General features: G+C 71.1%; 91 protein-coding genes and 4 tRNA genes (2 of these 95 running past the window's edge). 65 read left to right on the forward strand and 30 right to left on the reverse strand.

Translation table 11 applies throughout. The annotated features are described in order from the left end of the window. The 8 genes from ACFY8O_RS08370 to ACFY8O_RS08405 form a co-directional block, all read right to left on the reverse strand. Window positions 1–585: the start of a hypothetical protein gene (locus ACFY8O_RS08370; protein ID WP_387900068.1), read on the reverse strand. 798 nt of this gene lie to the left of the window's left edge; 585 of the gene's 1,383 nt are visible here — the first part of the coding sequence; the start codon lies at window positions 583–585; its stop codon lies off the left edge, out of view. 226 nt (window positions 586–811) lie between these two features. Next, window positions 812–1,786, reverse strand: coding sequence for an N-acetylglucosamine kinase (locus ACFY8O_RS08375; RefSeq protein WP_387900070.1), 975 nt, complete (start codon window positions 1,784–1,786; stop codon window positions 812–814). Next, a complete protein-coding gene (locus ACFY8O_RS08380; RefSeq protein ID WP_145801496.1) occupies window positions 1,777–3,042 on the reverse strand; it encodes a 6-phospho-beta-glucosidase in 1,266 nt (421 codons plus the stop codon). The genes ACFY8O_RS08375 and ACFY8O_RS08380 overlap by 10 nt, the downstream gene beginning before the upstream one ends. 1 nt (window position 3,043) lies before the next feature. Further along, on the reverse strand, window positions 3,044–3,943 hold the full coding sequence (locus ACFY8O_RS08385) for a carbohydrate ABC transporter permease (RefSeq protein WP_387900072.1): 900 nt from the start codon (window positions 3,941–3,943) through the stop codon (window positions 3,044–3,046). A gap of 3 nt (window positions 3,944–3,946) precedes the next feature. Beyond that, window positions 3,947–4,888: a carbohydrate ABC transporter permease gene (locus ACFY8O_RS08390; RefSeq protein ID WP_145801498.1), complete on the reverse strand. Its 942-nt coding sequence runs from the start codon at window positions 4,886–4,888 to the stop codon at window positions 3,947–3,949. Window positions 4,889–4,892: 4 nt separating this feature from the next. Then, entirely contained in the window at window positions 4,893–6,227 is a 1,335-nt protein-coding gene (locus ACFY8O_RS08395; protein WP_387900075.1) for an ABC transporter substrate-binding protein, read from the reverse strand. 62 nt (window positions 6,228–6,289) lie between these two features. After that, window positions 6,290–7,453: an ROK family transcriptional regulator gene (locus tag ACFY8O_RS08400; protein ID WP_145801500.1), complete on the reverse strand. Its 1,164-nt coding sequence runs from the start codon at window positions 7,451–7,453 to the stop codon at window positions 6,290–6,292. Between the two features lie 240 nt (window positions 7,454–7,693). Further along, window positions 7,694–8,761, reverse strand: coding sequence for a mechanosensitive ion channel family protein (locus ACFY8O_RS08405; protein ID WP_145801501.1), 1,068 nt, complete (start codon window positions 8,759–8,761; stop codon window positions 7,694–7,696). Window positions 8,762–9,077: 316 nt separating this feature from the next. Between ACFY8O_RS08405 and ACFY8O_RS08410 the strand changes: the two genes are divergently transcribed. After that, window positions 9,078–9,614 carry an HNH endonuclease gene (locus ACFY8O_RS08410; RefSeq protein WP_145801502.1) on the forward strand — a complete coding sequence of 179 codons (537 nt, stop codon included), beginning with the start codon at window positions 9,078–9,080 and terminating at the stop codon, window positions 9,612–9,614. A 29-nt stretch (window positions 9,615–9,643) separates the two neighbouring features. Here the strand turns inward: ACFY8O_RS08410 and ACFY8O_RS08415 are convergent, their stop codons facing one another. After that, the gene (locus ACFY8O_RS08415) at window positions 9,644–12,625 is read right to left on the reverse strand and encodes a beta-N-acetylglucosaminidase domain-containing protein (protein ID WP_387900078.1); all 2,982 of its coding nucleotides are present in this window, start codon (window positions 12,623–12,625) and stop codon (window positions 9,644–9,646) included. A 429-nt stretch (window positions 12,626–13,054) separates the two neighbouring features. On the opposite strand from ACFY8O_RS08415, the gene ACFY8O_RS08420 reads away from it, so the two are divergent. The 5 genes from ACFY8O_RS08420 (at window position 13,055) to alc (ending at window position 18,004) form a co-directional block, all read left to right on the forward strand. Then, window positions 13,055–13,369, forward strand: coding sequence for a hypothetical protein (locus ACFY8O_RS08420; protein WP_387900080.1), 315 nt, complete (start codon window positions 13,055–13,057; stop codon window positions 13,367–13,369). Beyond that, the gene (malQ, locus tag ACFY8O_RS08425) at window positions 13,370–15,547 is read left to right on the forward strand and encodes a 4-alpha-glucanotransferase (RefSeq protein ID WP_145801506.1); all 2,178 of its coding nucleotides are present in this window, start codon (window positions 13,370–13,372) and stop codon (window positions 15,545–15,547) included. It begins immediately after the preceding gene. Window positions 15,548–15,567: 20 nt separating this feature from the next. After that, window positions 15,568–15,798, forward strand: a complete 231-nt coding sequence (locus tag ACFY8O_RS08430; RefSeq protein ID WP_449341822.1) for a hypothetical protein — start codon at window positions 15,568–15,570, stop codon at window positions 15,796–15,798. Between the two features lie 77 nt (window positions 15,799–15,875). Further along, window positions 15,876–16,799 carry a LysR family transcriptional regulator gene (locus ACFY8O_RS08435; protein WP_387900083.1) on the forward strand — a complete coding sequence of 308 codons (924 nt, stop codon included), beginning with the start codon at window positions 15,876–15,878 and terminating at the stop codon, window positions 16,797–16,799. A gap of 59 nt (window positions 16,800–16,858) precedes the next feature. Next, entirely contained in the window at window positions 16,859–18,004 is a 1,146-nt protein-coding gene (gene alc, locus ACFY8O_RS08440; RefSeq protein ID WP_387900085.1) for an allantoicase, read from the forward strand. Between the two features lie 231 nt (window positions 18,005–18,235). Here the strand turns inward: alc and pepN (ACFY8O_RS08445) are convergent, their stop codons facing one another. Next, a complete protein-coding gene (gene pepN / locus ACFY8O_RS08445) occupies window positions 18,236–20,812 on the reverse strand; it encodes an aminopeptidase N (protein WP_387900086.1) in 2,577 nt (858 codons plus the stop codon). 113 nt (window positions 20,813–20,925) lie between these two features. Between pepN (ACFY8O_RS08445) and ACFY8O_RS08450 the strand changes: the two genes are divergently transcribed. The 3 genes from ACFY8O_RS08450 to ACFY8O_RS08460 are packed head-to-tail and all read left to right on the forward strand — an operon-like array spanning window position 20,926 to window position 22,047. Continuing rightward, window positions 20,926–21,438 (forward strand): DUF1203 domain-containing protein, encoded by a 513-nt coding sequence (locus tag ACFY8O_RS08450; protein WP_387900088.1) that lies wholly within the window; start codon window positions 20,926–20,928, stop codon window positions 21,436–21,438. 44 nt (window positions 21,439–21,482) lie between these two features. Further along, window positions 21,483–21,707, forward strand: coding sequence for a ribbon-helix-helix domain-containing protein (locus tag ACFY8O_RS08455; RefSeq protein WP_145801513.1), 225 nt, complete (start codon window positions 21,483–21,485; stop codon window positions 21,705–21,707). Next, window positions 21,700–22,047 carry a type II toxin-antitoxin system PemK/MazF family toxin gene (locus ACFY8O_RS08460; protein WP_145801514.1) on the forward strand — a complete coding sequence of 116 codons (348 nt, stop codon included), beginning with the start codon at window positions 21,700–21,702 and terminating at the stop codon, window positions 22,045–22,047. The genes ACFY8O_RS08455 and ACFY8O_RS08460 overlap by 8 nt, the downstream gene beginning before the upstream one ends. 60 nt (window positions 22,048–22,107) lie before the next feature. Here ACFY8O_RS08460 and ACFY8O_RS08465 read toward each other — a convergent pair whose 3' ends face one another. The 4 genes from ACFY8O_RS08465 to pepN (ACFY8O_RS08480) all read right to left on the reverse strand — a co-directional run bounded on the left by ACFY8O_RS08465 (window position 22,108) and on the right by pepN (ACFY8O_RS08480) (window position 30,543). Then, the gene (locus ACFY8O_RS08465) at window positions 22,108–23,136 is read right to left on the reverse strand and encodes an aspartate-semialdehyde dehydrogenase (protein ID WP_387900091.1); all 1,029 of its coding nucleotides are present in this window, start codon (window positions 23,134–23,136) and stop codon (window positions 22,108–22,110) included. Window positions 23,137–23,320: 184 nt separating this feature from the next. Next, on the reverse strand, window positions 23,321–26,629 hold the full coding sequence (locus ACFY8O_RS08470) for a S8 family serine peptidase (protein WP_387900093.1): 3,309 nt from the start codon (window positions 26,627–26,629) through the stop codon (window positions 23,321–23,323). A gap of 143 nt (window positions 26,630–26,772) precedes the next feature. Then, window positions 26,773–27,780: a hypothetical protein gene (locus tag ACFY8O_RS08475; protein WP_387900094.1), complete on the reverse strand. Its 1,008-nt coding sequence runs from the start codon at window positions 27,778–27,780 to the stop codon at window positions 26,773–26,775. A 171-nt stretch (window positions 27,781–27,951) separates the two neighbouring features. Further along, window positions 27,952–30,543, reverse strand: coding sequence for an aminopeptidase N (gene pepN, locus ACFY8O_RS08480; RefSeq protein WP_387900096.1), 2,592 nt, complete (start codon window positions 30,541–30,543; stop codon window positions 27,952–27,954). Between the two features lie 133 nt (window positions 30,544–30,676). Here pepN (ACFY8O_RS08480) and ACFY8O_RS08485 point away from each other — a divergent pair, with 133 nt between their 5' ends. From ACFY8O_RS08485 to ACFY8O_RS08495, 3 genes are all read left to right on the forward strand, one after another. Then, window positions 30,677–31,327: a mycothiol-dependent nitroreductase Rv2466c family protein gene (locus ACFY8O_RS08485; protein ID WP_145801520.1), complete on the forward strand. Its 651-nt coding sequence runs from the start codon at window positions 30,677–30,679 to the stop codon at window positions 31,325–31,327. Window positions 31,328–31,472: 145 nt separating this feature from the next. After that, window positions 31,473–32,846 (forward strand): MFS transporter, encoded by a 1,374-nt coding sequence (locus ACFY8O_RS08490; protein ID WP_387900098.1) that lies wholly within the window; start codon window positions 31,473–31,475, stop codon window positions 32,844–32,846. Beyond that, entirely contained in the window at window positions 32,836–34,305 is a 1,470-nt protein-coding gene (locus ACFY8O_RS08495; protein WP_387900100.1) for a pyridoxal phosphate-dependent decarboxylase family protein, read from the forward strand. The genes ACFY8O_RS08490 and ACFY8O_RS08495 overlap by 11 nt, the downstream gene beginning before the upstream one ends. A gap of 116 nt (window positions 34,306–34,421) precedes the next feature. Here the strand turns inward: ACFY8O_RS08495 and ACFY8O_RS08500 are convergent, their stop codons facing one another. After that, window positions 34,422–35,063, reverse strand: a complete 642-nt coding sequence (locus ACFY8O_RS08500) for a superoxide dismutase (RefSeq protein ID WP_145801523.1) — start codon at window positions 35,061–35,063, stop codon at window positions 34,422–34,424. Window positions 35,064–35,443: 380 nt separating this feature from the next. Between ACFY8O_RS08500 and ACFY8O_RS08505 the strand changes: the two genes are divergently transcribed. Beyond that, window positions 35,444–35,896, forward strand: coding sequence for a GNAT family N-acetyltransferase (locus tag ACFY8O_RS08505; RefSeq protein WP_387900102.1), 453 nt, complete (start codon window positions 35,444–35,446; stop codon window positions 35,894–35,896). A 149-nt stretch (window positions 35,897–36,045) separates the two neighbouring features. On the opposite strand, the gene ACFY8O_RS08510 is transcribed toward ACFY8O_RS08505, so the two are convergent. The 3 genes from ACFY8O_RS08510 to ACFY8O_RS08520 all read right to left on the reverse strand — a co-directional run bounded on the left by ACFY8O_RS08510 (window position 36,046) and on the right by ACFY8O_RS08520 (window position 39,695). Next, window positions 36,046–36,693: a CatB-related O-acetyltransferase gene (locus tag ACFY8O_RS08510; RefSeq protein ID WP_387900103.1), complete on the reverse strand. Its 648-nt coding sequence runs from the start codon at window positions 36,691–36,693 to the stop codon at window positions 36,046–36,048. Window positions 36,694–36,729: 36 nt separating this feature from the next. Next, window positions 36,730–38,145 (reverse strand): amino acid permease, encoded by a 1,416-nt coding sequence (locus ACFY8O_RS08515; protein ID WP_387900105.1) that lies wholly within the window; start codon window positions 38,143–38,145, stop codon window positions 36,730–36,732. A 119-nt stretch (window positions 38,146–38,264) separates the two neighbouring features. After that, complete coding sequence (locus ACFY8O_RS08520) at window positions 38,265–39,695, reverse strand: amino acid permease (RefSeq protein WP_387900107.1); 1,431 nt, start codon at window positions 39,693–39,695, stop codon at window positions 38,265–38,267. Between the two features lie 263 nt (window positions 39,696–39,958). On the opposite strand from ACFY8O_RS08520, the gene ACFY8O_RS08525 reads away from it, so the two are divergent. Further along, window positions 39,959–40,552 carry a biotin transporter BioY gene (locus ACFY8O_RS08525; protein ID WP_145801528.1) on the forward strand — a complete coding sequence of 198 codons (594 nt, stop codon included), beginning with the start codon at window positions 39,959–39,961 and terminating at the stop codon, window positions 40,550–40,552. Here the strand turns inward: ACFY8O_RS08525 and ACFY8O_RS08530 are convergent. Further along, entirely contained in the window at window positions 40,533–41,840 is a 1,308-nt protein-coding gene (locus tag ACFY8O_RS08530; RefSeq protein WP_387900109.1) for an FAD-binding oxidoreductase, read from the reverse strand. The genes ACFY8O_RS08525 and ACFY8O_RS08530 overlap by 20 nt on opposite strands. Before the next feature lie 90 nt (window positions 41,841–41,930). Then, complete coding sequence (locus ACFY8O_RS08535) at window positions 41,931–43,370, reverse strand: amino acid permease (RefSeq protein ID WP_145801531.1); 1,440 nt, start codon at window positions 43,368–43,370, stop codon at window positions 41,931–41,933. Between the two features lie 254 nt (window positions 43,371–43,624). Here ACFY8O_RS08535 and ACFY8O_RS08540 point away from each other — a divergent pair, with 254 nt between their 5' ends. Both ACFY8O_RS08540 and ACFY8O_RS08545 read left to right on the forward strand, forming a co-directional pair. Then, window positions 43,625–44,113, forward strand: a complete 489-nt coding sequence (locus ACFY8O_RS08540) for a ribose-5-phosphate isomerase (protein ID WP_387900111.1) — start codon at window positions 43,625–43,627, stop codon at window positions 44,111–44,113. Window positions 44,114–44,186: 73 nt separating this feature from the next. Next, window positions 44,187–45,008 carry an Fpg/Nei family DNA glycosylase gene (locus ACFY8O_RS08545; RefSeq protein WP_387900113.1) on the forward strand — a complete coding sequence of 274 codons (822 nt, stop codon included), beginning with the start codon at window positions 44,187–44,189 and terminating at the stop codon, window positions 45,006–45,008. A gap of 13 nt (window positions 45,009–45,021) precedes the next feature. Here the strand turns inward: ACFY8O_RS08545 and ACFY8O_RS08550 are convergent, their stop codons facing one another. Then, on the reverse strand, window positions 45,022–46,254 hold the full coding sequence (locus tag ACFY8O_RS08550) for a GNAT family N-acetyltransferase (RefSeq protein WP_387900115.1): 1,233 nt from the start codon (window positions 46,252–46,254) through the stop codon (window positions 45,022–45,024). A gap of 104 nt (window positions 46,255–46,358) precedes the next feature. Between ACFY8O_RS08550 and ACFY8O_RS08555 the strand changes: the two genes are divergently transcribed. Beyond that, window positions 46,359–47,504: a PP2C family protein-serine/threonine phosphatase gene (locus tag ACFY8O_RS08555; protein ID WP_387900117.1), complete on the forward strand. Its 1,146-nt coding sequence runs from the start codon at window positions 46,359–46,361 to the stop codon at window positions 47,502–47,504. Window positions 47,505–47,693: 189 nt separating this feature from the next. Here ACFY8O_RS08555 and ACFY8O_RS08560 read toward each other — a convergent pair whose 3' ends face one another. After that, on the reverse strand, window positions 47,694–48,872 hold the full coding sequence (locus ACFY8O_RS08560) for a cation:proton antiporter (protein ID WP_145801536.1): 1,179 nt from the start codon (window positions 48,870–48,872) through the stop codon (window positions 47,694–47,696). Window positions 48,873–49,034: 162 nt separating this feature from the next. Here ACFY8O_RS08560 and ACFY8O_RS08565 point away from each other — a divergent pair, with 162 nt between their 5' ends. Further along, the gene (locus ACFY8O_RS08565) at window positions 49,035–49,535 is read left to right on the forward strand and encodes an HD domain-containing protein (protein WP_387900120.1); all 501 of its coding nucleotides are present in this window, start codon (window positions 49,035–49,037) and stop codon (window positions 49,533–49,535) included. A 49-nt stretch (window positions 49,536–49,584) separates the two neighbouring features. On the opposite strand, the gene ACFY8O_RS08570 is transcribed toward ACFY8O_RS08565, so the two are convergent. Continuing rightward, the gene (locus tag ACFY8O_RS08570) at window positions 49,585–50,748 is read right to left on the reverse strand and encodes an acyltransferase family protein (RefSeq protein WP_167526115.1); all 1,164 of its coding nucleotides are present in this window, start codon (window positions 50,746–50,748) and stop codon (window positions 49,585–49,587) included. A 491-nt stretch (window positions 50,749–51,239) separates the two neighbouring features. Between ACFY8O_RS08570 and ACFY8O_RS08575 the strand changes: the two genes are divergently transcribed. Beyond that, window positions 51,240–51,434, forward strand: a complete 195-nt coding sequence (locus ACFY8O_RS08575) for a hypothetical protein (RefSeq protein WP_145801539.1) — start codon at window positions 51,240–51,242, stop codon at window positions 51,432–51,434. Window positions 51,435–51,656: 222 nt separating this feature from the next. Then, window positions 51,657–52,004 carry a DUF1330 domain-containing protein gene (locus ACFY8O_RS08580; protein WP_387900122.1) on the forward strand — a complete coding sequence of 116 codons (348 nt, stop codon included), beginning with the start codon at window positions 51,657–51,659 and terminating at the stop codon, window positions 52,002–52,004. 108 nt (window positions 52,005–52,112) lie between these two features. On the opposite strand, the gene ACFY8O_RS08585 is transcribed toward ACFY8O_RS08580, so the two are convergent. Then, a tRNA-Gly gene (locus ACFY8O_RS08585) sits at window positions 52,113–52,186 on the reverse strand. A gap of 238 nt (window positions 52,187–52,424) precedes the next feature. Between ACFY8O_RS08585 and ACFY8O_RS08590 the strand changes: the two genes are divergently transcribed. From ACFY8O_RS08590 to clpX, 5 genes are all read left to right on the forward strand, one after another. After that, window positions 52,425–52,501 (forward strand) — tRNA-Pro (locus ACFY8O_RS08590). Between the two features lie 150 nt (window positions 52,502–52,651). Further along, complete coding sequence (gene tig / locus ACFY8O_RS08595; protein WP_387900124.1) at window positions 52,652–54,049, forward strand: trigger factor; 1,398 nt, start codon at window positions 52,652–52,654, stop codon at window positions 54,047–54,049. Between the two features lie 310 nt (window positions 54,050–54,359). Beyond that, window positions 54,360–54,965: an ATP-dependent Clp protease proteolytic subunit gene (locus ACFY8O_RS08600; RefSeq protein ID WP_030625849.1), complete on the forward strand. Its 606-nt coding sequence runs from the start codon at window positions 54,360–54,362 to the stop codon at window positions 54,963–54,965. Between the two features lie 67 nt (window positions 54,966–55,032). Then, the gene (locus tag ACFY8O_RS08605) at window positions 55,033–55,716 is read left to right on the forward strand and encodes an ATP-dependent Clp protease proteolytic subunit (protein WP_028439716.1); all 684 of its coding nucleotides are present in this window, start codon (window positions 55,033–55,035) and stop codon (window positions 55,714–55,716) included. 156 nt (window positions 55,717–55,872) lie between these two features. After that, window positions 55,873–57,168 (forward strand): ATP-dependent Clp protease ATP-binding subunit ClpX, encoded by a 1,296-nt coding sequence (clpX, locus tag ACFY8O_RS08610; RefSeq protein WP_145801542.1) that lies wholly within the window; start codon window positions 55,873–55,875, stop codon window positions 57,166–57,168. Between the two features lie 73 nt (window positions 57,169–57,241). On the opposite strand, the gene ACFY8O_RS08615 is transcribed toward clpX, so the two are convergent. Further along, a complete protein-coding gene (locus ACFY8O_RS08615; RefSeq protein WP_145801543.1) occupies window positions 57,242–58,243 on the reverse strand; it encodes a hypothetical protein in 1,002 nt (333 codons plus the stop codon). Window positions 58,244–58,379: 136 nt separating this feature from the next. On the opposite strand from ACFY8O_RS08615, the gene ACFY8O_RS08620 reads away from it, so the two are divergent. From ACFY8O_RS08620 to ACFY8O_RS08710, 19 genes are all read left to right on the forward strand, one after another. Then, on the forward strand, window positions 58,380–61,001 hold the full coding sequence (locus tag ACFY8O_RS08620) for a valine--tRNA ligase (protein ID WP_387900127.1): 2,622 nt from the start codon (window positions 58,380–58,382) through the stop codon (window positions 60,999–61,001). Between the two features lie 122 nt (window positions 61,002–61,123). Beyond that, the gene (gene folC, locus ACFY8O_RS08625) at window positions 61,124–62,647 is read left to right on the forward strand and encodes a bifunctional tetrahydrofolate synthase/dihydrofolate synthase (RefSeq protein WP_387900128.1); all 1,524 of its coding nucleotides are present in this window, start codon (window positions 61,124–61,126) and stop codon (window positions 62,645–62,647) included. 3 nt (window positions 62,648–62,650) lie between these two features. Next, window positions 62,651–63,016 (forward strand): DUF4233 domain-containing protein, encoded by a 366-nt coding sequence (locus tag ACFY8O_RS08630; protein ID WP_145801546.1) that lies wholly within the window; start codon window positions 62,651–62,653, stop codon window positions 63,014–63,016. 88 nt (window positions 63,017–63,104) lie between these two features. Then, a complete protein-coding gene (gene ndk / locus ACFY8O_RS08635; RefSeq protein ID WP_033299402.1) occupies window positions 63,105–63,518 on the forward strand; it encodes a nucleoside-diphosphate kinase in 414 nt (137 codons plus the stop codon). Window positions 63,519–63,811: 293 nt separating this feature from the next. Continuing rightward, on the forward strand, window positions 63,812–64,831 hold the full coding sequence (locus tag ACFY8O_RS08640) for a rod shape-determining protein (RefSeq protein ID WP_145801547.1): 1,020 nt from the start codon (window positions 63,812–63,814) through the stop codon (window positions 64,829–64,831). Window positions 64,832–64,928: 97 nt separating this feature from the next. Then, window positions 64,929–65,987 (forward strand): rod shape-determining protein MreC, encoded by a 1,059-nt coding sequence (gene mreC, locus ACFY8O_RS08645; RefSeq protein WP_145801548.1) that lies wholly within the window; start codon window positions 64,929–64,931, stop codon window positions 65,985–65,987. 11 nt (window positions 65,988–65,998) lie between these two features. Continuing rightward, entirely contained in the window at window positions 65,999–66,661 is a 663-nt protein-coding gene (mreD, locus tag ACFY8O_RS08650) for a rod shape-determining protein MreD (protein ID WP_145801549.1), read from the forward strand. A 103-nt stretch (window positions 66,662–66,764) separates the two neighbouring features. Beyond that, window positions 66,765–68,942: a penicillin-binding protein 2 gene (mrdA, locus tag ACFY8O_RS08655; protein ID WP_145801550.1), complete on the forward strand. Its 2,178-nt coding sequence runs from the start codon at window positions 66,765–66,767 to the stop codon at window positions 68,940–68,942. Continuing rightward, on the forward strand, window positions 68,942–70,132 hold the full coding sequence (gene rodA / locus ACFY8O_RS08660; protein WP_145801551.1) for a rod shape-determining protein RodA: 1,191 nt from the start codon (window positions 68,942–68,944) through the stop codon (window positions 70,130–70,132). Before mrdA ends, rodA begins: the two co-directional genes overlap by 1 nt. A gap of 52 nt (window positions 70,133–70,184) precedes the next feature. Further along, window positions 70,185–71,711, forward strand: coding sequence for a CYTH and CHAD domain-containing protein (locus ACFY8O_RS08665; protein WP_387900132.1), 1,527 nt, complete (start codon window positions 70,185–70,187; stop codon window positions 71,709–71,711). 50 nt (window positions 71,712–71,761) lie between these two features. Continuing rightward, window positions 71,762–73,687 carry a TIGR03960 family B12-binding radical SAM protein gene (locus ACFY8O_RS08670; RefSeq protein ID WP_145801554.1) on the forward strand — a complete coding sequence of 642 codons (1,926 nt, stop codon included), beginning with the start codon at window positions 71,762–71,764 and terminating at the stop codon, window positions 73,685–73,687. A gap of 335 nt (window positions 73,688–74,022) precedes the next feature. Further along, window positions 74,023–75,174, forward strand: a complete 1,152-nt coding sequence (locus tag ACFY8O_RS08675; RefSeq protein ID WP_387900134.1) for a hypothetical protein — start codon at window positions 74,023–74,025, stop codon at window positions 75,172–75,174. 122 nt (window positions 75,175–75,296) lie between these two features. After that, window positions 75,297–76,076: a TIGR03936 family radical SAM-associated protein gene (locus ACFY8O_RS08680; RefSeq protein ID WP_387900136.1), complete on the forward strand. Its 780-nt coding sequence runs from the start codon at window positions 75,297–75,299 to the stop codon at window positions 76,074–76,076. 229 nt (window positions 76,077–76,305) lie between these two features. After that, window positions 76,306–80,496: an Rne/Rng family ribonuclease gene (locus ACFY8O_RS08685; protein ID WP_387900138.1), complete on the forward strand. Its 4,191-nt coding sequence runs from the start codon at window positions 76,306–76,308 to the stop codon at window positions 80,494–80,496. A 342-nt stretch (window positions 80,497–80,838) separates the two neighbouring features. Continuing rightward, window positions 80,839–81,957 carry a DegT/DnrJ/EryC1/StrS family aminotransferase gene (locus ACFY8O_RS08690; RefSeq protein WP_145801558.1) on the forward strand — a complete coding sequence of 373 codons (1,119 nt, stop codon included), beginning with the start codon at window positions 80,839–80,841 and terminating at the stop codon, window positions 81,955–81,957. Beyond that, on the forward strand, window positions 81,954–82,973 hold the full coding sequence (locus ACFY8O_RS08695) for a Gfo/Idh/MocA family protein (RefSeq protein WP_387900140.1): 1,020 nt from the start codon (window positions 81,954–81,956) through the stop codon (window positions 82,971–82,973). The genes ACFY8O_RS08690 and ACFY8O_RS08695 overlap by 4 nt, the downstream gene beginning before the upstream one ends. Next, window positions 82,963–84,546 (forward strand): glycosyltransferase family 4 protein, encoded by a 1,584-nt coding sequence (locus ACFY8O_RS08700; RefSeq protein ID WP_387900142.1) that lies wholly within the window; start codon window positions 82,963–82,965, stop codon window positions 84,544–84,546. The genes ACFY8O_RS08695 and ACFY8O_RS08700 overlap by 11 nt, the downstream gene beginning before the upstream one ends. Further along, the gene (locus ACFY8O_RS08705; protein ID WP_387900143.1) at window positions 84,543–86,174 is read left to right on the forward strand and encodes a glycosyltransferase family 2 protein; all 1,632 of its coding nucleotides are present in this window, start codon (window positions 84,543–84,545) and stop codon (window positions 86,172–86,174) included. Before ACFY8O_RS08700 ends, ACFY8O_RS08705 begins: the two co-directional genes overlap by 4 nt. Further along, window positions 86,171–87,454, forward strand: coding sequence for a nucleotide sugar dehydrogenase (locus ACFY8O_RS08710; protein WP_387900145.1), 1,284 nt, complete (start codon window positions 86,171–86,173; stop codon window positions 87,452–87,454). Before ACFY8O_RS08705 ends, ACFY8O_RS08710 begins: the two co-directional genes overlap by 4 nt. Window positions 87,455–87,708: 254 nt before the next feature. Here the strand turns inward: ACFY8O_RS08710 and ACFY8O_RS08715 are convergent, their stop codons facing one another. After that, on the reverse strand, window positions 87,709–88,311 hold the full coding sequence (locus ACFY8O_RS08715) for an acyltransferase (protein WP_145801564.1): 603 nt from the start codon (window positions 88,309–88,311) through the stop codon (window positions 87,709–87,711). 353 nt (window positions 88,312–88,664) lie between these two features. Between ACFY8O_RS08715 and rplU the strand changes: the two genes are divergently transcribed. From rplU to ACFY8O_RS08745, 6 genes are all read left to right on the forward strand, one after another. Beyond that, window positions 88,665–88,985, forward strand: a complete 321-nt coding sequence (rplU, locus tag ACFY8O_RS08720) for a 50S ribosomal protein L21 (RefSeq protein WP_014045903.1) — start codon at window positions 88,665–88,667, stop codon at window positions 88,983–88,985. Window positions 88,986–88,999: 14 nt separating this feature from the next. Then, window positions 89,000–89,257 carry a 50S ribosomal protein L27 gene (gene rpmA / locus ACFY8O_RS08725; RefSeq protein WP_014045902.1) on the forward strand — a complete coding sequence of 86 codons (258 nt, stop codon included), beginning with the start codon at window positions 89,000–89,002 and terminating at the stop codon, window positions 89,255–89,257. A 141-nt stretch (window positions 89,258–89,398) separates the two neighbouring features. After that, window positions 89,399–90,835, forward strand: a complete 1,437-nt coding sequence (gene obgE / locus ACFY8O_RS08730; protein WP_145801565.1) for a GTPase ObgE — start codon at window positions 89,399–89,401, stop codon at window positions 90,833–90,835. A gap of 280 nt (window positions 90,836–91,115) precedes the next feature. Beyond that, window positions 91,116–92,615, forward strand: a complete 1,500-nt coding sequence (locus ACFY8O_RS08735; protein WP_145801566.1) for a D-ribitol-5-phosphate cytidylyltransferase — start codon at window positions 91,116–91,118, stop codon at window positions 92,613–92,615. 224 nt (window positions 92,616–92,839) lie between these two features. Then, window positions 92,840–94,939 carry a hypothetical protein gene (locus ACFY8O_RS08740; RefSeq protein WP_387900148.1) on the forward strand — a complete coding sequence of 700 codons (2,100 nt, stop codon included), beginning with the start codon at window positions 92,840–92,842 and terminating at the stop codon, window positions 94,937–94,939. Between the two features lie 396 nt (window positions 94,940–95,335). After that, window positions 95,336–96,565: a glycosyltransferase family 2 protein gene (locus ACFY8O_RS08745; RefSeq protein WP_387900149.1), complete on the forward strand. Its 1,230-nt coding sequence runs from the start codon at window positions 95,336–95,338 to the stop codon at window positions 96,563–96,565. 20 nt (window positions 96,566–96,585) lie between these two features. On the opposite strand, the gene ACFY8O_RS08750 is transcribed toward ACFY8O_RS08745, so the two are convergent. Next, complete coding sequence (locus ACFY8O_RS08750; RefSeq protein ID WP_387900151.1) at window positions 96,586–98,010, reverse strand: polysaccharide pyruvyl transferase family protein; 1,425 nt, start codon at window positions 98,008–98,010, stop codon at window positions 96,586–96,588. 293 nt (window positions 98,011–98,303) lie between these two features. Here ACFY8O_RS08750 and proB point away from each other — a divergent pair, with 293 nt between their 5' ends. The 5 genes from proB to ACFY8O_RS08775 all read left to right on the forward strand — a co-directional run bounded on the left by proB (window position 98,304) and on the right by ACFY8O_RS08775 (window position 104,746). Next, entirely contained in the window at window positions 98,304–99,422 is a 1,119-nt protein-coding gene (gene proB / locus ACFY8O_RS08755) for a glutamate 5-kinase (RefSeq protein ID WP_145802731.1), read from the forward strand. A 128-nt stretch (window positions 99,423–99,550) separates the two neighbouring features. Continuing rightward, window positions 99,551–100,036, forward strand: coding sequence for a hypothetical protein (locus ACFY8O_RS08760; protein WP_145801571.1), 486 nt, complete (start codon window positions 99,551–99,553; stop codon window positions 100,034–100,036). 464 nt (window positions 100,037–100,500) lie between these two features. Then, window positions 100,501–101,784 carry a glutamate-5-semialdehyde dehydrogenase gene (locus ACFY8O_RS08765; RefSeq protein WP_145801572.1) on the forward strand — a complete coding sequence of 428 codons (1,284 nt, stop codon included), beginning with the start codon at window positions 100,501–100,503 and terminating at the stop codon, window positions 101,782–101,784. Between the two features lie 75 nt (window positions 101,785–101,859). Further along, window positions 101,860–102,459, forward strand: coding sequence for an SCO2584 family spore wall biosynthesis protein (locus tag ACFY8O_RS08770; RefSeq protein WP_387900153.1), 600 nt, complete (start codon window positions 101,860–101,862; stop codon window positions 102,457–102,459). 1,162 nt (window positions 102,460–103,621) lie between these two features. Then, entirely contained in the window at window positions 103,622–104,746 is a 1,125-nt protein-coding gene (locus ACFY8O_RS08775; RefSeq protein ID WP_387900155.1) for an SCO2583 family membrane protein, read from the forward strand. Here the strand turns inward: ACFY8O_RS08775 and ACFY8O_RS08780 are convergent. Further along, the gene (locus ACFY8O_RS08780) at window positions 104,676–105,818 is read right to left on the reverse strand and encodes a M48 family metallopeptidase (protein ID WP_387900157.1); all 1,143 of its coding nucleotides are present in this window, start codon (window positions 105,816–105,818) and stop codon (window positions 104,676–104,678) included. The two genes, ACFY8O_RS08775 and ACFY8O_RS08780, sit on opposite strands and share 71 nt — an antisense overlap. Before the next feature lie 110 nt (window positions 105,819–105,928). Here ACFY8O_RS08780 and ACFY8O_RS08785 point away from each other — a divergent pair, with 110 nt between their 5' ends. From ACFY8O_RS08785 to ACFY8O_RS08825, 9 genes are all read left to right on the forward strand, one after another. Continuing rightward, a complete protein-coding gene (locus ACFY8O_RS08785) occupies window positions 105,929–106,081 on the forward strand; it encodes a hypothetical protein (protein ID WP_167526116.1) in 153 nt (50 codons plus the stop codon). An 84-nt stretch (window positions 106,082–106,165) separates the two neighbouring features. After that, on the forward strand, window positions 106,166–106,327 hold the full coding sequence (locus tag ACFY8O_RS08790; RefSeq protein WP_167526117.1) for a hypothetical protein: 162 nt from the start codon (window positions 106,166–106,168) through the stop codon (window positions 106,325–106,327). A 38-nt stretch (window positions 106,328–106,365) separates the two neighbouring features. After that, a complete protein-coding gene (nadD, locus tag ACFY8O_RS08795; protein ID WP_145801576.1) occupies window positions 106,366–106,983 on the forward strand; it encodes a nicotinate-nucleotide adenylyltransferase in 618 nt (205 codons plus the stop codon). A 19-nt stretch (window positions 106,984–107,002) separates the two neighbouring features. Next, on the forward strand, window positions 107,003–108,736 hold the full coding sequence (locus tag ACFY8O_RS08800) for an LCP family protein (RefSeq protein ID WP_387900159.1): 1,734 nt from the start codon (window positions 107,003–107,005) through the stop codon (window positions 108,734–108,736). 67 nt (window positions 108,737–108,803) lie between these two features. Beyond that, window positions 108,804–109,235: a ribosome silencing factor gene (gene rsfS / locus ACFY8O_RS08805; RefSeq protein ID WP_329228761.1), complete on the forward strand. Its 432-nt coding sequence runs from the start codon at window positions 108,804–108,806 to the stop codon at window positions 109,233–109,235. Then, complete coding sequence (locus tag ACFY8O_RS08810) at window positions 109,232–109,885, forward strand: histidine phosphatase family protein (RefSeq protein ID WP_145801580.1); 654 nt, start codon at window positions 109,232–109,234, stop codon at window positions 109,883–109,885. Before rsfS ends, ACFY8O_RS08810 begins: the two co-directional genes overlap by 4 nt. A gap of 127 nt (window positions 109,886–110,012) precedes the next feature. Next, a tRNA-Ala gene (locus ACFY8O_RS08815) sits at window positions 110,013–110,085 on the forward strand. Between the two features lie 424 nt (window positions 110,086–110,509). Then, a complete protein-coding gene (locus tag ACFY8O_RS08820; RefSeq protein WP_033305681.1) occupies window positions 110,510–110,743 on the forward strand; it encodes a hypothetical protein in 234 nt (77 codons plus the stop codon). Between the two features lie 214 nt (window positions 110,744–110,957). Next, window positions 110,958–111,030, forward strand: a tRNA-Ala gene (locus tag ACFY8O_RS08825). Window positions 111,031–111,140: 110 nt separating this feature from the next. Here the strand turns inward: ACFY8O_RS08825 and ACFY8O_RS08830 are convergent. Together ACFY8O_RS08830 and ACFY8O_RS08835 are read right to left on the reverse strand one after the other, a co-directional pair. Next, window positions 111,141–112,715, reverse strand: a complete 1,575-nt coding sequence (locus tag ACFY8O_RS08830; RefSeq protein WP_387900161.1) for an NADH-ubiquinone oxidoreductase-F iron-sulfur binding region domain-containing protein — start codon at window positions 112,713–112,715, stop codon at window positions 111,141–111,143. Continuing rightward, window positions 112,712–114,016: a hypothetical protein gene (locus tag ACFY8O_RS08835; RefSeq protein WP_387900163.1), complete on the reverse strand. Its 1,305-nt coding sequence runs from the start codon at window positions 114,014–114,016 to the stop codon at window positions 112,712–112,714. Before ACFY8O_RS08835 ends, ACFY8O_RS08830 begins: the two co-directional genes overlap by 4 nt. 479 nt (window positions 114,017–114,495) lie before the next feature. Here ACFY8O_RS08835 and leuS point away from each other — a divergent pair, with 479 nt between their 5' ends. After that, window positions 114,496–115,343 carry the start of a leucine--tRNA ligase gene (gene leuS / locus ACFY8O_RS08840; RefSeq protein WP_387900165.1) on the forward strand. Its footprint extends 2,026 nt past the window's final position, so the window shows 848 of its 2,874 coding nt (coding positions 1–848); it begins with the start codon at window positions 114,496–114,498; the stop codon falls past the right edge of the window.

Consider the following 115,343-nt stretch of genomic DNA (forward strand, 5'->3'; position numbering starts at 1 on the left):
GAGCAGCTCGTTCGTCATCTTCTGGTTGGCGTAACGGAGATAGGCCCCGCCGAGCGGCAGCCCCTGCCGGTTGTTGGCCCTGGCCCGCTCGACCAGCCCCGTGTACTCGGGAAGCAGCTCGCCCAGGGTGGTGATCTCCCGGTGCGAGGAGGTCGAGGCGTCGGTGCTCGCCGCGGCCCTGACCAGGAGCCGGGAGGCCTCCTTGATGTCACGCTCGTACCGCTCGTGCACGTCCGCGGGCTCCTGGGCCCCCGCCAGGAAGCCGCTCGCCGCCATCGTGTCCGCGTCGGCGAGCGAGCGGTAGATGCTCGCCGCGTCCGCGCTGAGCGGCTGACTGCGCTCCACCACGTCGTGGGCGGCCGAGGCCCGCGCGGAGATCTCCAGATAGGTGACCGCGCCGAACACCACCACCAGCAGCGCCAGTGCCGCGCCGATGAACTGCAGCCTGCCCGGCTCGGTCGTCGCGGCGGCACGGATCCGCCGGACGGCCTCGGACGGCAGGGCACGGCGCTGCGCGGGCACGGGCGCGGACGGCCGGTGCGGACCGGGCTCGTGCGGCGCGGTCCCGCTCGGCGGGTATGTCACTTGACCTCCCCCTGGGTCACTGACGGCGGCCCGGCCCCCCGGCCGGCGGGGGACTGGTGCCCGGCCAGAAGTATGGCCGCAGGGAGCGGCATTCACCAGGAATACCCGGATCCCGCGTCGGATCGATCTCCCCCCACATGAACACGATCGGGGCAACTGATCGGTTCCCACGCGGAACAGGGACGCCTCCGGCACCGGTGGCGCCCCGGTCTCCGCGGACAGTCTGTCAGGTGTAGTGCGCACGCAGCCTGCGGTGCGCCTCGGGCGCCGCGCCCGTGCGGTCCAGGCCGAGCAGCGCCGCGCCCAGGACCGGCGGCTGTGCCACCACCCGGACCACCGCCCTCGGGGCCCGCTCCGCGAGGAGCCGGGTGATCCTCCCGTCCAGCCGGGGATGCCGTGCGGCCAGCACGCTGCCGCCCAGCAGGACGGGCACCTCCTCGCCCAGCAGGCCGAGCCGGCCCAGGGCCACCGACGCCATGGCGACGACCTCGTCCGCCAGCCGGTCCACCAGGGCGCTCGCCACCGGGTCTCCGGCCGCGCTGGTCGCGAACAGCACAGGGGTCAGCTCGTGCCGGCGCCCCTCGGGGACGTGCCCCCTGTGCAGCGCCTCGATCAGTGCGTACATCGAACCGAGCCCGAAGTGCCCCGGCAGGGTGTGCACCAGCTCGGTCGGCTCCCCGCGGCCGTCCTCGGCGCGCGCCGCGAACCACAGGGCCTCCTCGGCGAGTCCCGAACCGCCGCCCCAGTCACCGGATATACGGCCGATCGCGGGGAAGCGCGCGGTCCGGCCGTCCGGGGCCATTCCCACGCAGTTGATCCCGGCGCCGCAGACGACGGCCACCCCGCGTGGCTCGTCCACCCCCGCCCTCAGGATCGCGAAGGTGTCGTTGCGCACCTCCACCGAGCCGCCCCACCCCCGGGCGCGCATGGCGTCGGCCAGCTCCGCCTCCTCCACCGGGAGATCGGCGTTGGCCAGACAGGCGGACACGTGTGCCACGTCCCCGGCGCGTTCCCCGGCGTCCGCCAGGGCCTGGCCGATCACGGAGGCGAGGACGTCCATCGCCGCCTCCACACCGACCGTCGGGGGCCGGAAGCCCCCGCCGCGCGCGGTGGCCAGGACCGTGCCGTCCCCGCCCACCAGCGCCACGTCGGTCTTGCTGTTGCCCGCGTCGACGGCGAGGACCGAAGCGTTCACGCCCACGCGAGGTGCTCCCGGTTGTGCGCGACGAGCCGGTCGGTCAGCGCCTCGGCGTACTCGAACTGGCCGACGAGCGGATGCGCGAGCAGCGCCTTGAACACCCGGTCCCGTCCCCCGCGCAGCGCGGCGTCCAGGGCGAGGTCCTCGTACGCCGTCACGTGCGCGAGCAGGCCCGCGTACATCGGGTCCGGCGAGGGGACCGCGAGGGGTGTGGCGCCGGTGCCGTCCACCCGGGCCTGCACCTCGATCACCGCGTCGTCCGGCAGGAAGGGCAGCGTGCCGGCGTTGTACGTGTTGACCACCTGCACCCCGGAGCCGCCCCCGCCGAGCAGGGCCGCCGCCAGGTCCACGGCCGCCTCCGAGTAGAAGGCACCGCCGCGCTTGCCGAGCAGCGCGGGCTTCTCGTCCAGGGCCGGGTCGCCGTACATCTCCAGGAGTTCCTTCTCCATCGCGGCGACCTCCGCCGCCCGGGACGGCTTGGTGCCGAGCTCCCGGACGACCTCGTCGTGCGCGTAGAAGTACCGCAGGTAGTACGAGGGGACGACGCCCAGGCGGTCGAGGATCTGCCGGGGCATACGCAGATCCCCGGCGATCGTCCCGCCGTGCTCCGCGAGCAGCCGGGGCAGGACGTCCTCCCCGGCCGGGCCGCCGAGGCGCACGCCGAACTCCCACGACAGGTGGTTGAGACCCACGTGGTCCAGGTGTACTTCGCCGGGCGCCACGTCGAGCAGCCGGGCGAACTTCCGCTGGAAGCCGATCGCGACGTTGCACAGCCCGACGGCCTTGTGGCCCGCCCGCAGCAGCGCCCGGGTCACGATGCCGACCGGGTTGGTGAAGTCGATGATCCAGGCGTCCGGATTGGTGCGCCGGACCCGCTCGGCGATGTCCAGGACCACCGGCACCGTGCGCAGCGCCTTGGCCAGGCCGCCTGCGCCGGTGGTCTCCTGGCCGACGCAGCCGCATTCGAGCGGCCAGGTCTCGTCCTCGTTGCGGGCGGCCTGGCCGCCGACGCGCAGCTGGAGCAGGACGGCGTCCGCGCCCTCCACCCCCGCGTCCAGATCGGCGGTGGTGACGATCCGCCCCGGGTGGCCCTGCTTGGCGAAGATCCGCCGCGCCAGCCCGCCGACGAGGTCGAGGCGGTCGGCCGCCGGGTCGATGAGCACCAGCTCCTCGACGGGCAGGGTGTCCCGCAACCGTGCGAATCCGTCGATCAGTTCGGGGGTGTAGGTGGACCCGCCACCCACTACTGCGAGCTTCATTTCAGCCCTTCACTCCGGTCAGTGTGACGCCTTCGACGAATGCCTTCTGCGCGAAGAAGAAGACGGCGATCACGGGGGCCATGACCAGAACGGTCGCGGCCATGGTCAGGTTCCAGTCGGTGTGGTGTGCGCCCTTGAAGGATTCCAGGCCGTAACTGAGGGTCCAGGCGGCCGGGTTCTCCGAGGCGTAGATCTGTGGACCGAAGTAGTCGTTCCACGCGGCGAAGAACTGGAACAGCGCGATCGCCGCGATGCCGGGCTTCGCCATCGGCAGGACGACCCGGACCAGCGTGCGGAACTCCCCGCAGCCGTCGACCTTCGCCGCGTCCAGGTATTCGTCGGGGATGGTGAGGAGGAACTGCCGCAGCAGGAAGATGGAGAACGCGTCGCCGAACGCCATCGGGATGATCAGCGGCCAGAGCGTGCCGGACAGGTCCAGCTGCTTCGCCCAGAACAGGTACATCGGGATGATCACCACCTGCGGCGGCAGCATCATCATCGAGACGACCAGCATCAGCGAGAGCCGGCGCCCCCGGAAGCGGAACTTCGCGAGCGCGTAGGCGACGGGCACGGACGAGACGACGGTCAGGACCGTGCCGAGGCCGGCGTAGAGCAGGGTGTTCCGCCACCAGGTGAGGAAGCCCGGGGTGTCCAGGACGCGCCGGTAGTTCTCCCATTCCCAGGTGTCGGGGGTGAGGTCCCGGGTCAGCGCCTGCTGGTCGCTCATCAGCGAGGTGAGCAGGACGAAGACGAAGGGCAGGACGAAGAACAGAGCGGCGGCGACGCCCAGCGCGTGCACGGCGATCCAGTGCAGCAGCGCCTTGCGGCGGGCCGTGCGTGCGGCGGGTGTCGGGGCCCCGGCGGTCCCGGTCGGCCGGGGCGGGGCGAGGAGTGAGGTCATGGCTCAGTCACCGGCCTGGATCAGGTTGTTGCGGCCTCGCATCAGCAGCGCGGTGAAGGCCATGGCCAGGGCGAACAGGACGAGGGCGACGACGCAGGCGGAGCCGTAGTCGAAGCGCTGGAATCCGAGGTTGTAGACGAGCTGGGGCAGGGTCAGTGTCGACTTGTCGGGATAGCCCGGCTCGAACTGCTGCCCTGAGCCCCCGATCACCCCGGAGGCGACCTTCCCCGCCACCAGGGGCTGCGTGTAGTACTGCATCGCCTGGATCACCCCGGTGACCACGGCGAAGAGCACGATCGGCGAGATGTTCGGCAGCGTCACGAAGCGGAACCTCTGCCAGCCGGACGCACCGTCCAGCTCGGCCGCCTCGTACTGCTCCTTGGGGACGTCCAGGAGCGCCGCCATGAAGATCACCATGAGGTCGCCGATGCCCCACACCGCGAGCATGGTGAGGGCCGGCTTCGACCAGGACGCGTCGTTGAACCAGCCCGGCGTCGGCAGTCCCAGGTCCCCGAGGACGGCGTTGACCGGCCCCGTCCCCGGATTGAGCAGGAAGACGAAGGCCAGCGTCGCGGCGACCGGAGGGGCGAGGTAGGGCAGATAGAAGAAGGTGCGGAAGAGCCCTGTGCCCGTCTTGATCTTCGTGATCAGCAGCCCGGTCCCGAGACCGAACACCACCCGGCAGGTGACCATCACGAGCACCAGCCACAGGGTGTTGCCCAGCGAGGGCCAGAACATCGGGTAGTCGCTGAAGACGTACGTCCAGTTCGTCAGCCCGTTGAAGGACGGCGCCCCGAAGCCGTCGTACTTCATGAAGGAGAAGTAGACGGTCGAGACCATCGGGTAAGCGAAGAAGACGGCGAAGCCGATCAGCCACGGCGACATGAAGGCCGTCGTCCGCAGCGCCGACCTCCGGCGCTTGGAGCGGAGCGTGTGCGTGGTCATCGGGCTACTTCGCCTTGGCCAGGTCGGTGTCGATCTGCGCCGCGGTCTCCGCCAGGCCCGCCTTCAGGTCCTTCACCGCGCCCTTCTCGTAGCGGAAGCCGAAGTCCTGGATGGTCTGCTGGTAGGCCGACCCGTTGACCGCACCGTCGGGGGTGCTGGACTTCGGGTGCTGGGCGATGTCCAGGAAGGTCTTGAAGCGCGGGTCGAACTTCAGGTCCGGGGACTTCAGGGCCGCGAAGGTGGAGGGCACGTTGCGGATGCCGTTGGCGAAGTCGACCACGGCCTGCGTGTCGCTGGTCATGAACTTCACCAGCTCCCAGGCCGCGTTCTGCTTCCTGCTCGCAGGCGCTATCCCCATGATCGTGCCGGACAGGAAGCCCTTGCCGTAGCTGTCGGCCTCGTCGTCGGCGACGGGCATGGGCGCCACGCCGATCTCGAAGGGCACATCGGCGTCCGTCGCCATCCCGAGGCGCCACTCACCGTCCAGCTGCATCGCGACCTGACCGGTGTGGAAGGGGTGCTTGGCCCCCCACTCGTCGCCGAAGGTGCCCCGGTACCTCTCCAGCTTCGCGTAGCCGCCCAGGTCCTCGACCAGCTTCTTCTGGTACGTGAACATCTCGGCGAACGCCGGGTCCTTGGCGATGTTGGACTTGCCGTCGGCGTCGAAGTAGCTGTGGTCCCACGAGGACAGGTAGTGGTCCGCCACCGTCTCGTAGCCGTGGAAGGTCGGCATGAAGCCGAGCTGCTCGTAGCCGGCGCCCTTGGTGACCGTCAGCTTCTTTGCGACGGAAGCGAGTTCGGACATCGTCTTCGGCGGGGCCGTGATCCCGGCCTCCTCGAAGGCGTCCTTGTTGTAGTACAGGCCGTAGGCGTCGGCGAGCAGCGGCAGCGCGCAGCGCTTGCCCTCGAACTGGGTGTAGTCCAGCAGCACCCTCGGGAAGGTCTTCTCCAGGTCCAGCTTCGACTTCTCGATGAACGGCCCCAGATCGGCGAAGGCTCCGGACGAGCAGAACTTGCCGACGTTGGCCGTGGTGAAGGACGACACCACGTCCGGCCCGTTCGAACCACCCGCCCGCAGCGCCTGGTTGAGCTTGTCGTCGTTGATGTTGCCGACGACCTTCACCGAGATGTTGGGGTGGGTCTTCTCGAACCGGTCGATGTTGTCCTGGACGGCCTTCACCTCGGCGGGCGCGCTCCAGCCGTGCCAGAAGTTGATCGTGGTCCTCGCGTTCGGGTCGTCCTTTGCACCGGACTCGCTCTGGCCCGTACAGGCGGTGGCGAGCACCGAGATCGCGGCGACGGCGACGGCTGCGGTGTTCATCGTGCGGCTTCTGCGCATGACAAAGCTCCAAGTGGCGGGGAAGGAGTGGAAGGAAGGGGGAGGAGTGGGGGACCGAAGGGTCAGCGCGAGGTGTCGAACACTTCGTCGCGGGTGTCGGCGAGGGCGCGTTCCAGGGCGCCCCTCAGCACCGGGTGCCGGTCGATCGCGCCGAGGGCGAGGCGCGGCCTGGAGGCCGCGAGCTCGGCCAGCTCGGCGCGGACCAGGGACCGCAGGAGCTCCCCGCCCGAGGAGATCAGCCCGCCCGAGAGGACGATCAGCCCCGGGTCGAGCACCGCGGTGACGGAGGCGAGCCCGGTGGCCAGGCGCTGGGCGTACTGCCGCAGCAGTTCGGTGAGTGCGGGGTCCTCCCCGTACGCGGCGGCGGCCCGCGCCAGCAGTCCGGCGGCGACCTCCGCGTAGGGCTGGTGCGGGGTCTCGATGCCGAGCGCGGTGGCGAGCCGGGGCACCGCCTGGGCGCCGGCCAGCTCCTGGAAACCGCCCGCGTTCGCCTTGACCACCTGGCGCACCAGCGGGGTGCCGGGTACCGGCAGGAAGCCGACCTCACCCGCGCCGCCGGTGAAGCCGCGGTGCAGTCTGCCGTTGATGACGAGGGCGGCGCCGAGGCCCTCCTCGTTCCACAGCAGGACGAAGTCCTCGTGCCCCCGGGCCGCTCCGAGCCGCTGCTCCGCCACCGCGACCAGGTTCACGTCGTTCTCGTACTCCACGGGCATCGGCAGACAGGCCGCCAGCTCGTCCAGCAGGGTGGGGGAGTGCCACCCGGGCAGGTGGGAGGCGTAGCGCAGCCGTCCCGTCCCGGGGTCGAAGGCGCCCGGGGTGCCGATGACGACCCGGTGCACGTCCGCGCGGGCGAGCCCGGCCTCCTTGATCGCGCCGTCCAGGGCGTCCGTCACCTGCCGCACGGCACTGTCGGCGCGCCGCCCGGCGGTGGACAGCTCGAACTCGCCGACGGTCCCACCCGTCACGTCGGCGACGGCGGCGACGATCCGGTGGGCGGTCACATCGAGCCCTGCCACGTACGCCGCCCGGGCATCCACCGCGTACAGCTGGGCGTTGGGTCCGGGCCGACCCTCGCTCGTGCCCGTGGCGACGACCAGCCCGGCGGCTTCCAGGCGGGCCAAGAGCTGGGAGGCGGTCGGCTTCGACAGCCCCGTCAGCTTCCCGATCTTCGTACGGGTGAGAGGGCCGTGCTCCAGCAGCAGATCCAGGGCCGCGCGGTCGTTCATGGCGCGAAGGACACGCGGAGTGCCGGGAACGCCTGGTGTGGATCCTGCCGTCACGGAGACATCCGTTCGTCTGTTAGGAAAGTTTCCTGTTCGGTGAGAGGAAGGTAGGGCGTGGGTCGCCCACCCGTCAATGGGCAGGGCCGGGCAACTGCCGGAGTCGTGCGCCCGGGCCGCCCGGGGGACGCGGAAGGGGCGCCCCGCGGGTGTGCGGGGCGCCCCTTGCCGTGCGTGTGGCCGGTCCTACTTCGTCAGGCTGGTGGGCGGCGGTATCGGGGTCGCCGCCAGCGACTGCGGCGACGTCGTCGACGCGTACGCCGACGGGGCCGCCATGGCCGCCGTCGGGTCGGCGGTGGACTCGCCCTCGGTCAGGAGCGGTACGGCGCCGACCATCCGGATACCCGCAGCGTCCAGCGTCTGCTTGATCCGCCAGCGCAGCTCCCGCTCCACGCCCAGCGACTTGCCCGGCATGGTCTTCGCCGTCACGCGCACGGTCATCGAGTCGAGCAGCACGGCGTCCAGGCCGAGGATCTCCACCGGACCCCACAGCCGTTCCGACCAGGGCTCTTCCTTGGTCATGGTCTCGCCGGCCTCGGTGATCGCGGCCCGCACGCGGTCCAGGTCCTCCGTGGGGCGGACCGTGACGTCGACACCCGCGGTGGACCAGCCCTGGCTGAGGTTTCCGATCCGCTTCACCTCGCCGTTGCGGACGTACCAGATCTCGCCGTTGTCGCCGCGCAGCTTGGTCACCCGCAGGCCCACCTCGATGACCTCGCCGGAGGCGACCCCCGCGTCGACCGTGTCACCCACGCCGTACTGGTCCTCCAGGATCATGAAGACGCCGGAGAGGAAGTCGGTGACCAGGTTGCGCGCACCGAAGCCCAGCGCCACACCGGCGACCCCCGCCGAGGCCAGCAGCGGGGCCAGATTGATCTGGAAGGCCCCGAGGATCATCAGGGCCGCCGTGCCGAGGATCAGGAACGAGGTGACCGAGCGGAGTACCGACCCGATGGCCTCGGAGCGCTGGCGACGGCGTTCCGCGTTGACCAGCAGGCCGCCGAGGGCCGTGCCCTCCACCGCCTGGGCGCTGCGGTTCATCCGGTCGATGAGGTTGGTGAGGGCCCGCCGGATCAGATAGCGCAGCACGATCGCTATCGCGGCGATGAGGATGATGCGCAGACCGGTGTTCAGCCAGGTGGACCAGTTCTCCTCGACCCAGCCTGCGGCGTTCCCGGCCCGCTCGGCGGCTTCGTCCAGCGAACCGGCCGCCCCGGGGGATGGAGCCGCGGCCAACAGGGCGGACAGGGACACGACGGGGACCTCCAGATGGGACGACAGCAGACCAACCACAGTAACGAAGCGGGAGGAGTGGTTCGTTGCCGCGGAGGAGGGAGAGACACGTCTCACCCGCGGATGCGGAGGGTGTGACTCCGTGCCGCCGGGCCCCGGTGGGCCGCCTGGGGCGGCCGTTCCTGGGCCTCCGGGCGGCGGCCACGGGTGCCCGTGAGAAAAATCCTTCCGGCCCGTTACCCGCACGTGGTGGCGCTCGGACCAGGCATGAGGAGAGACTGAGATCGGATCGTCCCGGCGCGAGCCACGCGCCGCCGGCGTACAAGGAGGCATCCACGTGCCGCACGTCCTGGTTCTCAACGCGTCGTACGAGCCGCTCGGCGTCGTACCGCTCCGCCGCGCACTCGTCCTCGTCCTCGAGAACAAGGCCATCTGCCTCGAGGAGTCCGGTGCCTTCATGCACAGCGCGACCCGTGCTCTGCCGGCGCCCAGTGTCATCCGTCTCAAGCGCTTCGTGCGGGTTCCCTACCGAGGGCCCGTGCCCCTCACCCGCCGCGCCCTCTTCGCGAGGGACGGCGGGCGCTGCATGTACTGCGGGGCCGCCGCGACCAGCGTCGACCACGTCATTCCGCGCAGCCGTGGGGGGCAGCACGCCTGGGACAACGTGGTGGCGGCCTGCCGCCGGTGCAACCACGTCAAGGCCGACCGTCACCTGCCCGAGCTGGGCTGGCGGCTGCGCCACCAGCCGGCACCGCCCAGCGGCCTCGCCTGGCGGATCATCGGGACGGGGCACAGGGACCCGCGCTGGCTGCCCTACCTGCAGCCGTTCGGCGCGGACGACGTGATGGCCCGGATCGATGGCGTCTCCGCCTGAGAGACCGGGCCGTCCGCGTTCCGGGCCCCTCAGTCCCCGACCGCGTACGCCTCCACCGACCACAGCGAGTAGCCGTACTCCGTGGCGCGGCCGTCGCCCTGGATCCGGATGAAGCGGGTGTCCTTCGCGTCCATCCGGACCGCCTCGCGCCCGCCACGGCCCTCCCGGACCGTCGCGGCCGTACGCCAGGTGCGGCCGTCGGCCGAGACCTGGACGCGGTAGCGGGAGGCGTAGGCGTCCTGCCAGCGCAGCACGACCTGTCCCAGCCGGACCGGTGCGGGCAGCTCGGCCTGCCACCAGGCGCCGTCCTCGACGGGTGAGGACCAGCGGGTCTCCGGGTCGCCGTCCGAGGCCGCGGACGCCGGGAAGTCCGGGGTCTCGTCGCCGGACGAGGACGCCCGGGCCGTACGGAGCAGATCGGGGCCCGAGGTGGGCGGGAAGGCCCGCACGGTCAGCGTGCTCTCCTCGCCGCCGAAGCTCAGCGGCACCTCGTACTCGCCCGCCGGGGTGTCCGCCGGCACGGTGATGTCCACCGGGACGTCCGCGCGCGAGCCGCGCGCCACCGTGGTCTGCTTCGGCACCTCGACCTCGATGCCCTTGGGCGCCTTCGCCCGCAGCCTGCCCTTGACCTCGGTGGGGCGCCCCCCGTCCAGCCGTGCCTCGACCCGCTGCGTGCCGCCGCCGATCACGGCGTCCGTCCGGTCGCGTACGAGGGCGAGCCGGGCGGCCGGCTCGTCACCGAACCACGGCACCAGAGCCCGCACCGACAGGAGGGCCCGGCCCGGAGGCGTGCCCGTGACCCCCGGGGCCAGAGGGCCCACCAGGACCGGGCGGGCGGACGGGGCCGTGACCCGGAGAGCGTCCGCCCGCAGTCCCTTCACCGCGGTGTGCGTCCAGCCCTGCGCCGCCAGGGGGCCGAGACGGCGCCAGCCCTCGCCCGGCACATGGGCCTCCAGGACCGCGTCCTTCGCCCCCTCGCCCGGCCGCGCGAGCGTGGTCACGGCCTCCAGGGGGCGGGCCCGGTCGAGCCTGAGCGTGTAGCCGTGGGCGTCCCGGACCGCCCTCCCCGCGTCGCGGTCGGTGCCGTTCCAGGCGTCCGCCTCCTTCCGGACCCGGTCCAGGAAGGGGTCGAGGACACCCTTGCCGACCGTGGCACCGGCCGCCGCGATCTCCTCACGCAGGGGTTCCAGGGCCAGCAGCGCCTGCCAGGCGGCGGCCCCGTCGCCCCGCTCCTGCGCCCGCAGCAGATCGACGGCGAGTTCACCCGCCCGGCCGTACCGGGCCAGCTGCGCCGTCCACGGCCGGACCTCGTCGTCCAGCCGCCCGTCCGCGGTGGTCTTCAGCCGTTCGGGTGTCTGGCGCATCACCCCGAAGGCCGCCCGCAGCTCACGCGCCGCCCTGTCCCGGGCCGCCGCGTCCGGCTTCTCCGCGGCAGAACGGGACTCCCAGAACGCGGCCAGCAGGGGCTTCAGATACGCCGACTCGTCACCGCCCAGTACCGAGGTGGCGCTGTTGCCCGCCAGGGCTTCCAGTGCCGCCCGGGCGGAGGCGTCGCCGCCCGCGAGATCGTCCAGCGCTGCCTGCCAGGACTCCTGCGGCTGGTAGCCCTTCGGGTTCCAGGCGAAGTCGGCGGCCGTGAAGAGCGGGACGCGGGACGCCGAGGCCTGCTCCATCGCGTTGGCGAGCAGCGCCGCCGAACCGCCGGCCACCGCGGGTTCGCGGCCGGTGTAGGGACCGAGGAAGATCCGGTCCCGCGCGTAGTCGTTGACCGGGTAGTTGTCCAGGGTGACCAGGGGGTGGCGGAAGGCCGCCCGTGCGCCCGCCAGCTCGCGCCCGGTGATGGTCCTCGGCACGACCCCGACACCGGTCCAGGCCACCTGCACCCGGTCGTCCAGCTCGGTGGCGAGTGCCGTGCGGTAGTCGGTGGCGCCGTCCTGGTAGAACTCGGTCGGCATCACCGTCAGCGGTTCCGAGCCCGGGTGCCGGTCCACGAGGTGACGGGCGACGGCGCTCGCGACCCGGGCCTGGGCCCTGGCCGCCGCCTCCGGTCCGCTGCCGAACGTCTCGGCGTCCCGTTCGCAGTGCCATTCGCTGTAGCTGACGTCCTGGAACTGCAGCTGGAAGGACCTCACCCCCAGCGCCCACATCGCGTCGATCTTCCTGATCAGCGCCCGTACGTCCGCGTCCGAGGCCATGCACATCGCCTGACCCGGCGAGACGGCCCAGCCCAGCGTCACGTGCTCGGCCCGGGCCTTCGCGGCCAGCGCGCGGAAGCCGGCCCGCTCCCCGGCGGGGTACGGCTCCCGCCAGCGGCTCTGCCGGTAGGGGTCGTCCCCGGCCGCGTAGAGATAGCGGTTCTGCTTCGTGCGCCCCATGAAACCGAGCTGGGCGAGCCGCTCCTGATGGGTCCAGGGCTGCCCGTAGAACCCCTCGGCCATGCCCCGCACGGCGGTGCCCGGCCAGTCACGGATCACCGCTCCGGCCACGGTGCCCTCCCGTACGAGCTGGCGCAGGGTCTGGACGCCGTGGAACAGGCCGTCCTCGCCCACCCCGTCCAGGGCGACCACCGGCCGGCCGTCCGCCCTGCCCACCGCGAGGCGGTAGCCGCCGTCCGGCAGATCCGCGCGATCGGCCGCGCCGAGGGCCCGCAGCGCCCGGCCCGCGTCCGTGCCGCCGAGCCGGATGACCGGGCCACCGCCCGGCAGGGCCTCGTGCACCGTGCGTACGCCTGCCTCGCGCAGCAGCGCCCTGAGGGCCCGCACGGCGTACGGATCGGCGCCCGCGTCGGCGAGGAGGGTGACCTCGGAGCCCAGGGCGACGGACTGCCCGGACGCCTTCACGGACTGCGGCCGGGGCCAGACGGCCGGCAGACGCGAGGCGTCGGCACGGTCCCGGGCGGTCGCCGGGGGAGGGGCGGGGGCCGCGACCGCGGCCGGCGCGAACGGGCCGAGAAGCCCGCCGATCACCGCGACCGCCAGGGCCGTCGCGTGCCTTCTGCGACCGAGCTGCACGCCGTACTCCTTCGTCCTGACCTCGCCCGGCAGTGACGTCCGAGCCCACCACCCGGGCGCGAGCGTGTCAACGTGCGTGGTCGTGATGACAGAAATGCCCTGGATGCGAGGTTCGAGGGTGCAGGGGCCGCGCCGCGTCCGGATCGGGCCGGGCCTCCTTCGGGCAGAGCGCTCCGGCGCGGCAGGGTGCGGGTCGCGGCCCCCGGGGGCCGGGACCGGCGAGGAGGGCCTCCCGGGGCCGGGGTGGAGGAGGCGGTGCGGATGGTCGCCCGATGGCTGAAAAGCGCCCAAATCCGGCGGACGGGGGAACGGGATGTGACCCACGGCACGTTGGGCTCGTTGTCATAACGCGTATGTCACGTCCACGCCTGCTCCGGCGCCCTCTGGGTAGGCCTGCTGTGTCCTGTTGTCCACGGCCAGGAGGCCACCATGCCCGCTTCAGCGCAGCTTCTGCTCTCCGCCCTCTCCAAACAGGTGCCCGCCCTCACGGGTCCCGATCCGCTGGCAGACGGGACCGCCCCGATCACCACCGCCCCTCCGATGATCAGCGAGCTCCCGCTCGCCGACGTGTCCCGACTGGCCGGCGTGGCCAGGTTCGCCGACGCCGCCCCGCTCACCAGCGAGCCTCCGCTCGCCGACGCCACACCCCTCACGAGCGAGCCACCGCTCGCCGCCACCGCCCCTCTGACCAGCGAGCCGACAGCACCCGGCACCGCAGGGGGCATGGAGTCCCCAGGAGTCTGAATGGGCTTGTCCCGGCTCGCCGCACTGCACGGCGTCGCCACCTCCTTCTCCCCGTCCGCGGATGTCACGGTGTCCGTCCCCGACGACACGGTCACGGCCGTGCTCGCCGCCCTGGGCGTCGACGCCGGCACCCCCGCGGACGTACGGAGATCCCTCGCCGCGGCCGAATCGGCTGCGGCCTCCCGGCTGCTGCCGCCGACGGTGGTGGCCTGGTCCGGAGAGCCGCTGCCGGCCGTGCTGAGCGCACTGCCGCCCGGCACCGTCCTGACGGTCGACCCCGAACCGGGTACCACCGACGCACCCGCGCCCCTGAGGCTGCGGGTGCTGTCGGCCCCGGCCGCGAGCGCGCCCGGAAGCCCCGCCTGGTGGACCGAACCGCCGCTGGGCGTCCACCGGCTCACGGTCCGCACCCCGGACCACCGGCAGGCGACCGCCACGCTCGTCGTCGCTCCCGACCGCGTACCCCAGCCGTCCGGCCGCACGCACGGATTCCTCGTCCAGCTCTACTCGCTGCTCTCCGCCCGCTCCTGGGGCATGGGCGACCTCGCGGACCTCGCCGACCTCGCCGCCTGGTCCGGGCGGACCCTCGGCGCCGGCTTCGTCCAGGTCAACCCGCTGCACGCCGCCGTCCCCGGGAGCCCCACCGACCCCTCTCCGTACCGCCCCTCCTCCCGGCGCTTCCCCGACCCGATCCATCTGCACATCGAGTCGATCCCGGAGTACGGACACGTCGACGAGCCCGGCAGGACCGTCCTCGACGATCTGCGCCAGCAGGCCGCCGCACTGCGCGAGGCCGTCCTGAACAAGGGCGCGCTGATCGACCGTGACGCTGTCTGGGAGCTCAAGAAGCAGGCGCTGGAGATCGTCCACCAGGTCCCCCTGACCCCCGGACGCCGCGCCGCCTACTGCGACTTCCTCGCCGCACAGGGGCAGGCGCTGGAGGACCACGCCCTGTGGTGCGCCCTGGCCGAGGTGCACGGCCCTCGCTGGCGCACCTGGCCCGAGGGGCTGCGTGACCCTCGCTCCCCGCAGAGCGCCCGCGCCCGCGCCGGACTCCTGGAGCGGGTCGACTTCCACTGCCGGCTCGCCTGGCTGACCGACACCCAGCTCGCCACCGCCCAGGACGCCGCGCGCGAGGCCGGGATGTCCGTCGGGATCGTCCACGACCTCGCCGTCGGCGTCCACCCGGACGGCGCCGACACCTGGGCCCAGCAGGACGCCTTCGCGCAGGGCATGTCCGTCGGCGCACCCCCCGACGCCTTCAACGCCCACGGTCAGGACTGGGGGCTGCCGCCCTGGCGCCCCGACGCCCTGGCAGCGACCGGATACGCCCCCTACCGGCACCTGCTGCGTGGCCTCCTCGCCCACGCCGGAGCCCTGCGCATCGACCACGTCATGGGGCTCTTCCGGCTCTGGTGGGTGCCCGAGGGCCGCCCGCCCACCGAAGGCGCCTACGTCTCCCACGACGCCGAGGCGATGCTCGCCGTCCTGGTCCTGGAAGCCCACCGGGCCGGTGCCGTCGTGATAGGGGAGGACCTCGGCACCGTCGAGCCCGGCGTACGCGAGGCGCTCGCCCGGCGCGGGGTGCTCGGTACCTCCGTGCTCTGGTTCGAGCGGGACTGGGAGGGTACGGGCCGCCCGCTCGCCCCCGAGCGGTGGCGCCAGGACTGTGTGGCCACGGCGACCACCCACGACCTGCCCTCCACCGCCGCCCGGCTGACGGGCGACCATGTGACGCTCCGCCACCGCCTCGGTCTGCTCGCCCAGGGGCTGGAGCAGGAGCTCGCACAGGACGCGGCGGACACCGCGGAGTGGCTGGGCTATCTGGCCCGGCTGGGGCTGCTGCCCGAGGGTGAGGGCGACGAGGAGGCGGCCGTCCGCGCGGTCCACCGGTTCCTGCTGCGCACCCCGGCCCGGATGGTGGGCGTCTGGCTCCCGGACACCGTGGGCGACCGCCGTCCGCAGAACCTGCCCGGCACCTGGGACCAGTACCCCAACTGGCGTCTGCCCGTCGCCGACGCGGAGGGTCACCCCGTCACGCTGGAGGAGATCGCGGCCTCGCCCCGGCTCCACCGGCTCATGGAGGTCCTGACGCGCCGTCCGGACACCACGGGCGTCGCAGCCGCCCCGGAGGGCCCCAGGGCCCGTACGGCACCCCCGGACGCGCGCCCCTCGTAGGCGTTCGCTACGTTTGCACCGTGGACAAGAAGAACGCTATGCGCGCCGGCGCCGTTGCGGCCGGTACGACGCTGATGATGCTGCTCATGTCGTCCCCGGCGCTCGCGCTCACCCGCGACGACGGTGACGACCCGGGTCCGGGACTGAGCGTGCTGGAGACCCTCGGCCTCTACGTCGCCCTGCCGATCGTCCTGTTCGCGGTGATCGCCGGACTCGTGATGGTCCTCGACAAGTCCAGGAAGCAGGCCTAGGACGCTCCCCGGGTGCGCCGCCGGTACGCAGTACCGCGCGGCGCACCGGCATGTCCGGACACGGGTAAATTTCGGCCATGACCGAGTGGGACGTCAGGAAGCTTCGCATCCTGCGCACGCTGCGCGACCGGGGCACCGTCACCGCGACGGCCGAGGCGCTCCTCATGACGCCGTCCGCCGTCTCGCAGCAGCTCACCAACCTGGCCGCGCAGCTCGGCGTACCGCTGCTGGAGCCGCAGGGCCGCCGGGTCCGCCTCACCGACGCCGCGCACCTCGTGCTGCGCCACGCGGAGGCGGTCTTCGCCCAGCTGGAGCGTGCCGACGCCGATCTGGCCGGCTATCTGCGGGGCGAGGCGGGTCAGGTGCGGGTCGGCGCCTTCTCCACGGCCGTGTCCGCTCTCGTCGTACCCGCCGTCCGGCTGCTGGCCGCACAGGACCGTCCGGGACCCCAGGTGCGCGTGCGGGAGGCGGAGGCCGCGGAGGCATACGCACTGCTGTCCGCCGGGGAGGTGGATCTCGCCCTCTCCCTCGCCGCCCACGCCCCGACGGCCCGGGATCCCCGCTTCACCCTGCTCCCGCTGCTCGCCGACCCGCTCGACGTGGCCCTGCCCGCCGGGCACCCGCTCGCCGGCACGCCCGCCCTGCGCCTGGCGGACCTCTCCCGCGAAGCCTGGATCTTCGGCGGGTCCGGCCCGTGGTCGCAGATCACCACCGCCGCCTGCGAGACGGCCGGCTTCGTCCCGGAGCAGGCCCACAGCGCCGCCGGCTGGACCGCGATTCTCGCCATGGTGCGCGCGGGCATGGGCGTGGCTCTGGTGCCCCGGATGGTCTCGGCCTCCGAGCGGCCCCGCGAGGGCGTGGTGATGCGGGTCCTGGAGGCCGACCGCCCCGTCCGCCACGTGGTGGCCGCCGTGCGGCAGGGCGCGGAACGGGGCCCGGCGACCGCCCGGGTGCTCGCGGCGCTCCAGCGGGTGGCCGAGCGGTCCGTTCAGCAGAACTGAAAGAACCGTGCGGAAACTTTCGATGGACCTGACGGACGGCGCGGCAGCACAGTGGACGCATGCCCACCGACACGAAGCACACGGAGACCGGTTCCACCGACCCGCACGCCAACGACGCGGCGCCGTACGGCGGCGGTGACCCCTACGCCGACTACCGCGCGGGCGACTTCCCCTTCACCGAGCTGGTCGACCTCGCCGACCGCCGCCTGGGCGCGGGCGTGATCGCCGCCAACGACGAGTTCTTCGCCGAGCGGGAGAACCTCCTGATCCGCGAGCCCGCCGTCTTCGACCCCGAGCGTTTCGGCCACAAGGGCAAGATCATGGACGGCTGGGAGACCCGCCGTCGCCGGGGCGCGGACGCGGCCCACCCCTTCCCCGCCCCCGAGGACCACGACTGGGCGATCGTCCGGCTCGGCACCCCCGGGATCGTCCGTGGCATCGTCGTCGACACGGCACACTTCCGCGGCAACTACCCGCAGCGCGTCTCCGTCCAGGCGACGTCCGTGGACGGCGCCCCCGGGCCGCAGGAGCTCCTCGCCGACGACGTGAAGTGGGAGGAGCTGGTCCCGCCCACTCCCGTACGCGGCCACGCCGCCAACGGCTTCGAGGTCACGGGAGGCCGCCGCTACACCCACATCCGTGTCTGCCAGCACCCCGACGGCGGCATCGCCCGTCTCCGCGTCCACGGCGAGGTCGTCCCGGACCCGGCCTGGCTCGCGGCCCTGGGCACGATCGACCTGATCTCGATCCTGAACGGCGGCACGTACGAGGACGCCTCGGACCGCTTCTACTCCTCGCCGGCCCAGATCATCCTCCCCGGCACCTCCCGGAAGATGGACGACGGCTGGGAGAACCGCCGCCGCAGGGTCCGCGACACGAACGACTGGGTCCGCTTCCGGCTGCCCGCGCAGGGCGCGGTCCGCGCGGTCGAGATCGACACCGCCTACCTCAAGGGCAACGCGGCCGGCTGGATCAGCCTGCACGGCCGCGACGGCGACACCGGCGAGTGGTTCGAGATCATCCCCCGTACCAGGCTCCAGCCGGACACCCCGCACCGCTTCGTGCTGGACACCGAGGCCGTGGTCACCCACGTCCGCCTGGACGCCTACCCCGACGGCGGTGTGGCCCGGATGCGTCTGCACGGTTCGCTGACCGAGGCAGGCGCGGCCGAACTGGCCCGCCGGTACGAGGCCTCGGCCTCGTAACCCACGACCCCCGCCCGGCGGACGGCTGCGCACCGGCGCCCGTCCGCCGGGCGGTTCTCAGCCGCTCGGCGCCCCGAGGGCGCGCGGCCGGGGAGACGCACGGCAGACAGCCGGGCGGACACCGGTGAGCCACCGTGCCCTGCGCGGATTCCGGCCCGGGGCGACAGGCCGGTGGGTACGGAAGAGGGCGCCTCCCGAAGGAGACGCCCTCTCGCCGTTCGGACGAAGCCGTTACGCGGTGGCCGCCGCCGCGTCCGCCGCCTGCGCCTTCAGCGCGCGCTCCACGCCCGCCCTGGACTCCGACATCAGCCGGCGCAGTGCCGCGCTCGGCTGCGCGGACTCCAGCCAGGCGTCCGTGGCGTCCAGCGTCTCCTGCGAGACCTGGAGGGCCGGGTACAGGCCGACCGCCACCTGCTGGGCCATCTCGTGGCTGCGCGAGTCCCAGACGTCCTTGACCGCCGCGAAGTACTTCTCCGTGTACGGAGCCAGCAGTTCGCGCTGGTCGGTCTGCACGAAACCGCTGATGACCGACTCCTGGAGGGAGTTCGGCAGTTTGTCCGACTCCACGACCGACGCCCACGCCTCGGCCTTCGCCTCCTCGGAGGGCTGGGCCGCGCGCGCGGACGCCGCGTGGCGCTCGCCCGCCGCCGTCCTGTCCCGCTCGTACTCGGCGGCGATCTCCTCCTCGTCGAGCAGGCCCGTCGCCGCCAGGCGCTGCACGAACGCCCAGCGCAGCTCGGTGTCGACGGCCAGGCCCTCGATCACCTGGGTGCCGTCCAGCAGCGACTGCAGCACGTCCAGGTGCAGCGGGCTGCGGGCGGTCGCCGCGAAGGCACGGGCCCAGGCCAGCTGGTGGTCACTGGCCGGTTCCGCCGCGCGCAGGTGCGCCAGCGTCGCCTCGGTCCACTGGCTCAGACCCGACTCACGCCACTCCGGGGCGGCGTAGACGTCCAGGGCCAGCTTCACCTGGCGGTGCAGCGACTGCACCACGCCGATGTCCGTCTCCTTGCCGATCCCGGAGAGCACCAGCGCCAGGTAGTCGCGCGTCGCCAGCTCGCCGTCGCGCGTCATGTCCCAGGCCGAGGCCCAGCTCAGGGCGCGGGGCAGGGACTCGGTGAAGTCACCCAGGTGCGCGGTGACGACCCGCAGCGACTCCTCGTCGAGGCGTACCTTCGCGTACGACAGGTCGTCGTCGTTGAGCAGGACGACCGCCGGGCGCGGCGTGCCGGACGGGAACGGCACGGTGGTGCGCTCGCCGTCGACGTCCAGCTCGATCCGGTCCGTGCGGACCAGCTTGCCCGCCGCGTCGAGGTCGTAGCAGCCGATGGCGATGCGGTGCGGACGCAGCGTGGGCTCGCCCTTCGCGCCGGCGGGGAGCGCCGGAGCCTCCTGGAGCACGGTGAACGAGGTGACGTGGCCGTTCTCGTCGGTCTCGATCTCCGGGCGCAGGATGTTGATCCCGGCCGTCTCCAGCCACGCCTTGGACCAGGTCTTCAGGTCACGGCCGGAGGTCTCCTCCAGCGCGCCCAGCAGGTCCGACAGACGCGTGTTCCCGAAGGCGTGCGCCTTGAAGTAGGCCTGCACCCCCGTGAAGAACGCGTCCTTGCCGACGTACGCCACGAGCTGCTTCAGGACGGAGGCGCCCTTCGCGTACGTGATCCCGTCGAAGTTCACCAGGACGTCGTCGAGGTCCCGGATGTCCGCCATGATCGGGTGCGTCGAGGGCAGCTGGTCCTGGCGGTAGGCCCAGGTCTTCATCGAGTTCGCGAACGTGGTCCAGGAGTGGGGCCACTTCGAGCCCTCCGCGTCCGCCTGGCACGCGATGGAGGTGTAGGTGGCGAACGACTCGTTCAGCCAGAGGTCGTTCCACCACTCCATGGTGACCAGGTCGCCGAACCACATGTGGGCCAGCTCGTGGAGGATGGTCTCGGCGCGCGTCTCGTAGGCGGCGTCGGTGACCTTCGAGCGGAAGACGTACTGATCGCGGATGGTGACGGCGCCCGCGTTCTCCATCGCCCCGGCGTTGAACTCCGGGACGAAGAGCTGGTCGTACTTCGCGAAGGGGTACGCGTAGTCGAACTTCTCCTGGAACCAGTCGAAGCCCTGCCGGGTGACGGCGAAGATCTCGTCCGCGTCGAGGTACTCGGCGAGCGACGGCCGGCAGTAGATGCCGAGCGGGACGGACTGGCCGTCCTTCTCGTAGCTGCTGTGCACCGCGTGGTACGGGCCTGCGATCAGCGCCGTGATGTAGGTGGAGATGCGCGGCGTGGGCGCGAAGGACCAGACGTCGTCCTGCGGCTCGGGCGTCGGCGAGTTGGAGATCACCGTCCAGCCGGCCGGCGCTTTCACGGTGAAGCGGAAGGTCGCTTTCAGGTCGGGCTGCTCGAAGTTCGCGAACACCCGGCGCGCGTCCGGGACCTCGAACTGGGTGTAGAGGTAGGCCTGCTCGTCGACCGGGTCGACGAACCGGTGCAGGCCTTCACCGGTGTTGGTGTACGAGCAGTCGGCGACGACCTTGAGCTCGTTGGCCCCGGCCTTGAGGTGCTTCAGCGTGATCCGGGAGTCCCGGAAGACGGCGGCGATGTCCAGGTCCTTGCCGTTGAGCACGATGTCGTGCACAGCAGGGGCGACCAGGTCGATGAAGGTCTCCGCACCGGCTTCGGCGGAGTCGAAGCGCACGGTGGTGACGGACCGGTAGGTGCCGCCCTCCTGCGCGCCGGAGAGGTCGAGATCGATCTCGTACGCGTCCACGGTCAGCAGGCGCGCCCGCTCCTGTGCCTCTTCGCGGGTCAGATTCGTGCCAGGCACGCGGTCATCTCCTTCGATGTGCGAGTTTCCGGCCATCCTTCCACGTGGGGCGGGGGGAGCGCGATGTCCGTTTTCCGCCGGACCCGCCCGGGTTCCGGGGCCACCCTCGGACCATGACCACGTACACGGCACTGCCCATCGGCTCCAGCACGCTGGAAGAGCTCCGGACGGCCGACGACGCCGGACGCCCCTGCGTCCCGTACACGGCCACGGAGAGCGGCGACCCCCTGCGCTGCTGCCTGCGCGGCGCGGAGGCGGGGGAGCGGATCGCGCTCGTCTCGTACGCGCCGCTGCGGCGCTGGGCGGCCGAGACCTGGGCGCGCCCGGGCGCCTACGACGAACAGGGGCCGGTCTTCATCCACGCCGAGGAGTGCGAGGGCCCTGCGGCGGACCGGATCGGCTACCCCTTCTCCCGCGCGGGCGCCCTGCGCACGGTACGGCGCTACGACGCGGAGGGCAGGATCGTCGGCGGCCGGCTGCTGGAGATCCCCGCCGACGAGGAGCGGGGCTTCGACGCGGCGCTCGCGGAGGCCTTCGCCGATCCGGAGGTGGCGCTGGTGCACGTGCGGGCGGTGGAGTACGGGTGCTTCCACTTCGAGGTGCGACCGAACGGGGCCGGGAGGTAGTGCCACGGTAGCCATTCCTTCCTACTCGGGGTAGGATTGCGGCTATGAAGATCAGTGTGAGCTTGCCGCAGGAGGATGTCGCCTTCGTCGACGAGTACGCCGCGAAGACCGAGGCGGACTCCCGGTCGGCGGTCATACACGCCGCCATCGAGTTGCTGCGCGAGGCGGGGCTCGAAGCGGAGTACACCGAGGCCTTCGAGGAATGGGACGCGAGCGAGGACGCCGCCCTGTGGGACCGCACGGTCGGGGACGGAATCGTCGATGCGTAGAGGCGATATCCACTTGGTCGACCTGGAACCTGCCCGGGGCAGCGAGGCCAACAAGGTCAGGCCGGCCGTGATCGTGTCCAACAACGCGGCCAATCAGTCGGTCGTGTCGAACGGCCGCGGGGTGATCACGGTGGTGCCCCTGACATCGAATACCGCCCGCGTCCTCACGTTCCAGGTGTTGCTCCAGGCCGCCGGGAGCGGGCTGCCGAGGGATTCGAAGGTGCAGTGCGAGCAGGTCCGGGCTGTTTCTCCGGAGCGTGTACTCAAGCGCGTCGGGACGGTCCCGCGTCAGCGTATGCGCGACATCGATGCCGCCCTCAGACGTCACCTCGCCCTCTGAGACACGCGAAAGGGCGGCCCCCGGGCATCGGGGGCCGCCCTTTCGCCGATGAACGGGGCGTCAGCCCTTCAGCTCCGCCGCCACCAGCTCCGCGATCTGCACCGCGTTCAGCGCGGCGCCCTTGCGCAGGTTGTCGTTGGAGACGAACAGGGCGAGGCCGTGCTCGACGGTCTCGTCGACACGGATGCGGCCCACGTACGACGCGTCCTTGCCGGCCGCCTGGAGCGGGGTCGGGATCTCGGACAGCTCCACGCCCTCGGCGTCCTTCAGCAGCTCGTACGCGCGCTCGACGCTGATCGGACGGGCGAAACGGGCGTTGATCTGGAGGGAGTGGCCGGAGAAGACCGGGACCCGGACACAGGTGCCGGACACCTTGAGCTCCGGGATCTCCAGGATCTTGCGGGACTCGTTGCGGAGCTTCTGTTCTTCGTCCGTCTCGAAGGAACCGTCGTCCACGATCGAACCGGCGAGCGGCAGCACGTTGAAGGCGATCGGGCGCTTGTAGACGCCCGGCTCGGGGAAGTCGACCGCGTCGCCGTCGTGCGTCAGCTTGTCGGCGTCGGCGATGACCTTGGACGCCTGGCCGTGCAGCTCGGCGACACCGGCGACACCGGAGCCGGAGACCGCCTGGTAGGTGGCGACGATCAGCGCGTCGAGCTGCGCCTCCTGGTGCAGCGGGCGCAGCACGGGCATGGCCGCCATCGTGGTGCAGTTCGGGTTGGCGATGATGCCCTTGGGGCGGTTCCTGACCGCGTGCGCGTTGACCTCGGAGACCACCAGCGGGACCTCGGGGTCCTTGCGCCACGCGGAGGAGTTGTCGATCACGACGGCGCCCTGCGAGGCGACCTTCTCGGCCAGCGCCTTGGACGTGGCGCCGCCTGCCGAGAACAGCACGATGTCCAGCCCGGTGTAGTCCGCCGTGGAGGCGTCCTCCACGGTGATGTCCGTGCCCTCGTAGGCGAGGGTGGAGCCCGCGGAGCGCGCGGAGGCGAAGAGCCGGAGTTCGGCGACGGGGAACTTCCGCTCGGCCAGAATCCTGAGCATGACTGTGCCGACCTGACCGGTGGCGCCGACGATTCCGACCTTCACAGGAACTCCCTCACACGTACGAACGGGCACGGTTGCCGGTCCATGATGCGTATGTCCACGGCTTCTTTGTCCAATCCATTGTCCGGCAGGCGGACGCACCGCGCACAGAGCTGTGGGGCGGGAGCCCTTGAGAGCGCCCGCCCCACAGTCATGAGGTGTCGTACGGATCACACCGTGGTGGGAGCTACGGCGCGACCTTCTCGATCACGACGCTGCCGGTGCCCGCGGCCGTCCCGCGGGAGTTCACCAGCTGCACCTCGCCGAAGAACTGCCGGCCCTCGGGAGCCGCTCCGGCGACCACGACCTCGGCGCCGACCTGGGCGGACGCGCCGTTGGCCAGGTTCACGGCCTTCGACTCGTCGACCTTGATCTCGCCGAGCGACGGGGCGTAGTACACGTCCCGGTAGTCGTACTCGGTGGTCCCGGCCGGGACCGAGTAGCCGTCGATGACGACGGTGTAGGTGCCGGCGGCCGGGTTCACCAGGCTGACCGACTCCTCCGAGCCCGCCGTGGTCGACGCTCCGACCTCGGTGTCGCCCTTGTAGACGTAGAGGTCGATGTCGGCGTTGGCGTCCGAGGTGTTCCCGATGGCGATGTCCAGCTTCTCGACACCCTCACCGATGGTGACGGTCTTGGTGTACTCGCCACCCGTGGCGATCGACGGGCGCTCCACGTCGGCCGAACCCAGCGAGCCGCCCTTGAGCGCGCCCTCCAGGTCGCCCGCGTTGTTGGTGACCGTCCACTCGACCGCGGCCGGGGTGCCGATCTTCGCCTCGGGGATGGTCTGCACCGCCGGGTCGAAGGTGGCGCCGAGCAGCGAGACGTCCAGCTTGTACGGGTTGTCCAGCAGCGGCGACGTACGGCGGGACTCGACCTCGATCTCCCAGACGCCGGGCTGCGGGTCCTTGTAGGAGCGCGTGTCCGGGCGGCAGGTGTTGGTCGGGTTCTCGTAGTTCGGGTAGCAGTAGATCGTGGAGCTGTCCTCCACAGCGACGCCGTACGGGTGGATGGAGATGAACCGCGTCTGGCTGCCCGAGCGCAGGGCGCTCAGCGCGACCTCCAGGGTCTCGGAGCCCTCCGGGACGTTCAGGAAGTACGACGTGGTGCCGTTGCGCTGCACCGAGCCGGTCGTCGAGAACGCGTAGGCCGGCTTCACCAGGTCCTTGGCGACGACCACCGTGGCCAGGATCTGCTGGTCCACGCCGACGGTCTTGGCGTCGTCCGCCCGCAGGATGGCGCTGTGGACACCCGCGGTGCGGGGCTTCGCCTGCACCTTGACGGTGACCGGCTTGCCGAGGGGCAGCGAGACGGTGCTCGAACCGGTGAGGGAGAAGGTGCCGTCGTTGTTCTTCCACGACAGCTTGTGCTTCACGTCCGTGTCCGGACCCGTGGTGCGGGTGATGACGACGTCGTACGACTTCTTCTGGCCGGCCTTCAGGCCGCCCTCACGGTCGTACAGACCGGTGCCGAAGCCCGGGTCCTTCAGCGCGAAGTCGATCGCGGTGTCGACCGGCGCCTTCACGGCGTACTCGTGAGCCGGCGCACCCTTCTTCTCGATCTGCTTCCAGGCGCCGACGATGTCGATCAGGCCGGAACCCTGGGCGTGCGCGGGCACGCCGTCGATGTGGGTGGCGGTGCTGGTCAGCGCGGTCCGCAGGTCGGCCGGGGGCAGCTCGATGTGCTTCTGCTTCGCCGCGGACAGCAGGAGCGCGGTGGCGCCGGCTGCCTGCGGGGAGGACATCGAGGTGCCCTGGAGCATCGAGTAGCCGGCCGGGAGGGAGTAGCCCGCCTCCTTGACCGGGCCGCCGGGCAGCCAGGTCTGGGTGGTGTTGATGGACGCACCCGGGGCCGTCAGGATCGGCGCGAAGCCGCCGTCCTCACGCGGACCGCGCGAGGAGAAGGGCAGCATGTCGTACTTCTTGGTGACGTTGGAGCCGTAGTTGGCGGCCCAGGTCTCCTTGGAGATGGACGCGCCCACCGAGATGACGTGGTCGGCCAGGCCGGGGTCACCGATGGTGTTCACACCGGGGCCGTCGTTGCCGGCCGAGATGACCAGCTGGACGCCGTAGATGTCGATGAGCCGCTTGTAGAGCTCGGCACGGGCGTTGTTGCCGTCGTTGAGCGGCGGCAGGCCGCCGATCGACATGTTGACGACGTCGACACTGCGGTTGACGACGAGGTCGATCATGCCCTCGGTCAGCGCGATGTTGGTGCAGCCGCCGGACCACGTGCAGGCACGCGAGGAGACGATCTTCGCGCCGGGGGCGGCGCCGTTCATCTTGCCGCCGAACAGGCCGTTGGCCGCGGTGATGCCCGCGACGTGCGTGCCGTGCTCGCTCTCGATGACGCCGATGTTCACGAAGTCGGCGGTGGCGCCGGCCGCGTTGTACACGACGTTCTTGCGGGTCTCGATGACGAACGGGATGCGTTCGACGACGTCGGTCGCGGGGTTGTCCGTACCGAAGTAGCCGACCTGGTGGCCGTCCTTGTAGGGCTTGAGCGCGGTGTCGTTGCCGAAGTCCGCGTCGTTGTTCAGGTCGACCCGGGCGGTGCCGGCGACCGGGTCGTAGAGCACGGCCCAGACGTCGGTGGTGTCGCCGTCCCGGTTCAGGTCCCCGGCCATGTCGCCACCGCGGGTGGCGGCCTCGGAGAAGAGCTGGATCTTGTAGGACCCCTCCGGCGCCGAGTAGGTGCGGCCGCCGATGGTGAAGGCCGGACCGGCGACCGAGGCCGTCATCCGCAGCCAGGTGCCGTCCCCGTCGCTGACGGGGTCGGTGGCGGTCACCCAGTCGACGATCTTGCGCTCGCCGGTGGTGGTCTTCTGCAGCGCGGGGTGCCCGAGGTCGACACCGGAGTCCAGGACGCCGATGGTGATCCCGCGGCCGTCGGCCTTCGGGTGCTGCTTCACGAAGTCGACCGCGCCCGTCTCGAAGGACGGGTTGTACGGGTTCTTCGCCGGGGTGTTCCTGTCCGGCGCCGGGTAGCTGCCCGTGGCCTTCGGCTGCTTCGCTCCGGCGGCCCGGTCGCCCGCGGGCGTCGGGTCGTCGAGCTTGATCTCCTGCTCGAGATCGATGCCCTTGACGGAGGAGAGCTTCTGCGCCGCCTTGATGGTGGCCTCGGCGGTCGCGGTCGGCACGGTCGCGCGGACGTAGCCGAGCTTGTCGTAACGCTGTCCCGGCACGGACCCCTTGACGGCGTCCAGTTGCGCGGCGACCTGCTCGGTCGCCCCGGGCGTGGTGGCGACCATCATGGTGATGTTCTTCTCGCCCTTGGCCTCGGCCTTCGCCAGCACATCGGCGTCGGCCTCGCCCAGCTTGTCGCCCTTGGCGCTCGTGGCGGCGGGCTTCACCGGCGAGGCGGAAGGATCGTCGGCGGCGAAGACCGGAGCGGCACCGGAGGCGGCCAGTGTGGCCGCCAGACCGGCCGCGGCCGCGATGCGCGCCGCGCGTCTCGCCCCGGGTATGGAGCTGGGGGATTCCTTGGTCATCAGCATCCCTGATTGTGAAAGAAAGAGAGAGTCCGGAATTCGGTACCCGATGACCGCTCAGCCTTTCGTAAATGACAGGGGTTTGTGGAGAGTTGACGGGGACGAGAACGGGACATGGCGTAGATCCGCCACTGGGAGCATTGCGCCACTTACCGTGGCAACACCACCACATAGGCCGCGGGTGCACGGTCGCAGGCCGCCATCAGCGCCGTACGTACCACCACCGCCTGCTGTGCCGTCGCCTCCCGCAGCTGCTTCGGCGTCACCCGCACCAGAGCGATCCCGAGCCGCTCCAGACGCTCCCGCTCCGCGGCGAAGGTGACACCGTCCTCCCGGGGTGAACGGGCGCCCAGTTCGAGGGCGACGGCCTGCTCCGGCCAGTAGGCGTCCACCCCTCCCAGACGGCCGCCGTCCGGCAGGGACAGCTCCACGTTCCACACCGGCTCCGGCAGCCCGTGGGTGCGCACCATCTCGTACAGCCGGTTCTCCGCCACCGCCCGGCCCTCCACGAGCAGCGCGTCCACGGCGTCCACCACGTGCGCCCGGCCCAGCAGCTTGGCCGCGTTCAGTTCCCGTACGACCGGGCCCGGTTCGCAGTGTCCGCCCCGCACCGCCTCCGTCAGGAGCCTGCGCACCGTCGAGGCGTCCGTGAGTGACGCCACCGCGTCGGCGACGGCCCGTTCCACCGGGGCCAGCGGAATCCCGAACCTGTGCTGCGGCCGGGGGAGGGAAGAGGTCCGCGTCACCTGGACGAAGCGGGTGGAGCGCGGACGCCGGGTGCGCGGTACCAGTACGTCGACGCGGTGCAGCGCGATCACCGGGGGCGCGGAGGTGAAGCCGTACAGGGCCAGCGCCGCCAGCCCCGTCACCATGGCCTCCCCGTACCCGGGTCCGGCCTGGACGGGCATGGTCCGGCGGGCGGTGGCCGGGCGGCGCCCCGCGTACAGCAGTGCGCCGCGCACCCGGTCGTCGTTCGTCGGCGGTCCCGGGTGCAGCAGGTACACACCGGGGAGCAGCTGCTGCCACGGCCCTCCGGGCAGGCACCGGTCCGCGGTCTGCGCGGAGGTCACGCCCCGGGCGCGCAACTGCTCGGCGGACTGCACGCGGTGGCGCACGTCGGGGGAGGTGCGGGGGGACAGCGGGGTGTTCTGGGTCATGCCGGGGAGGTTCCCTCAGCCTCGCAGCGCGGTAACCCGTGTTACAGGTCCGTCGACATTCCAGGACGAGCCCGTCCTGAAGTACGGCAGTTCGACTGTCGAAATGGGCGGTCGAGGCAGGGATTGCACGGCGCACGCCCCGCACGGATGTGCGGGGCGCGCGCCGGAGACTCACGCCGCCGCGTCGCGCTCCTGCCCCCGCAGCGCCCGTGCCAGATCGTCCCGCGCCTCCAGGACCAGGCGCCGCAGCGCCGGTGCGGCGTCGGGGTGCGAGGTCAGCCACGCGTCCGTCGCGGCGAGGGTCGCGGGGTCGTCCTGGAGCCCCGGGAAGAGCCCCTTGACCACGTCCATGCCGATCTGGATGGAGCGTTCGGCCCACACCCGCTCGATCGCCTCGAAGTACGACGCGGTGTACGGCGCCAGCAGCTCCCGCTGCGAGGGCTGTTCGAAACCGGCGATCGTCGCCCCCACGAGGGCGTTGGACAGCTTGTCCGACTCCACGACCGCCGCCCACGCCTGTGCCTTCACCGCCGCCGAGGGGCGGGAGGCCAGGCACCGCACGTGGTGACGCTTGCCGGACGCGGTGTCGTCGCGGGCGAGTTCGGCGTCGATCCCCGCCTCGTCGGCCACACCGTGGGAGGCCAGCGGCGACAGGAACGCCCAGCGCAGCTCCTGGTCGACGTCCAGGCCGTCGACGGCCGCGGTGCCGTCGAGCAGGCCGGCCAGCAGCTGGAGGTCCGCCTCGGACTCCGCGACCGCGGCGAAGAACCTGGCCCACGTCAGCTGGTGCTGACTGCCCGGCTCCGCCTTGCGCAGCTCCGCCAGGGCGCCCTCGGCCAGTGCCCGGCCGCCCTCCTCGCGCCAGGCCGGCGCGGCGTAGTGCACCAGGGCCGACTGCGCCCAGGCGTGCAGCATCTGGAGCACGCCGATGTCCGACTCGCGCCCGGCGGAGGAGAGGACCAGGGCGACGAAGTCCCGCGCGGGCAGCAGCGCGTCACGCGTCATGTTCCAGAGGGCGGACCAGCACAGCGCACGGGCCAGCGGGTCGGTGATGTCACCGAGGTACTCGCGAAGGGTGGCCAGGGACACCTCGTCGAAGCGGACCTTGCAGTACGTGAGGTCGTCGTCGTTGACCAGGACCAGGTCGGGCTTCTCGGCCCCGGCCAGCTCCGCGACCACGCTCCGCCCGCCCGCGACATCGGTCTCGGCACGGGCGTAGCGCACCAGCTCCCCCTCGGGGGACAGCCGGTACAGGCCGACGGCGACCCGGTGGGGCCGCAGCTCCGGGTGGGACGCGGCGGCCTCCTGGGTCACGGCGAGCTCCGCGATCCGGCCGTCCTCGCCGTACGACACGACCGGCGTCAGGACGTTGACCCCCGCCGTCTGCAGCCACGCGCGCGACCAGGCCGTCATGTCGCGGCCGGAGGTCTCGGCCAGCACCGAGAGGAGGTCGCCCAGCTGCGTGTTGCCGTACGCGTGCTGCTTGAAGTAGCGCCGCGCGCCCTCCAGGAAGGCGTCCCGTCCCACATAGGCCACAAGCTGCTTCAGCACCGACGCGCCCTTGGCATACGTGATGCCGTCGAAGTTCAGCTTGGCGTCCTCCAGGTCACGGATGTCGGCCGTGATCGGGTGGGTGGACGGCAGCTGGTCGGCGCGGTAGGCCCAGGCCTTGCGGTTGTTGGCGAAGGTGATCCAGCCGTTGGTGAAGCGGGTGGCCTCCACCATCGAGAAGGTGCCCATGAAGTCGGCGAAGGACTCCTTCAGCCACAGGTCGTCCCACCACCGCATGGTCACCAGGTCGCCGAACCACATGTGCGCCATCTCGTGCAGGATGACGTTGGCGCGGCGCTCGTACGACGCCGAGGTGACCTTGCCGCGGTAGATGTACTCCTCGCGGAAGGTGACCAGCCCCGGGTTCTCCATCGCACCGAGGTTGTACTCCGGCACGAACGCCTGGTCGTACTTCCCGAAGGGGTACGGGTAGTCGAAGTGGTCGTGGAAGAAGTCCAGGCCCTGCTTGGTGATCAGGAAGACGTCGTCCGCGTCGAAGTGGCGCGCGAGCCCCTTCCGGCACATCGCGCCGAGCGGGATCTCCAGCTTCGTGCCGTCGTCGAACGTCCGCGTGTAGAGGTCGCTCACGTAGTGGTACGGCCCCGCGACGACCACCGTGATGTACGTCGAGATCGGCTTCGTCTCCGCGAAGCGGTGGACCTCGCCCTCCTGGGACTCCTCCTCGCCGTTGCTCCAGACCCGCCAGCCCTCGGGAGCCGTCACCTCGAAGCGGTAGGGGGCCTTGAGGTCGGGCTGCTCGAAGTTGGCGAAGACGCGGCGCGCGTCGGCCGGTTCGTACTGCGTGTAGAGGTAGACCTCGCCGTCCTCCGGGTCGACGAAGCGGTGCATGCCCTCGCCGGTGCGGCTGTACGCGCACCGCGCGTCGACCACCAGGACGTTCTCGCCGCCGGGCAGACCGTCCAGCGCGATCCGGGTGCCGTCGAAGACGGCCGCCGGGTCCAGGTCCTTGCCGTTCAGCGTCACGGCGTCCACGGCCGGGGCCAGCAGGTCGGCGAAGGTCGAGGCGCCGTCGCGGGCCACACGGAAGCGGATCGTGGTCCGCGAGCGGAAGGTGCGCGGGCCGGCCTCCCCGTCGCCCCCGTCGGGCTCACCGACAGCGGAACGCAGGTCGAGGGCGACCTCGTAGCCGTCGACGGTCAGCAGCTCGGCCCTCTCGCGGGCCTCGTCGCGGGACAGGTTTTCACCGGGCACGGAGCACTCCTTCGTGTCTCGTTCGAACACCTTTGATCCTCCCACGCGGCCGTCGCCGCACACGCACGGGAATGGCGGCAGGGGCCGACGGTGTTCTGACGCTCAGGCGCAGACCCACCTCATGAGGAGAGACATGCCCGAGAACAGCACGGCCGCCGCCAAGGTCCCGGCCGACTTCTGGTTCGACCCGCTCTGCCCCTGGGCCTGGATGACCTCCCGCTGGATGCTGGAGGTGGAGAAGGTCCGCGACGTCGAGGTGCGCTGGCACGTGATGAGCCTGGCCGTCCTGAACGAGTCCAGGCTCGACGAGCTGCCCGAGGAGTACCAGGACATGATGCGCACCAAGGCGTGGGCGCCGGTCCGGGTCGTGGTCGCCGCCCAGCAGAAGCACGGCGACGACGTCGTCGGCCCGCTCTACACCGCGCTCGGCACCCGCATCCACAACAACGGCGAGGGCCCCACCCGCGAGGCGATCGCGGGGGCCCTGGCGGACGTCGGCCTGCCGGCCGACCTGCTGGAGTACGCCGACTCCGACGCGTACGACAAGGAGCTGCGCGCCTCCCACCAGGAGGGCATCGACAAGGTCGGCCAGGACGTCGGCACGCCGGTCATCGCCGTACCCGGCGCCGACGGCGAGCAGATCGCCTTCTTCGGCCCGGTCGTCACCCCCGCCCCCAAGGGCGAGGAGGCGGCGAAGCTCTGGGACGGCACGCTGCTGGTGGCGTCCATCCCCGGCTTCTACGAGATCAAGCGGACCCGCACGCAGGGCCCGATCTTCGACTGACCGGTCCCGCACGCAGGGACCCGTCGTCGACTGACCCCGCGCCTGCCGCGGGCGGGGCGGCCGTGCCCCGCCCGCCGTGTGGCGGTCATGTGTAGCGGGCGGCCGGGGTCTTGCCGAAAAGATGAACATCGTTCAGGATCTGCCCATGTCAGCCGCAGGTCCGGATCAGCACACCGCCCCGCCCCTGCCGCGTTCCGTGCGCGTCGGCTACGGCCTGGGCTCGCTGTGCACCGGCACCTTCGCCACCGTGCCCGGCCTGATCCTGCTGTACTACCTGACCAACGTCCTCGCCGTGCCCGCGGCCGTCGCGGGCGCGGCCGTCTTCCTGCCGAAGGCCTGGGACGTCCTCGTCAACCCGCTGGTCGGGGCGGTCTCCGACCGCAGCCGGCTGCGCGGCGGACCGCGCAGGCCCTTCCTGCTGATCGGGGCCTGCACCCTGCCCCCGCTCTTCGCCCTGATCTTCGCCGCGCCGCCGCTGCGGGGCGCCGGCGCGGCGGCCTACGTCGGCGTCCTGTTCCTGCTGGCCGCCACCGCGTACGCCGTCTTCCAGGTGCCGTACGTGACCATGCCGGCGGAGATGACCGAGGACCCGCACGAACGCGGCCGGGTGCTGGGCTGGCGGGTGGGGTTCCTCGGCGTCGCCATCCTGCTCTCCGGCGCGGTGGCCCCGGCGATCGCGCACGCCGACGGGGACACCCCGCAGAGCTACCGGCTGATGGGCGCCGTCGTCGCCGTGCTGCTGGCCGTCGGCATGTTCGGGGCGTGGGCCGCCACCCGCCGCGCCCCGGCCGTCGCCCGCAGCGAGGCGGAGCCCTCGCTCGGCGCGCAGCTCGCCGCCGCCCGATCCAGCAGGCCGTTCCTGTATCTGGCGGGGATGTGGACGCTCCAGGCGCTGGCGATCGGCGTGATGCTGGCGGGCGTCCAGTACTTCGCGACGTACACCCTCGGCTCGGCAGGCGCCGTCACCCCGCTGTTCGCCTGCCTGATCGGCCCGCTCGTCCTCTTCATGCCGCTGTGGAACCGGCTGGCCCGCCGCAAGGGCGTGACGTACGCCCAGTGGTGCGCGTCCCTGCTCTACACGGCCGGGGCGGTGCTCCTCGCCTTCACCGGGATCGCGGGCCCCGCCGTCGGCTACGCGGCGGTCGTCCTCGTCGGGATCGCCTACGCGGGCCTCCAGCTGCTGCCGCTGACGATGCTCGCGGACACCCTTGCCGCCGACGCCGTCGCCACCGGACGGCGCAGGGCCGCCACCTTCACCGGGCTGTGGACGGCCGCCGAGACCCTCGCCTTCGCCCTGGGCGCCGGGGTATTCGCCTCGGTCCTCGCCGTCACCGGCTTCCGGTCCTCCGACGCCGCGCACCAGGTGGACCAGCCGCACGCCGCCCTGACCGGGATCACCGTGGGGATGAGCCTGCTGCCCGCCGTGCTGGCCGCCGCGAGCCTTCTCCTGCTGAGCCGTTACCGCGTGACCCCGACCGTGAACCGCCCCCTCCGGAAAGAGCCCGCCCGTGCCGACTGAACCCGCCCTGCCCGAAGGCCGCCCCGCCGGTGACGTGCTCGCCGAACTGCGGGCCCTGCGCGCGGCGGACGCCCCCACCCGTGGAGGACGCACCTTCGCCTACGTCTACGACGCCGGGCTGGCCGGCCTCGACGAGCTGGCCGCCGAGGCGTACACCACGTTCGCGACGGTCAACGGGCTCGATCCGACGGTCTTCCCGAGCGTGGCCCGGCTGGAGAACGACATCGTCCGCGCGGTCGCGGCCCTCCTCGGCACCCCCGGGGCCCAGGGGACGTTCACCAGCGGGGGCACGGAGAGCATCCTGCTCGCGGTCAAGACCGCACGTGAGCACGCCCGGTCGGAACGCGGGATCACCGAACCCCAGCTGGTTCTCCCGTCCACCGCCCACGCCGCCTTCCACAAGGCCGCCGCCTATCTGGGCCTGGAGCCGGTCGTCGTGCCGGTCGACCCCGTCACCTTCCGCGCCGACCCGGCCGCCATGGCCGCCGCGCTCACCGACCGCACCGCGCTGGTGGTCGCCTCCACCCCCTCGTACGCCCACGGGGTCGTCGACCCCGTCGCCGAGATCGCCGCCGCCGCCTCCGCGCGCGGGGTGCTCTGCCACGTCGACGCCTGCATCGGCGGCTGGATCCTGCCCTACCTGCGGCGCGCCGGCCGCGAGGTCCCGCCCTTCGACCTGTCCGTGCCCGGGGTGACCTCGCTCTCCGTGGACCTGCACAAGTACGCGTACGCCGACAAGGGCGCCTCGGTGGTCCTGTACCGCGACGCCGGACTGCGCCGCCACCAGTACTTCGCGCACGCCGGCTGGCCCGGCTACCCCGTCGTCAACCCGACCGTGCAGGGCACCAAGTCCGGCGGTCTGCTGGCGCAGGCCTGGGCGGTCCTGCGGTTCGTGGGCGAGGACGGCTACACCGCGCTCGCGGCCCGGGTCGCCGACGCGTCGGACCGGCTGCTGGCGGGACTGCGGGCGAGTGCCGGCGTGCACGTCCTGGGCGATCCGGCCGCCGGGCTCGTCGCCTTCACCGTGGTGGGGGAGGACGGCGGGAACCCGGACCTCAGCCTGCTCCTCCATCTCGCCGACGAGATGCGCGCGCTCGGCTGGTACCTCCAGCCGCAGCTCTCCTTCGACGGCCTCCCGCCCAACCTCCACCTCACGCTGACCCCCGCCACCGTCGGCCAGGTCGACGCGCTGCTGGGCGATCTCGCGACCGCCCTGGAGAAGGCGCGCGCCCTGGAGCCTGTCGTGATCGACCCGGAACTGGCCGCGTTCGCCGCCGGGCTGGACCCCGACACGCTCGGGCCCGACGAGATCGCGGCCGTGCTCGCCTTCGCCGGACTCGGCGAGGGCGCCGGACTGCCCGGCCGTATGGCACCCGTGCTGGTCCTCCTGGACGCGCTGCCGGGGCCGCTCAAGGAACGGCTGCTCAGCGAGTTCATCGGGTCCGTGTTCCGGATCTGACGCGCGGGAAAGGGGAGAACCCCCGCGAGTCACGTCCTCGCGGGGGTTCTCCGTCCATCCGCCTGCCGGGTGAAGGGTGAGAAGACGCTCACGAGGCAGGACGCTCGGGCCTCCGGTCAGGGAGCGAGCAGCAGCACGTCGGCGCGCTCCTTGGCGGCGGCGTAGCGCTTCGCCACGTCCTGCCAGTTGACGACGCGCCACATCGCCTCGATGAAGTCCACCTTCTGGTTCCTGTACTGGAGGTAGAAGGCGTGCTCCCAGGCGTCGAAGACCAGGATCGGCACCGAGCCCTGCCCGACGTTGCCCTGGTGGTCGTAGACCTGCTCGACGATCAGCTTCCCGCTGACCGGCTCGTACGCGAGGACCCCCCAGCCGGAGCCCTGTGTGGTGGCCGCGGCCTTGGTCAGCTGGGACTTGAAGCCGGCGTACGACCCGAAGGACTCCGCGATGGCGTCCGCCAGATCGCCCACACCGTCCGCCGCGAGGGGCTCGCCGCCGCCGTCACCCGTCATGTTGTGCCAGTAGATCGAGTGCAGGATGTGGCCGGAGAGGTGGAACGCGAGGTTCTTCTGGAGGCCGTTGATCGCGCCCCAGGCCTCCTCGGCACGGGCCTCCTCCAACTGCTCCAGGGTGTCGTTCGCGCCCTTGACGTACGCCGCGTGGTGCTTGTCGTGGTGGAGCTCGATGATCTCCGGGGCGATGACCGGTTCGAGCGCCGCGTAGTCGTACGGGAGTTCCGGGAGCGTGTACGTGGCCATGGGGTCGAACCCTCCAACTGCTAACTGGTCGTTATTGCAAGTTGTTCGCAATTGCAGGCTAGCAGGAGGAGGCCCCGAAGGTGATCAGCCGTTCACCCTGGGGCCGGACGGAGTCGCGCGCGTCTCCCCCATCGGGCAGGGGGCGGACGCCGTCGGCACCGACTTCCCCGGCCTGGGGGCCGACGGTGACGGCACGCCCGTCCACCTGGTGCGGCGGTTGCCACGTCCTGGCGCGGCGCCACGAGAACGAGGTGGACGGGCTCATCGTCAGGTACGGAACAACCCCCGAAGCCCCAGGGGGTCACGCGGCGGCGGACGGAACCCTGTTCCCTCATGTGAGGCCCGCGTACGGTACTCGGCAGCCGACGGAGGAGGAAGGCATGGAGCTGCGACCGGGACGGTCGGCGGAGGCCGCGGCGCTGACCGGGCTGGCCCTGCGGTCCAAGGCCCACTGGGGCTACGACGAGGCGTTCCTGGAGGCCTGCCGCGAGGAACTGACCCTCCGGCCGGACGATCTGACGGGCGGGCGGGCCCTGGTGGCGGAGGAGGACGGCCGCGTGCTGGGGTTCACCACGGTGTCCGGTGAACCGCCCCGGGGCGCGCTCGCCATGATGTTCGTGGAACCGGACACCATCGGGCGCGGCGTGGGACGGCTTCTGTTCGAGCGCACCATGGACCAGGCCCGCGGGCTCGGCTTCGGGAGGCTCACCATCGACGCCGACCCGAACGCCGAGGCCTTCTACCGCACGATGGGCGCCGTCCGCACCGGCGCCACCCCGTCCGGCTCGATCCCCGGGCGCGTGCTGCCGCAGCTGGAGATCACGCTCGCCTGAGATCCGCGGCCCGGGCCGGGCGTCCGGCCCAGGAGCACCGCGGATCCGGTGGAGCTCACCGGCCGGACAGCCGCCCCGGCCCGGTGCCGGACGTCGCGCCGGTGCCCGGACGGGAGGGCCAGGGTGGCCACGACCGACGCTCCTCCCGCTCAGCCTGGCTGAGGCGCCGCCGCCTCCAGGTCGTCGATGCTGCCCGACATGAGGGTGCGGACGTGCGCGGTGATGTGTTCGGCCGGCCAGTCCCACCAGGCGACGGCGAGGAGACGGGCGATGTCCTTCTCGTCGTAGCGGGTGCGCAGCAGCTTGGCGGGGTTGCCGCCCACGATGCCGTAGTCCGGCACGTCGGACGTGACGACGGAGCCCGCCGCGATGATCGCGCCGTTGCCGATGCGCACGCCCGGCATCACCGTCACCCGGTAGCCGAACCACACGTCGTGGCCGACCACCGTGTCGCCCCGGCCCGGCAGACCGGTGAGCAGGTCGAAGTGGTCGGCCCAGGAGCCGCCCATGGTGGGGAACGGGAAGGTGGACGGGCCGTCCATGCGGTGGTTGGCGCCGTTCATGATGAACCGCACCCCTGTCCCCAGCGCGCAGAAACGTCCGATGACGAGCTTCTCCGGGCCGTAGTGGTACAGCACGTTGCGGGTCTCGAAGGCCGTCGCGTCATCGGGGTCGTCGTAGTACGAGTACGCGCCGACCTCGATGAGCGGGGACGTGACCAGCGGCTTGAGCTGCACCACGCGCGGCTGGCCGGGCATCGGGTGCAGCACGGTCGGATCTGCGGGGAGTGGATTCATGCCGGAACCCTCGCAGAGCGACCGTGCCGTATGCACTCAGTTTTCGGCAGCGGCGACGCGCTCCGCTCGCTTCTGCCGCACCAGGCCGATCACGATCAGCACCGCGGTCAGCGCACCCGTGGCCAGCAGCTGGTCGCGGGTGTCCGGCTGGCGCAGCATCAGGACGAAGATTCCGGTCATGGCCGCCAGCGACACGATCGTCAGGCCGGGGAAGAGCCACATCCGGACGACGAGCCGGTCGGGGGCCTCCCGCTCCGTCCGCCTGCGCAGGATCAGCTGGGAGACGGCGATGAAGAACCAGACGACCAGGATCACCGCGCCGATCATGTTCAGCAGCCACGGGAACACGTCCTCCGGCCGCCAGTAGCTGAGCAGCACGCACAGGAACCCGAAGACGGAGGAGGCGAGCACGGCGTTGCGCGGGACACCGGAGGAGACCTTGCCGAGGATCCGCGGGCCCTGGCCGCGGGCGACGAGGGAGCAGGCCATGCGCGAGGAGCCGTAGATGTTGGCGTTCATCGCGGAGAGCAGCGCGACGAGGATGACCACGTTCATGATCTCCGCGGCACCGCTGATGCCGAGGTGGTCGAGCATCGCGTAGAACGGGCCGACCTCGGCGACCGCGGGGTCGTCCCAGGGCACGAGGGTCACGATGACGGCCATCGAGCCGATGTAGAAGACGGCGATGCGCCACATCGCCGTGCGCACGGCCTTGGCGACGCCCCGCACCGGGTTCTCCGACTCGGCCGCCGCGATGGTGACGGTCTCCAGGCCGCCGTACGCGAAGACCGAGGCGAGCAGACCGATGATCAGGCCCTCGGAGCCGTTCGGCAGGAAGCCGCCGTCGCCGGTGAGGTTGGCGGCGCCGGGGGAGTCCGTGCCCGGCAGCACGCCGAGGATCGCGAGGACGCCGAGCACCAGGAAGAGCGTGATCGCGACGACCTTGAGCGCGGCGAACCAGAACTCGAACTCGCCGAAGTTCTTCACGGCGGCCAGGTTCGTGCCGAGGAAGACCAGCATGAACAGCGCCACCCAGGCCCACTCGGGCGTGCCCGGCAGCCAGCCCGTGACGATCTGCGCGGCGCCGATGCCCTCCAGGCCGACCGCGACGCAGAGCAGCACCCAGAACGACCATCCGGCGGTGAAGCCCGCCCACGGGCCGATCGCCCGCTCCGCGTGGACGGAGAAGGAGCCGGACGCGGGGTTGGCCGCGGACATCTCGCCGAGCATCCGCATCACGAACATGACCAGCAGGCCGGAGCCGGCGTAGGCGAGGACGATCGACGGGCCGGCCGCGGCGATCCCCGCACCGGAGCCGACGAACAGGCCGGCCCCGATCACCCCGCCCAGGGCGATCATCGACAGATGGCGCTGCTTGAGCCCGTGGGTGAGCGCGGAGTCGGCTGCGGGAGCGGATGCGTCCGTGGGGGGCGGCGCGGAGGTCCGGGACATGGACAGGCTCTGTTCACTGGTCGGGACAGGGGTCGGCCCACAGTCTGGGCACGAGTCCCGGTCACGGGGAACGGTTGTCCGCTATACGGTCACCAGGCTCACACAAGGTGCTCACCCGCCTACGGCTTCGCCCGCGCTTCCCGCACGGCCGCCACGAGCAGCACGAGACCGGTGGCACCCGAGGACCAGAGCACCTGGGGGCGGGCCGCCTCGTCGGTCAGCATCAGCAGCAGGACGGCCAGCAGCCCGGCCAGGGTCGCCCAGGTCAGATACGGGAAACACCACATCCGCAGCGTCAGGGCGCCCGGCGCCTCGCGCTCCAGCCGCCGCCTGAGCCGCAGTTGCGAGGCGGCGATCATGCCCCAGACGAACAGGAGGACCGCGCCGACCGAGTTGAGCATGTGGAGGAACACCGTGTCGGGCCACCGCAGATTGAGCAGCACCGAGACGAAGCCGAAGGCCACCGAGGCAAGGACCGCCCGCCGGGGCACCCCGCCCCCGCCCGCGGATCCGCCGGACACCTTCAGCAGCCCGCGCGGGGCCTCGCCGCGCTCGGCCAGCGAGAAGACCATCCGCGAGGATCCGTACAGGTTGGCGTTGAGCGCGGAGAGCAGCGCCACGAACACCACGATGTTCATGATCTGCCCGGCCGACGGCACCCCGATCGAATCCAGGACCTTCACGTACGGGCTGATCCCGGCCTTCTGCGCGGTCCACGGCAGCACGGTCACGATCACCAGCATGGAACCGACGTAGAAGAAGAGGATGCGCACCACCGCGCTGCGCACGGCCCGCCCCACCGCGCGCGCCGGATCGTCGGTCTCCGCGGCGGCGATCGTCACGACCTCCAGCCCGCCGAAGGCGAACACCACGGTGAGCACACCGGACACCACCCCCTCCCAGCCGTTCGGCAGGAAGCCGCCCTGGCCGGTGAGATGGGCCGTACCCACCGCGCCGGTGTCCGGGAGCAGGCCGAAGACGGCCAGCAGCCCGAGCACCAGGAAGGCGACGATCGCGAGGACCTTGAGCGCGGCGAACCAGAACTCGAACTCGCCGAAGTTCTTCACGGCGGTGAGGTTGGCCGCGGTGAACACCACCATGAACAGGAGCACCCACAGCCACTGGTCCACCGCGGGCACCCATCCGTGGGCGATCTGCGCGGCCGCCGTCGCCTCCACGGCGAGGACCACCACCAGCATGAACCAGTACAGCCAGCCCACACTGAAACCGGCCCAGCGGCCCAGCGCGCGCTCGGCGTGGACCGAGAAGGAGCCGGACGCCGGCATCGCCGCCGACATCTCGCCCAGCATCCGCATCACCAGCATCGCGAGCGTGCCCGCGAGCAGGTAGGACACCACGACGGCGGGCCCGGCGACCGCGATCCCGGCACCGGAGCCGACGAAGAGACCGGCGCCGATCACGCCGCCGAGGCCGAGCATCGTCAGGTGGCGCTGTTTCAGGCCGTGCGCCAGGGGCGCGGACGGCGGCGGCCCGGACGACGGGGGTCCGGGTGGCGCGGAGGGGTGCGTGGGGGGCGACGCGTCGTGCATGAGCTGCGGATCACTCTCGGAGCATTTATGGGGAACCTACAGTCTCACGCGGTGGCGCCCCCTTTCGAGCGGGGAGCAGGGGGCACCCTCACCTCAGTGACCAGCATCACGCCGACCGGTGATTGTGTTGACGGCTTTGTTCGAACCCCACTAAGCCCTCAACCGCCGCTTTGTGGGCGGCTGATGGTGATCGGGCGAGGTCCCGTCGGCTAACGTCACCCTCAGTCCGTCCCCGTCCTGCCGATCTCACCCGCGGAGTCCCGATGAGCACTGCTGCCGCCCCCGTCCGTTCCGGAGCGGTCCTCGCCGACCTGCTGCCCGCGGTCCGCCACCGCTACGCCGTGGACACGGCGCTGGTCGTGGGCGGCGCGGCCCTCACCGGCATCGCGGCCCAGATAGCGGTGCCGGTCCCCGGCTCCCCGGTCCCCGTCACGGGCCAGACCTTCGCCGCGCTGCTCGTCGGCACCGCCCTCGGCGCCCGCCGCGGCTTCCTCTCCCTCGCGCTGTACACGCTCGTCGGCATGGCCGGCATGCCGTGGTTCTCCGGAGGCACCTCGGGCCCGGGCGGCGCGTCGTTCGGCTATGTGCTGGGCATGCTGCTCGCCGCCACGGTCGTCGGCGGCCTCGCCCGCCGCGGCGGCGACCGCTCCGTCCTGCGCACCGCGGGCACGATGGCGGTCGGCTCCCTGATCATCTACGCGGTCGGCGTGCCCTACCTGGCGCTCTCCACCGGCATGTCGATGAGCGCCGCCGTCGCGGCCGGCCTGGTGCCGTTCCTCGTGGGCGACGCCCTCAAGGCCGCGCTGGCCATGGGCGCGCTGCCCGCCTCCTGGAAGCTCATCGGGCGCCGCGACTGACGCCGTAGGCACCACCGAGGAGGCTCGCCGGGTCGTGGCGCGACACCAGACCGGCGAGCCTCTCGCGTGTCCGGGGCCCGTGGACGGCCTCGTAGGTCTCCGCGCGGTCCCCGCCGCCGAAGGAGAAGTTGAGGGCGCGGCCCAGGTCGTACGGGGCCGTCACCCCGGCCACCTCCGCGTACAGCGCCCGTACCGCCGTCACGTCCGTGCCGTCCAGCGGTGACAGCAGCCGCAGCAGGAAGCCGGCCCCACGGTGGGGCACCGCGCTGTCGTGCGCGGGCGCGGCGGCCAGCGCGCCGCCCAGGTGGTTGAGCTGCACCACCGTCATCATCGGCGCCTTCGGACCGGTCAGCTCCAGGACCCGGGTGGCGGCCCGGGCGTCCAGGTCGCGCAGCATCATCCCCTCGCCGTGGTAGGCGTGGGGGAACGGCGGGTCGCTGTGGATCGTGTGGCTCTCGGTGTACGGCATCTCCCGCAGCGAGTCCGAGAGGACCGGGCCGGCGGCGCGCAGCGGCGCGACCAGCCTCTCGCCCTCCGCCGCCGGGCCCGTGTACGCGACGCGCACCGAGATTACGTACCGGCCGCGCAGGTGCTCCGGCAGCTCCGGGGCGCCGGGGTAGCGCACCGCCGCGACCGACGAGGTGCACGTGTCCGGGAGGGTCCGGGTCCACTCCAGATAGCGCCCCAGCAGCGCGGGGGCGCTGTCGCCGTCGAAGGCCAGTGAGCCGCCGTACAGCCGTTCCACGGCCACCAGGCCGATCTCCAGCGCCGTCACGACACCCAGCCGGTGACCGCCGCCCCGCAGACCCCAGAAGAGGTCGGGCTCGGTCCGCGGGGTCACATGGCGCAGGACGCCGTCGGCGGTCACCACGTCCAGCGAGCGGACGTGGTCGGCGGCGTAGCCGAACTCCCGGGCCAGGATGCCCAGGCCGCCGCCCAGGGTGTACGAGACGGCGCCGACGCCGGGGGAGGAGCCGTTCAGCGGGGCGAGCCCGTGCGGGGCCGCGGAGGCGATCACCCGGCCCCAGGTCGCGCCCGCCCCGATCCGCGCGGTGCGGCTCCGCGGATCGACCTCCACCTCGTCCATCCGGCGCGTGCTGATCAGCACCCCGCCCTCGACGGGGCCCGGCAGCCCGTGCCCGGTCGCGTGGACGGCGACGCGCAGCCCGCGCGCGGACGCGTCCCGTACGGCGTCCCGCACACCCAGGGCTCCGGTGGGCTCGACGAGGTGCTCGGGGGCCAGCGTGAAGGCGGTCTGGAAACTCTCGGGCGGGGTCTTCGCGGTCATGGGAAAGGCTCTCCGTTCGCTCGCGGGATCGCGGGGCGAGGGAGAGCCTCCCGGGTAAACCTGACATCGGCCGTCAGGTATGCGTGCCGGTCACTCGACCGGCGCCGCCTCCTTCTTGCTCCGGGCGTCACGCACCAGCGAGACGGCCACGACCAGGGCCGCCACCAGCAGCGAGAGCAGCACCTGCTCACGCCCGGCGTCGTCGGTCAGCATGTAGACGAGGACGAACGAGATCATCGCGATCGTCGCCCAGGTCAGATACGGGAAGAGCCACATCCGGACGACGAGCTTCTCGGGCGACTCGCGCAGGATGATGCCGCGCATCCGCAGCTGGGTGAAGCAGATGACCAGCCAGACGAACAGGGCGACCGCGCCGGAGGAGTTCAGCAGGAAGGCGAACACCGTGTCGGGCCACTGGTAGTTGAAGAACACGGCGACGAAACCGAACACGACGGACGACAGGATCGCCGCCTGCGGCACGCCCCGCTTGTTCACCCGGGCGAAGGCCTTGGGCGCGTCCCCCCGCTGTCCCAGCGAGAAGGCCATGCGCGAGGCCGTGTAGAGGCCGGAGTTCAGACAGGAGAGCACGGCCGTCAGCACGATGACGTCCATGACCTGGCCGGCGTGCGGGATGCCGATGACGTTCAGCGCGGCGACGTACGAACCGTCCTCGACGATCGAGGGGTCGTTCCACGGCAGCAGGGTGAGGACGACGAAGATCGAGCCCAGGTAGAAGATGGCGATACGCCAGATCACGCTGTTCGTGGCCTTGGAGACGGCGCGCCGCGGGTCCTCGGACTCCCCGGCGGCCAGCGTGACGATCTCGCTGCCCATGAAGGAGAAGACGACCATCAGCACACCCGTGAGGATGGCCCCCGGCCCTTCGGGGAAGAACCCGCCGGTGTCCGTGAGGTGGGCGAGGCCGGACCCGGCGTCGTCCGATCCCGGCAGGACACCGAAGACGGCGAGCAGACCGACGACGACGAACGCGCCGATCGCCACGACCTTGATCCCGGCGAACCAGAACTCGAACTCGCCGTACGAGCCGACGGAGACCAGGTTGGTCGCCGTGAGCACCACCATGACGATCAGGGCCCACGCCCACTGCGGCACGCCGGGGACCCAGCCCTCCAGGATCTTGGCACCCGCCGTCGCCTCGACGGCGAGCACCACGACCCAGAAGAACCAGTACAGCCAGCCGATGGAGAAGCCGGCCCAGCGTCCCAGGGCCTGGTCGGCGTAGGCGGAGAAGGAGCCGGAGCTCGGCCGGGCGACGGCCATCTCGCCGAGCATCCGCATGACGAAGACGACCATCAGGCCGACCAGCGCGTACGACAGGAGAATGGCCGGTCCCGCGGCGGCGATACCGGCGCCGGATCCGACGAAGAGGCCGGCGCCGATCACCCCGCCGATGGCGATCATCGAGAGGTGGCGGTTCTTGAGACCGGCCTGAAGTCCGTCGGGGGAATCCGGCGTGCCGGGCTCGCCGGGCTGGTGGCCCGGATCAGCCACAGTGGTCTGCGACGTCATGGATCGAATCCTTACGTTTTCTGATCATGTGTGTCGGGTCATGCCCTCGACGGGGGTGGTGGCGAGGACAAGGCCACGCATTCAAGCCCGAGCAGGCCCGTAACCGGAACCCCCTCGTCCGTTTCCTTGACCCGATCGTTGTGCGAGTGGCGTGGCCCACACGCCCCGGGGTCCGCACCGGGCGCCCGGCCCGGGGCTGCGGGTCCCGACCCCGCTGACGGTTACCCGGTCCCGTTCGTGCCACACTTCGCACCATGCGCGTGTACCTCGGCTCCGACCATGCCGGCTTCGAACTGAAGAACCACCTCGTCGAGTGGCTCACGGCCCACGGCCACGAGGCCGTCGACTGCGGTCCTCACCTCTACGACGCCCAGGACGACTACCCGCCGTTCTGCCTCCGCGCCGCCGAACGGACGGCCGCGGACCAGGGCAGCCTCGGCATCGTCATCGGCGGCTCGGGCAACGGCGAGCAGATCGCCGCGAACAAGGTCAAGGGCGTACGCGCCGCACTCGCCTGGAGCGAGCAGACCGCCGCGCTCGGCCGCGAGCACAACGACGCCAACGTCGTGGCCATCGGCGGCCGGATGCACACGGTCGAGGAGTCCACCAAGTTCGTCGAGATCTTTCTCGGCACCCCGTACTCGGGTGAGGAGCGCCACACCCGCCGCATCGAGATGCTCTCCGCGTACGAGAGCACCGGCGAGCTCCCCCCGATCCCGGCCCACCACCCGCAGCAGGGCTGACCCGCCCTCATCCGCCTCCCTCGTGCCGCCGGGTAGCTCCCGGCGGCACGAGCGCGTTTCCAGGAGCCACGCCGTGCCCGAGGGGCATACGATCCACCGCCTCGCCGCCGACCACCACGAGCGCTTCGCGGGCCGCCCGGTGCGGGTGAGCAGCCCCCAGGGCACGTTCGCCGGGAGCGCGGCCCTGCTGGACGGCCGGACCTTCACCGGCGTCGACGCCCACGGCAAGCACCTCTTCCTGGGCTTCGAGGGCGCGGCCTGGGTCCACATCCACCTCGGCCTCTTCGGCAAACTGGGCTTCGGCGCGACCCCGGCCCCGCCGCCCGCCGGCACCGTCCGGCTGCGCCTGCTCAACGACGCCCACCACGCCGACCTGCGCGGCCCCACCACCTGCGCCCTGATCACCGGCCCCGAGAAGCGCGCGATACACGACCGGCTGGGCCCCGACCCGCTGCGCGCCGACGAGGACGGCGAGCGGGCCTGGCGGCGGATCTCACGCAGCCGTGTGACGGTGGCGGCCCTGCTGATGGACCAGAAGGTCGTCGCGGGCGTCGGCAACGTCTACCGCGCCGAGGTCCTCTTCCGGCACGGCATCGACCCGTACCTCCCGGGCAAGGACCTCACGCGCGGCGAGTGGGACGCGATCTGGGCCGACCTCGGCGTCCTGATGCGCGAGGGCGTGCGGAACAACCGGATCGACACCGTCCGCCCCGAGCACCTCCCCGAGGCGATGGGCCGCCCCCCGAGGGTCGACGACCACGGCGGCGAGGTGTACGTCTACCGGCGGGCCCGGCAGGGCTGCCACATCTGCGGTACGGAGATCCGCACGGCGGAAATGGCCGCGCGCAACCTCTTCTGGTGCCCCGGCTGCCAGCCCTCGGCGTCGGGCCGCTAGCCCCGGACGCCCGTCAGAAACCGTGCGGGCACCACGGCTGTACGTCCGAGGAGAAGGCCAGGGACGCCTCGGCCAGCGCACCCTCCCGCAGCTCCCGCACCTGTCCCGCCGCCGCCAGCGTCGTCAGGGACACCCCGCCCAGGTAGGCGGCGGCCAACTCGTTGGAGGAAAGCGCCAGTTCGGGCTCGTCCGCCGTCCTGCGGCAGGTGGGCGCGCCCTGCGCGCCGGCGGTCAGCCGCCAACGCCCCTCGTTCCACGGGCAGAAGGCGTCCTCCACCTCCAGCACCACGTCCACCGGCGCCCGGTAGCCACGCGCTTCCAGGGCCGCGTCCACGGAGACCAGGCGCACGTACAGCCCGTCCCGCAACCGGGCGTCGCAGCGCCTGACGTCGGAGACCAGCCGGAGCACGGCGTCGTCCACCGGCCGGTTGCGGCACTCGACGAACGAGGTCAGGTCGACCCCGGCCAGGAAGCGCCACAGCGCCGCGTACGAAGCGGGATCGAGCGCCGCCAGGTCACGCACCGCCACCGTGCCCCGTGGACCGGCGTCGTCCCAGGCGGGCCTGAGGTGGAACGTCGCGTACCCCGTGATCGCGCCGTCCCGCTCGGCGAGGACGCACTGCAAGGGGGAGCCGCCGTGCCGGCTGCTCTCGGGGTCGTTCACGGGCACCCGCTCCCAGCCGGGCTGCCGCAGCGGGGTCCCGGGCCGGGCCGCCGCCAGCCGGGCGTAGACCGCCTCGCAGGCGTCGAGGGCCTGCTCCGGCGACGACCTGCGCACCCGGACCTCGTCCGTCCCCGGGGGCAGCTTCAGGCCGACCCGGGAGGTGTCGACCCGCAGATTCATCTCCGAGGTGGCGGCCGCGTACCCGAACCGTCCGTAGATGCCGGGCTCCGAGGCCAGCAGCACGGCGAGCGGCTCGCCCCAGGAACGGACGTCGTCCAGCTGGCGCCGCATCATCGATGTCAGCAGGCCCTGCCGGCGGTGGGTCGCGGCGACACTCACCGCCGTGACGCCCGCGGCCGGCACGGCGGCCCCGCCGGGCACGGTCAGCCGGAAGCTGTACGCCCCGGCCGTCCCCACGCAGTCCGCCCCGTCCCAGAGGCCGACCGCCCGGTCCGGCTCGGCCAGCGCGGCGTACATCTCGCGCTTCTCCGGGGGGAAGGGGACGCCGCCGAACGCCAACTCGACGCAGTCGAACCAGGGGTCCCATTCCGAGGCGGACAGGGTCCGCAGTTCAGTGGTCATGCGCCCTGCTTACCAGCGCTCCGCCATCCGGGCGACCCGGTTTCGAACACATTGTCACCGGGTCCCCCTGCACCGGAGGGCTCCGGGTGGATAAGGTCCCGACAATGGCACGTCGCGGAGGAGCAGACACCTACACCGCCCGGTGGCGCAGATCGGCGCACCGGGCGCGCATCGCGCTGCGCCGCTCCGGCGTCGACTACTTCCGCGGTGACGGGTCCGACTGGATAGCCCTGGCCGGCCTGCTGGTCGTCATTCCGGTGATCACCTGCGTCACCCTGCTGAACCCGGTCTGGTGCTCACCGGCCGCCCTGGCGCTGCCGATCGTCGCGGGCGGTCTGCTGCTGCGGCCGGCCAGTCTGCTCAGCCTCTACGCGACCGCCGCGGCGGCCCTCATCGTGGAGTCCATCGCGCTGGGGCCGTACGCGGAAGGCCCCGCCCGCGTCACGCCCGGCACCGTCCTGGTCGTCGCCGCCTGCGGGTTCTTCGGTCTGGTGCTCGCCCAGTTCCGGGCCAGGGTCGGGGTGCCGTGGCGACGCGGCGGCACGATGCTCTTCGACCTGCGCGAGCGGATCCGGGTGCAGAGCGCCCTGCCGCGGCTCTCCGACGGCTGGCACCGTGAGATGGCGCTGCGTCCCGCCGGCGGCCAGTCGTTCTCCGGTGACTTCGTCGTCGCCGCCCGTACCAACGGTGGGCGCACCCTGGAGGTCGTGCTCACCGACGTCTCCGGCAAGGGCATGGACGCCGGCTCCCGGGCCCTCCTGCTGTCAGGAGCCTTCGGCGGCCTCCTGGGCTCGCTGCCGCCGCACGGCTTCCTGCCCGCGGCCAACGGCTATCTGCTCCGCCAGGACTGGGACGAGGGCTTCGCGACGTCCATCCATCTCGTCCTGGACCTGGAATCGGGTGACTACGAGCTCCTCTCCGCCGGACATCCGCCCGCGCTGCAACTGCACGCGGGCAGCGGACGGTGGGAGGAGAAGGCCGCCGACGGCCCGCTCCTCGGGGTGTACGACGGGGCGCAGTTCGACGCGGTGAAGGGATCGCTGGCCCCCGGGGACGTCCTGATGCTCTTCACCGACGGCCTGGTGGAGGCGTCCGACCGGGACATGTCCGACGGCATCGACCGGTTGACCGGGGAGGCCGACCGCTACGTGGCGACCGGCTTCGAGGGCGCGGCCTGGCACCTCATCGAGGCCTGCGCGAAGGACGTCAACGACGACCGCGCGCTGCTGCTGCTCTCCCGCCGCGCCTGAACCGTACGGAAGCGGCGCAAACCACTCCGGCGTCAACGCGAGCTTCCCGCGGTCACCCGAACGTGAGTTGTTCCGCGCTCCCGGCCCTGTGCCGCCGTGAGCCGTCCCACGTATCCGGGGCCGTGAGCCGTCATGAGTCGTCCCGGGTGCGCGCCCTCACCCCTCGCGCACCCGGGCCTCGCGTGCCCCTCAGACCGGCAACGGCTCCTTCTCGGGCGCCTGGTCGAGGGAGCGCCCGCCGGGCAGGATCTTGGCGAGCCAGTGCGAGCGGCCGGCCGCCAGGGGCGAGAGCACCGCGAGCAGGAGGACGTATCCGGCGATGAAGGGCGAGAGCCGTTCGTCCAGCCCCGCGCCCGCCGCCATCGTGGCGAGGATGAGCGCGAACTCACCGCGCGCCAGCAGGGTGGTGGAGATGTTCGCCGTGGCCTGCGGGCCGAAGGTGTAGATCTTCGCCGTGGCCATTCCGGCGAAGACGTTCATCGCCACGGTCACCGCGACGGCCGCGAGCACCGGCCACACGACGCTCGGCAGATCGCCGGGGTTGATGGACAGCCCGAACGCGAAGAAGAAGATCGCGCCGAAGGCGTCCCGCAGCGGGTGCACCAGCTTCAGGATCCGTCCGCCCGAGGTGGTGCTGCCCAGCATCAGGCCGACCATGAAGGCGCCGATCGCGTCGGCCACCCCGAACCACTCCGAGACCCCCGCCACGAAGACGGCGACGCCGAGGAAGGAGATGACGAGGAGCTCGTCGTCCTTGGTGTTCATCAGCTTGCCGACGAGCTTCGTGCCGAACCGGGCCATCAGGGCGAGCAGCAGCAGGAATCCGAAGGCCTTGCCGCCGTCGAGCACCGCCGCCCCGAGGCTGTCCGCTCCGGAGAGGATCGGCTGCAAGGCCGCCAGGTACAGGGCGAGGAAGACGTCCTCGACGACGATGATGCCGAGGATCGGGCGTGTCTCCGGATTGCCGATGCGGTTGAGGTCGACCAGGACCTTGGTGACGATCGCCGACGACGAGATGCCGAGCACGCCCGCGAGCACGAGTGCTTCCGAGGTGCCCCAGCCCAGCGCGAAGCCGAAGCCGAGGCCCGCGCCGACGTTGAGGGCGAGATAGGTGCCGCCGGCGAGCGCCATCTTGCGCCCGCCCGTCTTCAGGTCGTCGAGGTGGAACTCCAGCCCGAGGTAGAAGAGCAGCAGCACCAGACCGAGCGCGGAGAGCATCTCCAGGTCGTGAGGATCGTCGAGGAGGACGACCCCGGGCGTGTACGGGCCGAGCAGGATCCCGGCGAGGATGAACAGGGGGATGGTCGGCAGTCCGATACGGCCGCCCACCCGGGCGAGAACGGCGGCGGCGAGGAACGCGCCTCCCATGGCGATGAGCGTGTCTGCGTGTCCGATGAGCCCGTCTCCTTCTTTGGGTCAAGAGTACGTCAAGGAATCGTCAGTAATTAGTTTACCGAACGATTACCCGTGCTCCCGTGAGCCCTTCGAGCGCACGTCCGGGGGCGGAGCGCGCCTGCGTAGAGTCGGACCGTGCCGACCCCGTATCTGACCCTGGCCCAGGTGGAGGCGATCGCCCGCGAGGCCCATCGCACCCAGACCGACAAGGCGGGGCGGCCGTACGCCGAGCACCTCGCCGCCGTCGCCGAGGGCGTACGGCTCCGAGGTGGCAGCGAGGAGCAGGTGGCCGCCGCCTGGCTCCACGACGCGGTCGAGGACGGCGCGCTCTCCGCGCGGTGGCTGGACGAGGCGCCGCTGCCCCGGCAGGTCAAAGAAATGGTCCTCGCCGTCACCAAGCGGGACGGCGAGGACCTCTTCGCGTACACCGGGCGGATTCTCGCCACGCCCGGAGCGCTGCTGATCAAGGAGTCGGATCTGGCGCACAACGCGGACCCCGACCGCCTCGCGGTCCTGGAGCCGGCGACCCGTACCCGGCTGGCCGAGAAATATGCGCTGGTACGCGGGCTGCTGGGGCTCGACGGGGGTCGGACACCCGCCGAACGACGGGATCCGGCCAACCCCGCCGAGGGGTGACCCCCGGACGGCGCCCTCCCCCTGCGGGAGGGGGCCGATCCGGACAGGGTCAGCGCTTGGCGGGACTCTTGCGGAACGCCCAGTTCATGTCGGGCTCGGTCGCGAAGCGCAGTACGCGCCGGACCGGTGGGGTGCACAGCAGTGTGACGGCCGCGGCGGCGACGAGCGAGACCACGACCAGGCCCACGGGGCCCGTGAGCCACTCGTAGCGGTCGAACAGGCCGTAGTAGCCGGCGCCCTTCACCAGGAAGCCGTGGAGCAGATAGCCGCAGATGGTCCCGGCGCCCAGCACCGTGAACCACATGGGGCGGCGCGGCACCCAGGAGAGGAACGCGACCGTGAGCAGCAGTGCGCAGGCGAACATGGCGAGCGTCATCACCGGTCCCGCCCACCACTGGAAGTCCATCTCCTGGGCGCTGTTGCTGCGGTAGAACCAGCCGAGCCCCATGCGGGGAGAGACCCAGTAGGCGAAGAGCAGGGCCCCCGCGACCAGCGGGAGGGACAGCATCCGCACCTCCCGCCGCCGGATGAGCTGGAAGTGCTCGGGCTTCATCAGCAGGCCGAGCACGAAGAACGGCAGGAGCTGGCAGACGCGCTGCAGGTCCAGGTCGTCGGTGATGCCGGGCGTCACCGAGGCGAGCGCCGCGATCGCGAGGGCGACCGGGAGCGGGTGGCGCAGGGACTGCCAGATCGGGGTGGTGACCCGCCAGATGAAGAGGGCGATCAGGAACCAGGTGAGGAACAGCGGGTCGAGCAGGGTGATCGGGGTGTCGTCCACGCCGCCGGCGTACCGCTTGAAGAGCGAGTACGCGGTCTCGAAGAGCACATAGGGCACGACGACCCCGGTGACCAGGCGCTTCACCTTGGCCGAACTCATGTCGAACGAACGGGAGAAGTAGCCGGACACGAGGATGAAGGCGGGCATGTGGAAGGTGTAGACGACCATGTACAGCGCGCGGGTCGTCCGGCTGCCGTCCATCACCGGCTCCCAGGCGTGGGCCACGGCGACGAGCACGATCGCGAGGTACTTCACATTGTCGAAGTACGCGTCCCGGCGCTTGGCCGGAGCGGGCGCCGCGGCGCGGGCCGGTGCGGCCTTCGTCACCGTGGACGGAGCCCCCGGCGCCGTCGGGGTCCGCTCGTGTCTGGGCTCCGCCTCCCGGCTCTCCGGGGTGATCGGGGCCCTCTGAATTTCGCTCGGAGCTTGGGACATCTCATGCACCTTAGACCCGTTGATCGGTATGCGTAAATCTCGCAAGAGATATCGCGTGTTCCCGCTCATTCGAAAACGAAACTACCGACAACTGCCCGTTACGTAGGGATTCATCCCCCTTAAATGGGGCATATCGGCGGGTGGTTGGTGAGAGTGAATTTCGTCGCACGAACTCCCTGCAAATCGCTGTGAATGAAGTGTGGGGATATGGAAACGATCACACCGGCGATTATTCGAACTGCCCGGCACACAGCGGGCGCACAGTTTTCGCGCGCGCCCCGCCCGTAGCCGCCCCGCGCCCCGTGGAGAGGTGCCCGCGCCGGTGCCGCACCCGGGCGCACGCGGGCGTGAGGTTGGCGTGATCCGGTCGTTTTCCGCCATCACCCGGCAGCAGGCGCAGGGGAGTTGGTGGCACGATGGACGCGACGGAGGTGTGCCGGGCCGCATGCCACCGGGCCGGCAAGGCGGACCGACCAAGGGTGTGATCAGTCGTGGCCATTTCACTGTCTGTGGTGCTTCTGCTGGGGATCGTCCTGGTGGTGCTGATCCGCGGCGGGTCCCTCAAGGGCGGGCCGGCGGTGGTCGCCGTGCTCTTCGGCTTCTTCCTGGCCTCGACGGGCATGGCGCCGTCGATCAACAGATTCATGAACTCGATAGCCGACACGATCAACCAGATCAGCTTCTGAGGAGCCGTGGAAGCGCCCGGCAGGCGACAGCCCGTCGGGTCACACGCACGGGCCGGTGCGGGGCGCGTGCGGACCCCGAACGCCCGCCGCAGGCGCGGCCGTTGCGGCCCTCCGGCGGGGCCTCCCCGCCGGACGCCGCCCTTTACCCCTCAGGTCATCGCCACCCGGTACGCGGACGTGCCAGGCTCCGGTCCGACGGAACCCCGCCGACCGGAGGACGCCATGCCCGCCTATGCGATAGCCCACCTGCAGGACGCCGCCCCGCACCCGGAGATCGCCGAGTACGTCGAGCGGCTCCCCGCCACCTTCGAGCCGTACGGGGGCAGCTTCCTGGTGCACTTCACTCCGCACGAGGTGAAGGAGGGCGCCTGGCCGGGGAGTGTCGTGGTGCTCGGCTTCCCGGGGATCGCCGAGGCGCGGGCCTGGTGGGACTCTCCCGCGTACCAGGAGATCGCGCCCTTGCGCGCGCGGCACATCCAGGGCGACATCATCCTCGTCGAGGGGGTTCCGGAGGGTTACGACCCGGCCGCCTCCGCGCGGGCGGTGCGGGAGGCCGTGGCTCCCGCGTAGCGGCCGGCGCGGGGCCGCGGGGCCCACGGACGCGCGAGGGCTGCGAGGCGGCACGAAAACACTCAGGGCCGGGCCGGAGGAAGAACCTCCGGCCCGGCCCTGAGCCGTTGGAGCGGGCGACGGGAATCGAACCCGCGTAGCTAGTTTGGAAGACTAGGGCTCTACCATTGAGCTACGCCCGCAAGCACCGCACCGCAGGTCGGTGGACCGCGGTACGGAAAGCATCGTAGCGGTTCCGGGAAGGTGCGCGCACACCCGTATCGGTGTGCCCCCGCTCCGGCGCCGGTGAGCGCCCTCGCCGCCCGGCCCGCGCCGGCCCCGTGGGCCGTCCTCGTGGCCGGTCCCGCGGCCACTTCGCGACCACCTCGGCCGAGCGGCCGACGCGGCGCTCTTGTGCATGTACCCTACGTGTCGCACCGACGGGGTGTGGCGCAGCTTGGTAGCGCGTCCGCTTTGGGAGCGGAAGGTCGTCGGTTCGAATCCGGCCACCCCGACCACCAGCAAGATCGCATTGTGGGAGTCCTCCCCCTTGCCGTTACTATGCAAATTGCGTGCCCGTGTGTCTGATGTACCGGGCTCGATCCGCGAAGCCGCCTCTCGGCGGCCCAGCAGAACCCCAAGAAGTCAGCCACCAAGGAGACCGAACCGTGAAGAGCGCCGTGGAGACCCTGAACCCGACTCGGGTTCGGCTCAGCATCGAGGTGCCCTTCGAGGAGCTCAAGGACAGCCTCGACGCGGCGTACAAGAAGATCAACCAGCAGGTCACGGTGAAGGGCTTCCGTAAGGGCAAGATCCCCAACCGGGTCATCGACCAGCGGTTCGGCCGTGGTGCTGTGCTGGAGGAGGCCGTCAACGACGCCCTTCCGAAGTTCTACACCGAGGCAGTCAACGAGGGTGAGCTCAACGTTCTGGGCCAGCCCGAGGTCGACATCACCGAGCTCAAGGACGGCGAGCTGCTGGCCTTCACCGCCGAGGTGGACGTCCGTCCCGAGATCGAGATTCCGGACTACTCCGGCATCGAGGTCACCGTGGACGCACTCGAAGTGACCGACGAGGACGTCGAGAAGGCCGTGGAGCAGCTCCGCGAGCGCTTCGCGTCGACCAACCCGGTCGAGCGCGCCGCCGCCGAGGGCGACGTCGTGACGATCGACCTGGAGGCCAAGGTCGACGGAGAGGTCCTCGAGGACGGCGTGGCCGCGGGTGTCTCGTACACCATCGGTTCCGGCGAGCTCCTCGACGGCATCGACGAGGCCGTGACCGGCCTGGAGGCCGGTGGCGAGGCCACCTTCACCTCCGAGCTGAAGGGCGGCTCCGCCGAGGGCAAGGAAGCGGAGGTCACTGTCAAGGTCACCGCCGTCGCCGCCCGCGAACTGCCCGAGCTGGACGACGACTTCGCGCAGATGGCCAGTGAGTTCGACACGCTCGCCGAGCTCCGCGAGGACAGCCGCAAGCGCCTCGAGAACACCAAGCAGTACGACCAGGCCACCCAGGCCCAGGAGCGCGTCCTCGACGAGCTGCTGAAGCTGGCCGAGGTCCCGATCCCCGAGAAGCTCCTCGCGGACGAGGTCCAGACCCGCAAGCACAACCTCGAGCACCACCAGCTCGGCCAGATGGGTCTCGACCTCGAGAAGTACCTCGAGATCCAGGGCAAGACGCTGGAGGAGTTCGAGAACGAGACCTCCGAGCAGGCCATCAAGGGCATCAAGACCCAGTTCATCCTGGACGAGCTCGTCAACAAGGAGAAGCTGAACGTCAACCAGGAGGAGCTCACCGAGCACCTCATGCGGCGTGCGGCGTCCTCCGGCATGAGCCCCGACCAGTTCGCCCAGGCCGTCGTCGAGGGTGGCCAGGTTCCGATGCTCGTCGGCGAGGTCGCCCGCGGCAAGGCGCTCGCCGTGGTCGTCGAGGCCGCCAAGGTCGTCGACACCAACGGTGAGATCGTCGAGCTCGAGGACGACGAAGAGACCGAGGAGGCCACCGAGACGGTCGAGGCCGCCGAGGGCACCGAGGCAGCCGAGGAGAAGGACGGGAAGAACGAGGCCTGAGCCTCGTCCCGGCCGTTGATCTGATCCGCACGGCGGGCTCCGGACGCACCGCGTCCGGAGCCCGCCGTCGTATCGGCCCATGTGCCCGGGGACGCCCTCGGGACGGCGTCCCGCGCGCCCCCCGGACCCTTGGGACCACTGGCTTACCTTGCGCTCCCAGCGAACAGTTGGGGAAGCGGGATGGCGTTGTCCCACCTGCGCGTTAGGGTCCATGAAGAGGAAGGGTCGGGTAGTCCCGGCCCACCCGGTACGAAGACGCTGAGACGGCCGGAGCCGTCAGAGACGAGCAGGTGGATACGTGACGAATCTGATGCCCTACGCCGCCGGAGAGCCGTCCCTCGGTGGAGGCCTCGGTGACCAGGTCTACAGCCGACTGCTCGGCGAGCGCATCATCTTCCTCGGTCAGCAGGTCGACGATGACATCGCCAACAAGATCACCGCACAGCTTCTGCTCCTTGCCGCCGACCCCGACAAGGACATCTACCTCTACATCAACAGCCCCGGCGGTTCGGTGACGGCCGGCATGGCGGTCTACGACACCATGCAGTACATCCCGAACGACGTGGTCACCATCGGTATGGGCATGGCGGCCTCGATGGGCCAGTTCCTGCTCACCGGCGGCACCGCGGGCAAGCGCTTCGCGCTCCCGAACACCGACATCCTCATGCACCAGGGTTCGGCCGGCATCGGCGGTACCGCCTCGGACATCAAGATCCAGGCCGAGTACCTGCTCCGTACGAAGACGCGGATGGCCGAGATCACCGCCCACCACTCCGGCCAGACCGTGGAGACGATCATCCGCGACGGCGACCGCGACCGCTGGTACACCGCCGAGGAGGCCAAGGACTACGGCCTCATCGACGAGATCATCACGTTCGCGTCGGGCATCCCGGGCGGCGGCGGCACGGGCGCCTGATCCGGGCGTGCACCACCCCGCACCCTCTCGTACGCCGAGACCTCCAGCCCACAGAAACGCCACCAGGATGGTGAACACCCACATGACCAACTTCTCCGGCGCCTCCGCGAGCGGCCTCTACACCGGCCCGCAGGTGGACAACCGCTACGTCGTCCCGCGCTTCGTGGAGCGCACCTCGCAGGGTGTGCGTGAGTACGACCCGTACGCGAAGCTCTTCGAGGAGCGCGTGATCTTCCTCGGCGTCCAGATCGACGACGCCTCGGCCAACGACGTCATGGCGCAGCTGCTGTGCCTGGAGTCGATGGACCCGGACCGCGACATCTCGATCTACATCAACAGCCCCGGCGGCTCGTTCACCGCGCTCACCGCGATCTACGACACGATGCAGTTCGTGAAGCCGGACATCCAGACGGTCTGCATGGGCCAGGCGGCCTCCGCCGCCGCCGTCCTGCTGGCGGCGGGCACGCCGGGCAAGCGCATGGCGCTCCCGCACGCCCGTGTGCTGATCCACCAGCCGTCCTCGCAGACCGGCCGCGAGCAGCTCTCCGACCTGGAGATCGCGGCCAACGAGATCCTGCGCATGCGCACGCAGCTCGAGGAGATGCTGGCCAAGCACTCCACCACCCCGCTGGAGAAGATCAGCGAGGACATCGAGCGCGACAAGATCCTTACCGCCGACGACGCACTCGCGTACGGTCTGGTGGACCAGATTGTCTCCACCCGTAAGACCACCGCAGGCGCGTCCGTCTGACGTCGGTCTTTCCCCTTGGCACATTCCGTTCGCACCGCCCCGGCCGTGTGAACCGTGCCAAGGGGGGCCCGAACGGGGGGCCAGGCAAGGTACCGTCGGATAGAGGCACCAGGAGCCGCTGAACCAGGCTGCTCCCAGGCGAAGGGGAAGCACCTCGTGGCACGCATCGGTGATGGCGGCGACCTGCTCAAGTGCTCGTTCTGCGGAAAGAGCCAGAAGCAGGTGAAGAAGCTCATCGCGGGACCCGGTGTGTACATCTGCGACGAGTGCATCGATCTCTGCAACGAGATCATCGAGGAGGAGCTCGCCGAGACCTCCGAGGTGCGGTGGGAGGAGCTCCCCAAGCCGCGCGAGATCTACGAGTTCCTCGAGGGGTACGTCGTCGGTCAGGAGCCGGCGAAGAAGGCCCTCTCGGTCGCTGTGTACAACCACTACAAGCGGGTCCAGGCCGGGGAGAACGGCGGCGGGAATCGTGACGACGCGATCGAGCTCGCCAAGTCCAACATCCTCCTGCTGGGCCCCACGGGCTCCGGCAAGACGCTGCTCGCGCAGACGCTGGCCCGCATGCTCAACGTCCCGTTCGCCATCGCCGACGCGACGGCGCTGACGGAGGCCGGCTATGTCGGCGAGGACGTCGAGAACATCCTGCTGAAGCTGATCCAGGCCGCGGACTACGACGTCAAGAAGGCCGAGACCGGGATCATCTACATCGACGAGATCGACAAGGTCGCCCGCAAGAGCGAGAACCCGTCGATCACCCGCGACGTCTCGGGTGAGGGCGTCCAGCAGGCCCTGCTGAAGATCCTGGAGGGCACCACCGCCTCCGTGCCGCCCCAGGGCGGCCGGAAGCACCCGCACCAGGAGTTCATCCAGATCGACACGACGAACGTCCTGTTCATCGTGGGCGGCGCCTTCTCGGGCCTGGAGAAGATCATCGAGTCGCGGGCCGGCGCCAAGGGCATCGGCTTCGGCGCGACGATCCGCTCCAAGCTGGAGATTCAGGCGAGCGACCAGTTCCAGGAAGTCATGCCGGAGGACCTGGTGAAGTTCGGGATGATCCCGGAGTTCATCGGCCGCCTCCCCGTGCTGACCTCGGTCCACAACCTGGACCGCGAGGCGCTGCTCCAGATCCTCGTCGAGCCGCGTAACGCGCTGGTGAAGCAGTACCAGCGCCTCTTCGAACTCGACGGCGTGGAGCTGGACTTCGAGCGCGAGGCGCTGGAGGCCATCGCCGACCAGGCGATCCTGCGCCAGACGGGCGCACGCGGTCTGCGCGCGATCATGGAGGAAGTCCTCCAGTCCGTGATGTATGAGGTGCCGTCCCGCAAGGACGTGGCCCGTGTGGTCATCACCCCGGACGTGGTCCGCAACAACGTCAACCCGACGCTGGTCCCGCGCGAGCCGCGCACGATCGGCAAGAACGACGGCGGCCGTCACGAGAAGTCCGCGTAGCGACGGCGAAGACGACGCGTACGCGAAGGGGCGCCCGGCCAGTGGCCGGGCGCCCCTTCGCGTGGAGCCGCGATCAGATCTTGGTGCGTGAGGTGTTGTAGAGCTTGGCGGCCAGGGCCGACACCTCTTCCCGCGTCATGGACTTGTTGGTCATGGCCGCGCCGATGTCGAAGCCGATGACGGCGCCGACCGTGCTGTAGTCCGCCCAGATGCACACGGGCATGACCATTTCCTTCGGGCCGCCCGCAGCGGTCCCGTCCGCCTTGTCGTTGACGACCTTCATGTCCTGGCACTTCATGAGCGCGCCCTTGAAGTCCGTCGGCGTGACCTTCTCAGGGCTGCCGACCAGGGAGGTCTTGGCGTCGTCACTCTCGGCCATTCCTGCCTTGGCCTGCGCGAACATGCCGTTCAGGGCCTTCTCGGGGTCGCTGACCTCACCCCAGTTGCCGTAGAGCATCAGCATCTTGGTGGTGAGGGGGTTCTTCTCCATGTCCCCGCTCACGTACTGCGCCTCGGCCTTCTGGGGGTTCTTGATGCCCAGGGCCTCGGCTTCCGCCTTCTCCTTGCTCGTCGGCGAGCCCGAGGCGGCCTCGCCCTTGTCCTGCTTGTAGGTGTCCACCGAGGCGGCCGGTGTCAGCTTGTACCCCTTGGTGGAGTCGGCGACGTCGCCCCCGCCGCCCCCGCCCGAGGTCATGAAGTACACCCCGCCCGCGATGACCGCCAGGGCCACCACGGCGCCCCCGATGATGAGGCCCGTCTTCTTCTTCGGGGCACCCGGCTGCGGCGGCATGCCTGGGTACGCCTGCTGGCCGCCGTACGGCGGGGTGGGCGGCTGCTGGCCGTAGGGGCCCGGCTGCTGGCCCTGCGGGTAGCCGTAGCCCTGCGGGGGCTGCTGCTGCGGCGGGACGCCCTGAGGGGCCTGCTGCGGGTAGCCGTAGCCGGGCTGGCCGCCCTGAGGCGGCTGCTGACCGTAGGGGTTGGGCTGCTGGCCGTACGGACCCGGCTGCTGGCCGTACGGTCCGGGCTGGCCCTGCGGCTGCTGGCCGCCGTACGGGCCCGGCTGGTTGTAACTCATGGCGCTGTCCCCTCCGAATGCTTATGCGTTCCGAACATCCTGACGGAAACAGCGGGTGCACAGGGCATCCGGGTGCACACCGTTACTCAACAAACCGGTTTCAGTGCACGACTGTGACGCCCCTAAACTGTGTGCCGTGACCGAGAACGCAGCGCAGCAGCCAGCCAGCATCCCCGAACTGCCGACCCAGTACGCGCCGGCCGATGTAGAGGGGAAGCTGTACGAGCGCTGGGTAGAGCGCGGTTACTTCACGGCGGACCCGCAGAGCGAGAAGCCTCCGTACACGATCGTCATCCCCCCGCCGAACGTCACCGGCTCCCTGCACCTCGGCCACGCCTTCCAGCACACGCTGATGGACGCCCTCACCCGCCGCAAGCGGATGCAGGGCTACGAGGCGCTCTGGCTGCCCGGCATGGACCACGCCGGTATCGCCACCCAGAACAAGGTCGAGCAGCAGCTCGGCGAGGAGGGCAAGTCCCGCCACGACCTGGGCCGCGAGGACTTCGTCCAGCGCGTCTGGCAGTGGAAGGAGGAGTACGGCGGCAAGATCCTCGGCCAGATGCGCCGCCTCGGTGACGGCGTGGACTGGTCCCGTGAGCGCTTCACGATGGACGAAGGCCTGTCCGCCGCCGTCCAGACCGTCTTCAAGAAGATGTACGACGACGAGCTGATCTACCGCGCCGAGCGCATCATCAACTGGTGCCCGCGCTGTCTGACGGCCATCTCGGACATCGAGGTCGACTACCAGGACGACGACGGCGAGCTCGTCTCCATCACGTACGGCGAGGGCGAGGAGACCCTGGTCGTCGCCACGACCCGCGCCGAGACGATGCTCGGCGACACCGCGGTCGCCGTCCACCCGGACGACGCGCGCTACACGCACCTCATCGGCAAGCGCATCAAGCTGCCCCTGACGGACCGCACGATCCCCGTCGTCGCCGACCACCACGTCGACCCGGAGTTCGGCACCGGTGCCGTCAAGGTCACCCCGGCTCACGACCCGAACGACTTCGCGATCGGCCAGCGCCACGGCCTGGAGTCGATGACGGTCATGGACGAGCGGGGCGTCATCACCGTCGCCGGTCCGTTCGAGGGTCTCGACCGCTTCGAGGCCCGCTCCGCCATCGTCGGCGCGCTGCGCGGACAGGGCCGGATCGTCGCCGAGAAGCGCCCGTACGTCCACTCCGTCGGCCACTGCTCCCGCTGCCGCACGACGGTCGAGCCCCGGCTCTCGCTCCAGTGGTGGGTCAAGGTCGAGACCCTCGCGAAGGCCGCCGGTGACGCGGTCCGTGACGGCCGGGTCGCGATCCACCCGAAGGAGTTGGAGAAGCGGTACTTCGACTGGGTCGACAACCTCAACGACTGGTGCATCTCGCGCCAGCTGTGGTGGGGCCACCGCATCCCCGTCTGGTACGGCCCCGCGGGCGAGGTCGTCTGCGTCGGCCCGGACGAGCAGCCGCCCACCGGCGAGGGCTGGACGCAGGACAACGACGTCCTGGACACCTGGTTCTCGTCCGGCCTGTGGCCGTTCTCCACGCTCGGCTGGCCCGAGGAGACCCCGGACCTCAAGAAGTTCTATCCGACCGACGTCCTTCTCACCGGTCACGACATCATCTTCTTCTGGGTCGCCCGGATGATGATGTTCGGCCTGTACGTCATGGACGGCGAGGCGCCGTTCAAGACGATCGCGCTCACCGGCCTGGTCCGTGACGAGCGCGGCAAGAAGATGTCGAAGTCCTTCGGCAACGTCGTCGACCCGCTCGACTGGATGGACACCTACGGCTCCGACGCCGTCCGCTTCACCCTGGCCAAGGGTGCCAACCCCGGCACCGACGTCCCGATCGGCGAGGACTGGGTCCAGGCCTCCCGCAACTTCGCCAACAAGATCTGGAACGCCACCCGCTTCGCGATGATGAACGGCGCGACGGTCGAGGGCGAACTCCCGCCCGTCGAGCAGCTGTCGGCCACCGACCGGTGGATCCTGTCGCGGCTGAACAAGACCGTCGCCGACGCCGACGCGCTCTACGAGGACTTCCAGTTCGCCAAGCTCAGCGACGCGCTCTACCACTTCGCGTGGGACGAGGTCTTCGACTGGTACGTCGAGCTGTCGAAGACCACCTTCTTCGCCGGCGGCGAGCAGGCCAAGGTCTCGGCACGGGTCCTCGGCGAGGTCCTGGACGTCACCCTGCGGCTGCTGCACCCGATCGTCCCGTTCGTCACCGAGCAGCTCTGGACGACGCTCACCGGCCAGGAGTCCGTGGTCGTCGCCGACTGGCCCGTGGACAGCGGCTTCCGGGACGTGGCGGCCGAGAAGGAGATCGAGCTCGTCCAGCAGGTCGTCACCGAGGTCCGGCGCTTCCGCTCCGACCAGGGCCTTCAGCCCGGCCAGAAGGTCCCGGCCGAGCTGACCGTCACCGGCACGGCGCTGGCCCCGCACGAGGCGGCCATCCGCCAGCTGCTGCGTCTGCAGCCCGCCGGTGAGGGCTTCCACGCCACGGCCACCCTCCCGGTCGCCGGTGCCAGGGTCGCCCTCGACCTCTCCGGCACCATCGACGTCGAGGCGGAGCGCAAGCGCCTGACGAAGGACCTGGGCGCCGCCGAGAAGGAGAAGGCCCAGGCCGAAGGCAAGCTCGGCAACGAGGCCTTCCTGGCCAAGGCACCGGACAACGTGGTCGACAAGATCCGTGGCCGGCTCGCCAAGGCGGAGGAGGACATCGAGCGGATCACCGCCCAGCTGGCGAACCTGCCGCAGGCCTGATCACCTGGATCCGGAGCCCCCGCACCCCCGACCGACCGGGAGTGCGGGGGCTTCGCCGTACGGGTGAGGGCTCGGGCCCGGGTGCTGCGCACGATGTCCGCGCCCATCCGTAGACTGGCCCTGTGAGTGAGCCCCGCCCTTCAGACCGGCACGACGCGTCCGATCCCGACGACACCTTCGCGGAGATCGTCGGCGAAGAGACCCAGCGCGACCCCGACCTGGCGGTGATCGAGGCCGGGAGCCGGACGCTGCGCACCCAGTCGGGTCCGCCGCAGGGTGAGGCGGTCCCCGACCACCCCGCCGACCCCGAGACGGACCGGGCGCTGCGCGCGGTGGAGCAGGAGCTCGCCGGCCGCTGGGGCGAGACCAAGCTCGAGCCCTCGGTGACCCGCATCGCGGCCCTGATGGACCTGCTGGGCGAGCCCCAGCGCGCGTACCCGTCGATCCACATCACGGGGACGAACGGCAAGACCAGCACGGCCCGCATGATCGAGGCCCTGCTGGGTGCCTTCGAGCTCCGGACCGGCCGCTACACCTCGCCGCACGTCCAGTCGATCACCGAGCGGATCAGCCTCGACGGCTCCCCGATCGACGCCGAGCGTTTCATCGAGACGTACCACGACATCAAGCCGTACGTCGAGATGGTCGACGCACAGCAGCCCTACCGGCTCTCGTTCTTCGAGGTGCTGACGGGCATGGCCTACGCGGCCTTCGCCGACGCCCCGGTCGACGTCGCCGTCGTCGAGGTGGGCATGGGCGGCACCTGGGACGCGACGAACGTCATCGACGCGTCGGTCGCCGTCGTCACGCCCATCTCGCTGGACCACACGGACCGGCTCGGCTCCACCCCCGCCGAGATCGCGGGGGAGAAGTCAGGCGTCATCAAGCAGGACGCCACGGTGATCCTGGCCCAGCAGCCGGTCGACGCCGCGCAGGTGATGCTCAAGAAGGCCGTCGAGGTGGACGCCACGGTGGCCCGCGAGGGCATGGAGTTCGGGGTCGTCTCCCGCGAGATCGCGGTCGGCGGCCAGCTGCTCACCCTCCGGGGCGTCGGCGGCGAGTACGACAACGTCTTCCTCCCGCTCTACGGTGCGCACCAGGCCCACAACGCGGCCGTGGCGCTCGCCGCCGTCGAGGCGTTCTTCGGCATCGGCGCCGAGCAGGCCCGCAGCCTGGACGTCGAGACGGTGCGCAAGGCCTTCCTCTCGGTGCTCTCGCCGGGCCGGCTGGAGGTCGTGCGGTCCAGCCCGACCGTCGTCCTGGACGCCGCGCACAACCCGGCCGGCGCGCGTGCGGCCTCCGAGGGCGTCTCCGAGGCGTTCAGCTTCTCCCGGCTGATCGGCGTGGTCGGTGCGAGCGACGACAAGGACGTGCGGGGGCTCCTGGAGGCCTTCGAGCCGATCTTCGCCGAGATCGTCGTCACCCAGAACTCCAGCGCGCGCGCCATGGACGCGGACGCCCTCGCCGCTGTCGCCGTGGAGGTCTTCGGCGACGAGCGCGTCCAGGTCGAGCCGCGTCTGGACGACGCGCTGGAGGCGGCCATCACCCTCGCGGAGGAAGAGGCCGAGTACGCGGGAGCCGGAGTCCTGGTGACCGGATCCGTGATCACGGTCGGCGAGGCCCGGCTGCTCCTGGGAAGGCGCTGACCTGTGCGTACGCTCTGTGCATCGACGCTGATCGGTGAGTTCTTCGTCATCGGCTTCGCCGGGCTGGTCGCGATGAAGTCCGACGACCTGTCCATGGCCACGGTCTGGACGGTCTGCGGCATCGGCATGCTGCTGTCCGTCCTGCTCTGCGGAATGATCACCCGGCCGGGCGGCGTCCAGCTCGGCTGGGCCCTCCAGGTCCTGCTCGTGCTGAGCGGCCTGTTCGTCCCGATGATGTACATCCTGGGCGTGATCTTCGGCGCCCTGTGGTGGGCGTCGGTCCACTACGGCCGCACGATCGACGAGGCCAAGGCGCGCTGGGCGGCGCAGGCCGAGGCACAGGAGAGCACGCAGGCTCCGGCCTCATGATGACGCAGCGTGAGCCCGGGCGCAGGCCCGCCGGCGTGCACCTGTAATCTCGCCCCCACCCGCACCGAAAGTCTGCAAGGAGCCGCACATGACTCAGCGCACCCTCGTCCTTCTCAAGCCCGACGCCGTCCGGCGTGGGCTGATCGGCGAGATCGTCGGCCGCATCGAACGCAAGGCCGGCTGGACGATCACCGCGCTGGAGCTGCGCACGCTCGACCAGGAGACCCTGGAGCAGCACTACGGCGAGCACAAGGGCCGTCCCTTCTACGAGCCGCTCGTCGAGTTCATGGCATCCGGCCCCGTCGTCGCCCTGGTGGCCGAAGGCGAGCGGGTGATCGAGGGCGTCCGTGCCCTCGCCGGCCCCACCGACCCGATCGCCGCCGCGCCCGGCTCGATCCGCGGTGACTTCGGCACCGTCACCCGGGAGAACCTCATCCACGCCTCGGACTCCGAGGAGTCCGCAGAGCGAGAACTGAAGCTTTTCTTTCCCGGACTTTCCTGACTTCGGCTCGGCCAATCAGCGCTCATGACCTGGGGCGACCGAAGTAATTCGGTCGCCCTTCGGCATAGGGTCTCGTATCGCGGGAACGCATCCCTCCGACGTAACGTCACCATGGGTGGAACGGGCAGCCGTTCCGCTCGTCATGGCGAAGGACCCTCGCGCTGTGTCCGTGCATACGGCACTACGATGGAAGCTTCCACGCCCGCAGCGCCAACCCTCGCCTACTCAAAACAAGCCATTCTTCGCTTCTTGGGAAGGCCCGACGCATCCTCATGGGGAACAAGGGGAACTCAATGTCGTTCATCGGCCGTGACATGGCTATCGACCTCGGGACTGCCAACACGCTGGTGTACGTCAGGGGGCGCGGCATCGTCCTGAACGAGCCGTCCGTCGTGGCCATCAACACCAACACCGGCGGAATCCTGGCGGTCGGCTCCGAGGCAAAGAAGATGATCGGCCGCACGCCGGGCAACATCGTCGCCGTGCGGCCACTGAAGGACGGCGTGATCGCCGACTTCGAGATCACGGAGCGCATGCTCCGCTACTTCATCCTCAAGATCCACAAGCGGCGCTACCTGGCCCGCCCGCGGGTCGTCGTCTGTGTGCCCTCCGGTATCACAGGGGTCGAGCGACGCGCCGTCATCGAGGCGTCGACGCAGGCCGGCGCGCGCCAGGTGCACATCATCGAGGAACCCATGGCCGCGGCCATCGGCTCCGGCCTGCCGGTCCACGAGGCCACCGGGAACATGGTCGTCGACATCGGCGGCGGCACCACCGAGGTCGCCGTGATCTCGCTCGGCGGAATCGTCACTGCCCAGTCGATCCGGGTCGCCGGTGACGAACTGGACAACGCGATCATCCAGCACATCAAGAAGGAGTACTCCCTCCTCCTCGGTGAGCGCACCGCCGAACAGATCAAGATCACGATCGGCTCGGCGTACGAGATGGAGAAGGACGAACACACGGAGATCCGCGGACGCGACCTGGTCTCGGGCCTGCCCAAGACCGTCGTCATCTCCGCGACCGAGGTCCGCAAGGCCATCGAGGAGCCGGTCAACGCGATCGTCGACGCCGTGAAGACGACGCTCGACAAGTGCCCGCCCGAGCTCTCCGGCGACGTCATGGACCGCGGCATCGTCCTCACCGGCGGCGGCGCGCTCCTGCGCGGCCTCGACGAGCGGCTGCGCCACGAGACGGGCATGCCGATCCACATCGCCGAGGACCCGCTGGACTCGGTGGCGCTCGGATCCGGCAAGTGCGTCGAGGAGTTCGAGGCGCTCCAGCAGGTGCTGGACGCCCAGCCCCGACGGTAGAACACGACGTTCCGCCGTACGGGCGCTGCCGCCCCGTGCGGCGGAACGTTGGTATACAGGCACGAACATTCCGACGAGGAAGGCACGGCCGCCGCACGTGAGGGACACACGAGAGAGCCGGCTGCTCCTGGTGCTGCTGATCGCCATCGCATTCGCCCTGATCACGGTCGATATCCGCGGTGGCGAGGAGTCACCGGTGGACGGGGCCCGGCAGGCCGCCGCCACGGTCTTCGGACCGGTCGAGAACGGCGTCGCGGCCGCGGTGGACCCGGTGGGCAACGCCATCGGCGCCGTACGGGACTCCGGTGACCGGCACGACCGGATCGCAGCCCTGGAGCACGAGAACGCCGAACTGAAGACCAGGCTCGGCAGCGACGACCGCAACGCCAGCAAGGTCCGCCAGCTCGACACCATGCTGAAGAGCGCCGGGGCGGGCCAGTACGGCATCAAGGCCGCCCAGGTCGTCGCCATAGGAGCGGCCCAGGGCTTCTCCTGGACCATCACCATCGACGCGGGGGCCGACGACGGCCTCCAGCGCGACATGACCGTACTGAACGGCGAGGGGCTCGTCGGCCGGATCACCACCGTGGGCCCGCACACCGCGACCGTCCTGCTGGCCAACGACCCCGACTTCACCGTCGGCACCCGGCTGGAGAAGACCGACGAACTCGGCTTCGCCACCGGACAGGGGTCCCGGCCGCTCTCGGTCCAGTTCCTCAACGGCAAGGCCGACGTGAAGAAGGGCGACCGGCTGGTCACCTTCGGATCCAGCAAGGACAAGCCCTTCGTCCCGGGCGTCCCCGTCGGCGAGGTCGTCCGGGTGGACCCGTCGGGCGGCGACCTCACCCGGACGGTCTACGTCCGCCCGTTCGTCGGCTTCACCAAGCTCGACATCGTGGGCATCGTCGTCCAGGCACCCCGCGAGAACCCCCGCGACATGGTTCTGCCGGCGCAGCCCAAGAAGCCGGAGAAGCCCAAGCCCACCCCGACCGTCACCGTCACCGTCCAGCCGAACGGCGACCTCGTCGACGGCAGCGGCAAGGTCGTCGGGAACATCAACGAGAAGCCCGGTTCGTCCGCCTCCCCGGGCGCTTCCCCGGATGCCGCGGGCAACGCCGACACGGCCGCCGGTGACGCGGCGAACGAGCAGGAATAGAGCTGATCCCCATGCGCTTCAACAGGACTCTGCTCTCCGTCGCCCTGGTCGTGGTCGCCCTCGTGATCCAGGTCTCCGTCCTCGCCCGCCTCCAGCTCCCCGGGGCCACCCCCGACCTGCTGCTCCTCGTCGTCCTCGGACTGGCCTTCGTGTACGGGCCCGTCAGCGGCACCGTCATCGGCTTCGGCGCGGGCCTGCTCGCCGACCTGGCACCGCCCGCCGACCACGCCGCGGGGCGCTACGCCCTGGTCCTCTGCGTCATCGGCTACCTCGCCGGAATGGCACGCCCCGAGAACGGCCAGCTCAAGTCGGCCTTCACCCCCATGGCCTTCGTCGTCGTCGCCGCGCTCGGATCGACCCTGCTGTACGCCGGTGTCGGCGCGCTGGTCGGCGACACGGCCGCGCGCCATGTGGGCCTGGGCAGCCTGCTGTTCACCGCCGTGGTGTACGACCTGCTGCTGGCGCCGTTCACCGTTCCGCTGATCATGGCGCTGGCCAGACGCACCGAGAACGACCCGGTCGCCGACAGTTCCGCCGGCGGTGACGTCGCCGCGGGCTGGCTGGCGTCGGGCACCGGGCTGCGCATCGGGAACCAGCGAGGCGGGATGCGCCTGAGAGCGGCCCGCAGCCGCGCCGCACGCGCGGGAAGGATCAAGGGGGTCAAGCGACTGTGAGGCCGTACCGGCACCGGACGAGCACCGGCCGCCACCTCCGTACCCCCGGCCGCCCCACCACCGACGCGGGCAACGGCCGGCCCACCACCACCGGGGGCGCCCCGTGAGCAACATCCCCGAGACCGGACGCACCCAGCGGGTCCAGATCCGTCTCGTCGTCATCCAGGTCCTCGTCTTCTCCCTCCTCCTGACGCTCGGCGGGCGGCTCTGGTACCTCCAGATCCGCAACGGCCAGGAGTACACCGACGAGGCGAAGAACAACCACGTCCAGCAGGTCGTGCAGCCCGCCGTCCGGGGGGCCATCCTCGACGCGCGCGGCGTGCCCCTCGCCGACAACGAGACCCGTCTCGTCGTCTCGGCGAGCCGCACCGAGCTGATGAAGATGAAGGACGACGGCGTCGGCGTCCTCACCCGTCTCGCCGACGTCCTGGACATGAAGCCCAAGGACGTGCTGGACAAGGTCCGGCTCTGCGACGCCAAGACCCCCCAGCCCTGCTGGAACGGCTCGCCCTACCAGCCGATCCCCGTCACCGACGAGGCCACCACCCAGCAGGCCCTGACGATCCGCGAGCGGGCCGAGGACTTCCCCGGCATCACCGCCGAACCCACCGCCGTGCGCCGCTACGCCGCCCCCGGCAAGGCCAACACCGCGCAGGTCCTCGGCTACCTCTCGCCCGTCACCGACGAAGAGGTCACCAAAGCCCAGGACACCGACTCGCCGTACCTCCGCTCCGACCAGGTCGGCCGCTCCGGCCTGGAGCGCACGTACGACAAGGAGCTGCGTGGAAAGGCCGGGGTCACCCGCTACGAGGTCGACAACCTGGGGCGTGTCATCGGCCAGGCACAGAACGACGAGGCGGAGCCCGGCGCCAGCGTCGTCACCTCCATCGACGCCCGGGTCCAGGCCGTTGCCGAGTACGAGCTCAACAAGGCGATGGAGACGGCCCGCAAGGAGATGGACCGCAACACCAACGAGCTGTACAAGGCGGACTCGGGCGCGGTCGTCGTCATGGAGGCCAAGACCGGCCGCATCGTGTCGATGGCGTCCCTGCCGACCTACGACCCCAACGCCTGGATCGGCGGCATCTCCGCCAAGGACTACGCCAAGCTGACGGGCAAGAAATCCAACTTCCCGCTGCTGAACCGTGCCATCCAGGGCACCGCGGCCCCGGGCTCGATCTTCAAGGTGATCTCCTCGACGGCCGCGGTCAACGCCGGATACGACTTCGACGGCAACTACCCGTGCCCCAGCTCGTACTCGATCGGCGGCCAGGTCTTCAAGAACTTCGAGTCCCAGGGCTACGGCAGCATCAACCTGGGCCGCGCCCTCGAGGTCTCCTGCGACACCGTCTACTACGGCCTGGCGCACAAGGAGTGGGCGAAGGACGGCGGCAACACCCCCAAGAAGAACCCCGCCGACTGGTTCTACAAGACGGCCCACCAGTTCGGGCTCGGCAAGGAGACCGGCATCGACCTCCCCAACGAGGTCGCCGGCCGGGTCCCCGACCGCAAGTGGAAGCAGGACTTCTACGACGCCAACAAGGCGTCCTGGTGCAAGCAGGGCAAGAAGGACGGCACGTACGTCGAGAAGATCGCGTACGAAGGCTGCATCGAGGGCAACAAGATGCGCGCCGGTGACTCCGTCAACTACTCCATCGGCCAGGGCGACACGCTCGTCACCCCGATCCAGATGGCGACCATCTACGCCGCGATCTCCAACGGCGGCACCCTCTACGACCCCACCGTCGGCAAGGCGATCGTCAGCGGTGACGGCAAGACCGTCCAGGAGATCGCACCGCAGGCGCACGGCAAACTCCCCTTCAAGGGAGACACGCGCGACAAGATAGACGAAGCCCTCGCGGGAGTCGCGACCCGGGGCAGCGCCGCCTGGAGGTTCGGCGGCTGGCCCCAGGACAAGATCCCGATGCACGCCAAGACGGGCACGGCCGAGGTCTACGGCAAGCAGACGACCTCCTGGTTCGCCACGTACACCAAGGACTACTCGATCGTGATGACGATCTCCCAGGGTGGTACCGGCTCCGGTGCCTCGGGTCCCGCGGTGCGCAACATCTACAACGCGCTCTACGGACTCGACGCCAGCGGCAAGCAGGACCTGAAGAAGGCGCTGCTGCCCAAGCCCCAGAAGTCCCTGCCCACGATCAGGCCCGACGGCCAGATCGTGTCGCCCAAGATCAAGCCATACGTCCCCGAGCCGCCCGCCGAGGACGGCACGCAGGCACTCGCGGGAGCTCTTCCCGCCACGCTGGGGAGGAGGGACTGATGGCAGGCTTCTCCGTCTCGCGCTACGCCCCCGAGCGTTCCGCCTGGGCCAAGCTCACCGCCCGCGACTCCGTCGTCCGGCGGCTGGACTGGCCGCTGCTCGGATCGGCGCTCGCGCTGTCCTTCGTCGGCTCGCTCCTGGTCTGGTCGGCGACCCGCGGCCGTGAGTCGCTGACCCACGGCGACCCGTACTACTTCCTGTTCCGGCACGCCCTCAACACCGGCATCGGCTTCGCGCTGATGATCGGCACCATCTGGCTCGGGCACCGCACGCTGCGGGGAGCGGTGCCGGTCCTCTACGGGCTGTCGGTCCTGCTCGTCCTCGCGGTCCTCACCCCGCTCGGCGCCACCGTCAACGGCGCGCACGCCTGGATCCTCCTCCCCGGCGGCTTCTCGCTCCAGCCCTCCGAGTTCACCAAGATCACGATCATCCTCGGCATGGCGATGCTGCTCGCCGCCCGCGTCGACGCGGGCGACCAGCTGCACCCCGACCACCGGACCGTGGCCAAGGCGCTCGGCATCGCGGTCGTCCCGATGGGCGTCGTGATGCTGATGCCGGACCTCGGCTCCGTCATGGTCATGGCCGTCATCGTCCTCGGTGTGCTCCTCGCCTCCGGTGCGTCCAACCGGTGGATCTTCGGTCTGCTCGGGGCGGGCACGGCGGGCGCCCTGGCCGTCTGGCAGCTCGGGGTGCTCGACGACTACCAGATCGCCCGCTTCGCGGCCTTCGCCAACCCGGCCCTCGACCCGGCCGGCGTCGGCTACAACACCAACCAGGCCCGCATCGCCATCGGCTCCGGCGGACTCACGGGCACGGGGCTCTTCAAGGGCTCCCAGACGACGGGACAGTTCGTCCCCGAACAGCAGACCGACTTCGTCTTCACCGTCGCGGGGGAGGAGCTCGGCTTCCTCGGCGCCGGGCTGATCATCGTCCTGCTCGGAGTCGTCCTCTGGCGCGCCTGCCGCATCGCCCGCGAGACGACCGAGCTGTACGGGACGATCGTGGCCGCCGGCATCATCGCCTGGTTCGCCTTCCAGTCCTTCGAGAACATCGGGATGACCCTGGGGATCATGCCGGTGGCGGGACTCCCGCTGCCGTTCGTGTCGTACGGGGGATCGTCGATGTTCGCCGTCTGGGTGGCGATCGGACTGCTCCAGTCGATCAGGGTGCAGCGGCCGATAACGGCCTGAGCCCGTTCGCTCCAGCCTGCATGGTCGCGCACATCGCGGATAGATTCGTTCCATGGCGGACTCGAAGCGTGAGGTCGAGCGGAAGTACGAAGCGACACCCGAAACCCGGCTGCCGGACCTGACCCGTGCGGCCGGGGTCTCGACGGTCGTCCACAGAGGCCTCACCGAACTCGACGCCGTCTACTACGACACCGAGGACCTCCGGCTGGCCGCCGCGTCCCTCACGCTCCGCCGCCGGACGGGCGGGGACGACGCCGGATGGCACCTCAAGGTCCCCGTGGCCGCCGGGGTGCGCGACGAGATCAGGGCCCCGCTCTCCGATGCCCTGCCACCCGAGCTCGCCGGTCTGCTCCGCTCCCGCGTACGCGACACCCCGGTCGTCCCCGTCGTGCGCATCCTCTCCGCACGCGACGTCCACCACCTCCTCGACGAGGACGGCGCCCTGCTCGCCGAACTCAGCGTCGACGAGGTGCTCGCCGAGCTGCTCACCGAGGAAGGCCACGGCGCCACCTCGGCCTGGACCGAGCTGGAGGTCGAGCTGGCCGACGACGGCGACCCCGCGGTCCTCGACGCCGTCGAACGGCGCCTGCGCAAGGCCGGTGTGCGGCCCGCCTCCTCGGCGTCCAAGCTGGCCAGGGCGCTCGACGAGACGGCGCCGGGGAAGCGCCCGCCGCCCGGGAAGCCGTCTTCCCCGCGCACGGCGGGCGACCACGTGCTCGCCTACGTACGCGCGCAGGTCGAGGCCCTCGTCGAGCTGGACCCCGCCGTCCGTCGCGACCTGCCCGACAGCGTGCACCGCATGAGGGTCGCCACCCGCCGGCTGCGCAGCGCCTTCAGGACGTACCGCGCGGTCCTCGACCGGACCGTCACCGACCCGCTCCGTGAGGAGCTGAAGTGGCTGGCGGGCGAGCTCGGGGTCGACCGGGACCAGGAGGTCCTCGACGAGCGGCTCCGCTCCCGTGTCGCGGGGCTGCCCGGAGAGCTCGTCCTGGGGCCCGTGGGCGCCCGGCTGAAGCTCACCTTCGTGGCCCGGCGCACCGGGGCGCGGCGCAGGGTGGCAGCCGTGCTCGACGGCGACCGCTATCTCGCCCTGCTGGACTCGCTGGACGCCCTCCTCGCCGAGCCGCCCCTGCGCCCCGCCGCCGGGCGGGCACCGCAGGACGTCCTGCCCCGCGCCGTACTCAAGGACTTCGGCCGGCTCGCCACCCGTGTCGGTCACGCCCTGGAGCAGCCGCCGGGACAGGAGCGCGACGTGGCGATGCACGAGGCGCGCAAGGCGGCGAAGCGGGCCCGGTACGCGGCGGATGCGGCGAAGCCCGCCCTGGGCAGGCCCGCGAAGAAGTTCGCCGGACGGATGAAGTCGGTGCAGTCGGTCCTGGGCGACCACCAGGACAGCGTCGTGGCCCGGGAAGCCCTGCGCTCCCTGGCGGTGCAGGCTCACGCGGCGGGGGAGTCCGCGTTCACCTGGGGACTGATGTACGGAGAGGAGGAGGCCGCGGCGGCCGCACGGGAACGCGAACTGCCCGAAGCCTGGGCGCGGGCATCGCGCCCCCGGCTCCGGGCGGCGCTCAAAGGCTGAGCACCGGGTTACGCTTGATGGTCACCCCTGCCAGCTACGAAGGTCCACAGATGTCTGCCGAGTCGGTCTTCCCGCAGCTCGAAGCTCTGCTCCCGCATGTGCAGAAGCCCATCCAGTACGTCGGCGGTGAGCTGAACTCCACCGTCAAACCGTGGGACGAATGCGACGTCCGCTGGGCACTCATGTACCCCGACGCCTACGAGGTCGGACTCCCCAACCAGGGCGTCATGATCCTCTACGAGGTGCTCAACGAGCGCGAGGGCGTCCTCGCGGAGCGCACCTACAGCGTGTGGCCGGACCTCGAGGAGCTGATGCGCGAGCACAAGGTGCCGCAGTTCACCGTGGACAGCCACCGCCCCGTCGGCGCCTTCGACGTGTTCGGCCTGAGCTTCTCCACGGAGCTCGGCTACACCAACATGCTCACGGCCCTGGACCTCGCGGGCATCCCGCTGGAGTCCAAGGACCGCACCGTCGATCACCCGATCGTGCTGGCGGGCGGTCACGCGGCGTTCAACCCCGAGCCGATCGCGGACTTCATCGACTGCGCGGTCATCGGCGACGGCGAGCAGGCCGTCCTGGAGATCACGGAGATCGTCCGGGCCTGGAAGGCCGAGGGCCGCCCGGGCGGGCGCGAGGAGGTGCTGTTCCGGCTCGCGAAGACCGGTGGCGTCTACGTCCCCGGCTTCTACGACGTCGAGTACCTCCCCGACGGCCGCATCGGCCGTGTGGTGCCGAACAAGTCCGGCGTGCCGTGGCGCGTGTCCAAGCACACCGTCATGGACCTCGACGAGTGGCCGTACCCCAAGCAGCCGCTCGTCCCCCTCGCCGAGACCGTCCACGAGCGGATGTCCGTCGAGATCTTCCGCGGCTGCACCCGCGGCTGCCGTTTCTGCCAGGCCGGCATGATCACGCGCCCCGTGCGGGAGCGAAGCATCACCGGCATCGGCGAGATGGTCGAGAAGGGACTGAAGGCCACCGGCTTCGAGGAGGTCGGCCTCCTGTCGCTCTCCTCGGCGGACCACACCGAGATCGGTGAGATCGCCAAGGGCCTCGCCGACCGGTACACCGACGACAAGATCGGTCTCTCGCTGCCCTCGACCCGTGTCGACGCCTTCAACGTCGACCTGGCCAACGAGCTGACCCGCAACGGCCGCAGGTCCGGCCTCACCTTCGCCCCCGAGGGCGGCTCCGAGCGCATGCGCAAGGTCATCAACAAGATGGTCTCGGAGGAGGACCTGATCCGCACGGTCGCCACCGCCTACGGCAACGGCTGGCGCCAGGTCAAGCTGTACTTCATGTGCGGCCTGCCCACCGAGACCGACGAGGACGTCCTCCAGATCGGTGACATGGCGGTCAACGTCATCGCCAAGGGCCGTGAGGTCTCCGGGCAGAACGACATCCGCTGCACCGTCTCCATCGGCGGCTTCGTGCCCAAGCCGCACACGCCCTTCCAGTGGGCCCCGCAGCTCAGCGCCGAGGACACCGACGCCAGGCTGAAGAAGCTCCGGGACAAGATCCGCGACGACAAGAAGTACGGCCGCTCGATCGGGTTCCGCTACCACGACGGCAAGCCGGGCATCGTGGAGGGCCTGCTCTCCCGCGGTGACCGCCGCGTCGGCTCCGTGATCCGCGCGGTGTACGAGTCGGGGGGCCGCTTCGACGGCTGGCGCGAGCACTTCAGCTACGACCTCTGGATGCGGAGCGCCGAGAAGACGCTCCCCGCCTTCGGCGTCGACGTCGACTGGTACACCACCCGCGAGCGGACGTACGAGGAGGTCCTGCCCTGGGACCACCTGGACTCCGGCCTCGACAAGGACTGGCTCTGGGAGGACTGGCAGGACTCGCTCGACGAGACCGAGGTCGAGGACTGCCGCTGGACGCCGTGCTTCGACTGCGGGGTGTGCCCGCAGATGGACACCAGCATCCAGATCGGCCCCACGGGCAAGAAGCTCCTGCCGCTCACGGTCGTGAAGTAGCCGGGCCCAGCGGTTCGGCGGACGCGGGCAGCGGCCCGGCCGCCGGGTGGGCGTAAGGCGTGAGGAGGCGCCCGGACGGAACCGTCCGGGCGCCTCTCGGCGTTCCCGGGGGCGACTCGTGCGGCCCGCCGGTGGCAGGCGGACACCCGCGACCCCGCGAGGGGCGGGCCCCGTCACGTTTCCCCCGGGCCGTACGCCTCTCCCGCGATCGGCGACGTGACCGGCACCCGTACTCCTCCCGACCGCCTGCCGCCCCGGGCGAACGTCGCCGCACAGCCGAAGGCGTCACGCCCCGTCCGGGAAACCCCGGACGGGGCGTCCGCGTCCTCCAGGGCATGGACCCCGACAAGCGCCCGCAGCCCGCGCCCTACGAAGGCGGGGAGGGCTGCCTGACGGTCCTCGTCAGAATCCCGGTACGGATCGTGGTCCTGGTCCTCGTCCTACCCGCACGGATGGCCTGGGACCTCCTGCTCGTGGCCGGCCGGGCCGTGCGGCGGGTACTGCTGCGCCCCGTGGGGCGCGGCCTGGAGTGGCTGTACGACCGGATGCTCGCCCCCGCGGGCCGTGCCCTCACGTGGCTGGCGGTGGCTCTGCTGGTGTGGCCGTGGGCGGGACTGTGGCGCTACGTCGTCGTCCCGGTCGTCCGTCACGGAGTCGTCGCCCCACTGGTCCGGCTCCACACCGCGGTGCTCATCCCCCTGGGTCACGGGCTGCGGTGGCTCTGCACGGGCCTGCTCGTCCCGGGGATGGTGTGGCTCGTCGTCTTCCTGCTGGTGCGGCCCGCCGCGGGCGTGTGGCGGTATGTCCTGCGCCCGCTCGGGCGGGCCGGCGGGCTGCTCCTCTCGCGGCTGGTCGTGCTGCCCCTCGTATGGACGTACCGGCGACTGCTGACCCCGCTGGGCCACGGCATCACCTGGACGGCCCGGATGCTGGGCCGGGGGCTCGGGATGCTGGGCGCGGGGCTCGCCCTCGCCGCGCGGGGCCTGGGGGTGGCCGCCGTGTGGCTGGTCATGTCGCTGCTCGTCCTGCCCCTGTCCTGGCTGTACCGGCGTGTCCTCGGGCCCGTCGGCCGGGAGATCGCCGTGGCCGCGGGTATCGCCTGGCGGATCGCGGGTTTCGTCTCGCGTGCCTTCGGGCGGGCCCTCGCCTGGCTCGCCCGGCACCTCGTCGGGGCGCCGGTGGCCTGGGTTCACCACGCGGTGTGCACCCCGGCCGGGCACTTCCTGCGCCGCGCGGTCCTGCGGCCGGCCGGGCGGGCCGCGCTGGAGGCGGGACGCGCCGCGCGCGCCGTCCTGTCCTCGGCCCGGGAGACCCTGCGCGCGGCACGCCGCGGCACATGGCGCGCCCTGGTCGGGGCGCCGCAGGTCAGGGACGTGCGGGAACTCGAAGGGTCCGCTGCGCGTACCCTGGGTAGGACAACGACTGTCCCCAGCGCGGTGCCCGCGTCCGAGATCTCCCTGCCTGCCGAGAAGAACAGGCGGGGGTGAGCCGGAACGGCGCCCCGGGGCACCCCGTATTTCGTGGGCGGCACGCCACCGCGACCGCCCCGCACCGAGGAGAAGAACCACTGGGCAAGCGACAGCCCGAAGGCCCGCCGCCCGCACCGGCGGTGCAGCGCATCCGACTGCGCTACACCAAGCGGGGCCGCCTCCGGTTCACCAGTCACCGTGACTTCCAGCGTGCCTTCGAGCGAGCGCTGCGCCGCTCCCAGGTACCCATGGCCTACTCGGCCGGCTTCACCCCGCACCCGAAGGTGTCGTACGCCAACGCCGCCCCCACCGGTACGGGCAGCGAGGCCGAGTTCCTGGAGATCGCCCTCACCGAGGCGCGGGATCCGGACATCCTCCGCGAGCTGCTCGACGCGTCGATGCCCCAGGGCCTCGACATCATCGACGCCGTGGAGGCCCGCACCTCCGGCCTCGCCGACCGGCTGACCGCCTCCGTCTGGGAGATGCGGCTGGACGGGGTCGCCGTGCAGGACGCGGAGAAGGCCGTCGCCGCCTTCCTCGCGGCCGGGACCGTCGAAGTCCAGCGCCGCGCGAAGAACGGCATGCGGAGCTTCGACGCCCGTGCGGCCGTGGCCGACCTGCAAGCCCTTGATCCACAGCCTGATAGGTCCGGGGACAGGCCCTGTGCGATACTGCGCCTGGTAGTGCGGCACGTGACACCTGCCGTGCGACCCGACGACGTCCTGTCCGGTCTCCGAGCTGTGGCCGACCTAACGCCGCCGGTCCCCGCTGCGGTGACCAGGCTGGCGCAGGGGCTCTTCGACGAGGAGTCCGGCACGGTGACCGACCCGCTCGCGCCCGACCGCGAGGCAGCCCCGGCCGTTTCCACGGCCGATCCGGCCGCCGCCGCGACGGCGCCGGAAGGTGCAGGTTCCGCGTAAGGCGGTCGTTGTAGCGCAGCCCTCGGACTCGGGAGCCACCTGGGTCGGGCCGCGCACCGCCCCATAAGACTTTCGCCAGGCCGTACGCAGTGCGTACGGAACCGGCGAGCCAGACATCAGCTCCCGTGCGGCGCCCGCGCCCCGGACGGCGGTATCGCGCACATCACGCGAATCGCGTCGGACCGGACTCAGGTGTGGCGCCCGGGAGCGCGACGGGAGAACCGCCCGCATGCACGAGCCGAACGAACCCGGTACCACCGGAAGCCCCGCGAACGCGGAGGACAACAACGCACCCGGGGACAAGCTGCCCCCGCGCCGCAGGCGCCGGGCGGCCTCCCGCCCCGCCGGCCCGCCGTCGGGCGCGCCGGGTGCCGCCACCGAAGACGCCACGCCGGACGTACCGGCCGCTGCCGCCGAAACGCCCGAGCCCGCAGCCGAGGCCGCGCCCCCGGCGCGCCCCCGGCGCCGCGCGGTGCGCAAGGCGACCGCTCCGGCCGGCGCGCCGCAGGCCGCCGAGAGCGTCGAGCCGGTCGCCGAGACACCGGCCGCCGAGCCGGTGGCCGCCGCCGAGCCGGCCGCCGAGGCAACCGAGGCCGCGCCCCCGGCGCGTGCCCGTCGCCGCGCCGTCCGCAAGGCCACGGCTCCGGCCGGTGCGCCGCAGGCCGCCGAGGTCGTGGAGCCGGTCGTCGAGACCGCTCCGGCCGACGAGGAGGCCGCCGAGGCCCCTGTCGCCGAGGCCCCGCGTGGCCGTCGTCGCGCCACCCGTAAGGCGACCGCCCCGGCGGGCAGCCCGCAGCCGGTCGAGGCCCCCGCGCAGGAGGCCCCCGTGGCCGAGCCGGTGCAGGCCGCCGAGCCCGTCGCCGAGGCCCTCGCCGCCGAGCCCGAGCCCGTCGCCGCCCCCCGTGGCCGCACCCGGCGCCGCGCCTCCGCCCCGGCCGGAGCGCCCGCCGCGCAGAGCGGTGCCGAGGCCCCCGCCGCTGTCGTGGCCGAGCCCGTCGCCGAGCCGGCCGCCGAGCCCGCCCGCACCGAGGAGCCCGTCGAGGCGCCCGCAGCCGAGTCCCCGCGTGGCCGCCGCCGTGCCTCGCGCAGGGCCGGTGCCCCCGCCGGTGCCCCGCAGCCCGCCGAGGAGGCCACCGAGGCCGCAGCCGAGGGCGAGAGCCTCCCGGTCGCCGTCGCCGAGGAGCTGGCCACCGAGACCGAGCAGGTCGAGGAGGCCGCCCCGCGAGGCCGTCAGCGCCGCAGGGCCACCGCGGCCGCCGGCCGCCCCGAGTTCACCGGCAAGGCCGAGGAGCCGGCCCGCAAGGGCCGCCGTGCGACGCGCCCCGCCGTGGCCGTGTTCCAGGCCCCGGTCTTCGCCGAGCCGATGTTCCAGACCCCGGAGACCGCTGCCGCCGCCGCTGCCGCTGCGGGATCCACCTCGCCGTACGACGAGGACGACGACCACGAGGAGCAGCAGACCTCGGACCGCACCTCGCGCAGGGCCGAGGCCAGGCAGGCCACCGAGGCCGCCGCGCCGGAGGCCGCCGAGGCCGCACCGCAGGGCGGCTCGCGCCGTCGCCGCCGCCGTCGTGGCGAGGCGGTCGAGACCGAGCCGGCCGCGACCCCGGTCACCCTTCCGGCCGAGGAGCCCGCCCCGGCGGCCTCCACCGCCGTCGAGGACGAGCACGAGGCCGAGCCGGAGACGGAGCCCGAGCACGAGGGCGACGAGACGGACGAGTACGGCGACCGCCCCTCCCGCCGTCGCCGCCGTGGGGGCCGCCGCCGCCGTCGTGGCGAGGCCGGCGACACGGACGAGGCCGAGCAGAGCGACGAGTCCGCGGACCGTTCCGAGGACGAGCCGCAGCAGGCCCACGACGAGGAGGACGAGGAGGACCACGAGTCCTCCGCCGGCTCCAGCAGCAGCCGTCGCCGCCGCCGTCGCCGCCGTCGCAGCGGGGACGCGTCCGGCGAGGACACGGCCACGGGCACGGACGACCCGGAGCGCACGGTCGTCAAGGTCCGCGAGCCGCGTGAGCGCCGCAAGGACGCGGCCGACCGTGAGCTGGGCACCGGCTTCGACGAGGTCCAGTCCATCAAGGGCTCGACCCGTATGGAGGCCAAGAAGCAGCGCCGCCGCGAAGGCCGTGAGCAGGGCCGCAGGCGCGTCCCGATCATCACCGAGGCCGAGTTCCTGGCCCGCCGCGAGGCCGTCGAGCGCGTCATGGTCGTCCGCCAGAGCGGCGAGCGCACCCAGATCGGCGTCCTCGAGGACAACGTGCTCGTCGAGCACTACGTCAACAAGGAGCAGGCCACCAGCTACGTCGGCAACGTCTACCTGGGCAAGGTCCAGAACGTACTGCCGTCCATGGAGGCCGCGTTCGTCGACATCGGCAAGGGCCGCAACGCCGTCCTGTACGCCGGCGAGGTCAACTTCGAGGCGCTCGGCATGGCGCACGGACCGCGCCGCATCGAGACCGCCCTCAAGTCGGGCCAGTCCGTCCTCGTGCAGGTGACGAAGGACCCGATCGGCCACAAGGGCGCCCGCCTGACCAGCCAGGTCTCGCTGCCCGGCCGCTACCTGGTCTACGTGCCCGAGGGCTCGATGACCGGCATCAGCCGCAAGCTGCCCGACACCGAGCGCGCCCGGCTGAAGACCATCCTCAAGAAGATCGTTCCCGAGGACGCCGGCGTCATCGTGCGCACCGCGGCCGAGGGCGCGAGCGAGGACGAGCTGCGCCGTGACGTCGAGCGTCTCCAGCAGCAGTGGGAAGAGATCCAGAAGAAGTCGAAGAACACCAGCAGCTCCAACGCGCCGACGCTGCTCTACGGTGAGCCGGACATGACCGTCCGGGTCGTCCGGGACATCTTCAACGAGGACTTCTCGAAGGTCATCGTCAGCGGCGACGACGCCTGGGAGACCATCCACGGATACGTCTCGCACGTGGCGCCCGACCTCACGGACCGGCTGTCGCGCTGGACCTCCGAGGTCGACGTCTTCGCGACGTACCGCATCGACGAGCAGCTGATGAAGGCGCTGGACCGCAAGGTCTACCTGCCGAGCGGCGGCTCCCTGGTGATCGACAAGACCGAGGCGATGGTCGTCGTCGACGTCAACACCGGCAAGTTCACCGGGCAGGGCGGAAACCTCGAGGAGACCGTCACCAAGAACAACCTGGAGGCGGCCGAGGAGATCGTGCGTCAGCTCCGGCTGCGCGACCTCGGTGGCATCGTCGTCGTCGACTTCATCGACATGGTGCTGGAGTCCAACCGCGACCTGGTGCTGCGGCGCCTGCTGGAGTGCCTGGGACGCGACCGTACGAAGCACCAGGTCGCCGAGGTCACCTCGCTGGGCCTGGTCCAGATGACCCGCAAGCGGGTGGGCCAGGGTCTCCTGGAGTCCTTCTCCGAGACCTGTGTCCACTGCAACGGGCGCGGCGTCATCGTCCACATGGAGCAGCCGACGTCCGCCGGTGGCGGCGGTGGCAAGCGGTCCAAGAAGCGCCGTGGCGGCGCCGGGCAGGACCACGAGCACGGTCACGACCACGCCGAGCAGCACGCCGAGCCGGAGACCGAGGCCGAACTGGCCGCGGAGGTCGCCGCCCCGGTGGCCCTGCCCGAGCCGGAGTTCGTCGCCGACGAGGAGCTGTACAGCAGCCCCGCCGAGGCCGAGGCCGCCGCGTCTCGCGGCCGTGGCCGCCGGCGTGCCACCCGCAAGGTGACGGCTCCGGCCGGTGCCCCGGTGGCGGAGCCCGCTCCGGCCCCCGTCGTCGAGGAGCGGCAGCCCGAGCCGGTCGCGGAGACCCCGGTGGCGGCTCCGGCCGAGCCCGAGGCGGAGCCCGTCGCGGTCGAGGCCCCCGCGCCCGAGGCCGCGCCCCCGGCGCGCACGCGCCGCAGGGCGACCCGGAAGGCGACCGCTCCGGCGGGTTCGCCCAAGCCGGCCGATGTGACGCCCCCGGTCCAGCCGGCCGAGCCCGCGGCGGAGCCCGTCGCGGTCGAGGACCCGGTGGTCGAGGCCGCGTCCGCCCCCGCGCCGGCGCCCGCTCCGCAGGCCCCGGCGGCAGACGAGGAGTCCGCTCCCGCCGCTCCGCCGCGCGCCCGCCGTCGGGCGACCCGCAAGGTCACCGCTCCGGCCGGTTCGCCCGCCGGTGCCGAGGAGGCCGCGGTCGTCGTGGTCACGGGCACCGACTCCGACACGCCCGAGGCCCCCGAGGCCGAAGAGGCGCAGCCGGAGGCGCCGGTCAAGAAGACGGCGGCGCGCAAGACCGCGAAGAAGACGACGGCGAAGAAGGCGGCCACGAAGAAGACGGCCGCCAAGACGGTCGCGAAGAAGACCGCCGCGAAGAAGACGACCACGAAGAAGGCAGCGGCGAAGAAGACCGTCGCGGCCGAGCAGTCGTCGCCTTCCGTGACGGCTTCGGCCTCCGCCGCCGACTCGGAGTGAACCGCCGACCGAGCCTTTCGTAACCGGTTGTTCATCGTCTCGTGTCCCGCCCCGAAGTCTTCGGGGCGGGACACGTGCTTTGTTTCAGAACTGATGCATGGGCGGGTTAACGGGCCCGAAATCGGCCAAGAAATCCCTGATAATGTGACGGCGGTCGCTGGCTGTGAAGTTCCTGGACGGGAACTACGGTCGGTGACCGGCACGGTTCAGGACAGACCGGGCCCAGTTTCCTCGGTAGGGCGTCGGCATTCCGCCGGTGGGGTTTTGCGCGGCCTCGTGAGACGTCCCGCATCCCAGACCTCTGCCTGTGAAGAGCTCTTGCGGTGTTCAAGGAGGACGTCCATGACGAGCATCAACGAGCAGCCGATTCCTGCTGCCCGCCCGGTCATCGGTGAAGAAGAGATCGAGGCAGCCGTACGTGTGCTGCGCAGCGGTCGCGTCGTGCAGGGCCCGGAGGTCCAGGCCTTCGAGGAAGGCTTCTCCGAGCTGGTCGACGGCCGTCACTGCGTCGCCGTCAACTCCGGTACCTCCGCTCTGCACATGCTGCTGCTCGCGCTCGGCATCGGCCCCGGCGACGAGGTGATCGTTCCTTCCTTCTCCTTCGCGGCCTCCGCCAACGCGGTCCGGCTGGTCGGCGCCGACGTCGTGTTCGCCGACATCGAGCCCGGCAGCTACGGCCTGGACCCGGCTGCCGTCGAGGCGGCCGTCACGCCGCGCACCGCCGCCGTCATGCCGGTGCACCTCTACGGTCACCCGGCCGCGATGGACAAGCTCATGCCCATCGCGGAGAAGCACAAGCTCGCGGTCGTCGAGGACGCCTGCCAGGCGCACGCCGCTGCCCTGAACGGCACCCCCGTGGGCGCGTTCGGTGCGGGAGGAACGTTCAGCTTCTACCCGACGAAGAACATGCACTCCCTCGAGGGCGGCATGGTCACCACGGCCGACGCCGAACTCGCCCGCACCCTGCGCCTGCTGCGCAACCAGGGCATGGAGGCGCGGTACGCCAACGAGATCGTCGGCGCCAACATGCGCATGACGGACGTGGCCGCCGCCGTCGGCCGCGTACAGCTCACCAAGGTCGGTGGCTGGACCGAGCAGCGCCGCGCCAACGCCGCGTACCTCGACGCGCACATCACCGCCCCCAACGTCACGACGCCGCCGGTCGCCGAAGGCGCCCGCCACGTCTACCACCAGTACACGATCCGGGTGCAGGGCGACCGCGACGCCGCGATGGCCAAGCTCACCGAGGCGGGCATCGGCAACGCCGTCTACTACCCGACCCCGATCCACCGGCTCAAGCCGTACTGGGAGCCGGACCAGAAGGCCGGCCGCACCTGGGACCTGCCGGAGACCGAGCGGGCCGCAGCCGAGGTCGTCTCGCTGCCCGTCCACCCGTCGCTGAGCGAAGGCGACCTGGCGCGCATCGCCGACGCCGTCAACTCGCTGGGGGAGAACCTGTGACCGCCGTACTGAGGGCAGGCCTCATCGGCCTCGGTTCCATGGGGCGCAACCACGCCCGGGTCCTCGCGGGGCTCGAAGGCGTGACCCTGGTCGGCGTCGTCGACCCGATGGGTGACAAGAACGGCTGGGCACAGGGTGCCCCCGTCCTGTCGACCGTCGAGGAACTCATCGCGCTCGGCGTCGACTACGCGGTCGTGGCCTGCCCGACCGCCCTGCACGAAGAGGTCGGTCTCCAGCTGGCCGACGCCGGGGTCTGCGCACTGATCGAGAAGCCGCTCGCCGACACCGTCGAGGGCGCCCGCCGTCTCGTCGAGGCCTTCGAGTCGCGCGGTCTCGTCGCCGGAGTCGGTCACATCGAGCGCTGCAACCCGGCGCTGCGCTCCCTGCGCAGCCGCCTGGAGGCCGGCGAGCTCGGTGACGTCTTCCAGGTCGTCACCCGCCGCCAGGGCCCCTTCCCCCACCGCATCGCCGACGTCGGTGTGGTCAAGGACCTCGCCACGCACGACATCGACCTGACGGGCTGGGTGACCGGCCGGACGTACAGGTCCATCGCCGCCCACACCGTGTCCAAGTCGGGCCGTCCCCACGAGGACATGGTCTCCGCGGTGGGCCAGCTCTCCGACGGCACCATGGTCAACCACCTGGTCAACTGGCTGAGCCCGCTCAAGGAGCGCTTCACCTCGGTCACCGGCGAGCGCGGCTGCTACATCGCCGACACCCTCACCGCCGACCTCACGTTCCACTCGAACGCGGCCGTGACGACCGAGTGGGAGGCGCTGCGCGCGTTCCGCGGCGTCTCCGAGGGCGACATGATCCGCTACGCCATCCCGAAGCGTGAGCCGCTGCTGGTCGAGCACGAGCTCTTCCGGGACGCCGTGCGGGGCGAGTCGGCCGATATCTGCACTTTGCGGCAGGGGCTGCGTACCGTTGAGGTGGCGGCTTCGGTCCTGGAATCGGCACGAAGCGGCCGTACCATTGTTCTTGAGACAGGAGAGCCCGCTCATCATGGCGGTTGAGAGTTCGGTGGCGGGGGCGCAGCGCAGCTCCCGCGGCAAGATCGTCATGCTGGTCGACAACGGCGTGAACGGCGATTCGCGTGTCCAGAAGGAGGCACGTTCGGCGGCTGCGGCCGGCTGGGACGTGGTGCTGCTGGGCAAGTCGCCGACGAAGAAGGGCCAGCGCTGGCACCTCGGCGATGCCGAGGTCCGCCTGCTGCACGTCCCGACGCCCATGCACCGCCGGCGTCACGAGTACCGGCGCGCCATCCTCCGCGCGCCGCTGGCCTACCGGCCCGGGCCGCTGGCCGCGTACCGCAGGCAGCGGATGAAGGCCTGGCGTACGGAGCTGAACATCCGGCTCATCGAGGCCGGGCGCCGGGGGAACGCCGTCGACAAGCTCAAGCTGCTCCCGCCGCGGCTCGTCTCCAAGGTGATGAGCAAGTGGGTCGGGCTGCGGGCCAAGCAGTCGAACGCCCTGGAGCAGCGGCGCAAGGACATGAACTCCCCGCTGGACCGCTTCACCACGGCGTTCTGGCTGCGCACGATGGGGGACCGCGCCTGGCGCCGCCTCGACCCCGCCCTGTGGGACATGGAGCTCGCGTACGGCAAGGTCATCGACTCCCTCGAGCCCGACCTGATCCACGCCAACGACTTCCGCATGCTCGGTGTGGGCGCGCGGGCGAAGCTCAGGGCCGAGGCCAAGGGCCGCTCGGTCAAGCTCGTCTGGGACGCCCACGAGTTCCTGCCGGGCATCAAGCCCTGGAACCCGCATCCGCGCTGGCACGTCGCCCAGTGCGCGTACGAGCGCGAGTTCTCGAAGTACGCCGACGCCGTGACGACGGTCTCGGAGACCCTCGCCGAGATGCTGGCCGACCGGCACGGTCTCAAGACCAAGCCGGAAGTGGTGCTGAACGCGCCCGACGCGGAGATCTCGCCCGAGCAGGCCGCCGAACCCGTCCCGGACCTGCGCGAGTTGTGCGGGATCGGGCCGGACGTGCCGCTCAGCGTCTACAGCGGTGCCGCCGCCCCGCAGCGTGGGCTCGACATCATGGTCGAGTCGCTGCCGCAGCTGCCCGGGACGCACGTCGCGTTCGTCGTCCTGCGTCCCACGTCGGACTACATGAACCAGCTGACCGCCCGGGCCGTGGAGCTCGGTGTGTCGGACCGGCTGCACATCCTTCCGTACGTCCCGCACTACCAGGTGGTGCCGTTCCTGGCGTCGGCGGACGTCGGCGTCATCCCGATCCACCACTGGCCGAACCACGAGATCGCCCTGATCACGAAGTTCTTCGAGTACTCGCACGCCCGTCTGCCCTTCGTCGTCAGCGACGTCAAGACGATGGGCGACATGGTGGCGCAGACGGGGCAGGGCGAGGTGTTCAAGGCTGAGGACGTCGCGGACTACGTCCGCGCGGTCAAGGCCGTGCTCGCCGACCCCAAGAAGTACCGCGACGTCTACGAGGACCAGGGGCTGCTCGACGAGTGGACCTGGGAGGCGCAGGCCGAGGTGCTCGACGGCGTCTACACCCGTGTGCTCGGCGGCAGCAGCCGCGACAGGACCCCGGCAAGTGTTGCCCAGGTGGTGGCATGAGCGGAAGACCTGATGTCACGGTAGTCGTAGCCGTCTACAACACGATGCCCTACCTGACGGAGTGCCTGAACTCGCTCGTCGGGCAGACCATCGGGCTCGACCGTCTGGAGGTCGTGGCGGTCGACGACGGTTCGACGGACGACAGCGGTGCCGAGCTCGACCGCTTCGCCGCGCGCTACCCCGGTACGGTCAAGGTCATCCACCAGGCCAACTCCGGTGGCCCCGCCGCGCCCAGCAACAGGGCGCTGGAGGTGGCCACCGGCCGGTTCGTCTACTTCATAGGCTCTGACGACCACCTCGGCGAGGAAGCCCTCGAACGCATGGTGGCCTACGCCGACGAGCACGGATCCGACGTGGTCATCGGCAAGATGGTCGGCACCAACGGCCGGTACGTCCACCAGAAGCTCTACAAGAAGAACGACCCCGACGTCAGCCTCTACCGCTCCAGCCTGCCCTTCACGCTGGCGAACACCAAGCTCTTCCGCCGCGAACTGGTGGAGAAGCACGGGCTGCGCTTTCCCGAGGACCTGCCGGTCGGAAGCGATCAGCCGTTCACCATCGAGGCGTGCGTCCGGGCCCGGAAGATCTCGGTCCTCTCGGACTACACGTTCTACTACGCGGTCAAGCGCGGGGACTCCAGCAACATCACCTACCGGGCCGATCACCTGTCCCGGCTGCGCTGCACCGCCGCGATCATGAAGCACGCCGCCTCACTCGTCGAGGCGGGACCCGACCGGGACGCGCTCTTCGAGCGGCACTTCACCTGGGAACTCGCCAAGCTGATCCAGGGCGACTTCCCCATGCTCGACGCCACGACCCGGCAACAGGTCTGCGAGGGGATCGCCGCTCTCGCGGACGAGTACCTCACCGACGCGCTCAGGGACTCCCTGGACGTCAAGCGCCGGGTCCGCATCTGCCTCGCGCAGGCGGGCGCCGTGGACGAACTGGTCCGCGCGATCACCGAGGAGGCGGAGCACGGGGCCCCGCCCTTCCACCTCGAGGACGGCCGGGCGTTCGCGATGTACCCCGGTTTCCGCGACGAGGCCCTCGGCCTCCCCGACCGCGTCTACGAGCTGGTGGGCGAGGCCGTCCCCGGGCGGCTGGCGCAGGGGACCGAGCTGGTCGAGGCCGCATGGGACCAGAGCGGTGACGACCTGGCCCTCGTCCTCACGGCCCGGATCGGTGTCCTGGGCGACACCGGCTCCCTGACCGTGCGCCTCGCCAAGGGCGCCATGCCGAAGAGCGCGGACAAGCCGGGCGCGCGCCGGCTGCCCGCCGACCACGAGCTCCCCGCCGCCGAGGGGGAGTTCGCCCGGACGACGTCCGAGGACGGCAGGGCGACCGTCGTGCGCGCCCGTATCCCGGTCCGGGCCGTCAAGGCGAAGCTCGGCGTCCGTGTCTACGTGGACGTGGCAGGCTCGACGTACGAGATCCCCGTGCGGACCGGGGGAAGGCCGCTGCCCCTGGCCCGCCGCTGGCGGCAGGCCGTCCCGTACAGGGTCAGCGCGAACCAGAACCCGAAGGGCCGGCTCGTCATCACGACGGCTCCCCTGTGGGAGATCGAACCCGGTGCGGGCAAGCGGCTGCGCCACATGCTGTCCAGGCTGAAGAGGAAAGTAACCCGATGAACATCTGTGTAGTCGCGCTCGGCAAGATCGGCCTTCCGCTCGCCGTGCAGTTCGCGGCCAAGGGCCACAAGGTCATTGGCGCGGATGTCAACGAGAAGGTCGTCGAGCTGGTCAACGCGGCCACCGAGCCGTTCCCCGGCGAGCACGACCTGGACGTCAAGCTCAAGGAGACCGTGGGCGCGGGCCTGCTCTCCGCGACGACGGACACCACGGCCGCGGTCGCCGCGTCCGACGCCGTCGTCGTCGTCGTCCCGCTCTTCGTGGACGCCGAGGGCACCCCGGACTTCGGCTGGATGGACGCGGCGACCAAGGCGATCGCCGCGGGCCTGAAGCCGGGCACCCTCGTCAGCTACGAGACCACCCTCCCGGTCGGCACCACCCGCACCCGCTGGGCGCCGATGCTCGCCGAGGGCTCCGGTCTCACCCCGGGCCGCGACTTCCACCTCGTCTTCTCCCCCGAGCGTGTGCTGACCGGCCGGGTCTTCGCCGACCTGCGCCGCTACCCCAAGCTCGTCGGCGGCATCGACGAGGCGTCCTCCCAGCGCGGCGTGGAGTTCTACGAGGCCGTGCTCGACTTCGACGACCGCGAGGACCTGCCGCGCCCGAACGGCGTCTGGGACCTCGGCACGGCGGAGGCCTCCGAGCTCGCCAAGCTCGCCGAGACGACCTACCGCGACGTCAACATCGGTCTGGCCAACCAGTTCGCCCGGTTCGCCGACAAGAACGACATCGACGTCAAGAAGGTCATCGAGGCCTGCAACAGCCAGCCCTACAGCCACATCCACCAGCCCGGCATCGCCGTCGGCGGCCACTGCATCCCGATCTACCCGCGGATGTACCTCTGGAACGACCCGGAGGCCACCGTCGTGCGCTCGGCCCGCGAGGCCAACGCCGCGATGCCCGAGTACTCCGTCGACCTGCTGGCCGCCGCCTACGGCGACCTGGACGGCGCCGGGGTCCTGGTGCTGGGCGCCGCCTATCGCGGTGGGGTCAAGGAGACCGCCTTCTCCGGTGTCTTCGGTGTGGTCGAGGCGCTGAAGGCGCGCGGCGCCGTGCCGTTCGTCTCGGACCCGATGTACACCGCCGATGAGCTGACCGCGCACGGCCTCGTGCCGCACGAGGGCCAGACGGTCACCGCCGCGATCCTCCAGGCCGACCACGCCGAGTACCGTGAGCTCTCCGCCGCCGACCTGCCGGACGTCCGCGTCCTGGTCGACGGTCGCCGTACGACCGACCCCGCCAACTGGGAGGGCGTCCGCCGCGTCGTCATCGGCGGCTGACCGCTCCGAGACAGGGGAAGGCCCCGTCCGCCTCGCGGACGGGGCCTTCGCTCTGCGCTGTGACGGGCCGCCGGAGCCCTGGGGCTCCGGTAGCGCCCGGTCGCGGCGTTCGGGCGCGGAGCGGGGAGTCCTGGGCTTTCACGGCCCCGCGGAGTCCTCCGTGGGCCCGTGCCCGGGGCTTCCTCGACTTCCCCGGGCCACAGACCTCTCGCGTGCCGCGGGCCGGGGCCCCGGACTCTCCTGGCGTGGAGCGCTCAGGCCGCGCGCTCCGTGAGCACGCCGTCCGTCTCGTCGTGCAGCGCGCCCGTCTGCGGGCACTCCCAGACGCCCGGCTCGCCCGCACGCTCGACGAGCTTGACGCCGCTGCGGCCCACCCAGCCGATCCGGCGGGCCGGAACGCCCACGACCAGACCGAAGTCCGGCACGTCCTTGGTCACCACGGCGCCGGCCGCGACCATGGCCCACCGGCCGATCCGTACCGGGGCGACGCACACCGACCGTGCACCCAGCGAGGCGCCCTCGGCGACCTTCACGCCCACGGCCTCCCAGTCGCCACCACGCTTCTGCTTGCCCTCGGGGTCGACGGAGCGCGGATTGTGGTCGTTGGTGAGGACCACGGCGGGACCGACGAAGACGCCGTCGCCCAGCTCGGCCGGCTCGTAGACCAGGGCGTAGTTCTGCAGCTTGACGTTGTTCCCGATCCGGACGCCGGTGCCCACGTACGCGCCGCGCCCGATCACGCAGCCCTCGCCGAGCTTTGCGCCCTCACGGATCTGTGCGAGCTCCCAGACGCTGCTGCCGTCCCCGATCTCGGCGCTCTCGTCGACCTGGGCGGTGGGCTGGACCCTGTAGTTCACGTCGTGTGCCTTCCTGGCGGGCGGAGTTGCCAGGAGAGCATACGAGTTCGGCCGCCGGCGTCCGTGAACGGCTGCCTCCGCCCCGCCACGGCGCCTACCCGGCCCGCTGATGCGGACGGCTGGATCCGGGGGGCCGTCGACGAGGAGGGGTGGGGTGGCGGCCGGTTTGACCCCCCGCACCCCGCCCCGTAACCTTGACCCTCGGCGTGTTTCTGTGCGCCTACCCCCTGAGCACATCCCTCCCGGTGATCCGTCCCCGGGGGAGGCCGCTCATCCTTCCGGACTGTCGCGGGCCCCGGCCCGCGCGGGCGGCTGGCATCAGGGGATCCGTTCCGAGTGAGAGAGAGATCCGCGTGTACGCCATCGTGCGCAGCGGTGGTCGCCAGCACAAGGTTGCTGTCGGCGACATCGTTGAGGTTGACAAGATTTCCACCGCCAAGGTTGGCGACACGGTCGAGCTCTCGACCCTGCTCGTTGTCGACGGTGACGCCGTGACCAGCGACCCCTGGGTCCTGGACGGCATCAAGGTCCAGGCCGAGGTCGTGGACCACCACAAGGGCGCGAAGATCGACATCCTTCGCTACAAGAACAAGACGGGTTACCGCCGCCGTCAGGGTCACCGCCAGCAGTACACGGCGATCAAGGTCACCGGTATCCCCGCGGCTGCGAAGTAAGGGACTGAGAAGACATGGCACACAAGAAGGGCGCATCGTCCACTCGGAACGGGCGCGATTCCAATGCTCAGCGGCTCGGCGTGAAGCGCTTCGGCGGTCAGGCCGTCAACGCCGGTGAGATCCTGGTCCGCCAGCGCGGCACCCACTTCCACCCGGGCACGGGCGTCGGCCGTGGCGGCGACGACACGCTGTTCGCGCTGACCGCCGGTGCGGTGGAGTTCGGTACGCACCGTGGCCGCAAGGTCGTGAACATCGTTCCCGTCGCTGCCTGATCCAGGCACCGGCGAGACGACACAGCACCTTCCGAGGGCGGATCTCAGCTTTCCCGGCAACCGGGGAAGCGGGTCCGCCCTCGGCGCGTTACGTCAAGAGACAATTCCGTTTTTTTTCCGCAGTACCTGGAGGCCCCCACCATGACCACCTTCGTGGACCGCGTCGAGCTGCATGCCGCCGCGGGTAACGGAGGCCACGGCGTGGCCTCCGTACACCGTGAGAAGTTCAAGCCGCTGGGCGGCCCCGACGGGGGCAACGGCGGGCGCGGCGGCGACGTGATCCTCGTCGTCGAGCAGTCCGTCACCACGCTGCTGGACTATCACCACCACCCTCACCGCAAGGCCACGAACGGTCAGCCCGGCGCGGGTGACAACCGTTCGGGCAAGGACGGCCAGGACCTCGTGCTCCCCGTCCCGGACGGCACCGTCGTCCTCGACAAGGCGGGCAACGTGCTGGCCGACCTCGTGGGACAGGGCACCACCTTCGTCGCGGGCCAGGGCGGCCGTGGCGGCCTCGGCAACGCCGCGCTGGCCTCCGCCCGCCGCAAGGCGCCCGGCTTCGCGCTGCTCGGCGAGCCGGGGGAGAGCCGGGACATCGTCCTGGAGCTCAAGACCGTCGCCGACGTCGCGCTGGTCGGCTACCCGAGCGCCGGGAAGTCCTCGCTGATCTCGGTGCTCTCCGCGGCCAAGCCGAAGATCGCGGACTACCCGTTCACGACCCTGGTGCCCAACCTGGGCGTCGTCACCGCGGGCTCGACCGTCTACACCATCGCGGACGTCCCCGGGCTCATCCCGGGCGCCAGCCAGGGCAAGGGCCTCGGCCTGGAGTTCCTGCGGCACGTGGAGCGCTGCTCCGTCCTCGTGCACGTCCTGGACACCGCGACGCTGGAGTCCGACCGTGACCCGCTCTCCGACCTCGACATGATCGAGGAGGAGCTGCGGCTGTACGGGGGCCTGGAGAACCGCCCGCGCATCGTCGCCCTCAACAAGGTCGACATCCCGGACGGCCAGGACCTCGCGGACATGATCCGCCCGGACCTGGAGGCCCGCGGCTACCGCGTCTTCGAGGTCTCGGCCATCGCGCACAAGGGCCTCAACGAGCTCTCGTACGCCCTCGCGGGGATCATCGCGGAGGCGCGCGCCAGCAAGCCGAAGGAGGAGTCGACGCGGGTCGTCATCCGCCCCAAGGCCGTCGACGACGCCGGTTTCACCGTGACCCTGGAGGACGACGGCATCTACCGCGTGCGCGGCGAGAAGCCCGAGCGCTGGATCCGGCAGACCGACTTCAACAACGACGAGGCCGTCGGCTACCTCGCCGACCGGCTCAACCGCCTCGGCGTGGAGGACGAGCTCCGCAAGGCGGGTGCCCAGGCCGGCGACGGCGTGGCCATCGGCGCCGAGGAGAACGCGGTCGTCTTCGACTGGGAGCCGACCATGGCCGCCGGCGCGGAGATGCTGGGCCGTCGCGGTGAGGACCACCGCCTGGAGGCCCCCCGTCCCGCCGCCCAGCGCCGCCGCGAGCGGGAGTCCGAGCGGGACGACGCCCAGCGCGAGTACGACGAGTTCGACCCCTTCTAGGCCGGTCGTGCCGGGCGCCCCCGCCGCGCGTGGGGGCGCCCGGATTCACAGCGAATCGCCAGGTGGCGGGCGTCGGGGCCGTCGGCGATGTGGGGATTGCGTAAGACTCTGTGGAGTCCGTCACTCCGGGTACGGGGCTCCGGGGGCGCAATCTGCCTGGCCAGGCGGTGAACTGCGGGTTTCCCCACGGCAAGCGCCGGTAAACGTCCGCCTTGCGAGACGGTCACGGAGAGTGCGACCATCACACTGTTCCCCCCTGTCATCGCAAGGTAGGTCGTCTGTGTCTGTGCCGCATGAAGCCAAGCCCCGGACCACAGCGGTCGTGCTCGCCGGTGGAACCGGTCAGCGTGTGGGACTGGCGATCCCCAAGCAGCTGCTGAAGATCGCCGGTAAGGCAGTCATCGAGCACACGCTGAGCATCTTCGAGAACGCCGAGGACATCGACGACGTCATCGTGCTGATGGCGCCCGGCTTCGTGCCGGACGTCGAGAAGATCGTCGCCAAGGCCGGCCTGACCAAGGTCACCAAGATCATCGAGGGTGGCAGCACCCGGAACGAGACCACCGAGCGCGCCATCGCCGCCCTCGGTGAGGGACTCGCGGCGGGCGAGGACCGGAACGTCCTCTTCCATGACGCGGTGCGCCCCCTGCTGTCACAGCGCGTCATCAAGGACTGTGTCGAGGCCCTCGAGCGCTACCAGGCCGTCGACGTCGCCATCCCGTCCGCGGACACGATCATCGTCACCCGCACCCACGGCGAGGACGGCGAGTTCATCACCGACGTCCCGGACCGGTCCCGGCTGCGCCGCGGCCAGACCCCGCAGGCGTTCAAGCTGTCCACGATCCGCAAGGCGTACGAGGTCGCTGCCGGGGACCCGAACTTCCAGGCCACCGACGACTGCTCGGTCGTCCTGCGGTACCTCCCCGACGTGCCGATCTACGTGGTCGCGGGCGACGAGTACAACATGAAGGTGACCCAGCCGGTCGACGTCTTCATCACCGACAAGCTCTTCCAGCTGGCCTCCACGGCGGCCCCCCGCCAGGCCGACGAGGCCGCCTACCGCGACCTGCTCTCGGGCAAGACCCTGGTCGTCTTCGGCGGTTCCTACGGCATCGGCGCCGACATCGCCACGCTGGCCGAGCAGTACGGCGCCAGCGTGTACGCGCTGGGCCGCTCGACCACCGGCACCCACGTGGAGAACCCGGAGCACATCGACGACGCGCTCTCCAAGGCGTACGCCGAGACCGGCCGCATCGACTACGTGATCAACACCGCGGGCGTCCTGCGCATCGGCAAGCTGGCCGAGACGGACAACACGACGATCCAGGAAGCCCTGAACGTCAACTACCTGGCGCCGGTGCAGATCGCGCGCGCCTCGTACAAGTATCTGGCGGAGACCCAGGGCCAGTTGCTGCTCTACACCTCCAGCAGCTACACCCGGGGCCGTGCCGAGTACAGCCTCTACTCCTCCACCAAGGCCGCGATGGTGAACCTCACGCAGGCGCTGGCCGATGAGTGGGCCGGCGAGGGCGTCAGGGTCAACTGCGTGAACCCAGAGCGCACCGCCACCCCCATGCGCACCAAGGCGTTCGGTCAGGAGCCGGAGGGCTCGCTGCTCTCCTCCGAAGCCGTGGCGCGCACCTCGCTGGACGTCCTCCTGTCCGCGATGACGGGCCACGTCATCGACGTACGGCAGCAGGACCCGACCCGCGATGTCACCGAGGCCTCGGGATTCGAGCAGGCGCTGGCCTCGGTGTTGGACCGTCAGGAAGATGTGTAATAATTCTTGACAAATGTACTTTTACGGGCCTCTGCGATCATTTCGATGATTGCAGAGGCCCGAGTGCGTGAAGCCGCACCTTCACAATTCCCTCCATACGTGAAACAACCGGCACCCTCTGGAGCAGGTCCTTCGTGATTTCGACAGCCATCCGCCTGGCCCGTGTGGGCAGTCGGTCAGAACTGGCGGCAGCAATACTGATGATGCTGGGTTACCCCTGCGTCATGATCGCCGCTCTTCTTCCCGATATCTGGTTCTTCGCGGCGGCCACGGCTGTCACGTACGTCGCGGACTGGTACCTGCACCAGCGCGGCAGTTACCTGGTCAACAGGCTCGGCAAGGTCCGGGCCGGACTGTCCATCCGCTTCCTGCTCCGCCAGCTGATGATCATCCTTCTGCTGGCCCGGCTGGACCTCGCCGAGGAGCCGCTTTTCTACGCGGCGGTCGCCTGCTTCCTCCTCTTCTACGGTCTGCAGGCCCCGCACGGCGCGCTCACGACGCTGATCCGGCTCCGTCGCACCCTGCCGATCGTCACCCGGAACGTGGACCTGCACGCCGTCCGCATCCCCGACGCCCCGCCGCGTGCCCTGCTGCACCGCTCCAGCGAGAAGATGCTCCACCTCGACCTGCCCGCGGTGGCAGGCATCCTGATCGCCGCCGGCACGGGTGTGGACCTGGCCGGCTACATCGGCGCCGGGGTGACGCTCCTGCTGGCCGTGGTCTTCAACGCCCTGCTCGTCCCGTACCTGCGCCGGAGCCGCCGGGCGCCCTCGGCCCCTGCCGTGCTGAAGGCCCTGGACACCTGGCTGGGCGAGTACCAGCCGACCGTCGTGCTCTACTTCTCCGGCTCCAACGAGTCCGCCTACCAGGGCAACATGTGGCTGGACACGATGGCGGCCGTCGAGGGGCGCCCGCTGATCGTCATGCGGGAGCGCAACCTCGTGCCGCAGCTCGCGGACACCTCCGTGCCGGTGGTCTGCGTGCCCGCGGGCACCCATCTGATGAACCTGAACCTCTCCACCGTCCGCGTGTGCCTGTATCCGGCCAACGTCGGCAAGAACATCCACATGCTGCGCGTCCCGACCATGAAGCACGTCTTCATCGGCCACGGCGACAGCGACAAGCTGGCCAGCGTCAACCCGTACTCCAAGGTCTACGACGAGGTCTGGACCGCGGGCCGCGCGGGCCGCGACCGTTACGCCCTGGCCGACGTCGGCATCCGCGACGAGGACATCGTCGAGGTCGGACGGCCCCAGCTGGCGCCGATCGAGAGCTGGACCGGCAGCACGAAGAACCCCATCCCGACGGTGCTGTACGCCCCCACCTGGGAGGGCTGGGACGACAACCCGGGCAACACCTCGCTGCTGCTGGCCGGTGAGAACATCGTCCGCCGCCTGCTGAAGGCGGACAGCCCGGTCCGGGTCATCTACAAGCCGCACCCGTTCACCGGCATCCGCAGCGCGAAGGCCAAGGCCGTGAACGCCCGGATCAAGGCGCTGATCACCAAGGCCGCCCAGGAGCGTGCCGCCGACCCGCGCTGGGCGAAGGAGGCGTCGGCCGCCGCCGCGGGGCAGAACGCCGCCAAGGCCGAACTGGCCCGCATCGAGGCCCGGCTGGCCGCGCTGGCGATGCCCGGCCGCGCCGGGGGCGACGAGTCGGAGGAGTCGCGGGTCGCCCTCGCCGACCCGGCCCGCCAGGCCGAGATCGCCACCCTGCGCGCCGAGTGGAACGACGCCTACTGGCGCTCCTTCGGCTGGTGGGAGCACAAGACGGTGTCCGGCGCGCAGCCGAAGCTGTACGACTGCTTCAACCAGTCCGACGCCATGGTCTCGGACATCTCCAGTGTGGTGTCCGACTTCATCGCGAGCGGCAAGCCGTACGCCGTGACCGACTCGGCGAAGCTCGGCGCGGAGGAGTTCAAGCGCCAGAACACCGCCGTGCGCGCGGCCGTCATCCTCTCCAACGACGCGGCGGAGATCGACGAACTGCTGAGCGCGGTCGCCGATCCCGCGACGGACCCGCTGGCCGGGGCCCGGCACGAGCTGAAGACCTACCTGCTGGGTCCGGACGAGCCGACCTCCATGGAGCAGTTCAACGCCGCCGTGCGGGCGCTCACGGCCAAGGCTGAGGCCCGCAACGCCGGCGTCGCGCAGCGCCTCGGCGGGCAGCAGCCCGCCCCGCTGCCCGACCCCGAGGCCGCGACCAGCGGCGTCGGTGACGGCGCGGCCGAGGTCGTCGCCGAGGCGGAGGCGGTGGTGGACCCCGACGTGCCGACGCCGGAGGCCGACGCCGAGATCGGCGCGGGTCCCTCGGCGCTCCGCTGACCCCTGCGCGTCCGGCCGGCCGAGCGGCATCCCGCGGCCGGCCGGACGGCGAGCCGGCTCAGCGGCGACGTGCCGCCGACCGGGACGTGGCCGGACATCGACGGTGTGCGGTACCGGTCCTGGGGCGGGACGTCACGCCCTCGGTCCGGCGGAGCCCCGGTGCGCGGACGGCGAGCCGATGGCCGGGGACGGCTGACGGCCAGGTGTAATCCAGCCGTCATCCAGTTGTTCGAAACCCGTCCGGTTCACGACGCAACCCACCCAACGGCTCGTCCGTCTTCCTCCTGGGGAGGAGGAACGTACGGGCCGTTCGGTGTGTCCGTACCAGGAACACGGCATGGGCCGTCGTTTCATCGTTTCTCCTGATCAATGCACGTTTGCGCGAACCGGGGAGAGATGAGTAACAGCACACCAGACGTGACCGTCGTCATCGGCGCCTACGAAGCGATGCCCTACCTGATCCGCTGCCTGGAGTCCGTCGAGGCGCAGACGCTTCCGGCCGGGCGCATGGAGATCGTTGCCGTCGACGACGGGTCGACCGACGGCACCGGGGCGTATCTGGAGGAGTTCGCTGCCCGGACCGCCATCGAGACGCGGGTCGTCCGCCAGGCGAACTCGGGTGGGCCGAGCGGCCCGCGCAACGTGGGCCTCGGGCTCGCTCGTGGCCGGTACGTCTTCTTCCTCGACGCGGACGACTACTTCGGCGAGGAGGCCCTGGAGCGGATGGTCGCGATGGGCGACCGCGCGGGGACGGACGTGGTGCTCGGCAAGGTCGTCGGGGTCAACCGCGGGGCCGCGAAGTCGATGTGGAAGGAGACCGTCGAGCGCGCGGACCTCTACTCCTCCAACATCAAGTTCACCCTGAGCGCCCAGAAGCTCTTCCGGCGGGACCTGCTCGTGCGGCTCGGGATGCGCTTCGACGAGGAGCTCAGGACGGGTGAGGACGCCCTGTTCACCATGGAGGCGTACCTCCGGGGCAACGGCGTCTCCGTCGTGGCCGACTACACCTGCTACTACCTGGTGGGCCGGGACGACGGCAAGCACGTGACCAAGAGCGGCAGTTACCTGCTGCGCTTCGACTCGGCCCGGGCCCTGATGAAACTCATCGCCACGCATGTCCCGCCGGGGCCGAAGCGGGACACCCTGATGGTCCGTCCCCTGGTGATCACGCTGCTCCCGCAGTTCGGGCCCGGATTGCTGCGGCAGTCCGACGAGGTGCGGCAGAGGAAGATGGAGCTGGCGGCCCCGCTGCTGGAGGCGTACTGGACGCCCGGCCTGGCCCGCCGCCTCAAGGTCCAGGAGCGGCTCCGGCTCCTCTGCATCGCGGAGGGCAGGCTCGACCTGCTCCTGGACATCCTGCGGTTCATGCACGAGAAGAAGAAGCCCCGGCAGGTCCGCAAGGGGCTCAGGGGCCGGCTGTACCTGGTCTACCCGCACTTCGGCGAGGGCACGGTGCTGCCCCTGTCGGCGTACGAGGTGACCGTCACCGAGTGGATCGGCCGGAAGCGGGTCGAGGTGCCGGGGCGTCAGTCCACTGCCGCCTTCCTGCGGAGGCTGGTCCGCAAGGCGCGCAGAACGGCCAGAGCGGCCGGGCTGCACATGCCGCGCAGTGCCCACAGGGCGTGAGGCGGCAGTGGACGTGATCCCTACTGCTCGGGGCGCAGCAGCCTGCGGACCGGGCGCCCCACGACGCGCCGGGCGCGACGGTAGGCGGACGGCCACGCGGCCGGGCCCTCGCCCGCCTGCACCTTGATGCTGACCTGACGGGCACTCTTGTCGAGCTGGCTGCGCAGCAGGGCGTTCTGCGAGGACAGCTCGTCCATCCGGCTCCGCATCCAGCCGAAACGACTGGTCAGGGAGTCCAGGTCCGTCTCGGTCCACGGGCGGACGGCCGGCGGAAGGGCGAGCTTGGCCATCTTGGCGTCGAAGGCCTTGCCGCTGTCGCCGTGGTGGAAGGTGTTCTCCAGGCCGTTCTTCTCCATGAAGCCGGCGAAACGCAGGAAGCGCTCCTTGTGGCCGTTCACCAGCTCGCCGAAGTCGGCCGACTCGTACAGCTCCGCGGGGTCGATGTTCTTCGGCGTCTCGGAGATCTTGCGGTGCGGGATGCCGAAGTAGCGGCAGAGCTCCAGGGTTCGCGAGTCGCTGCAGAGCACGGTGCTGGGGACCCCGGCCAGCAGGGCCGCGATGTTCCCGTGGATGCGCGAGCCGAAGGAGAAGTCGAACGCGCGTAGTTCGTCGATCCAGGTGGCCGGGTCGATGTAGAGCCGGACCTTGCCCTCGCGGTACATCGGGTGGGACGGGTGGGTCGGCATCGAGGTCTGGGCGCCGAGCGGGTTCGGCGTCTCCCGCCAGTGGAGCAGCTGGGCCTCGAGGAGGTTCTGCCCGACGAAGCGCAGGTTCGGGTAGCGCTCGTGGGCCTGCCGGATGATGGCGTCGAGGCCGTGCGAGCGCACGGCGCTGTGCGAGCCGTTCACCGAGATCAGGGAGTCGGCGGTGAGCGCCTCGGTCTTGCGCTCCAGCGTGAACGTCTCGCCGTTCATGAACATGGAGGGGCAGCCGATGACCTCGACGTCCCGGAAGCCCATGCCCTTGAGGTACTGCTCGGTGAACTCGCCGCGTACCCCGATGGAGGCGCTGCGGTCGAGGACCTCGGTGACGAACTCCTTGACCGTCGGCTCCATCGGCTTCAGCCGGGAGGCGTCGTACTTCAGGTCGGCCTGCGCGCCCACACCCAGGACGACGACCGGGATGCGCAGCTTCTTGATCAGCTGCGTCATCCGCTTCAGGGGCCGCTCGAACGTCGGGCGGAAGGCGTTGGCGAGGGGCACGACGAAGACGTCGTACTCCTCGTTGATGCGGGCAGCCGCCGACGGATCGGTGCGGATGCCGTTCGAGAAGACCGCCGCCCGCGGAGTCGTCAGAATCTTCTGCGCCGCGTCACTGAAGATCAGGTTGCCGGCGTTGGTGGCGAAGACGTCTCTGTGGAGGGACTCTTCGACTGAGGCAACATCGAAGGGGCTTTTGCCCGATCTGAGCAAAATGCGCTTCTGGCGGGTCGGTTCATCTGTCACATACACGAGGGTAGCCCGATGAATGGCCGGTGGAGATTACGTAAATGGCTCCATTCGGTGCCATGTCGGAACGTGACTCGGGGCGCTTCTTCTGTCGAGTGCCCCCCCGAGGGACAGCCTGTGAGACGGCCGGGTGCCGACGCGGCCCCTCGCGTAGATTGAGGAGACCGAGCAGGACGACGTGATGGGGACGGGCGTACGTGTCAGGGGCAAGGGAATCCGAAGGCGCGGCTGTGGAAACCGGCGGTGCGCCCCGCGCACCCCTGGCCGACGGTACCGGCCGCAGGCCGGGAGTGACCGATGCCCGCAGGATCGTCGTCAAGGTCGGCTCCTCCTCGCTCACCACGGCGGCGGGCGGTCTCGACGCCGACAGGGTGGACGCCCTCGTCGACGTCCTCGCCAAGGTGCGCAGCGGCGGGGAGCGCGAGATCGTCCTCGTCTCCAGCGGTGCCATCGCGGCAGGTCTGGCCCCCCTCGGGCTCGTGCGGCGGCCCAAGGACCTGGCCCGTCAGCAGGCCGCCGCGAGTGTCGGCCAGGGGCTCCTCGTGGCCCGCTACACCGCCTCCTTCGCGCGCTACGGCGTACGGGTCGGCCAGGTCCTGCTCACCTCGGACGACACCAGTCGCAGGGCCCACTACCGCAACGCCTACAGCACACTGGGCCAGCTCCTGGAGATGGGCGCCTTCCCGGTCGTCAACGAGAACGACACGGTGGCCACCGACGAGATCCGTTTCGGGGACAACGACCGGCTCGCCGCGCTGGTGGCCCATCTGGTCCACGCCGACCTCCTCGTCCTCCTCTCGGACATCGACGGCCTCTACGACGGGGACCCGAGCACGCCCGGCACCTCCCGCATCGCCGAGGTGAGCGGCCCCGCCGACCTGGAGGGCGTCGCCATCGGCAGCGCGGGCAAGGCCGGCGTGGGCACCGGCGGTATGGTCACCAAGGTCGAGGCCGCCAGGATCGCCACCGCCGCCGGGATCCCGGTCGTCCTCACCTCCGCGAGTCACGTCGCCGACGCGCTCGCGGGGCGTGACACGGGCACGTACTTCCACCGCACCGGACGCCGCTCGGCCGACCGGCTGCTCTGGCTCGCCCACGCCTCGACGCCCCAGGGCGCGCTGACCCTCGACGAGGGGGCGGTGCGCGCCGTCGTCGAGCGGCGGACCTCGTTGCTGCCGGCCGGGATCAGCTCGGTCGAGGGGGAGTTCTCGGCGGGGGACCCGGTCGAACTGCGCGACCCCGCCGGGCGGCCCATCGCCCGCGGGCTGGTCAACTTCGACGCCAAGGAGATCCCGCAGCTGCTCGGCAGATCCACCCGGGACCTCGCGCGGGAACTCGGCCCGGCCTACGAGCGAGAGGTCGTACACAGGGACGATCTCGTCGTTCTGACGCCCCAACCGGCCCCCTGAAACGGCTGAAAGTCCAGCCTTCGGGCGGAGACCTTCACGAAAACCGCCCCACGCCCGGCCCTGGGCTGGTCAACTTTGTCACGGGGAACAAAGGGGTCAGCAAGCTACGCATTCACAGGAGGCCGCCGGTGAGACGAGCGCGCCCGGGGGCGCTGCCCCGCGGAACGGGCAGCCGCGCCCTGACCAGCGTCGGAGCGGGGGCCGACTTCGTCGGTGCGCCGACCGACCAGACGCTTGAGCAGGAACCGGTGGTGACGGAGGAGGAGCGGACCCCCTCCAGGCTGTGGCACATCACGCTCAGTGTCTCCGGCGGCGAGACTCCGCTGAAGGAGGTCAGACGAGGCCTGGAACAGCTGGCTCACGACCACCCCTTCCTCCTGACCAGCCGGTACGCCAACGACCACGCGGAGATCCGCTACTGGGAGGAGGCCCGGGACCTCCACGACGCCGCGGCGGTCGCGCTGCGGCTGTGGGGGGAGCACCGGTCCAGCGCGAAACTCCCGCCCTGGGAGATCGTCGGCCTCGAAGTCATCGACCGGGAGACCTACCACCTGCGTGTGGCCGAGGGCTACGGGCCGCCGCCGGCCGCCCCGGTCGGGGTGCACCCGTACTGAGCGGTGCTCCGGCGTGCGCCTGTACCGCCCGGTCGGCCACGACGGGGCGTGACTACTGCCCCCGGTAGGACAGGCGCGCGGGGCGTGCGCCGATACGGCCCGAGCCGCCGGCGCGCGTGTGCCCGGTACGGCAGGCGCGCCGGGGTGCGCTGATACCGCCTGGAGCCGCCGGCGCGCGTCGGTACGGCAGGCGCCAGGAGTGCGCCCCTTGCGGCAGTCGTCCGTCCGTGTCGTCCGTGCCCACCGCGGGAAGCGGCGGCGCCGGAACCGGGTCCCGGGCGGGTGAGCCTCGGCCCCGCCCGTTGTGGCGTGTGCCTCGGTGGCCTGGACAGGCCCGTACCGGGAGCCCTCCGGGACCCTCCCGCACCCGCGCCGCGCGAGGGACGTGTGCGGGTGCCGGGACAGCCGTCTCGCATCACGGGATACGTGACGGATGCCCGCAGTGTGCGCATTACCCTGCGGGCATGACCACGCTTTCGCCGTACGACAACATGTCCCCGGTCGCCCAGGCGGCCTACCGGGCACGCGCCGCCGCCGACGACATCGCGCCACTCCCGCGCGCGGCGAAGGACGACGCCCTGCTGGCGATCGCGGACGCGCTCGAGGTGCGTACCAGCGAGATCGTCGAGGCCAACGCGAAGGACGTCGCCCGTGCCAGGGAGGCCGGCACGAGTGAGTCCGTCGTCGACCGGCTCACGCTCACCCCGGAGCGCATCCGCGCGATCGCGGCGGACTGCCGTGACGTCGCGGCACTGCCCGACCCGGTCGGCGAAGTGGTCCGCGGCTCGACCCTCCCCAACGGCATCGACCTGCGTCAGGTGCGCGTACCGCTCGGCGTCGTCGGCATCATCTACGAGGCCCGGCCCAACGTGACGGTCGACGCCGCCGCCCTCTGCCTGAAGTCGGGCAACGCGGTGCTGCTGCGGGGTTCGTCCTCCGCGTACGCCTCGAACAGCGCGCTCGTACGGGTGATCCGCGACGCGGTGGGCGGCTCCGGTCTGCCGGCCGACGCCGTGCAGCTCGTCCCCGGCGAGAACCGGGACTCGGTCCGGGAACTGATGCGGGCCCGCGGCCTCGTCGACGTCCTGATCCCGCGCGGCGGCGCCTCCCTGATCCGCACGGTCGTCGAGGAGTCCACCGTCCCCGTGATCGAGACCGGCACCGGCAACTGCCACGTGTACGTCGACGCGCAGACCGACCTCGACATGGCCGTCGGCATCCTGGTCAACTCCAAGGCCCAGCGCCCGAGTGTCTGCAACGCGGCCGAGACGCTCCTCGTCCACAAGGACGTCGCCGCGGACTTCCTGCCGCGTGCCCTCGACGCACTGGCCGAGGCCGGAGTGACGGTGCACGGCGACGAGCGGGTGCTCGGCTACGCCGAGGGCACGAAGGCCACCGTGGTGGCGGCGACGGCGGAGGACTGGGAGACCGAGTACCTCTCGTACGACATCGCCGCCGCGGTCGTGGAATCGCTCGAGGCGGCCGTGGCGCACATCCGGCTCTGGTCCTCCGGCCACACCGAGGCCATCGTGACCACCTCGCAGGCGGCGGCCCGCCGCTTCACCCAGTTGGTGGATTCCACGACGGTCGCCGTGAACGCCTCCACCCGGTTCACGGACGGCGGGCAGTTCGGATTCGGCGCCGAGATCGGCATCTCCACGCAGAAGCTGCACGCCCGGGGGCCGATGGGGCTGCCGGAACTGACGTCGACGAAGTACATCGTCACCGGCGACGGCCACATCCGATAGCCGGATGCTTCCGGCGGGGCGGGCGAATCTGCGGGCTCTCTGCCCAAAACGCCCCGCCGGGGCTACGCTGAATCCGTGCCGGACGACGTGGGGGGCAGGCCGTTCCAGGACGGCTGGGAGCCCGACGACGACCGCGGAGGCGCGGACGAGGACTTCGCCGCCGTGGTGTTCGACGAGGACTTCGTACGGTCCGCCGAGATCCATGAACCCACCGCGGTCGAGCGACTGGTCGCCGCCGCGCAGGCGCGCGCCGAAGCCGAGGCGAGCAGGGCGCGCTCGGGTGGCGGTGCCCTGGACGACGACCTCTACGAAGAGGGCTACGACCCGGACGGCTTGTACGGCCGCGAGAGCCCTTACGGCGGCTCCTTCGACCCCGACAACCCCGATGGTGTCCACGGCGACGACAGCGGCCCCTACGGGCGCCATGGGGGCGCTCTCCGCCCCTACCGCGGCTCGGCGCGCTGGCACCGGCCGGTGGCGTGGCTGCTCGCGCTGCTGATGGGGATCGGAATGGTGGCGCTGGCCTTCAGCGCCGTCTACCGCGGGGCCGCGGCCAACCGGCAGGAGCAGGTGCCTCCTCCCGTCACGAGCGGGGTCGACAAGCCGGGCGCGGTCCCCTCCGCCCCCGCCGACTACTCGCGCCCTACGGTCTCCGTGGTACCCCGCACGCCGTGAGTCCGGGCGTGCTCCGCCCGGGCCCCGTTCCGTGCGCCTGATCGGGCCGCCGCATTCCGTCACGGACGCCCTCACCCCCCACCACACCTCACTGGGCGAAGGGCGTGTTCCGGCCGCACTCCTGAGGGCCCTGGCCACGCTCCGGGCACCGGCCTTGAGCGAGCAGCCCGGGCGTGCGCCGCGTTGCCCGGCGCCGCGCTCCGGGGGCCGGGACGCGGTCCGGTCGTCGGTTCAGGGAGGCTGGGTGGGTTCTGGCCGCCCCACTCGGTGAGCAGCCCGGGCGTGCGCCGGGTTGCTCGGCGCCGCGCTCCGGGGGCCGGGAGGCGGTCCGGTCGTCGGTTCAGGGAGGCTGGGTGGGTTCTGGCCACCGCACTCCGTGAGTAACCCGGGCGTGTGCCGGGCGCCGGGCTTCGTGAGCAGCCCAAAGTTCGCCGAGCGCCGAGCGCAGGGCCCGCCGTGTCCGGTCGCCGCGCTCCGGGAGGCCAGGGTGTTCGGGCCGCCGTGCTCAGGGAGCCCAGGCGTGCTCGGACCGGGCCTCGTGAGCCGGGACCGGGGAGCGCCCCGCGCGCCGCGTTCCGGGTGGCCGGGTGTGCCACCGCCGCCCCACCCGATCAGCCCACGCGCGCCCTCGGCCGCACCTGAGGGCCCGGGCTTGTTCCAGCAGCACTTCGGTGCAGCCCGGCGTCGCCCTCCGTGAGCAGCCCGGACATGCTTCGGGCGTCGTGCTCAGGTCGTCCGGGAGTGCTCCGGGCGTCGCGTTCCGGGAGGGGAGGGGAGGGGAGGGGAGGAGGCAGGGGAGGCCGGGGCGTGCTCGGGCCGCCGCACCCCGTCAGCCCCGGCGCGACTCGGCCGCACCCCGTGATCGCGGGCCGGGTCGGTTCCCGGGGTGCTCAGGTGGCCTCGGACCCGGTCGCGTTCCAGGGGTGCGCCTCCTGGACGCGCTCCACCTGCGCTCCCACCTGCGGGGCGTTTACCTTGATGACGATCGACCTACTCTGAAGGTATGACCCTGTGACCCCTCCTCCCGTCCCCGTCTCCGGGGAGAGGGGCAGCCACGTGTCCATGTGTCGACCCCGTGACGGACAGGTCCGCCCGAGGCCAAGCGGCCGGGGCGGTTCCCAGCGCCAGTTCTCGCAGGTGGCGCGGAGGACCGGGAGAAGTCATGACAGGCCGCCGAGAACCGCCGGAAGGGCCGCCCGAGAACCCCTCGGGCGGGGATGACGAGTACCGCTCGCTCGTCTTCGACGAATCGTTTGTGCGCGCTGCCCGGCTGCAGGAATTCTCCGCCCAGGAGCGGATGGGCGAGCATGCGCGCGCCGTCCGCTCCCTTCCCGGCCGGGGGACGCGCCGGCACCGCTCCAGGGCCGGCATCGCCTTGGTCGTCCTGATCGCTCTGGCCTTCGCCACCGCCGTCTACATCGGCTTCCGCAACCCCTATCCGACCCCCGTCGGCCGACGCGCCGAACCGCTGCAGACCACCGTGATACCGCTCGCGCCCCAGGGCCCCGTGCCCGGCGGTACCGCCGACGCACTCCTCGCGGACGGCCCGGCCGCGGATGACCGCTCCGGTGCTTCCGGAATCAACCTTCCGACGGTCCGGCGGACGAAGAACTTCTCCGACAGCCAGGTGACGATCGCGCTGACCACGGTCAAGGACTACCTGGTGAACTCCTCTCTCGACCCCGACGTGCTCACCGGCGGCGTCGTCCGCCCGGTCGGGCGGCTGCTCGACCCGGACCAGACGGTGCAGTTCGACCGGAGCATGGATTCACCGGCTGACGACGGCGAGCACGTCGCGACCGGCTGGCTGGTGCGCTTCGACCCGGCTCAGGTGGAGCTCGCCGACCCCGAGATCCGGGTGCGGGGCACCCTCACCTATGCGGAGGCGGGGGCGGACACCCTGGAGGTGGTGTCCGACCACACCTTCACCTACGCGCTGCGGCCCGCCGTGTCCGGCCCCCACCGGCCCGACGGAGCCTCCCTCTTCACCGTCCGCCGCGTCCTGCACTTCCTCGTGGACCGCGAGGACATCCGGCTGCACCGGGTGGAGGTCCGCAACGCCTATGTCCAGGCAGGACCGCAGTCCTGCTCGGCCGACACGGCGGGCACCCTGCATCCGCTGCTCGCAGGTGAGCGGGCGGACACGCGGGGACCCCACGGCACTGACCCGTACGCCACCGGTGTGCCCACCGCGGGCCTCTGCGGCACGCTGACGATCAGCTCCCCGACTCCGGCCCCTCCTCGTCAGGGCCCGGGCGCCGCCACGTCCCCTCCGAGCCGCCCGTAGCATCCGAGGCGCCGCCCTTGCCGGCCGTGCCACCGCCCGAGCCCCCGTTGCCCGCGCCGGTGAACTTGTCCCGGAGCTTGCCGCCGAGGTCGCCCGCCCCACCCGCGATGTCCCCTACGAGCTTCATCAGCGGGTCCTTGCTGGTGCGCACGGAACCCGCGTAGTGCGCTGCGGACTCCCGGAAGGAATCCGTGACCGACGTGTTCTTGTCCTCGTCCCGCCTCGGGTAGTGGCCGTCCATGATGCGCTGGAAGTCCCGGGTCTCCGACCACTTCTTCAGCTCCGCGGCCCGCACCGTGGTGAACGGGTGGGTCCGGGGCAGCATGTTCAGGATCTTGAGCACGGAATCGCGGAGGTCGCCGCCCTTCTCGTACTCGTCTGCCTGGGCGAGGAAGGCGTCCACGTTCATCTCGTGGAGGTGATTGCCTCCCGCGATCTTCATCAGGCCACGCATCGAGGCGCGCAGGTCCTGGCCCACCAGCAGCCCCGCCCGGTCGGCGGACAGCTCCGACTTACGGAACCACTCACGCAACGCCGTCACGATCGCCATGATCGCGACGTTGCCGAGGGGGATCCACGCCACCTTCACCGCGAGGTTGGTGAGGAAGAGCAATATCGTGCGGTACACCGCGTGACCGGAGAGGGCGTGGCCCACCTCGTGCCCCACGACGGCCCGCATCTCCTCCTCGTCCAGGAGCTCGACCAGGCCGGTCGTCACGACGATGATCGGCTCGTCGAGGCCGATGCACATGGCGTTGGGCTGCGGGTCCTGGGTGACGTACATCGGCGGGACCTTCTTGAGGTCCAGGATGTAACACGCGTCCCGCAGCATGTCGTTGAGATGGGTGAACTGGGCGTCGCTCACCCGGACGGAGTCCGACAGGAAGAGCAGTCGCAGACTGCGCTCGGGCAGCAGGCCGCTCAGCGCCTTGAAGACGGTGTCGAAACCGCTCAGCTTCCGCAGCGCCACCAGGGCGGAACGGTCCGCCGGATGCTCGTAGGCCCGTGAGGAGATGTCCGGGAATCGCCTGCGCTGCCTGCTCGGCACGCTCTCGTGACTGGTGTCGGTCATGGATGCCCCCTGTTCGTACGAGACGTCGCTCGTCCCCCTGACAGAAGCCAGCGTATGTGCTGGCGCTACGGTGTGCGGGGGGCTGTGGATAACTTTGAGGAGCGCCCGGAATGCCGCATACCGCCGTACTGCTCGCCGCCGTGTCCGAGGATCAGGGGCCGGGCGACACGCTCCGCGTCGTCCTGCTCGTCGCGCTGGTGGGAGCGGCGCTGCTCGCCTGGTTCCTGCTGCGCGGATACCGCAACGACGACAACAACGACTGAGTCGGCGTGAGCGTGCCCGGAGCGCCCGCATACGATGTGCGCGACGTCTCCCTCCTGATTCCCGATGGATAGGTCCTGCAGAAGATGAGCCTCACGAGCACCGCGCACCAGCTGGTCACCCTCGCCGCCGAAGGCGAGCAGGGCGGTAACCACGAAAGCCTCAGCCCGTACCTCACCGGTGGTGGCGCGCTCTTCGTGCTGCTGCTCCTCCTGTGGATCACCACCCGCTTCAATCGGGACCGCTGAGGCAGACGCGAACAGCTGTGCCAGTAGGGTCTGCACGCATGGGAGAGCAGAAAGTGCCTACCGGCCGCGCCAAGCGCCGACTCGGCGTGATGGGCGGGACGTTTGACCCGATTCATCACGGACACCTGGTGGCGGCCAGCGAAGTGGCCGCCCAGTTCCACCTCGACGAGGTCATCTTCGTCCCGACCGGCCAGCCGTGGCAGAAGAGCCACAAGCAGGTGTCACCGGCCGAGGACCGCTATCTGATGACGGTCATCGCGACGGCGTCCAACCCGCAGTTCTCGGTCAGCCGCAGCGACATCGACCGTGGCGGACCCACGTACACGATCGATACGCTGCGGGACCTGCGCACGGTCCACGGCGACGCGGACCTCTTCTTCATCACCGGCGCCGACGCCCTGTCCCAGATCCTCACCTGGCGCGACGCCGCGGAGCTGTTCTCGCTCTCCCACTTCATCGGCGTGACCCGGCCGGGCCACCTGCTGACGGACGACGGACTGCCCAAGGGCGGTGTCTCGCTGGTGGAGGTGCCCGCGCTGGCGATCTCGTCCACGGACTGCCGTGCGAGGGTCGCGCAGGGCGAGCCCGTCTGGTATCTGGTGCCGGACGGTGTCGTCCGCTACATCGACAAGCGCCAGCTGTACCGCGGCGAATGAGCCACGGAGAGGGGCACCTGTGAACGACCGACAGAACCCGTACGACCCGTACCAGCAGGAGCAGCCGCAGATCATCGGCTACGACGCGTACGGCCAGCCGGTCTATCAGCAGCAGGGGCAGCAGCACTACGACCAGCAGCAGTACGACCCGTACGCGCAGCAGCAGCAACAGCAGCCCCAGCAGGACGGGCAGCCGCAGCAGGGGTACGGCTACGACCCGTACGCCGGCACACAGCAGCAGTACGACCCTTACCAGCACACCCAGCAGCAGGCGCAGCAGTCGTACGGGTACGGCGAGGGCGGCTACTCCGCGTACGGCTACGACACCGGCACGCAGCCCGCCGTCGACGACACCGCCCAGCAGTGGAACGCCGCACAGGCTCCCGCCGCCCCGGCCACGGCGCCGCCGCCGGTGCCGGAGCCCCGGCGCGAGCCCGAACCGGCGGCGGACACAGCCGTTCCCGGTCCACGGCGCGCCGACCGGGACTACCGCACCGAGCAGTTCTCGTTCATCGAGGAGCCCGACGAGGACTCCGAAGACGTCATCGACTGGCTCAAATTCACCGAGAGCCGCAGCGAACGGCGCGAGGAGGCCCGACGGCGCGGCCACAACCGGATGGTCGCGCTGATAGTCGTCGTGGCCCTCGTGGTCGTCGGCGGTGCGGGCTACCTCTGGTTCGCCGGCAAGGTCCCGGGTCTCTCGGGCCAGGACGAGCAGGGAGCCACGGCGACCGGGCCGCAGAAGCGGGACGTCATCGTCGTCCATCTGCACAACACCAAGAAGGGCGGCACCTCCACGGCGCTACTCGTCGACAACGTCACCACCAAGCAGGGCACCACCGTCCTGCTCCCCAACTCGCTCGCCGTGGCGTCGGACGACGGTTCCACCACGACGCTCGGCAAGTCCGTCGACGACGACGGGTCCACCGGCACCCGCGAGGCGATCGACACCCTGCTCGGCACCCGCATCAGCGGAACCTGGCGGCTCGACACCCCGTATCTCGAGAACCTCGTCGAGCTCGTCGGCAACATCGAGGTCGACACCGACACCGAGGTGCCCGACACCAAGAAGGGTGCCGCCCCGCTCGTGAACAAGGGCGAGGCCCAGACGCTGAGCGGCCAGATGGCCGTCGCGTACGCCACCTACCAGGGGCCGGGGGAGGCCGAGGCCAAACAGCTGACGCGCTTCGGGCAGGTCATGCGCAGCGTGCTGCGCAAGATGTCCGAGGACCCCAAGGCCGCGACCGTCACGATCCAGACGCTGGCGCAGATCCTCGACCCCTCCCTGCCGGAGCAGGACCTGGGCGCCTCGCTGGCCAAGCTCGCCGGCCACGCCAAGGTCGGCGACTACAAGACGGAGCTGCTTCCGGTCCAGGCCGACGGCACGCTCACCGACCAGGCGACCGAGGACGTGGTCAAGGACGTGCTGGGCGGTGCGGTGAAGGCTCCGGATCCGGATGCCGCCGTGCGCGTGGGTGTCCGGAACGCCACCGGCGACACCGCCGGGACGAACGCGGCCAGGGTCCAGCTCGTCAACGGTGGATACGCCTTCGTCGACAGCGGCAAGGCGGACGCCGAGGCGACGTCCCAGGTCCTGTACGGAACCGCCGAGGACAAGGCGAAGGCCGTCGAGATCGCCAAGACGCTGGGCCTTCCGACGAGCGCGGTGAAGCAGGGCAAGCCCGCCGCGAACGCCGACGTCTCCGTGGTTCTCGGCCAGAACTACAAGATCCCGAAGCCGCCGGCGTCGTGACACGTGAGGGCTGTCGGCGGTCCGTGAGACCCTAGAGGTCGATCTGACCGCCGACGAAAGCCTGCATGTGACCGCCACGGACCGCTCCATCGAGCTCATCAACGCTGCCGCCCAGGCTGCAGCCGACCGGCTCGCGCACGACATCATCGCCTACGACGTCAGCGACGTGCTGTCGATCACCGACGCCTTCCTGCTGGCCTCGGCCCCCAACGACCGCCAGGTCAAGTCGATCGTCGACGAGATCGAGGAGCGGCTTCAGAAGGAGCTCGGTGCCAAGCCGGTACGCCGCGAGGGCGACCGCGACGCACGCTGGATCCTCCTCGACTACGTCGACATCGTGATCCACGTCCAGCACAGCGAGGAGCGCGTGTTCTACGCGCTCGAGCGACTGTGGAAGGACTGCCCCGAGATCGCCCTCCCCGAGGACGCGGTCAAGACCCGGGGCAAGGCCGAGGAGCACGCCCAGCTCAACGGCGGCACGGAAGGTGAGCAGAGCTGAACGGCAGCAGCAGCGGCAGGGGCCGCAGGATCGTCCTCTGGCGGCACGGCCAGACCGCGTGGAACCTCGAACGCCGATTCCAGGGTTCCACCGACATCGAGCTGACCGAGGTCGGCGTCGGGCAGGCCCGTCGTGCCGCGAGGCTGCTCGCTTCGCTGCGGCCGGACGCGATCGTCGCCTCCGACCTCCGGCGGGCGGCGGCCACGGCCGCCGAGCTCGCCTCGGTCACCGGCCTCGCTGTCGCCCATGATTCCGCGCTGCGTGAGACCTATGCGGGAGCCTGGCAAGGCCTCACGCACGAGGAGATCGTCGGGCAGTACGGCGAGCAGTACGCCGCCTGGAAGCGCGGCGAGCCGGTGCGCAGGGGCGGTGGCGAGCTGGAGACCGAGGTCGCCGACCGGGCCGCCCCCGTGGTCCTGGAGCACGCCGGCAAGCTGCCGGACGCGGGAACGCTCGTCGTCGTGAGTCACGGCGGCACGATCCGGACGACCATCGGCCGTCTGCTCGGGCTCGACGCCCACCACTGGGAAGGGCTCGGCGGACTCTCCAACTGCTGCTGGTCCGTCCTGGGCGAGGGCGCGCGCGGCTGGCGCCTGCTCGAGCACAACGCCGGGACGCTCCCCGAACCGGTGCTCGGGGACGACGACTAGCCGTCGGCCGACGGCCCCTGGGGCCGGTGCACGGGCGGTGGGGGGCCGGATTTCACTTTCCGGCTCGTCGCAGGCTAAAGTTCTTCTTGTTCGCAGCGCGGAAACGCAGGGAAACACAGCGGACAGCGGGGCTATAGCTCAGTTGGTAGAGCGCCTGCATGGCATGCAGGAGGTCAGGAGTTCAATTCTCCTTAGCTCCACAGTGAAGATCCCGTCCCCGACAGGGGGCGGGATCTTTTTTTGCCGTTCGTACGGTCCATCCCCGCCTCTCCGGCCGGCGCGGGCCTCAACTGCCTTGGCCCGTGCGGGACAAGGGCTGTCAGGGGGCTGCTGGGCCGTTCTCGTGCGTACGCCGGCCGTTCGCGGTCCGTTTCTTCAGGCCAAAGCCGGGCGGCGGGGCCCTCGTCGGGCTGACCCCCTTGCGGGGCCATGGCAGAATCGGAGCGCCGGAGGGGGCGACGGACCGATCGGGAGGGAGCGCGATGCCTGCGAGCCGCGTACAGGTCCCGGACCTGCGCGTCACCTCCACCGCGGCCCATCCCCCCGCCACACCTCACGGTCCCGCCAGTCCGCGGGAGGGCTCCTTCGCGTGCACGGCCCGCGGCCACAGTCGGAGCTGACCGGATGGGTGCACACAGGCGGAAGTGCGACTGGTGCGGCAGTGGTACGCCCATCGTCAGGGACATGGACCCCGTCAACGCCGAGTTCCAGTACTGGTGCGAAGAGTGCGCCCGGGCGCTGATCATAAAAGGCGACCCCATCGAGACCTACCGGGAGCTCGAGGGGGAGCCCATCTACGGCCGGCTGCTCGAGGAGCACTGCACCCTCAAACGGTTCTACTCCTTCGCGACGGCTTGACGAGCCGTCCACGGACGGGTGTCGGGGAGGGCGGGCAGACGGCCGTCCGCGGCCTCCGGACTCCTCCGCACGGGGACCTCCGGAGCGGGATCGGCCGCTGGTCCCAGCGCCGGGCACCGGTCACGTCCGGTCGGGGTGGAAACGATTTTTGATGCGCCGCCGGGACCGTGTAATGTTCTCGATGTCGCCAGGGAAACCGGGCGGCAGACAACACGGGGCTATAGCTCAGTTGGTAGAGCGCCTGCATGGCATGCAGGAGGTCAGGAGTTCAATTCTCCTTAGCTCCACAGTGAAGAAGCGGACCATCCGGATCGGATGGTCCGCTTCTCTTTGTGCCCGTTCGTGTCCTTCGTCTCTCCGGAGCGAGGGAACAGGGCCCTCGCCGCGCTCCGCCGGATCAGTCGCGTCCGCTGCCCAGGGCCCTGCGCTCGGCGCTCGGGAGCGCGGGGCGTTCGGCGGGGGCCTGCTCGATACGCAGGGCCAGTGCCGGGCAGCGCCGTACGGCTCGCTGGGCCCGGCCCCGCAGGTGCACGGGGACGGCGGCGTCCGCGAGCGCCGGGTAGCCGTCGGGGCCCAGCCTGATCAGTTCGGGAACGATGTCCGCGCAGAGGCCGTGGCCCTGGCAGAGGGTCCAGTCCACCGCCAGCTTCTCGCCGCTCGGAATGGACTCCTCCAGCCCTTCGTAGCCGGGCGCGGGCAGCGGCAGGACCCCGAGCGTCTCCCGCCCGCAGCCACCGTCCAGCACGTGCGCGGCCAGGTCGTCCGTGAACGCCGAGAGCGTGGACGTCAGGAAGCGCGCGGATCCGTCCGGATGCTTGCACGCCCCGCGACCCTTGACCGCCTGCGTCACCTCGCGCAGGGCCTCCAGGGCCGCGGGACCGCCGCCGTTCAGTACGTCGGACAGGCCGCCCGCGGCGGCCGGCAGCCCCAGCTTGCAGGGACCGCACTGCCCGGCCGTCTCGGCCGCCAGCCAGTTCGCGATCCTGAGCGACTCGCCGATCGGGCAGGTGTCCGGGCCGATCGGCAGGACGGCACCCGCGCCGAGCGCTCCGCCCACCGCAGCCAGAGAGGCGCGGGAGACCAAGGCGTCGTGCGAGGCGATCGCGTCGATCCAGTTGCCGTGGTAACCGCCGGTCAGCACTCCCTGGGGGAACGGCGGAGCTCCGGCCAGCTCCAGGACGTACCGCAGGGGGACCCCCGTGGGCACCTCGATCACCATCGGGCGGGCCACGGCCCCCGAGACCGTGAGCAGGACCGTGCCGGGCTCGTCCGGGAGGCCGGTGTGCCCGTAACGGCGGGAGCCGAGACGGGCGGCGACCGCGAGCTGGGCGTACGTCTCCGCGTTGGACAGGAGCGTGGGGGCGCCCGCCACACCGGACTCCGCCGCGCGTTCCCTGCGGCCCGGCGGCAGGGCCGGCCCGCCGTTCACCGCCCTGATGACCGCCGAGGCCTCCCCGGAGACCATGCGCTCCGGGGTGCGCACGACTCTGGCGCGCAGATGCCGGCCGCGCCGGTCGGACAGGCCGCGTTCGGCGAGGGCGGAGCGTACGGAGATCTCCGTGGAGTTGCGTGTGACGGCCACCACCAGCGTGCGCGCGCCGATGGCCTCCGCCGCGAGCAGCGCGCCGTCGAGGATCAGGTGCGGCGCTCGGTTGAGCAGGACGGTGTCCTTGCGGCAGGCCGGCTCGCCCTCGCTGCCGTTGATCACGACGACCGGCCGGACCCCTCGCCGTACCGAGGCCTTCGCCACCGCACGGAGTTTCTTGCCGAAGGGGAAGCCCGCCCCGCCGCGGCCCCGCAGCGATATGGACTCGGCCAGTTCGGCGAGCCGCTCGCCGGTCATCGGTTCGAGCGGTCCGTGCACCTTCAGATGCATGGCCAGGCCGAGGCGCTCCACCAGGTCGAATCCGGTGGTCAGCTGGGGGAGCCCGACGACGCGGACCTCGGGCACATCGGGGAGGGGGACGTTCACGGTCGTTCTCCTGCGGGTGCTTGCCAGGGCGCTCCTGCCGGGGGCGGGTAGAGCGGTCCCGGCAACTGCTCGGTCTCCTGGCCGGAGGTGGACGGGGGCGCGGTGTACGTGGGCCCGAACGCCTGGGCCGGGGACGGCGGCGAGGGCGCGGGCCACCGCTCCTCCACGGCCCGCTCGGGGGGCCGGCCGGCGGTGCGGGAGACGGCCCTGTACGCCGCTGAGAAGCCGGGCCGGGCGCGTGCCGGTGGCGCCGGAACCGGTTCCGCGTCCGTGGCCAGGCGCTCGGAACCGCGCGGCGGCGGTTCGTGAAACAGGGGCTGGTCGAGCGGGCGTTCATGAGGCGCGGGGGAGGTGTACGCGCGTTCGTGCTGCGTGGGCTGGTCGTGAAGGTGTGCGCGGTGGGCGAACCCGGGATGCGGCTGCTCGTGCGGTGAGGCCTCGTACGCCTGCCTCCTGGGCGGCGGCGGGGCTGTGAGCGTCCTGGGGCGGACCGGGGTGCCCAGCGTCCCGCGGTCGTCCTCGCCCCAGCCCGGGGCTTCGGGAGGAAGGCCGCGAGAAGGCGGCGGAGGCATGTGTTCCGCGCCGGGGAGGGGGGAACCGCGCAGGATCGGGTCCGATGCGGACGGCGGGGCCTGCGGGCTGACCAGGGAGGAGACCCGCTCGGTGATCGCGCGCTTGGCCGGGCCGGGCAGCAGGCGCAGGGCGAGGGCTGCCGCCACCGCCGTCAGGCAGAGCGCGTACATCACGACGACCCAGGTGGCCGGCTGCCGGCCGGCGTAGAGGCCGTGTACCAGCGCCGAGCACCAGGCCGGATAGGCCAGCGCGTGCAGTGCGCGCCAGCGCCCCGCGATCCTGCCCGGGGTGACGAACGCACTGCGCATGGCGCCGGTCGCAGCCGCGACGATCATCAGCATCCCGGCCAGTGAACCGAAGCCGATGAGACCGGCCGTGCCGCCGACCCCTGTGCTGAAGGGGACGAGGGCGGCGAGCACCCCGACGTGCCCGAGGGCGATCTTCACGGTTCCGTGCAGCAGGAGGAAGCCCAGGGACGCGACGGCGCACGCCCGGTGGATGCCCTGGCAGATCAGCCGCTGGCGGCTCGAGAGGAACAGCCGGTCCGTGGCCAGCAGGCCCCAAGCGACGGCCGCGGTGAGCGAGACCAGCGTCAGGACGCCGGTCGTGAAGTCGAACGCGGTACGCATCCCGTCGCTCCCGGCGACGGCGAGCAGAGGGATGAGAACCAGTGCCGCGACGGTCAGCCCGCCCTGCAGAGGGCGGCTCGTTCCTGGGCTGAGGCTCATGGAGGGGGACGAACGGATCCTGCGATGAGGCTTCATGGGGGCGACTCCGAATGGCTCGGCAAAGCGGTCCCGTTGCCGCATGCTAGGTCGCCACGTACTGGCCGGTACGGGCTTTGAGCGGTTGCCCCGATAGAGGGCAGTACGCGGAGTAACCCCCGGAGTGTGCAGGTCGTGCGAAGGGTTCGTGCGTCCGGAGTGTGCTCGCTGCGCCGGTGTGGAGAGGTGTGGGGCGGTGCTGCGGGCCGGTATCTGCCGGGCCGGGCTCCGGGGCTGTGCGGTACCCTGACGCCATGCGTGCCGTACGCCTTCTGCTTAGCGAGCCGCGCTGATCACTTCCGGCCGGTGAGAATGCCTGGTCGGACTCGGCGCGGCGTCCCCTCCTGTGCGAGGGGATTTTTCGTTTCCGTAGACGTGTGTCCGTAGACGTGTGTCGTGGACGTGGGTGCCGGCAGATGACGATCGATGGAGCTTTGAGGATCATGAGCGAGACGAACACCGCGGCCGAGGTGGCCGCGCCGCACCGCTATACGGCAGCGATGGCCGCCGACATCGAGGCACGCTGGCAGGACTTCTGGGACGCCGAGGGGACGTACGAGGCGCCGAACCCGTCCGGTGATCTGGCGGGCGACGCGGAGCTGGCCGCCCGGCCGAAGAAATTCATCATGGACATGTTCCCGTACCCGTCGGGCGCGGGTCTGCACGTCGGCCACCCCCTGGGTTACATCGCCACCGACGTCTACGCACGCCACCAGCGGATGACGGGACACAACGTCCTGCACACCCTGGGCTTCGACGCCTTCGGCCTGCCGGCCGAGCAGTACGCCGTCCAGACGGGCACCCACCCGCGGGCCTCCACCGAGGCCAACATGGAGAACATGAAGGTCCAGCTGCGCCGGCTGGGCCTGGGCCACGACAAGCGCCGCTCCTTCGCCACGATCGACGCGGACTACTACAAGTGGACCCAGTGGATCTTCCTGCAGATCTTCAACTCCTGGTACGACACCGAGGCCGACCGTGCCCGCCCGATCGCCGAGCTGGTCGCCCAGTTCGAGAGCGGTGAGCGCCCGGTCCCCGGCGGCCGGGAGTGGAGCGCCCTGGACGCCGCCGAGCGCGCCGACCTCCTGGGGCAGTACCGCCTGGCGTACGCCTCGGACGCGCCCGTCAACTGGTCGCCGGGCCTGGGCACCGTGCTGGCCAACGAAGAGGTGACGGCCGACGGCCGCTCCGAGCGTGGCAACTTCCCGGTCTTCAAGGCCAAGCTGCGGCAGTGGAACATGCGGATCACCGCCTACGCCGACCGGCTGCTGAACGACCTGGACGGGCTGGA

It is taken from the genome of Streptomyces argenteolus, assembly GCF_042902585.1.
Lineage (GTDB): Bacteria > Actinomycetota > Actinomycetes > Streptomycetales > Streptomycetaceae > Streptomyces > Streptomyces argenteolus.

Bases quoted from the DNA above. Each gene is read 5' to 3' on its own strand.
- ACFY8O_RS08710 (WP_387900145.1), top strand. From the start codon at position 86,171: ATGAACATCTGTGTAGTCGCGCTCGGCAAGATCGGCCTTCCGCTCGCC.
- ACFY8O_RS08570 (WP_167526115.1), bottom strand. From the start codon at position 50,748: ATGTCCCAAGCTCCGAGCGAAATTCAGAGGGCCCCGATCACCCCGGAG.
- ACFY8O_RS08670 (WP_145801554.1), top strand. From the start codon at position 71,762: ATGTCTGCCGAGTCGGTCTTCCCGCAGCTCGAAGCTCTGCTCCCGCAT.
- ACFY8O_RS08685 (WP_387900138.1), top strand. From the start codon at position 76,306: ATGCACGAGCCGAACGAACCCGGTACCACCGGAAGCCCCGCGAACGCG.
- obgE (WP_145801565.1), top strand. From the start codon at position 89,399: ATGACCACCTTCGTGGACCGCGTCGAGCTGCATGCCGCCGCGGGTAAC.
- ACFY8O_RS08605 (WP_028439716.1), top strand. From the start codon at position 55,033: ATGGTGAACACCCACATGACCAACTTCTCCGGCGCCTCCGCGAGCGGC.
- ACFY8O_RS08380 (WP_145801496.1), bottom strand. From the start codon at position 3,042: ATGAAGCTCGCAGTAGTGGGTGGCGGGTCCACCTACACCCCCGAACTG.
- ACFY8O_RS08500 (WP_145801523.1), bottom strand. From the start codon at position 35,063: ATGGCCACGTACACGCTCCCGGAACTCCCGTACGACTACGCGGCGCTC.
- ACFY8O_RS08455 (WP_145801513.1), top strand. From the start codon at position 21,483: ATGAAGATCAGTGTGAGCTTGCCGCAGGAGGATGTCGCCTTCGTCGAC.
- ACFY8O_RS08470 (WP_387900093.1), bottom strand. From the start codon at position 26,629: ATGCTGATGACCAAGGAATCCCCCAGCTCCATACCCGGGGCGAGACGC.
- mreD (WP_145801549.1), top strand. From the start codon at position 65,999: ATGCGCTTCAACAGGACTCTGCTCTCCGTCGCCCTGGTCGTGGTCGCC.
- ACFY8O_RS08535 (WP_145801531.1), bottom strand. From the start codon at position 43,370: ATGACGTCGCAGACCACTGTGGCTGATCCGGGCCACCAGCCCGGCGAG.
- nadD (WP_145801576.1), top strand. From the start codon at position 106,366: ATGGGAGAGCAGAAAGTGCCTACCGGCCGCGCCAAGCGCCGACTCGGC.
- rpmA (WP_014045902.1), top strand. From the start codon at position 89,000: ATGGCACACAAGAAGGGCGCATCGTCCACTCGGAACGGGCGCGATTCC.
- ACFY8O_RS08400 (WP_145801500.1), bottom strand. From the start codon at position 7,453: ATGAACGACCGCGCGGCCCTGGATCTGCTGCTGGAGCACGGCCCTCTC.
- ACFY8O_RS08450 (WP_387900088.1), top strand. From the start codon at position 20,926: ATGACCACGTACACGGCACTGCCCATCGGCTCCAGCACGCTGGAAGAG.
- ACFY8O_RS08615 (WP_145801543.1), bottom strand. From the start codon at position 58,243: ATGAGTTACAACCAGCCGGGCCCGTACGGCGGCCAGCAGCCGCAGGGC.
- ACFY8O_RS08390 (WP_145801498.1), bottom strand. From the start codon at position 4,888: ATGACCACGCACACGCTCCGCTCCAAGCGCCGGAGGTCGGCGCTGCGG.
- ACFY8O_RS08420 (WP_387900080.1), top strand. From the start codon at position 13,055: ATGCCCGCTTCAGCGCAGCTTCTGCTCTCCGCCCTCTCCAAACAGGTG.
- ACFY8O_RS08435 (WP_387900083.1), top strand. From the start codon at position 15,876: ATGACCGAGTGGGACGTCAGGAAGCTTCGCATCCTGCGCACGCTGCGC.
- ACFY8O_RS08580 (WP_387900122.1), top strand. From the start codon at position 51,657: ATGCCCGCCTATGCGATAGCCCACCTGCAGGACGCCGCCCCGCACCCG.
- ACFY8O_RS08525 (WP_145801528.1), top strand. From the start codon at position 39,959: ATGAGCACTGCTGCCGCCCCCGTCCGTTCCGGAGCGGTCCTCGCCGAC.
- ACFY8O_RS08675 (WP_387900134.1), top strand. From the start codon at position 74,023: ATGGACCCCGACAAGCGCCCGCAGCCCGCGCCCTACGAAGGCGGGGAG.
- ACFY8O_RS08550 (WP_387900115.1), bottom strand. From the start codon at position 46,254: ATGACCACTGAACTGCGGACCCTGTCCGCCTCGGAATGGGACCCCTGG.
- ACFY8O_RS08775 (WP_387900155.1), top strand. From the start codon at position 103,622: ATGACAGGCCGCCGAGAACCGCCGGAAGGGCCGCCCGAGAACCCCTCG.
- ACFY8O_RS08790 (WP_167526117.1), top strand. From the start codon at position 106,166: ATGAGCCTCACGAGCACCGCGCACCAGCTGGTCACCCTCGCCGCCGAA.
- malQ (WP_145801506.1), top strand. From the start codon at position 13,370: ATGGGCTTGTCCCGGCTCGCCGCACTGCACGGCGTCGCCACCTCCTTC.
- ACFY8O_RS08780 (WP_387900157.1), bottom strand. From the start codon at position 105,818: ATGACCGACACCAGTCACGAGAGCGTGCCGAGCAGGCAGCGCAGGCGA.
- ACFY8O_RS08690 (WP_145801558.1), top strand. From the start codon at position 80,839: ATGACGAGCATCAACGAGCAGCCGATTCCTGCTGCCCGCCCGGTCATC.
- ACFY8O_RS08705 (WP_387900143.1), top strand. From the start codon at position 84,543: ATGAGCGGAAGACCTGATGTCACGGTAGTCGTAGCCGTCTACAACACG.
- ACFY8O_RS08785 (WP_167526116.1), top strand. From the start codon at position 105,929: ATGCCGCATACCGCCGTACTGCTCGCCGCCGTGTCCGAGGATCAGGGG.
- ACFY8O_RS08475 (WP_387900094.1), bottom strand. From the start codon at position 27,780: ATGACCCAGAACACCCCGCTGTCCCCCCGCACCTCCCCCGACGTGCGC.
- ACFY8O_RS08765 (WP_145801572.1), top strand. From the start codon at position 100,501: ATGACCACGCTTTCGCCGTACGACAACATGTCCCCGGTCGCCCAGGCG.
- ACFY8O_RS08700 (WP_387900142.1), top strand. From the start codon at position 82,963: ATGGCGGTTGAGAGTTCGGTGGCGGGGGCGCAGCGCAGCTCCCGCGGC.
- ACFY8O_RS08640 (WP_145801547.1), top strand. From the start codon at position 63,812: ATGTCGTTCATCGGCCGTGACATGGCTATCGACCTCGGGACTGCCAAC.
- ACFY8O_RS08385 (WP_387900072.1), bottom strand. From the start codon at position 3,943: ATGACCTCACTCCTCGCCCCGCCCCGGCCGACCGGGACCGCCGGGGCC.
- ndk (WP_033299402.1), top strand. From the start codon at position 63,105: ATGACTCAGCGCACCCTCGTCCTTCTCAAGCCCGACGCCGTCCGGCGT.
- ACFY8O_RS08510 (WP_387900103.1), bottom strand. From the start codon at position 36,693: ATGAATCCACTCCCCGCAGATCCGACCGTGCTGCACCCGATGCCCGGC.
- ACFY8O_RS08485 (WP_145801520.1), top strand. From the start codon at position 30,677: ATGCCCGAGAACAGCACGGCCGCCGCCAAGGTCCCGGCCGACTTCTGG.
- ACFY8O_RS08460 (WP_145801514.1), top strand. From the start codon at position 21,700: ATGCGTAGAGGCGATATCCACTTGGTCGACCTGGAACCTGCCCGGGGC.
- ACFY8O_RS08530 (WP_387900109.1), bottom strand. From the start codon at position 41,840: ATGACCGCGAAGACCCCGCCCGAGAGTTTCCAGACCGCCTTCACGCTG.
- ACFY8O_RS08540 (WP_387900111.1), top strand. From the start codon at position 43,625: ATGCGCGTGTACCTCGGCTCCGACCATGCCGGCTTCGAACTGAAGAAC.
- ACFY8O_RS08600 (WP_030625849.1), top strand. From the start codon at position 54,360: ATGCCCTACGCCGCCGGAGAGCCGTCCCTCGGTGGAGGCCTCGGTGAC.
- ACFY8O_RS08555 (WP_387900117.1), top strand. From the start codon at position 46,359: ATGGCACGTCGCGGAGGAGCAGACACCTACACCGCCCGGTGGCGCAGA.
- ACFY8O_RS08515 (WP_387900105.1), bottom strand. From the start codon at position 38,145: ATGTCCCGGACCTCCGCGCCGCCCCCCACGGACGCATCCGCTCCCGCA.
- ACFY8O_RS08505 (WP_387900102.1), top strand. From the start codon at position 35,444: ATGGAGCTGCGACCGGGACGGTCGGCGGAGGCCGCGGCGCTGACCGGG.
- ACFY8O_RS08835 (WP_387900163.1), bottom strand. From the start codon at position 114,016: ATGAGCCTCAGCCCAGGAACGAGCCGCCCTCTGCAGGGCGGGCTGACC.
- ACFY8O_RS08395 (WP_387900075.1), bottom strand. From the start codon at position 6,227: ATGCGCAGAAGCCGCACGATGAACACCGCAGCCGTCGCCGTCGCCGCG.
- ACFY8O_RS08740 (WP_387900148.1), top strand. From the start codon at position 92,840: ATGATCGCCGCTCTTCTTCCCGATATCTGGTTCTTCGCGGCGGCCACG.
- ACFY8O_RS08820 (WP_033305681.1), top strand. From the start codon at position 110,510: ATGGGTGCACACAGGCGGAAGTGCGACTGGTGCGGCAGTGGTACGCCC.
- ACFY8O_RS08560 (WP_145801536.1), bottom strand. From the start codon at position 48,872: ATGGGAGGCGCGTTCCTCGCCGCCGCCGTTCTCGCCCGGGTGGGCGGC.
- ACFY8O_RS08490 (WP_387900098.1), top strand. From the start codon at position 31,473: ATGTCAGCCGCAGGTCCGGATCAGCACACCGCCCCGCCCCTGCCGCGT.
- ACFY8O_RS08520 (WP_387900107.1), bottom strand. From the start codon at position 39,695: ATGCACGACGCGTCGCCCCCCACGCACCCCTCCGCGCCACCCGGACCC.
- ACFY8O_RS08745 (WP_387900149.1), top strand. From the start codon at position 95,336: ATGAGTAACAGCACACCAGACGTGACCGTCGTCATCGGCGCCTACGAA.
- ACFY8O_RS08665 (WP_387900132.1), top strand. From the start codon at position 70,185: ATGGCGGACTCGAAGCGTGAGGTCGAGCGGAAGTACGAAGCGACACCC.
- alc (WP_387900085.1), top strand. From the start codon at position 16,859: ATGCCCACCGACACGAAGCACACGGAGACCGGTTCCACCGACCCGCAC.
- rodA (WP_145801551.1), top strand. From the start codon at position 68,942: ATGGCAGGCTTCTCCGTCTCGCGCTACGCCCCCGAGCGTTCCGCCTGG.